This is a genomic window from Brachybacterium saurashtrense (genome assembly GCF_003355475.1).
Lineage (GTDB): Bacteria > Actinomycetota > Actinomycetes > Actinomycetales > Dermabacteraceae > Brachybacterium > Brachybacterium saurashtrense.
The window spans coordinates 394,933-506,222 of the sequence record NZ_CP031356.1; the positions used below are offsets into that span (position 1 = coordinate 394,933).

General features: G+C 73.6%; 104 protein-coding genes and 3 tRNA genes (2 of these 107 only partly in view). 63 read left to right on the top strand and 44 right to left on the bottom strand.

The genetic code is table 11. The features are described from left to right. The 3 genes from DWV08_RS01790 to DWV08_RS01800 all read right to left on the bottom strand — a co-directional run. A protein-coding gene (locus tag DWV08_RS01790) for a multicopper oxidase domain-containing protein (RefSeq protein WP_115412231.1) crosses the window boundary here: on the bottom strand, positions 1-221 show its 5' portion. It extends 2,764 nt beyond the left edge of the window; only the first 221 of its 2,985 coding nucleotides appear in the window; its start codon is at positions 219-221; its stop codon lies beyond the left edge, outside the window. 288 nt (positions 222-509) lie between these two features. Continuing rightward, complete coding sequence (locus tag DWV08_RS01795) at positions 510-1,163, bottom strand: hypothetical protein (RefSeq protein ID WP_115412232.1); 654 nt, start codon at positions 1,161-1,163, stop codon at positions 510-512. Positions 1,164-1,177: 14 nt separating this feature from the next. Continuing rightward, positions 1,178-1,498 (bottom strand): hypothetical protein, encoded by a 321-nt coding sequence (locus DWV08_RS01800; protein WP_241237284.1) that lies wholly within the window; start codon positions 1,496-1,498, stop codon positions 1,178-1,180. A 210-nt stretch (positions 1,499-1,708) separates the two neighbouring features. Between DWV08_RS01800 and sucC the strand changes: the two genes are divergently transcribed. The 7 genes from sucC (at position 1,709) to DWV08_RS01840 (ending at position 7,857) form a co-directional block, all read left to right on the top strand. Next, positions 1,709-2,878 (top strand): ADP-forming succinate--CoA ligase subunit beta, encoded by a 1,170-nt coding sequence (sucC, locus tag DWV08_RS01805; RefSeq protein ID WP_115412233.1) that lies wholly within the window; start codon positions 1,709-1,711, stop codon positions 2,876-2,878. Positions 2,879-2,890: 12 nt separating this feature from the next. Beyond that, positions 2,891-3,781 (top strand): succinate--CoA ligase subunit alpha, encoded by an 891-nt coding sequence (gene sucD / locus DWV08_RS01810; protein WP_115412234.1) that lies wholly within the window; start codon positions 2,891-2,893, stop codon positions 3,779-3,781. A gap of 255 nt (positions 3,782-4,036) precedes the next feature. After that, positions 4,037-4,660 (top strand): hypothetical protein, encoded by a 624-nt coding sequence (locus DWV08_RS01820; RefSeq protein WP_162801475.1) that lies wholly within the window; start codon positions 4,037-4,039, stop codon positions 4,658-4,660. A 47-nt stretch (positions 4,661-4,707) separates the two neighbouring features. Further along, entirely contained in the window at positions 4,708-4,986 is a 279-nt protein-coding gene (locus DWV08_RS01825) for a CPBP family glutamic-type intramembrane protease (protein WP_241237316.1), read from the top strand. 141 nt (positions 4,987-5,127) lie between these two features. Beyond that, positions 5,128-5,847 carry a metal-dependent transcriptional regulator gene (locus tag DWV08_RS01830; RefSeq protein ID WP_115412238.1) on the top strand — a complete coding sequence of 240 codons (720 nt, stop codon included), beginning with the start codon at positions 5,128-5,130 and terminating at the stop codon, positions 5,845-5,847. A gap of 194 nt (positions 5,848-6,041) precedes the next feature. Beyond that, positions 6,042-6,929, top strand: coding sequence for a C40 family peptidase (locus tag DWV08_RS01835; protein WP_241237285.1), 888 nt, complete (start codon positions 6,042-6,044; stop codon positions 6,927-6,929). A 109-nt stretch (positions 6,930-7,038) separates the two neighbouring features. Then, complete coding sequence (locus DWV08_RS01840; protein WP_115412240.1) at positions 7,039-7,857, top strand: hypothetical protein; 819 nt, start codon at positions 7,039-7,041, stop codon at positions 7,855-7,857. 70 nt (positions 7,858-7,927) lie between these two features. Here the strand turns inward: DWV08_RS01840 and DWV08_RS01845 are convergent, their stop codons facing one another. The 3 genes from DWV08_RS01845 to DWV08_RS01855 all read right to left on the bottom strand — a co-directional run bounded on the left by DWV08_RS01845 (position 7,928) and on the right by DWV08_RS01855 (position 12,148). Continuing rightward, positions 7,928-8,752 (bottom strand): HAD family hydrolase, encoded by an 825-nt coding sequence (locus DWV08_RS01845; protein WP_115412241.1) that lies wholly within the window; start codon positions 8,750-8,752, stop codon positions 7,928-7,930. A 134-nt stretch (positions 8,753-8,886) separates the two neighbouring features. Next, entirely contained in the window at positions 8,887-9,744 is an 858-nt protein-coding gene (locus DWV08_RS01850) for a putative RNA methyltransferase (protein WP_115412242.1), read from the bottom strand. Positions 9,745-9,775: 31 nt separating this feature from the next. Then, positions 9,776-12,148, bottom strand: coding sequence for an ATP-binding cassette domain-containing protein (locus DWV08_RS01855; RefSeq protein ID WP_115412243.1), 2,373 nt, complete (start codon positions 12,146-12,148; stop codon positions 9,776-9,778). A 91-nt stretch (positions 12,149-12,239) separates the two neighbouring features. Between DWV08_RS01855 and DWV08_RS01860 the strand changes: the two genes are divergently transcribed. Next, complete coding sequence (locus DWV08_RS01860) at positions 12,240-13,667, top strand: mycothione reductase (protein ID WP_115412244.1); 1,428 nt, start codon at positions 12,240-12,242, stop codon at positions 13,665-13,667. A gap of 37 nt (positions 13,668-13,704) precedes the next feature. On the opposite strand, the gene DWV08_RS01865 is transcribed toward DWV08_RS01860, so the two are convergent. Then, complete coding sequence (locus DWV08_RS01865) at positions 13,705-16,200, bottom strand: LCP family glycopolymer transferase (RefSeq protein WP_115414867.1); 2,496 nt, start codon at positions 16,198-16,200, stop codon at positions 13,705-13,707. 94 nt (positions 16,201-16,294) lie between these two features. Here DWV08_RS01865 and DWV08_RS01870 point away from each other — a divergent pair, with 94 nt between their 5' ends. Continuing rightward, entirely contained in the window at positions 16,295-17,755 is a 1,461-nt protein-coding gene (locus tag DWV08_RS01870) for a GuaB1 family IMP dehydrogenase-related protein (protein ID WP_115412245.1), read from the top strand. Between the two features lie 56 nt (positions 17,756-17,811). Continuing rightward, a complete protein-coding gene (gene galE / locus DWV08_RS01875; protein ID WP_115412246.1) occupies positions 17,812-18,810 on the top strand; it encodes a UDP-glucose 4-epimerase GalE in 999 nt (332 codons plus the stop codon). A gap of 94 nt (positions 18,811-18,904) precedes the next feature. Here the strand turns inward: galE and ilvA are convergent, their stop codons facing one another. Genes ilvA through DWV08_RS01890 form a run of 3 tightly spaced genes read right to left on the bottom strand, consistent with a single transcriptional unit; the run spans position 18,905 to position 21,032 of the window. Continuing rightward, positions 18,905-20,218, bottom strand: a complete 1,314-nt coding sequence (gene ilvA, locus DWV08_RS01880; protein ID WP_115412247.1) for a threonine ammonia-lyase IlvA — start codon at positions 20,216-20,218, stop codon at positions 18,905-18,907. Then, positions 20,215-20,724 carry a 2-C-methyl-D-erythritol 2,4-cyclodiphosphate synthase gene (ispF, locus tag DWV08_RS01885; protein WP_115412248.1) on the bottom strand — a complete coding sequence of 170 codons (510 nt, stop codon included), beginning with the start codon at positions 20,722-20,724 and terminating at the stop codon, positions 20,215-20,217. Before ispF ends, ilvA begins: the two co-directional genes overlap by 4 nt. Continuing rightward, positions 20,721-21,032 carry a PTS sugar transporter subunit IIB gene (locus tag DWV08_RS01890; protein ID WP_115412249.1) on the bottom strand — a complete coding sequence of 104 codons (312 nt, stop codon included), beginning with the start codon at positions 21,030-21,032 and terminating at the stop codon, positions 20,721-20,723. Before DWV08_RS01890 ends, ispF begins: the two co-directional genes overlap by 4 nt. A 138-nt stretch (positions 21,033-21,170) precedes the next feature. Between DWV08_RS01890 and DWV08_RS01895 the strand changes: the two genes are divergently transcribed. Together DWV08_RS01895 and DWV08_RS01900 are read left to right on the top strand one after the other, a co-directional pair. After that, on the top strand, positions 21,171-21,926 hold the full coding sequence (locus DWV08_RS01895) for an IspD/TarI family cytidylyltransferase (RefSeq protein WP_115412250.1): 756 nt from the start codon (positions 21,171-21,173) through the stop codon (positions 21,924-21,926). A gap of 10 nt (positions 21,927-21,936) precedes the next feature. After that, positions 21,937-22,248, top strand: coding sequence for a hypothetical protein (locus tag DWV08_RS01900; RefSeq protein WP_115412251.1), 312 nt, complete (start codon positions 21,937-21,939; stop codon positions 22,246-22,248). Positions 22,249-22,263: 15 nt separating this feature from the next. On the opposite strand, the gene DWV08_RS01905 is transcribed toward DWV08_RS01900, so the two are convergent. Together DWV08_RS01905 and DWV08_RS01910 are read right to left on the bottom strand one after the other, a co-directional pair. Next, positions 22,264-23,019 (bottom strand): 2-C-methyl-D-erythritol 4-phosphate cytidylyltransferase, encoded by a 756-nt coding sequence (locus DWV08_RS01905; protein ID WP_115412252.1) that lies wholly within the window; start codon positions 23,017-23,019, stop codon positions 22,264-22,266. Between the two features lie 13 nt (positions 23,020-23,032). Then, positions 23,033-23,515 carry a CarD family transcriptional regulator gene (locus DWV08_RS01910; RefSeq protein ID WP_115412253.1) on the bottom strand — a complete coding sequence of 161 codons (483 nt, stop codon included), beginning with the start codon at positions 23,513-23,515 and terminating at the stop codon, positions 23,033-23,035. Positions 23,516-23,837: 322 nt separating this feature from the next. Between DWV08_RS01910 and DWV08_RS01915 the strand changes: the two genes are divergently transcribed. Beyond that, complete coding sequence (locus tag DWV08_RS01915) at positions 23,838-24,314, top strand: hypothetical protein (RefSeq protein WP_244923655.1); 477 nt, start codon at positions 23,838-23,840, stop codon at positions 24,312-24,314. A 92-nt stretch (positions 24,315-24,406) separates the two neighbouring features. Here the strand turns inward: DWV08_RS01915 and DWV08_RS01920 are convergent, their stop codons facing one another. Continuing rightward, entirely contained in the window at positions 24,407-25,096 is a 690-nt protein-coding gene (locus tag DWV08_RS01920) for a response regulator transcription factor (RefSeq protein ID WP_115412255.1), read from the bottom strand. A gap of 2 nt (positions 25,097-25,098) precedes the next feature. After that, on the bottom strand, positions 25,099-26,343 hold the full coding sequence (locus DWV08_RS01925; RefSeq protein ID WP_115412256.1) for a sensor histidine kinase: 1,245 nt from the start codon (positions 26,341-26,343) through the stop codon (positions 25,099-25,101). Positions 26,344-26,517: 174 nt separating this feature from the next. On the opposite strand from DWV08_RS01925, the gene phoU reads away from it, so the two are divergent. Next, positions 26,518-27,198 carry a phosphate signaling complex protein PhoU gene (gene phoU / locus DWV08_RS01930; RefSeq protein WP_115412257.1) on the top strand — a complete coding sequence of 227 codons (681 nt, stop codon included), beginning with the start codon at positions 26,518-26,520 and terminating at the stop codon, positions 27,196-27,198. Between the two features lie 91 nt (positions 27,199-27,289). Here the strand turns inward: phoU and DWV08_RS01935 are convergent, their stop codons facing one another. The 7 genes from DWV08_RS01935 to DWV08_RS01965 all read right to left on the bottom strand — a co-directional run bounded on the left by DWV08_RS01935 (position 27,290) and on the right by DWV08_RS01965 (position 34,832). Next, on the bottom strand, positions 27,290-27,655 hold the full coding sequence (locus tag DWV08_RS01935; RefSeq protein WP_115412258.1) for a DUF4235 domain-containing protein: 366 nt from the start codon (positions 27,653-27,655) through the stop codon (positions 27,290-27,292). Positions 27,656-27,711: 56 nt separating this feature from the next. Beyond that, on the bottom strand, positions 27,712-28,761 hold the full coding sequence (locus tag DWV08_RS01940) for an LCP family protein (RefSeq protein ID WP_115412259.1): 1,050 nt from the start codon (positions 28,759-28,761) through the stop codon (positions 27,712-27,714). A gap of 37 nt (positions 28,762-28,798) precedes the next feature. Beyond that, positions 28,799-29,689, bottom strand: a complete 891-nt coding sequence (gene trmB / locus DWV08_RS01945; RefSeq protein WP_115412260.1) for a tRNA (guanosine(46)-N7)-methyltransferase TrmB — start codon at positions 29,687-29,689, stop codon at positions 28,799-28,801. Positions 29,690-29,693: 4 nt separating this feature from the next. Next, complete coding sequence (locus DWV08_RS01950; RefSeq protein ID WP_115412261.1) at positions 29,694-30,119, bottom strand: Rieske (2Fe-2S) protein; 426 nt, start codon at positions 30,117-30,119, stop codon at positions 29,694-29,696. A gap of 119 nt (positions 30,120-30,238) precedes the next feature. Then, entirely contained in the window at positions 30,239-31,444 is a 1,206-nt protein-coding gene (locus DWV08_RS01955) for a YihY/virulence factor BrkB family protein (protein ID WP_241237286.1), read from the bottom strand. Positions 31,445-31,542: 98 nt separating this feature from the next. Beyond that, complete coding sequence (locus tag DWV08_RS01960) at positions 31,543-34,089, bottom strand: glycoside hydrolase family 65 protein (protein ID WP_115412263.1); 2,547 nt, start codon at positions 34,087-34,089, stop codon at positions 31,543-31,545. Further along, a complete protein-coding gene (locus tag DWV08_RS01965) occupies positions 34,086-34,832 on the bottom strand; it encodes an HAD family hydrolase (RefSeq protein WP_115412264.1) in 747 nt (248 codons plus the stop codon). The genes DWV08_RS01960 and DWV08_RS01965 overlap by 4 nt, the downstream gene beginning before the upstream one ends. Positions 34,833-34,960: 128 nt before the next feature. Here DWV08_RS01965 and DWV08_RS01970 point away from each other — a divergent pair, with 128 nt between their 5' ends. Continuing rightward, positions 34,961-35,620, top strand: coding sequence for an SRPBCC domain-containing protein (locus DWV08_RS01970; RefSeq protein WP_115412265.1), 660 nt, complete (start codon positions 34,961-34,963; stop codon positions 35,618-35,620). 99 nt (positions 35,621-35,719) lie between these two features. Next, complete coding sequence (locus DWV08_RS01975) at positions 35,720-37,030, top strand: MFS transporter (protein ID WP_115412266.1); 1,311 nt, start codon at positions 35,720-35,722, stop codon at positions 37,028-37,030. A 75-nt stretch (positions 37,031-37,105) separates the two neighbouring features. Here DWV08_RS01975 and DWV08_RS01980 read toward each other — a convergent pair whose 3' ends face one another. After that, positions 37,106-37,645, bottom strand: a complete 540-nt coding sequence (locus DWV08_RS01980) for a CarD family transcriptional regulator (protein ID WP_115412267.1) — start codon at positions 37,643-37,645, stop codon at positions 37,106-37,108. Between the two features lie 381 nt (positions 37,646-38,026). On the opposite strand from DWV08_RS01980, the gene DWV08_RS01985 reads away from it, so the two are divergent. Next, the gene (locus DWV08_RS01985; RefSeq protein ID WP_115414868.1) at positions 38,027-38,686 is read left to right on the top strand and encodes an ABC transporter ATP-binding protein; all 660 of its coding nucleotides are present in this window, start codon (positions 38,027-38,029) and stop codon (positions 38,684-38,686) included. Next, the gene (locus tag DWV08_RS01990) at positions 38,683-40,188 is read left to right on the top strand and encodes a hypothetical protein (protein WP_115412268.1); all 1,506 of its coding nucleotides are present in this window, start codon (positions 38,683-38,685) and stop codon (positions 40,186-40,188) included. Before DWV08_RS01985 ends, DWV08_RS01990 begins: the two co-directional genes overlap by 4 nt. Positions 40,189-40,240: 52 nt before the next feature. On the opposite strand, the gene DWV08_RS01995 is transcribed toward DWV08_RS01990, so the two are convergent. From DWV08_RS01995 to DWV08_RS02010, 4 genes are all read right to left on the bottom strand, one after another. Continuing rightward, complete coding sequence (locus DWV08_RS01995; protein WP_115412269.1) at positions 40,241-41,455, bottom strand: aminotransferase-like domain-containing protein; 1,215 nt, start codon at positions 41,453-41,455, stop codon at positions 40,241-40,243. 69 nt (positions 41,456-41,524) lie between these two features. Continuing rightward, entirely contained in the window at positions 41,525-42,034 is a 510-nt protein-coding gene (locus tag DWV08_RS02000) for a methylated-DNA--[protein]-cysteine S-methyltransferase (protein WP_115412270.1), read from the bottom strand. Then, on the bottom strand, positions 42,031-43,635 hold the full coding sequence (locus DWV08_RS02005) for an Ada metal-binding domain-containing protein (protein ID WP_115412271.1): 1,605 nt from the start codon (positions 43,633-43,635) through the stop codon (positions 42,031-42,033). The genes DWV08_RS02000 and DWV08_RS02005 overlap by 4 nt, the downstream gene beginning before the upstream one ends. Positions 43,636-43,787: 152 nt before the next feature. After that, positions 43,788-43,858: transfer RNA gene (locus DWV08_RS02010), tRNA-Gly, on the bottom strand. A gap of 137 nt (positions 43,859-43,995) precedes the next feature. Here DWV08_RS02010 and DWV08_RS02015 point away from each other — a divergent pair. After that, positions 43,996-44,069, top strand: a tRNA-Pro gene (locus tag DWV08_RS02015). Positions 44,070-44,153: 84 nt separating this feature from the next. Next, positions 44,154-45,650: a trigger factor gene (gene tig, locus DWV08_RS02020; RefSeq protein WP_115412272.1), complete on the top strand. Its 1,497-nt coding sequence runs from the start codon at positions 44,154-44,156 to the stop codon at positions 45,648-45,650. A gap of 117 nt (positions 45,651-45,767) precedes the next feature. On the opposite strand, the gene DWV08_RS02025 is transcribed toward tig, so the two are convergent. Both DWV08_RS02025 and DWV08_RS02030 read right to left on the bottom strand, forming a co-directional pair. Continuing rightward, positions 45,768-46,343: a dihydrofolate reductase family protein gene (locus tag DWV08_RS02025; protein WP_115412273.1), complete on the bottom strand. Its 576-nt coding sequence runs from the start codon at positions 46,341-46,343 to the stop codon at positions 45,768-45,770. A 211-nt stretch (positions 46,344-46,554) separates the two neighbouring features. Then, entirely contained in the window at positions 46,555-47,385 is an 831-nt protein-coding gene (locus DWV08_RS02030) for a C40 family peptidase (protein WP_115412274.1), read from the bottom strand. 405 nt (positions 47,386-47,790) lie between these two features. On the opposite strand from DWV08_RS02030, the gene DWV08_RS02035 reads away from it, so the two are divergent. From DWV08_RS02035 to nrfD, 7 genes are all read left to right on the top strand, one after another. Further along, positions 47,791-48,423, top strand: a complete 633-nt coding sequence (locus DWV08_RS02035; RefSeq protein WP_115412275.1) for a ClpP family protease — start codon at positions 47,791-47,793, stop codon at positions 48,421-48,423. Positions 48,424-48,496: 73 nt separating this feature from the next. Then, entirely contained in the window at positions 48,497-49,159 is a 663-nt protein-coding gene (locus DWV08_RS02040; RefSeq protein ID WP_162801619.1) for an ATP-dependent Clp protease proteolytic subunit, read from the top strand. Positions 49,160-49,368: 209 nt separating this feature from the next. Further along, a complete protein-coding gene (gene clpX / locus DWV08_RS02045; protein ID WP_115412277.1) occupies positions 49,369-50,709 on the top strand; it encodes an ATP-dependent Clp protease ATP-binding subunit ClpX in 1,341 nt (446 codons plus the stop codon). Then, positions 50,706-51,062, top strand: a complete 357-nt coding sequence (locus DWV08_RS02050) for a chorismate mutase (protein WP_115412278.1) — start codon at positions 50,706-50,708, stop codon at positions 51,060-51,062. The genes clpX and DWV08_RS02050 overlap by 4 nt, the downstream gene beginning before the upstream one ends. Positions 51,063-51,084: 22 nt before the next feature. Continuing rightward, entirely contained in the window at positions 51,085-54,381 is a 3,297-nt protein-coding gene (gene fdnG, locus DWV08_RS02060; RefSeq protein ID WP_241237287.1) for a formate dehydrogenase-N subunit alpha, read from the top strand. Further along, entirely contained in the window at positions 54,378-55,379 is a 1,002-nt protein-coding gene (locus DWV08_RS02065; RefSeq protein ID WP_115412281.1) for a 4Fe-4S dicluster domain-containing protein, read from the top strand. The genes fdnG and DWV08_RS02065 overlap by 4 nt, the downstream gene beginning before the upstream one ends. Then, complete coding sequence (nrfD, locus tag DWV08_RS02070) at positions 55,376-56,494, top strand: NrfD/PsrC family molybdoenzyme membrane anchor subunit (protein ID WP_115412282.1); 1,119 nt, start codon at positions 55,376-55,378, stop codon at positions 56,492-56,494. Before DWV08_RS02065 ends, nrfD begins: the two co-directional genes overlap by 4 nt. 4 nt (positions 56,495-56,498) lie before the next feature. On the opposite strand, the gene selD is transcribed toward nrfD, so the two are convergent. Next, the gene (gene selD / locus DWV08_RS02075) at positions 56,499-57,518 is read right to left on the bottom strand and encodes a selenide, water dikinase SelD (protein ID WP_115412283.1); all 1,020 of its coding nucleotides are present in this window, start codon (positions 57,516-57,518) and stop codon (positions 56,499-56,501) included. 97 nt (positions 57,519-57,615) lie between these two features. On the opposite strand from selD, the gene DWV08_RS02080 reads away from it, so the two are divergent. From DWV08_RS02080 to selB, 3 genes are all read left to right on the top strand, one after another. Continuing rightward, positions 57,616-57,710 (top strand) — tRNA-Sec (locus DWV08_RS02080). Between the two features lie 54 nt (positions 57,711-57,764). Beyond that, positions 57,765-59,129 (top strand): L-seryl-tRNA(Sec) selenium transferase, encoded by a 1,365-nt coding sequence (gene selA / locus DWV08_RS02085; protein ID WP_115412284.1) that lies wholly within the window; start codon positions 57,765-57,767, stop codon positions 59,127-59,129. Beyond that, positions 59,129-60,937, top strand: coding sequence for a selenocysteine-specific translation elongation factor (gene selB / locus DWV08_RS02090; protein ID WP_115412285.1), 1,809 nt, complete (start codon positions 59,129-59,131; stop codon positions 60,935-60,937). The genes selA and selB overlap by 1 nt, the downstream gene beginning before the upstream one ends. Before the next feature lie 137 nt (positions 60,938-61,074). Here selB and valS read toward each other — a convergent pair whose 3' ends face one another. The 6 genes from valS to DWV08_RS02120 all read right to left on the bottom strand — a co-directional run bounded on the left by valS (position 61,075) and on the right by DWV08_RS02120 (position 69,177). Beyond that, complete coding sequence (gene valS / locus DWV08_RS02095; RefSeq protein WP_115412286.1) at positions 61,075-63,753, bottom strand: valine--tRNA ligase; 2,679 nt, start codon at positions 63,751-63,753, stop codon at positions 61,075-61,077. 208 nt (positions 63,754-63,961) lie between these two features. Then, positions 63,962-65,020 (bottom strand): lipoate-protein ligase LplAB, encoded by a 1,059-nt coding sequence (lplAB, locus tag DWV08_RS02100; RefSeq protein ID WP_162801620.1) that lies wholly within the window; start codon positions 65,018-65,020, stop codon positions 63,962-63,964. Between the two features lie 79 nt (positions 65,021-65,099). After that, the gene (locus DWV08_RS02105) at positions 65,100-66,395 is read right to left on the bottom strand and encodes a hypothetical protein (protein ID WP_115412288.1); all 1,296 of its coding nucleotides are present in this window, start codon (positions 66,393-66,395) and stop codon (positions 65,100-65,102) included. 118 nt (positions 66,396-66,513) lie between these two features. Then, positions 66,514-67,554, bottom strand: a complete 1,041-nt coding sequence (locus tag DWV08_RS02110; RefSeq protein ID WP_115412289.1) for an ABC transporter ATP-binding protein — start codon at positions 67,552-67,554, stop codon at positions 66,514-66,516. After that, positions 67,551-68,390 carry an ABC transporter permease gene (locus DWV08_RS02115; protein ID WP_241237288.1) on the bottom strand — a complete coding sequence of 280 codons (840 nt, stop codon included), beginning with the start codon at positions 68,388-68,390 and terminating at the stop codon, positions 67,551-67,553. The genes DWV08_RS02110 and DWV08_RS02115 overlap by 4 nt, the downstream gene beginning before the upstream one ends. Further along, on the bottom strand, positions 68,383-69,177 hold the full coding sequence (locus DWV08_RS02120) for an ABC transporter permease (protein WP_115412290.1): 795 nt from the start codon (positions 69,175-69,177) through the stop codon (positions 68,383-68,385). Before DWV08_RS02120 ends, DWV08_RS02115 begins: the two co-directional genes overlap by 8 nt. 166 nt (positions 69,178-69,343) lie before the next feature. Here DWV08_RS02120 and DWV08_RS02125 point away from each other — a divergent pair, with 166 nt between their 5' ends. From DWV08_RS02125 to DWV08_RS02140, 4 genes are all read left to right on the top strand, one after another. Further along, positions 69,344-70,645, top strand: coding sequence for a dicarboxylate/amino acid:cation symporter (locus DWV08_RS02125; RefSeq protein WP_115412291.1), 1,302 nt, complete (start codon positions 69,344-69,346; stop codon positions 70,643-70,645). A gap of 109 nt (positions 70,646-70,754) precedes the next feature. Continuing rightward, on the top strand, positions 70,755-71,549 hold the full coding sequence (locus DWV08_RS02130) for an SDR family oxidoreductase (RefSeq protein WP_115412292.1): 795 nt from the start codon (positions 70,755-70,757) through the stop codon (positions 71,547-71,549). Next, complete coding sequence (locus tag DWV08_RS02135) at positions 71,549-73,558, top strand: ABC transporter ATP-binding protein (RefSeq protein ID WP_115412293.1); 2,010 nt, start codon at positions 71,549-71,551, stop codon at positions 73,556-73,558. Before DWV08_RS02130 ends, DWV08_RS02135 begins: the two co-directional genes overlap by 1 nt. Positions 73,559-73,746: 188 nt before the next feature. Further along, entirely contained in the window at positions 73,747-73,962 is a 216-nt protein-coding gene (locus tag DWV08_RS02140; protein WP_115414870.1) for a hypothetical protein, read from the top strand. 9 nt (positions 73,963-73,971) lie between these two features. Here DWV08_RS02140 and DWV08_RS02145 read toward each other — a convergent pair whose 3' ends face one another. Both DWV08_RS02145 and DWV08_RS02150 read right to left on the bottom strand, forming a co-directional pair. Next, positions 73,972-74,244: a 2Fe-2S iron-sulfur cluster-binding protein gene (locus DWV08_RS02145; protein ID WP_115412294.1), complete on the bottom strand. Its 273-nt coding sequence runs from the start codon at positions 74,242-74,244 to the stop codon at positions 73,972-73,974. Between the two features lie 194 nt (positions 74,245-74,438). Then, positions 74,439-74,672 (bottom strand): hypothetical protein, encoded by a 234-nt coding sequence (locus DWV08_RS02150; protein ID WP_115412295.1) that lies wholly within the window; start codon positions 74,670-74,672, stop codon positions 74,439-74,441. A gap of 407 nt (positions 74,673-75,079) precedes the next feature. Here DWV08_RS02150 and ileS point away from each other — a divergent pair, with 407 nt between their 5' ends. From ileS to DWV08_RS02165, 3 genes are all read left to right on the top strand, one after another. Beyond that, positions 75,080-78,376: an isoleucine--tRNA ligase gene (gene ileS, locus DWV08_RS02155; RefSeq protein ID WP_115412296.1), complete on the top strand. Its 3,297-nt coding sequence runs from the start codon at positions 75,080-75,082 to the stop codon at positions 78,374-78,376. 187 nt (positions 78,377-78,563) lie between these two features. Beyond that, a complete protein-coding gene (locus tag DWV08_RS02160; protein ID WP_162801478.1) occupies positions 78,564-79,007 on the top strand; it encodes a hypothetical protein in 444 nt (147 codons plus the stop codon). Positions 79,008-79,125: 118 nt separating this feature from the next. Beyond that, the gene (locus DWV08_RS02165; RefSeq protein ID WP_162801479.1) at positions 79,126-79,566 is read left to right on the top strand and encodes a hypothetical protein; all 441 of its coding nucleotides are present in this window, start codon (positions 79,126-79,128) and stop codon (positions 79,564-79,566) included. 64 nt (positions 79,567-79,630) lie between these two features. On the opposite strand, the gene DWV08_RS02170 is transcribed toward DWV08_RS02165, so the two are convergent. Both DWV08_RS02170 and DWV08_RS02175 read right to left on the bottom strand, forming a co-directional pair. Further along, positions 79,631-81,181, bottom strand: coding sequence for a WXG100 family type VII secretion target (locus tag DWV08_RS02170; RefSeq protein WP_115412297.1), 1,551 nt, complete (start codon positions 81,179-81,181; stop codon positions 79,631-79,633). Next, a complete protein-coding gene (locus DWV08_RS02175; RefSeq protein ID WP_115412298.1) occupies positions 81,178-81,960 on the bottom strand; it encodes a hypothetical protein in 783 nt (260 codons plus the stop codon). The genes DWV08_RS02170 and DWV08_RS02175 overlap by 4 nt, the downstream gene beginning before the upstream one ends. A gap of 267 nt (positions 81,961-82,227) precedes the next feature. Here DWV08_RS02175 and DWV08_RS02180 point away from each other — a divergent pair, with 267 nt between their 5' ends. The 8 genes from DWV08_RS02180 (at position 82,228) to DWV08_RS17260 (ending at position 90,748) form a co-directional block, all read left to right on the top strand. Continuing rightward, a complete protein-coding gene (locus tag DWV08_RS02180) occupies positions 82,228-83,574 on the top strand; it encodes a bifunctional folylpolyglutamate synthase/dihydrofolate synthase (RefSeq protein WP_115414873.1) in 1,347 nt (448 codons plus the stop codon). 2 nt (positions 83,575-83,576) lie between these two features. Then, positions 83,577-83,987 carry a DUF4233 domain-containing protein gene (locus tag DWV08_RS02185; protein ID WP_115412299.1) on the top strand — a complete coding sequence of 137 codons (411 nt, stop codon included), beginning with the start codon at positions 83,577-83,579 and terminating at the stop codon, positions 83,985-83,987. A gap of 52 nt (positions 83,988-84,039) precedes the next feature. Further along, on the top strand, positions 84,040-84,465 hold the full coding sequence (gene ndk / locus DWV08_RS02190; RefSeq protein WP_115412300.1) for a nucleoside-diphosphate kinase: 426 nt from the start codon (positions 84,040-84,042) through the stop codon (positions 84,463-84,465). Positions 84,466-84,546: 81 nt separating this feature from the next. After that, positions 84,547-84,702 carry a hypothetical protein gene (locus DWV08_RS16695; protein ID WP_162801480.1) on the top strand — a complete coding sequence of 52 codons (156 nt, stop codon included), beginning with the start codon at positions 84,547-84,549 and terminating at the stop codon, positions 84,700-84,702. A gap of 144 nt (positions 84,703-84,846) precedes the next feature. Then, the gene (gene ftsY / locus DWV08_RS02195; RefSeq protein WP_115412301.1) at positions 84,847-86,472 is read left to right on the top strand and encodes a signal recognition particle-docking protein FtsY; all 1,626 of its coding nucleotides are present in this window, start codon (positions 84,847-84,849) and stop codon (positions 86,470-86,472) included. A gap of 223 nt (positions 86,473-86,695) precedes the next feature. Next, entirely contained in the window at positions 86,696-88,078 is a 1,383-nt protein-coding gene (locus DWV08_RS02200; protein WP_115412302.1) for an ammonium transporter, read from the top strand. After that, on the top strand, positions 88,075-88,413 hold the full coding sequence (locus tag DWV08_RS02205; protein ID WP_115412303.1) for a P-II family nitrogen regulator: 339 nt from the start codon (positions 88,075-88,077) through the stop codon (positions 88,411-88,413). The genes DWV08_RS02200 and DWV08_RS02205 overlap by 4 nt, the downstream gene beginning before the upstream one ends. After that, entirely contained in the window at positions 88,403-90,748 is a 2,346-nt protein-coding gene (locus DWV08_RS17260) for a [protein-PII] uridylyltransferase family protein (protein ID WP_115412304.1), read from the top strand. Before DWV08_RS02205 ends, DWV08_RS17260 begins: the two co-directional genes overlap by 11 nt. A gap of 110 nt (positions 90,749-90,858) precedes the next feature. Here the strand turns inward: DWV08_RS17260 and DWV08_RS02215 are convergent, their stop codons facing one another. The 3 genes from DWV08_RS02215 to DWV08_RS02225 all read right to left on the bottom strand — a co-directional run bounded on the left by DWV08_RS02215 (position 90,859) and on the right by DWV08_RS02225 (position 94,007). Next, entirely contained in the window at positions 90,859-91,890 is a 1,032-nt protein-coding gene (locus DWV08_RS02215; RefSeq protein ID WP_115412305.1) for a methionine synthase, read from the bottom strand. Beyond that, on the bottom strand, positions 91,887-92,903 hold the full coding sequence (locus tag DWV08_RS02220; RefSeq protein ID WP_115414874.1) for a putative oxygenase MesX: 1,017 nt from the start codon (positions 92,901-92,903) through the stop codon (positions 91,887-91,889). Before DWV08_RS02220 ends, DWV08_RS02215 begins: the two co-directional genes overlap by 4 nt. A 141-nt stretch (positions 92,904-93,044) precedes the next feature. Continuing rightward, positions 93,045-94,007, bottom strand: coding sequence for a LysR family transcriptional regulator (locus DWV08_RS02225; protein WP_115412306.1), 963 nt, complete (start codon positions 94,005-94,007; stop codon positions 93,045-93,047). Between the two features lie 267 nt (positions 94,008-94,274). Here DWV08_RS02225 and ffh point away from each other — a divergent pair, with 267 nt between their 5' ends. The 17 genes from ffh (at position 94,275) to DWV08_RS02310 (ending at position 109,313) form a co-directional block, all read left to right on the top strand. Next, positions 94,275-95,903, top strand: a complete 1,629-nt coding sequence (gene ffh, locus DWV08_RS02230) for a signal recognition particle protein (protein WP_115412307.1) — start codon at positions 94,275-94,277, stop codon at positions 95,901-95,903. 513 nt (positions 95,904-96,416) lie between these two features. Continuing rightward, positions 96,417-97,277, top strand: coding sequence for an endonuclease domain-containing protein (locus tag DWV08_RS02235; RefSeq protein ID WP_127097492.1), 861 nt, complete (start codon positions 96,417-96,419; stop codon positions 97,275-97,277). Between the two features lie 90 nt (positions 97,278-97,367). Further along, the gene (locus DWV08_RS02240) at positions 97,368-98,474 is read left to right on the top strand and encodes an amidohydrolase family protein (RefSeq protein ID WP_115412309.1); all 1,107 of its coding nucleotides are present in this window, start codon (positions 97,368-97,370) and stop codon (positions 98,472-98,474) included. Between the two features lie 310 nt (positions 98,475-98,784). After that, entirely contained in the window at positions 98,785-99,246 is a 462-nt protein-coding gene (gene rpsP, locus DWV08_RS02245; protein WP_115412310.1) for a 30S ribosomal protein S16, read from the top strand. A gap of 1 nt (position 99,247) precedes the next feature. Beyond that, a complete protein-coding gene (locus tag DWV08_RS02250) occupies positions 99,248-99,490 on the top strand; it encodes an RNA-binding protein (RefSeq protein WP_115412311.1) in 243 nt (80 codons plus the stop codon). An 88-nt stretch (positions 99,491-99,578) separates the two neighbouring features. Continuing rightward, complete coding sequence (locus DWV08_RS02255; protein WP_241237290.1) at positions 99,579-100,487, top strand: hypothetical protein; 909 nt, start codon at positions 99,579-99,581, stop codon at positions 100,485-100,487. Next, positions 100,484-101,068, top strand: coding sequence for a ribosome maturation factor RimM (gene rimM, locus DWV08_RS02260; RefSeq protein WP_115412313.1), 585 nt, complete (start codon positions 100,484-100,486; stop codon positions 101,066-101,068). Before DWV08_RS02255 ends, rimM begins: the two co-directional genes overlap by 4 nt. Before the next feature lie 7 nt (positions 101,069-101,075). Continuing rightward, the gene (gene trmD / locus DWV08_RS02265) at positions 101,076-101,810 is read left to right on the top strand and encodes a tRNA (guanosine(37)-N1)-methyltransferase TrmD (RefSeq protein WP_115412314.1); all 735 of its coding nucleotides are present in this window, start codon (positions 101,076-101,078) and stop codon (positions 101,808-101,810) included. A gap of 316 nt (positions 101,811-102,126) precedes the next feature. Then, positions 102,127-102,477, top strand: a complete 351-nt coding sequence (gene rplS / locus DWV08_RS02270) for a 50S ribosomal protein L19 (protein ID WP_115412315.1) — start codon at positions 102,127-102,129, stop codon at positions 102,475-102,477. Positions 102,478-102,485: 8 nt separating this feature from the next. Beyond that, a complete protein-coding gene (gene lepB, locus DWV08_RS02275; RefSeq protein ID WP_115412316.1) occupies positions 102,486-103,061 on the top strand; it encodes a signal peptidase I in 576 nt (191 codons plus the stop codon). Between the two features lie 30 nt (positions 103,062-103,091). Further along, complete coding sequence (gene lepB, locus DWV08_RS02280; RefSeq protein ID WP_115412317.1) at positions 103,092-103,901, top strand: signal peptidase I; 810 nt, start codon at positions 103,092-103,094, stop codon at positions 103,899-103,901. Further along, positions 103,898-104,683 carry a ribonuclease HII gene (locus DWV08_RS02285; RefSeq protein ID WP_115412318.1) on the top strand — a complete coding sequence of 262 codons (786 nt, stop codon included), beginning with the start codon at positions 103,898-103,900 and terminating at the stop codon, positions 104,681-104,683. Before lepB (DWV08_RS02280) ends, DWV08_RS02285 begins: the two co-directional genes overlap by 4 nt. After that, positions 104,680-104,982, top strand: coding sequence for a DUF2469 domain-containing protein (locus DWV08_RS02290; protein WP_087484437.1), 303 nt, complete (start codon positions 104,680-104,682; stop codon positions 104,980-104,982). The genes DWV08_RS02285 and DWV08_RS02290 overlap by 4 nt, the downstream gene beginning before the upstream one ends. 231 nt (positions 104,983-105,213) lie before the next feature. Beyond that, positions 105,214-105,567 carry a YraN family protein gene (locus tag DWV08_RS02295; RefSeq protein WP_206516744.1) on the top strand — a complete coding sequence of 118 codons (354 nt, stop codon included), beginning with the start codon at positions 105,214-105,216 and terminating at the stop codon, positions 105,565-105,567. Next, positions 105,567-107,111: a YifB family Mg chelatase-like AAA ATPase gene (locus DWV08_RS02300; protein ID WP_115412320.1), complete on the top strand. Its 1,545-nt coding sequence runs from the start codon at positions 105,567-105,569 to the stop codon at positions 107,109-107,111. Before DWV08_RS02295 ends, DWV08_RS02300 begins: the two co-directional genes overlap by 1 nt. Next, positions 107,108-108,310 (top strand): DNA-processing protein DprA, encoded by a 1,203-nt coding sequence (gene dprA, locus DWV08_RS02305; RefSeq protein ID WP_115412321.1) that lies wholly within the window; start codon positions 107,108-107,110, stop codon positions 108,308-108,310. Before DWV08_RS02300 ends, dprA begins: the two co-directional genes overlap by 4 nt. A 40-nt stretch (positions 108,311-108,350) precedes the next feature. Further along, entirely contained in the window at positions 108,351-109,313 is a 963-nt protein-coding gene (locus DWV08_RS02310; RefSeq protein WP_115412322.1) for a tyrosine recombinase XerC, read from the top strand. On the opposite strand, the gene DWV08_RS02315 is transcribed toward DWV08_RS02310, so the two are convergent. Beyond that, positions 109,261-109,983 carry a murein hydrolase activator EnvC family protein gene (locus tag DWV08_RS02315; RefSeq protein ID WP_241237291.1) on the bottom strand — a complete coding sequence of 241 codons (723 nt, stop codon included), beginning with the start codon at positions 109,981-109,983 and terminating at the stop codon, positions 109,261-109,263. The genes DWV08_RS02310 and DWV08_RS02315 overlap by 53 nt on opposite strands. A 40-nt stretch (positions 109,984-110,023) precedes the next feature. Next, positions 110,024-110,566 carry a hypothetical protein gene (locus tag DWV08_RS02320; RefSeq protein ID WP_115412324.1) on the bottom strand — a complete coding sequence of 181 codons (543 nt, stop codon included), beginning with the start codon at positions 110,564-110,566 and terminating at the stop codon, positions 110,024-110,026. 238 nt (positions 110,567-110,804) lie between these two features. Here DWV08_RS02320 and DWV08_RS02325 point away from each other — a divergent pair, with 238 nt between their 5' ends. Further along, on the top strand, positions 110,805-111,290 hold the 5' portion of the coding sequence (locus tag DWV08_RS02325; RefSeq protein WP_115412325.1) for an HdeD family acid-resistance protein. Its footprint extends 75 nt past the window's final position; only the first 486 of its 561 coding nucleotides appear in the window; the start codon lies at positions 110,805-110,807; the stop codon falls past the right edge of the window.

A 111,290-nucleotide genomic window follows, 5' to 3' on the forward strand; every position in this document is an offset into this window, starting at 1 on the left:
TGCCCCCACACCAGGATCGAGGTCGTGATGATCCCCAGCGTCACCATGTGCACCATCAGCCAGCGCGACTGCGGCAGCCAGCGGTGCACGAACACCACCACGATCAGCACCGCCATCCACATCAGGATCGGGCGGGAGGCCCGGCGGTGCCAGGCCCCGCGGTCCAGCGCCGCCGGCCCGGCATCGGCGGGGCGGGCGGACGAAGGGGACACGGAGGGCATGATCACCTCGGGACGACGCCCCGGCCAGGGCGGCGGGCGACCGGTCGGGAGGGAGCAGAGACCTCTCCAGGGTAGGTCCGGTGCCCGTGGCGTGGCGGTGGCGTTGGTCCCTGCCGCGGCAGTGCGGCCGTGCGATGCGCCGGGGGAGGGGGCGAGCCGCCCCGCCGGAGCAGCCCTCCTGCGGGACCGGCTCTCCCGCCGGGACAGCCCTCCTGCGGGACCGGCTCTCCTGCCGGAGCATCCCACCTGCGGGACCGGCGCGCCCGAGGGATCAGCCCGTGTGCGGGCTCAGCGCTCGCCCGGGTCCGGGGTCGCCTCGACGGCGTCCCGGCTCCGCTTCCACTGCGCGTACAGTCCCGCGCCGAAGCTCGCCGCGACGATCACGCCCACCACGATCAGCACCGTGGTGAACGGGATCGGGATCCCGGCGGCGGCGAGCACGGCCCAGATCGCCACCAGGGAGATGCCGATCAGCAGGGCGTCGCGCAGGGCGCGCAGGACCCGCGGCACGATGCGCGCCCCCGAGACCCGGCGCTGCGCCACCGTGTAGTAGGCGGCGGCGTCCTTCACCAGGCGGTCCGTGTCCACCGCAGGGCGGTCGGCGGTGGCGGTGCGCGTGGGGGGCCGCCCGGTCTCCCGCTGCGGGGTGCGGCGGGTCTGCGTGCTCGGCGACGGCGCGCGCTCGCCGCGCGCCTCGTCGGCCGCGGGCTCCCGGTCGCGGCGGTCCTCGTCCTCCGGACGACGGCGGGGCCGCTCCTCGTCCTCCTCGGACCGGCGGCGCGGGCGGTCGTCGTCCCGTCGCCCCTCGTCGAGGGCGCGCCCGGCGGCGCGCACGTACCCTCCCGCCCGGTCCGAGGCCCGACGCGCCGCGTCCCGCGCCTCGGGCGCCTGGCGGCGGGCGGTGTTGCGAGCGGCCTTCGCGTAGGTCCTCCAGTCGGCCATGACGTCTCCTCGCCTCAGCGGTCCAGGTCGCGGGTGCGGCGGCGCGGGCCGTCCTGCGCAGAGCGCGGGTCGAACTCCCGATCGTCCTCGCGGAAGCGGATGTCCCCGCCGCCGCGCGACTCGCGCCGGGGCCGCGGGTGCCGTGCGCGATGCTCCTGCCAGTAGGACAGCCCCACGTTCAGCGCCAGCGTGATCCCCACCGACAGCAGGAAGCCGGCGAAGGTGGAGCGCACGCCCACCAGGCGCAGCAGCACGAACAGGACGCCGATCGCGACGACGCTGAAGCCGAGGTGATCGCGCACGCGCTGGACGAGGCTGCGGGAGCGTGGACTCATCCCCTCATCGTAGACGCCGTCTCTGGACGCGCGACGGTGCGGATCCGGGCACGGCCCCGGCCCGGGGAGAGCGTGAGTGAGACTCCCCGCACACCTGCTCTCCTGGCTCGCTCCGTGAGACGGACGCGTTACGCTGAGCGTGTTCCCAGGGGTGGCATCGAGGCCAGTGCGGCCTGCCGCCCACTGCCGAGATCGAGAGGAAAGCACCCCGTGGACCTGTATGAGTACCAGGCCCGCGATCTCTTCGAGAAGCACGGCGTCCCCGTGCTCGGAGGAGTCGTCGCGGAGGATCCCGCAGCCGCCAAGGCCGGAGCCGAGCAGCTCGGCACCCCGGTCGTCGTCGTCAAGGCCCAGGTGAAGACCGGTGGCCGCGGCAAGGCCGGCGGCGTGAAGATCGCCAAGTCGCCCGAGGAGGCGGAGGCGCAGGCCTCCGAGATCCTCGGCATGGACATCAAGGGCCACACCGTGCACCGCGTGATGATCGCCGCCGGTGCGGACATCGCCGAGGAGTTCTACTTCTCGCTGCTGCTGGACCGCGCGAACCGCAACTACCTGGCGATGTGCTCCGTCGAGGGCGGCATGGAGATCGAGCAGCTCGCCGTGGAGCGCCCGGACGCCCTTGCCCGCGTGGCGGTGGACCCGAACGTGGGCATCGACGAGGCCAAGGCCCAGGAGATCGTCGCCGCCGCGAAGTTCGACGCCGAGACCGGTGCGAAGGTCGCCCCCGTGCTGCAGAAGCTGTGGGACGTCTACAAGAACGAGGACGCCACCCTGGTCGAGGTGAACCCGCTGGTGAAGACCGGCGCCGGCGACATCGTGGCCCTGGACGGCAAGATCACCCTCGACGACAACGCCGAGTTCCGCCACGAGGACCACGCCGAGCTCGTGGACGTCACCTCCGAGGACCCGCTGGAGACCAAGGCCAAGGCCCTGGACCTCAACTACGTCAAGCTCGACGGCGAGGTGGGCATCATCGGCAACGGTGCGGGCCTGGTCATGTCCACCCTGGACGTGGTCGCCTACGCCGGCGAGGAGCACGGCGTGAAGCCGGCGAACTTCCTCGACATCGGCGGCGGCGCGAGCGCCGAGGTGATGGCCAACGGGCTCGACGTGATCCTCGGCGACGAGCAGGTCTCCGGCGTGTTCGTCAACGTCTTCGGCGGCATCACCGCGTGCGACGCGGTCGCCAACGGGATCGTCGGCGCGCTGAAGAAGCTCGGCGACGCGGCCACCAAGCCGCTCGTGGTCCGCCTCGACGGCAACAACGTCGAGGAGGGCCGGAAGATCCTCGCGGACTTCGCCCACCCGCTCGTCACCCAGGCCGACACGATGGACGGCGGCGCCGCGAAGGTCGCCGAGGCCGCCGCCGCAGGAAAGTGAGCAGCACCCGACATGTCTATCTTCCTTGATGAGAACAGCAAGGTCATCGTCCAGGGCATGACGGGCTCGGAGGGCATGAAGCACTCCCAGCGCATGCTCGACTCCGGCACGAACATCGTCGGCGGCGTGAACCCGCGCAAGGCCGGCCAGTCGGTCTCCTTCGAGGGCGGCACCGAGGTGCCCGTCTTCGGCTCTGTCGCCGAGGCGATGGAGGCCACCGGCGCGAACGTCTCGGTGGTCTTCGTGCCGCCGAAGTTCGCCAAGGCCGCCGCGATCGAGGCGATCGACGCCGCGATCGAGCTCCTGGTGATCATCACCGAGGGCATCCCGGTCAAGGACTCCGCCGAGTTCTTCAACTACTCGCAGTCCAAGGGCACCACCCGCATCATCGGGCCGAACTGCCCGGGCCTGATCAGCCCCGGGAAGTCCAATGCGGGCATCACCCCCTCGAACATCACCGGTGCGGGGAAGCTGGGCCTGGTCTCCAAGTCCGGCACCCTCACCTACCAGATGATGTTCGAGCTCTCCGACATCGGCTTCACCACCGCCATCGGCATCGGCGGCGACCCGGTCATCGGCACCACGCACATCGATGCGCTCGAGGCGTTCGAGAACGACCCCGACACCGCCGGCATCGTGATGATCGGCGAGATCGGCGGCGACGCCGAGGAGCGCGCGGCCGAGTACATCAAGGCCCACGTCACCAAGCCGGTCGTCGGCTACGTCGCGGGCTTCACCGCCCCCGAGGGCAAGACGATGGGCCACGCCGGCGCCATCGTCTCCGGCTCCGCCGGCACCGCCCAGGCGAAGAAGGAGGCCCTCGAGGCCGCGGGCGTGAAGGTGGGCAAGACCCCCACCGAGACCGCCGATCTCATGCGCGAGATCATCAAGGGTCTCTCCTGATCGACGTGCTGCGAGGTACGAGCGGCAGGAGATCAGGCAGACAGCTCGCCTGATCCCTCCCGCCCAGCGCTCCTGCGCGCGAGGCCGACGTGCCCCGGACCCGTACGGGTCCGGGGCACGTCGTCGTCCGCGGGGCGGTGCCGTGGCCCGATGGGAAGGACCCAGGCGCTGAGTCGTTCCGGACCGCAGGAGCGGGACGCGGATCTCCTCCGGGCGGAGGAGGCGCCCCACGCGGCGGCGGTACAGGATCGGAGCATGACTGCAGCTCCCGCCAGCCGCTCCGCCCCCGTCGACCGAGAACCTGGCGCAGGCCGCCCGGCACCTGCCGATGAACCCGCGCCCAGCGGCCGGCCCGCCCCCGCGGACCGCCCCGTCGTCGTCGGCATCCTGCTGGCGCTGTTCGTCCTCGCGATCGCGGTGACGGCCTGGCGCCATCCCGACGGGGTGGTGGTCTCCCGTGATCCCGGCTACGCCCCGATGCCGGTCCTCCTCCTGCTCGTCCCGGCACTGGCCGCGATGGCGCTCACCGCGCTGCTTCCGCGGGGGCGCGGCGCGGCGGAGCTGGGCGTGCGGCGAGGTTCCGCCCTGCGCGCCGAGACGGCGGTGCTGCTGGGCCTGGTCCTCGCCTTCCCGCTGCTCGTGCCGCTGCTGCCCACGGGCGAGGACTACGTGCTGGTGAAGGCCGCGCTGTTCCTGCTGGTCCCGTCGGTCGTGCTCGCGCTGTCCGCCCGGCGCAGAGGCGCCTCGCTCATGATCCGACGACCCGAGGTCGGCTCAGCGGTGATCGCACTGCCCGCCCTCGTGCTGGGCGTGCTCTCTACCGTCGGCCCCTTCTCCTCGGGGGCCCCGCGAGCTGGCCGCCCCTCGAGGTCCTGCTGATCGCGGCGACGGCGACCGCGATCACCGCCGGTCTCGGCGAGGAGCTCATCTACCGCCGCTTCCTGCAGACCCGCCTCGAGGCGCTGCTCGGCCCGTGGACCGGACTGCTGCTCGCCTCGCTGCTGTTCGGCCTCATGCACGTCCTCAGCCACGGGGGAGGGGCCTGGTGGGAGAGCGCCGCGCAGGTGATCGCGCTGCAGGGCACCACCGGGATCGCGCTGGGCCTGATGTGGCGGCGCTGGCGACGGCTGTGGGTGTGCGTCCTCGCGCACGTCCTGCTCAACGGCCTCGGGGTGCTGCTCCACCTCCTGGGGCTGCTGGGGTGAGGGCAGGGTGGGGAGCCGCGACCAGGGGATCCGTCGGTCCGATCCGACGCCGTCCCCGCTCGGCCCGGGGCGAACGGGGCGTCCGACGTCGGCACGCCGGATAAGCTGGTCGTCGCCAGTCGCGCCGACCGAGGAGGGCCTGTGTCCGGAGATCTCATCGACACCACCGAGATGTACCTGAAGACGGTGTTCGAGCTCCACGAGGCCGGGATCGCCCCGATGCGCGCCCGCATCGCCGAGCGGCTCGGGCACTCGGGCCCCACCGTCTCCCAGACCGTCGCCCGGATGGAGCGCGACGGGCTGCTGCACCTCGACGACCAGCGCCGCATCCGGCTCACCGCGCAGGGCACCGAGGTCGCCACCGACGTGATGCGCAAGCACCGCCTCGCCGAACGGCACCTGCTGGACGTGATCGGACTCGACTACGCCCATGTGCACGAGGAGGCGTGCCGCTGGGAGCACGTCATGAGCCTCGAGGTCGAAAAGCGGCTCGCCCAGCAGATGACGCCCCCCTACGTGGACCCCTACGGCAACCCGATCCCCGGCCTCGCGGCCCTCGGCATCGAGGAGACCGAGGCCACCCGGGCGGGTAAAGAGCCGTCCGGCCCGGTGCGCGAGCTGAGCGAGGCCGTCGCCGACGGGCAGAGCCTGCAGGTGCGCCTGGCCCGGATCGGGGAGCGGGTGCAGAGCGACGTCCCCCTGCTCGGCGAACTCGCACGTCACGGCATTCTTCCCGGAGCCGAGATCGGTGCGGAGCGCGTGGGCGCCAGCATCGTGCTGCGCGGTCCCGAGGGGGGCGAGGTGGCGGTCGACGACGTCGTGGCGGATCAGCTCCATGTGACCTCCGTCGCGGCCGGGTAAAGTCTCCGTCAAGCTCTCCCCAGAACCTTCCCGTCAGGCTGACCATTCCGGCGCACGGCGCCTAGGGTCGAGGGCGTGCCGAGGCGAGAAGAGCCTCGACATTCCCCCCGGAGAGCCCCATCGCGCACCGGGACGGGAGGCGAGACGTCCATCGCGCGAGGGCAGTGCCCCGGGGCTGGGAGCTATACGTGTCGATGACTGCGAACCACACCCACCGCCGCGCCATGCGCACCGTGACCCCGATGTCGCGGGCCGGTCGCGCCGGGGCCGGTGCTGCGATGGCCGCCGCGATGCTGTTCGGCGGCGCCTCCGCCGCCACCGCGGAGCCCCAGGCCGACGCTCCGCAGGCAGACGTCACCCAGGCCGATTCCTCCTCGGCCGTCGCGGGCACCGCCGTCACCCCGGTGGGCATCCCGGCCGCCGAGGTGGCCGAGGACGAGGACGTCGAGCCCTCGCTCGCCCCCGCCCCCGAGGTCGGCACCATCAGCATCGAGGTGGGCCCCACGGAGGAGGAGATCGCCGCCGCCGAGGCCGCTGCCGAGGCCGAGCGCCAGGCCGCCGAGGAGGCCGCCGCGCAGGAGGCCGCCGAGCAGGAGGCCGCGTCCTCCTCGCAGTCCACCGAGACCCGTCAGGACGACTCCTCCTCCCGCTCCGAGGAGCGCTCCAGCAGCTCCGACTCCTCCGAGTCGCAGGAGTCCTCCTCGTCCTCCGAGTCCTCGCAGGAGTCGGCCCCGGCGCCGTCCGCCGCCAAGGGCAGCTCCATCCTCGCCACCGCCCGCTCCGGCATCGGCACCCCGTACGTCTACGGCGGCACCTCCCCGTCCGGCTGGGACTGCTCCGGCTTCGTGCAGTGGGTCTACGCGCAGCACGGCATCAGCCTCCCGCGCGGTGCCGCCGCCCAGGCCGCGGCCGGCACGGTCATCCCCCGTTCCGAGGCCCGTCCCGGCGATCTGGTCTACAAGCCCGGTCACATCGGCATCTACGCCGGCGGCAACCAGTTCGTCGACGCCGGCAACTCTCGCGTCGACACCTCCGAGCGCAACATCTACTCCGGCAGCTGGACCTTCATCCGCATCGGCTGAGTCCCGCGCCCCGGCGGCCCCGCACCTTCCCGGTGCGGGGCCGCCCGCGTGCCGGGGCACGAGCGCGCCGCCGCCGGGAGTCCCAGGCGACGGCGGTAGCGTGGGGGCCGTGTCCACCGTTCGTGATCTCCTCGCCCTCGCCCTGCTGCTCGGCGCCCTGGTGCTGGGGGCCCTGTGGCTGCCGGCCACGTGGCTCCACGACCACGTGGTCGAGAAGGACGGCTTCCTCGCGGTCACCGTGCCGCTCGCCGAGGACCCGGCCTTCCAGAGCACGTTGAGCGACAGCGCCGTGGAGGTCGTGGTCGGCGACGAGCGCGTGCCCGGCTGGGCCCAGGAGAGGCTCACCCCGCTCGCCGAGGAGCAGGCCGCCCGACTCACCGGAACCGAGGTGTACGCCACGATGTGGGAGGAGACGATGGGGGAGCTGCACGACGCCCTGTTCACCCCTGGTGACTCCCCGCTCGACGTGGACCTCGCCCCCGCGATCGACCGGATCCTCGCGCCCGTCGAGGAGAACCTCCCCGTCGAGATCCCGCGCCCGGAGAGCACCACCGTCACCCTCGCCACGATCCCGGACGTCGCCCTGCTGCCCGGCGTCTCGGCCCTCACCCCGTGGGCGAGCCTCGCCGGTGCCGCCGCCGGGGTGCTGGTGCTGCTCGCACTGCTGGTGGGACGGCACCGACGCACCCTGCTCGCCCTGGCCGGCCTGGGCGGCGTGCTCGCCGGGGCGGGCGTGTGGTGGCTGGGCACGAACATCGCGCGCGTGGTGCCGGACTCCGTGGACAGGGCCCTGTTCCTCGGACCGATCGTGGAGGAGTTCGAGGCGCTGTTCCGCCCGGCGATGGTCTCGCAGGGCGTGATCCTGCTCGGGGCGGGCGCCCTGGTGGCCGCGCTCGGCCTGGTGCTGATGGGGCTGCACCGCCGCTGAGGGCCCGCCCGGGACCGTCAGGGGCCGGCCACGGCCCGTCGAGGCCGCCGGGGCCCGCCCGGCAGCCCGGTCAGAGCATCCCGAGCCGCTCGAAGGCGGTGACGATGCCGTGCTCGAGAGGACCGGGCACGGTGGCGCCGCCCGCCGCCTCCAGCACCTCCGGCCCCGCGCCGTCCACCGCGAGCGCGGTGCCCACCGCGCGCAGCATGCCCAGGTCGTTCCGGCCGTCGCCGATGCCCACCGTCGCGCTCATGTCGACGCCCAGGTGCGCGGCGACCCGCCGCACGCCGTCGGCCTTGTCGAGGCGGCGCAGGTGCAGCTCGCCGGAGGCCGCGCCCGGACTGATCGAGTTGGGCAGCGCGCCCACCTCGGGCCCGATCTCCTCGGCCAGCGCCTCCACGTCCCGCGGGGAGCCCCACACGGAGATCTTCGCGAAGGAGCGGGAGGCGGGCTCCTCGGTGACGTCGAGCGCATCGAGCAGGTCCCGCAGGCCGCGCCCCCGACCCGGCACCGCGGTCGCCTCCTGTCGCTCCCGTCCGCGCAGCTCGCGGGCGGCGCGCTCGGTGCACACCAGCGCGTCGGGGGTCTCCAGCACGAAGGGCACCTCGTGGTGCTGCAGCACCTCGACGGCCCTGCGCCCCAGCGCCTCCGGGAAGCGGTGATCCTCCAGCAGCTCGTCCCCGACGCGCACCCATGCCCCCGCCGAGGCCACCACGCCGTCGAACACCTCCGCGACGTCGGCGGCGACGATCGAGGCGCTGCGGCCTGTGCACAGCAGCACGGCGTGACCCGCCGCGCGGGCACGCACCACGGCCTCGGCATGGGCGTGGGGCATCACGCCCTCATGGGCGAGGGTGCCGTCGAAATCTATGAACACGCAGCGGCGATCGGCCACGGACGCTCCTTCGGTGCAGGTGGGGGAGGAGACCCCAGCCTATGCGAGCGCGGCGCAGGAGGCCGCGGCCCCGGCGGGGAGAGCGGTCTCGGGGCGGGCCTGCGCCCGCGGGAGGCCGACGGGGGCGCGTCCGCTCAGCGCCGACGGTGCAGGCTCGCGCGCACCGAGACGGTCACGGAGAGCGCGGCGCCGGCATCGGAGAGCGCGAGGGCGCGGGGGTCCACGTGCCGGGCGCTGGGCGTCATCGCCACCAGGTCCCGGCGCCCGGCCCCGTCGAGGGTGACCTGCAGGCGCAGGTCGCGGGTCTCCTCGGCGGCGAAGTGCGGGGCCAGCGCCGCCGCGAGGCGCTCCTCCTTGCGCGGATCGGGCCGCACCATCCCCGGGACGCTCGCGCGCAGCTCCGCGAGATGGTCCTCGGCGGGGCGCACCACCAGCAGCAGCCCCTCGGGCCGCAGCACGCGCGCGAACTCCGGTGGGTTCCGGGGCGCGAACACGTCCATCACCAGATCCGCGGCGGCGTCGGCCAGCGGGAAGCGGGAGAACACGTCCCATCCGGCCGCGGCCGCCCGCTCGTGGGCGCGGGCGGCGAAGCGCAGCGCGCGGGCCGCGGTGTCCACCCCCAGGCCCCACGCCCGCGGCACCCGCTCCAGCACCCCGCCGAGGTGGTAGCCGGTGCCGCAGCCGATGTCGAGCACGCGCGGGGAGGGGCGGGCGGCGAGCGCCTCCGCGGCGAGATCCGCCACCAGGGACCGCAGCGGGGCGTAGGCGCCGGTGGCGAGGAAGGAGTCCCGGGCACGGGCCATGGCATCGTCATCGGCGGAGGTGGCGGTCCCGCCCGCCAGGAGCGAGACGTACCCCGCCCGGGCGAGATCGAAGCTGTGCCCCTGCGGGCAGCGCAGCACCCGCTCGTGCTGGGAGAGCCCGGCGGCGCAGTGGGGGCAGCGCAGCAGCGGCAGCCAGGGGGCGAGGGCGGCGGGGACGGGGCGGGGCACGAGGCTCAGAGTACGACGGGGCCCCGGCCCCTCACGCCCGCACGTACTGCCGCAGGTGCTCCCCGGTGAGGGTGGAGCCGTCGGCCACCAGCTGCGCCGGGGTCCCCTGGAAGACGATGCGTCCGCCGACCGCCCCGGCCCCCGGGCCCAGGTCGATGAGGTGGTCGGCATGCGCCATCACGGCCTGGTGGTGCTCGATGACGATCACCGACTTCCCGGAGTCGACCAGGCGGTCCAGCAGGGCCAGCAGCTGGTCCACGTCGGCCAGGTGCAGCCCGGCGGTGGGCTCGTCCAGCACGTAGAGCCCGCCCGTGTCGCCCAGATGGGTGGCGAGCTTCAGGCGCTGGCGCTCGCCGCCCGAGAGCGTGGTGAGGGGCTGGCCGATGGTGAGGTAGCCCAGTCCCACCTCCTCCAGATGCCCCAGCACCCGCGCCGCGGCGGGCACCGAGGAGCGCTCCGCGGTGAGCAGCTCCCGCGCGGCGGTGACCGACATGCCCAGCACCTCGGCGATGTTCCGACCGCCGAAGGTGTGCTCCAGCACGTCCGCGCGGAAGCGGCGCCCCTCGCACTCCTCGCACAGGGTCTCGACGGTCTCCATGAACCCGAGCTCGGTGACGATCACCCCGGCCCCCTTGCACACCGGGCAGGCGCCCTCGGAGTTGTTCGAGAACAGGGCGGGCTTGACCCCGTTCGCGGCGGCGAACGCCTTCCTCAGCGGGTCCAGCAGGCCGGTGTAGGTGGCGGGGTTCGAGCGGCGCGAGCCGCGGATCGCCGTCTGGTCCACCACGATCGCGCCGGCGTCCTTCGGCATCGAGGAGTGCACCAGGGTGCTCTTGCCGGAGCCGGCCACGCCGGTCACCACGGTGAGCACCCCCAGCGGGACGTCCACGTCCACGGACTGCAGGTTGTGCGTCGCGGCGCCGCGGATCGGCAGCACCCCGGTGGCCTCGCGCACCGTCGGCTTGAGCCGCACCCGGCGGTCGAGGTGCTCGCCGGTGAGGGTGCCGGAGGCGCGCAGGCCCGGCAGATCGCCCTCGTACTGCACGGTCCCGCCGTCGGCGCCGGCCCGCGGGCCGAGGTCGACGATGTGGTCGGCGATCGCGATGGTCTCCGGCTTGTGCTCGACCACCAGCACCGTGTTGCCCTTGTCCCGCAGATCCTCCAGCAGCGAGTTCATGGTCGCGATGTCGTGCGGGTGCAGGCCGATGGTCGGCTCGTCGAACACGTAGGTGACGTCGGTGAGGGCGGAGCCGAGGTGGCGGATCATGCGGGTGCGCTGCGACTCGCCGCCGGAGAGGGTGCCGGAGGGGCGGTTCAGCGAGAGGTAGCCCAGCCCGATCCGCACGAAGGCGTCCAGCGGGGCGGAGAGGTTCGTGAGCAGCGGGGCGACCGTCGGCCCGTGGTGCGCGGTGCGCAGCGACTCCACCCACGCCGCCAGCTCGGTGATCTGCAGCGCGGTCGCGTCCGCGATGGAGAGGCCGTCGATCCGTGAGGTGCGTGCGTGCTCGGCGAGCCGGCTGCCCTCGCAGTCCGGGCACACCACGAACTTCACCGCCCGGTCCACGAACGCCCGGATGTGGGGCTGCATCGCGTCGCGGTCCTTGGAGAGCATGGACTTGCGGATCTTCGGGATCAGGCCCTCGTAGGTCATCTTCGTGCCGTCGATGTCCACCTTCGTGGGCTCCTTGTACAGGAAGTCGTGGCGCTGGCGCGTCGTGAAGGTGCGGATCGGCCTGTCGGAGGGGAAGAAGCCGGAGCGCGCGAAGACCTTCACGTACCAGCCGCCCGGTGCGTAGTTCGGGATCGTGAACGGCCCCTCGTCCAGCGACTTGTCCTCGTCGAACAGCTCGGCGAGGTCCACGTCCGAGATCTCGCCCATGCCCTCGCAGCGCGGGCACATGCCGCCCACTCGCGAGAAGGTGGTCTTCTCCGCGATGGTGCTGGCCCCCTTCTGCACCGTCATCGCGCCGCTGGCGGTGACCGAGGGGACGTTGAAGGAGTAGGCGCCCGGCCCGCCCACGTGCGGCTGGGCGAGCGTGGCGAACAGGGTCCGCAGGTGCGCGTCGGCGTCGGTGACGGTGCCCACCGTGGAGCGCACGTTCGCGCCCATCCGCTCCTGGTCCACGATGATCGCGGTGGTCAGGCCCTGCAGCTCGTCCACGTCCGGCCGGGCCAGGGAGGGCATGAAGCCCTGCAGGAAGGCGCTGTAGGTCTCGTTGATCATCCGCTGCGACTCCGCGGCGATGGTGCTGAACACGAGGGAGCTCTTGCCCGAGCCGGAGACGCCCGTGAACACCGTCAGGCGCCGCTTGGGCAGGTCCAGGGAGATGTCGCGGAGGTTGTTCTCGCGGGCGCCGCGCACCCGGATCACGTCGTGGGCATCAGCGGGGTGGACGGCGGTCATGGCGTGGCTCCTCCGGCACGGCGATCGCGCGGGCTCCCCGCGCGAGCAACAGTGTGCCACCGGCCCCGGCCGGGACGACTAGCCTGGGCGGGTGAACGATGAGACCCACTACGACATCGCCCTGATCGGCTCCGGCTCCGCGAACTCGTTCCCCGGCCCGGGGCTCGAGGACCGCCGCATCGTCCAGATCGACCGGGGGGTGGGGCCGGAGCGCGTGTTCGGCGGCACCTGCCTGAACCTGGGATGCATCCCCACGAAGATGTTCGTGCACACCGCGGACCTCGCCAGCACGCCCGCGGAGGCGCACCGCTTCGGCCTCTCCGAGCAGCTCACCGGGGTGAACTGGCCCGCGATCCGCGACCGGATCTTCGACCGCATCGACCCGATCTCCACAGGCGGCGAGGGCTACCGGCGCGACCACCAGGACAATGCGAACCTCACCCTGCTGCGCGGCACCGCCCGTCTCACCGGACCCCGCTCCCTCACGGTCGCCGGGCAGGACGGCACCGAGCACCGGATCAGCGCCGACACCGTGGTGCTCGGCGCCGGGTCACGCCCCGAGCTGCCCCCGATCGACGGCCTCGCCGAGGCGGCCCCGCACACCTCGGACACGATCATGCGGATCGAGAGCCTCCCCGCCTCCCTCGCGATCCTGGGCTCCGGCGTGGTCGCCGTGGAGATGGCGCACGTGTTCGCCTCCCTCGGCGTCGAGGTCACGCTCATCGCCCGGTCGCAGCGGGTGCTGCGCGCCGCCGACGCGGACGTCTCCGCCCGCCTCACCGAGATCCTCGGCGAACGGCTGCGGCTCGAGAAGGGCGTGACCACCACCTCGGTGCGCCGCACCGAGACGGGGGTGGAGCTGCGCGGCGAGCGGGACGGCGCCGAGGTGGTGCTCCGGGTCGAGGAGCTGCTGGTCGCCACGGGGCGGCGCCCCAACTCGGACCTGCTGGACGTCGCCGCGGCCGGGATCGACACCGCCGAGGACGGGCGCGTGCTGGTGGACGCCCACCAGCGGGTGCTCGCCGGCGGCGAGGTGCTCGACGGGGTGTGGGCCCTGGGCGACCTCTCCAGCCCGCACCAGCTCAAGCACGTCGCCAACCACGAGCAGCGCATCGTGCGCCACAACGTGCTGCACCCGGAGGACCTGCGCCGCTCCGACACGATGCCGGTGCCCAGCGGCGTGTTCACCCACCCGCAGGTGGCCTGGGTGGGGATTGACGAGGAGACCGCCCGCGCCGGAGGGCGCGAGGTGCGGGTCGCCGTCCAGGAGTACGCCTCGATCGCCTACGGCTGGGCGCTCGAGGACACCACCGGCTTCGCCAAGGTCATCGTCGACGCGGAGACCACCGAGATCCTGGGCGCGCACCTGATCGGCCCCGAGGCCACCACGCTGGTGCAGCTGCTGATCCAGGCGATGAGCACGGGGCAGACCGCCCGGGACATCGCCACCACGCAGTACTGGATCCATCCGGCGATGCCCGAGCTGATCGAGAACGCCCTGCTGCAGGTCATCGACTGAGCGGTCCCGGGGGCGCGCCGCCGGCCCGCCCCCGGGCTCAGCCCTCGTAGCCCGGGAGGCAGGACTTCAGCGGATCCTGCTCGATCTCCGGGGCGGAGGACTCCTCCTCGCCGTCGGCCCCGTCCTCGGCGGGCGAGCTGGAGCTCTCCTCCTCGGGGGCGGAGCTCTCCTCCTCCTGCGGATCCTCGGCCTCGGACTCCTCCTCAGGGGCGGCGCCCGTCTCCGCCGGCTCGGTGGAGCCCGGCTCGGTCTCGCCCACCACCGACTCGGGTTCGTCGCGCGTCATGGAGTCCGCGATCGAGGCCTGCACCCATTCCTCGAGGTACTCGAAATCGGGGTTGCCGGAGTAGGTGACGTCCTGCGTGATCGGGTACGAGGTGAAGCCGCCGTCCTTGATCCGCAGCGCGAGCTCCACGAACGCGTCGAGGTCCGAGACCGGGATGTCGGTGACGATGTTGTCCTCGGTGGCGGTGACCAGGCGCGGGATGGAGAGCGCGAGCGTGGTGGGATCGGCCTCCTCGGAGACGGCACGCACGATCCTCTGCTGGCGGCACATGCGGTTGAAGTCGTTGGAGCCCTCGCGGGACCGGGCGTACCACAGGGCGTGGAACCCGTCGAGCTTCTGCGCCCCGGGCTCGATGTACCCCTCGACCTCGCTGGCGCCGCCCCCGATCGGGATCCGCCGCTCCACCACCAGGTCCACCCCGCCGATCGCGTCGACCATGTCCTGGAAGCCCTGCAGGTTCACCATCGCGTAGTAGTCGGTCTCCAGCCCCAGGGTCTCCTCCACGGCCCAGCGGGTCGCGGTCAGACCCGGCTCGGGATCGCCGGGGAACAGGTCCGGGCGGTCCTCCGCCCAGGTCCACACGGCGTTGATGAGGTCCTGGTTCGGCCCGAAGTAGTCGAAGCCGTCCGGGAACACCTCCGCCGCGGCGGTGCCCTCGGGGAACTCCACCTTCTCGAGGTTGCGGGGGATGGAGAACAGGGCGGTCTGGCCGGTGGCGGTGTCGATCGAGGCGACCATGATGGTGTCCGGCCGGGTGCCGGTGCGGTCGGCGCCGGCGTCCTGCCCCAGCAACATGATGTTCAGTCGCTCGGTGTCCGCCCACGGGTCCTCGCCGCCGGAGAACGGATGGGAGCTGCCGTCCCCGCCGCCGAACACCGACTCCGAGCCCATCAGGCGCTGCAGCGCCCACAGCGACTGGACGCCGCGGCCGAAGGGCACCGCGATCGCCACCACCATCAGCGCGGCCAGGCCCAGCGCGAGGTAGCGCTTGGCCCCCGCGAGGCGCTCGCGGGTGGAGTGGGCGAGGTTCGCGAGCACGATCTGCAGGCCCCACAGCACGCCCACCACGGCCACGGCGATCATCGCGCCGATCAGCACGCCGCGCCGGGTGGCGAGCATCGCGCCGGTGCGCAGCGGGTCGCCGAACAGCAGGAAGGCCGCCGCGCCGAGCACGGCCAGCAGCAGGAGCACCAGGATCGCCGCGCCGAGACGGCGCATCCGGGTGGTGAGAAGGCCGGAGCCGGGCAGCAGGGAGGTGAGCACGGTCCATCCCGCGACCCGCGGCAGCGAACCCTCGCCCTGCGGGCTGCGCCCGCCCGCGCCCGCGCCGGCGGCGGCCGCGGCGGTGGGCGAGGCAGCGGCGGCAGCGGGGGAGACCCTGGCGCCGGGCGAGGACGTGGCGCCGGGCGAGGCCGTGGTGGCGCGCGGGAAGGACCTGGCGGCGGAGGGAGGGGCGCTCGCGGCGGCAGGAGCGGGCTCGCGGCCGGCGGGCGACGCCTCCTGCGCGGTGCCCGGGCCGGTGCCCGCGTCGACGGCCGCGGCGCCGGCCGGGGGCGCCAGCGGTGCGTCCTCGTGCTCCTGGATCGCCCACAGGTCCGTCGCGGTGGTCGGCTCCGCGGGCGCCGCCCGGCGGCGACCGCGGGAGGGGGACGTGGACGGTGAGCCGGCGGACAGCGCCGACTCGGCGGCGAGCCCGGCGGACTCCGCGGAGGCTCCGGTGTCGGGGGACCAGGCATCGCCGTCGGCCCCGGCGGAGGCTGCGGACCCTGCGGAGCCTGCGGACCAGGCGTCGTCGGCGGACCGGGCCGAGGCCCCGGCCCCTCCCGGGGCGTCGGGCAGCTGCTCCAGCGGGAACGCGGCGCGGCGGCCGCGGCGACGGGGCCGCTCGGCGTGCGGGGACTCCTCGCGGTGCGGGGTGTGCTCGGCGCGCGCGGACCCCGCCGCCGGCGAGGCCTGGTCCCGCTCCGGGGCGGGCGTCGGCGCGGCCTCGGCGGGGGACGGGGCCGCGGCGCGACCGCCGGTGGGTGCGACGGACGGGCCGTCGGTGGGCTCCTCGCTCGTCGACGGGGACTCCACGGGCCCGGAACCGATCCAGGTGCGCCGCTCGTGCGAGGTGCCGAACGCGGCGTCGCGATTGCGGCGCGCCTGGTCATCCGGGAGGGGCGGGGACTGCGGGCGTCGGGCCGGGTGGCGGTGTCTGCCGGACCGACGGCGCCTGCGGGAAGAGTCCGAGGAGGGATCCGTCATGGAGGCCATCCTAGAATCCTGCACCGCGTGCAGGAGCGCGCCGCCTGTGCGGGTGTCGTGGAGGTGAGGTGCCGGCGGTCCCTATCCTGGGGGCATGCGCCTGATCCACACCCCGTCGACAGATCTCACCTACGACGACTGCTTCTTCCTGCCCCGCCGCTCCGCGGTCACCTCCCGCTTCGACGTGGACCTCGGCAGCGACGACGGCTCCGGGACCACGATCCCCCTGGTGGCCGCCAACATGACCGCCGTCAGCGGGCGGCGGATGGCCGAGGTGATGGCGCGGCGCGGCGGCCTCGCCGTGCTGCCCCAGGATCTCTCGCCGGAGCGGATCGACTCGATCGTGCGCTCGGTGAAGGAGCGCGACCTGCTGGTGGACCACCCGCTCACCCTCACCGCGGACGGCACCCTCGGCCAGGCGGCGGACCTCCTGCCCAAGCGACCCCACGGCATCGTGGTGGTGATCGACGAGGCGCAGCGCCCCCTCGGCACCGTCTCCGCGGAGGAGATCGCCGGTCGCGACTCCTTCGCGCCCGTGGCGGACGTGATGAGCGAGGACGTGCCCGTGCTGGGCCCCGAGGACCTCGAGGCGCCGCCCGCCCGCCTGCACGCCCGCATCGCCGCGACCCATCATGACGCCGCCGTGGTGGTCGACGGGGAGGGTGCGCTGCGCGGCGTCCTCACCGCCACCGGCGTGCTGCGCTCGACCATCTACACCCCGGCCACCGATGCGCAGGGCCGCTTGCGGATCGCGGTCGCCGTGGGCATCAACGCCGACGTCGCCGCGCGGGTGCGGGACCTGGTCGCCGTGGGGGTGGACGTGATCGTGCTCGACACCGCGCACGGCCACCAGGAGAAGATGCTCGAGGCGCTGCGCACGGCACGCCAGGTGCTGGGACCCGCCCAGGACACCCCGGTGCGCCTGGTGGCGGGGAACATCGTCACCGCCGAGGGCACCCGCGAGCTGATCGAGGCCGGTGCCGACGTGGTCAAGGTGGGCGTGGGGCCCGGCGCCATGTGCACCACCCGGATGATGACCGGGGTGGGCCGCCCCCAGTTCTCCGCCGTGCTCGAGTGCGCCGCCGAGGCGCGCCGCCTGGGCGGCCGGGTCTGGGCCGACGGCGGGGTGCGCCATCCCCGCGACGTGGCGCTCGCGCTCGCCGCCGGCGCCTCCAACGTCATGATCGGCTCCTGGTTCGCGGGCACCTACGAGTCGCCCGGCCAGATGCGCACCGACGAGTCCGGTCGGCGCTACAAGGAGTCCTTCGGCATGGCCTCGAAGCGGGCGGTCTCGCACCGCACCGCCCAGGAGGACGCCTTCGCCCGGGCCCGCAAGGGCCTGTTCGAGGAGGGCATCTCCACCTCCCGCATGTTCCTCGCCGAGAACGGCGGCGGCGTGGAGGACCTGCTCGACGAGATCACCGCCGGGGTGCGCTCCTCCTACACCTACGCGGGCGCCTCGAGCACGGCCGAGTTCCGCGACCGCGCGGTGATCGGGCTACAGGGCGCCGCCGGCTACGCCGAGGGCCGGCCCGTCGCGAGCTCCTGGAGCTGAGGATCCGGCCCGGCCGCGGCGCGTGGACCCGCGCCGCGGCCGGTAGGCTGAGCGGCATGACGACTCTCGTGATCGGTGGCGCAGGATACATCGGATCGCACGTGGTGCGACTCCTCCTCGAGCAGGGGCAGAAAGTGGTGGTGGTCGACGACCTCTCCACCGGGCTGCGGCAGCGCACGGAGGGCGCCGAGCTGGTCGAGCTCGACGTGACGCTGCCGGAGGCGCGCGAGCGGCTCGCCTTCCACATGCGGGCCTCGGGGGCGGATTCGGTGATCCACTTCGCCGCCCACAAGCAGGTGGGGGAGTCCGTGGCGAACCCGGAGATGTACTGGCACGACAACATCGGCGGCCTCGCGAACGTGCTCTCCGCCTGTGCGAGCGCCGAGGTGCGCGACGTGGTGTTCTCCTCCTCCGCCGCGGTGTACGGCGTGCCGGACGTGGACCTCGTCACCGAGGACCTCGCCCCGCAGCCGATCAACCCCTACGGTGCCACCAAGTACGTGGGGGAGTGGATGCTGGCCGACGCCGAGCACGCCCACGGCCTGCGCACCGTCGCGCTGCGCTACTTCAACGTCGCGGGCGCCGGCTGGCCCGAGCTCGCGGACACCGCGGTGATGAACCTGGTGCCGATCGTGCTGGACCGCCTCGAGAAGGGGCTCGCGCCGGTCGTCTTCGGCGACGACTACGACACGCCCGACGGCACCTGCATTCGCGACTACGTGCACGTCCTCGACCTCGCCCACGCCCATGTGGCCGCGCTCGACTACCTCCGCGGGGAGGAGCGGCCCCACCGCACCTTCAACGTCGGGACCGGGGAGGGCTCCAGCGTGCTCGAGGTGATCGACGCGATCGCCCGCGCCAAGGGCATCGACATCACCCCGGATCACGGTCCCCGCCGGGCCGGCGACCCGGCACGTCTGGTGTGCTCCGGCGACCGCATCACCGCCACCCTCGGCTGGAAGTCGGAGCACGGGCTGGACGACATCGTCCGCTCCGCCGTGGAGGCCCGCACCGCGACGCTCGCGCCCGACGCGGACGCCTACCCCGAGAGCTGAGCGCCGCGGCCGGGGCGGGCCCGCGCCCGCCCCGGACCACGACCGCCCCCTCCCGCACGGAAGGGGGCGCGTCGACGTGCGGGGCGGCGGACGCTCAGGTGAGGTAGCGGTAGATCGGGTTCTCCGGATCCACCCGCTCGATCTCCATGTTGGAGGCGGCCATGCGGGCCATCAGCGGCTCGAGGTCCTCGCGGGCACCGATCTCCAGCCCCACCAGCGCCGGGCCCTCCTCGCGGTTGTTGCGCTTGATGTAGTCGAACAGCACGATGTCGTCGTCCGGACCCAGCACCCGATCCAGGAAGCGGCGCAGCGCCCCGGGCTCCTGCGGGAAGGTCACCAGGAAGTAGTGCTTGAGCCCCTCGTGCACGAGGGACCGCTCCACGATCTCGTTGTAGCGCGAGACGTCGTTGTTGCCGCCGGAGACCACCACGACCACGTCCCCGGTCTCCTCCCCGGGATCGGCCGCCTCGCGCCCCGCCCGGCCCAGGTGATCGATGATCCCGGTGGCGACCGCGGTCGCCGCGAGCGCCCCGGCCGGCTCGGCGATGATCCCCTCGACCTGGTACAGCGCCAGCATCTGGGTGCACACGGCGCCCTCGTCGACCGCGACCAGCTCGGGCGCGATCGCCTGCGCCATCCGCAGCGGGCCGGCGCCCACGCGGCGCACCGCGGCGCCGTCCACGAAGCGGTCCATCTCGTGGAGGGTCACCGGGCGTCCCGCGCGCACCGCCGCGGCCATCGAGACGGCGCCCGCCGGCTCCACGCCTACGATCCGGGTGGCGGGGCTGCGCTCGCGCAGCCAGGCGCCGCATCCGCCGAGCAGGCCGCCGCCGCCCACGGGGAGCACCATCGTGCCCAGCTCGCGGCCGTGCTCGCTGCGCAGCTGCTCCGCGGCCTCGAGCGCGACCGTGCCCTGGCCGGCCATGATCGTGGGATGGTCGAAGGGCGGCACCTGGGTGGCGCCGGTGCGCTCGGCGTCGTCGGCCGCGGCCTCGGCGGCGTCGTCGAAGGTGTCCCCGATGAGGACGAGCTCGACGAGATCGCCGCCGATCGCGGTGATCCGTTCGCGCTTCTGCCGCGGGGTGGTGCCGGGCACGTAGATCCGCCCGTGCACGCCGAGGGTGCGGCACGCCTGGGCCACGCCCTGGGCGTGGTTCCCGGCGCTGGCCGCGACCACGCCGGCCTCCCGCGCCTCGGGCGGCAGGGAGTCCAGGAACAGGTGCGCGCCGCGGAGCTTGTAGGAGCGCACCGACTGGAGATCCTCGCGCTTGAGCCAGACGGGCACGCCGGCCAGCGCGCTCAGCCGCTCGCTGTGCTCCAACGGCGTGCGCCGCAGCACCGGGGCGAGCCGTTCCGCGGCCGCCTCGACCTGCGGGGCGCGCACGGGGAGATCGCTGCGATCCGTCATGCCTGCGCCTCCGGGGCCGGCAGCAGCAGGGCGGTGGCCATCGCGGCCACGCCCTCGCCGCGCCCGGTGAGGCCGAGCGCGTCGGTGGTGCTGCCGGAGACCGACACCGGCGCCCCGGCGGCCTCGCTCATCGCCCGGCGGGCCTCGTCCCGGCGCCGCGAGAGGCGGGGTCGATTGCCGATCACCTGCACGGACACGTTGCCGATGGTGAAGCCGGCCTCCCGCACCCGCCGGGCCGCCTCGGCCAGCAGCCGGGCGCCGGAGGCCCCGGCCCACTCGGGTCGGTCCACCCCGAAGTGGGAGCCCAGGTCCCCGAGGTCCGCGGCCGAGAACAGGGCGTCGCAGGCGGCGTGGCACGCCACGTCGGCGTCCGAGTGGCCGGCCAGCCCCGGCTCGCCCGGCCACAGCAGCCCCGCCACCCAGAGCTCGCGCCCGGCCTCCGCCGGGGCGAAGGCGTGCACGTCCACGCCGCACCCGATGCGGGGGAGCGGCGCGCCCCCGCTCATCGCCGGGGCTCCCCGCCCTCGTCGGCGTCGAGGCGTGCGAGCAGCCGGTCGATGTCGTCGAAGGTGACGGCGGCGCTGGTGCCCAGCAGCAGCGGCATGCCGGAGACCTGCGGGATGCCGAGCGCGTCCGGCAGGTCCACCGTGCTGACCACCAGATCGGCCCGGAAGTCGGGGGAGAGCAGGTCCATCACGGTGGCCTGCACCACATGCGCCTCACGGCCGCGGGAGGCGACGTGGTCACGCACCTGGTCCGCGATCAGTGCGGAGGTGGCGATCCCGGCGCCGCACACGATGGCGATGGTGAGCATTCGTACTCCTGGCAGAGATGAGGAAGCGGAGGAGGGCCCGGGCTCCGGGCGGGAGCGCGGCGGACCGGCGGGGATCGATTCTGTCACGTCCTCGGCCGGCGGGCCACGGGAGGTCGGCGGGCGTCTACGATTGCCCGCGTGACCCAGGCCCGCCGCTCCCGTTCCGCCCGCCTGCGCGGTCGCGCGGCCGGGATCGTGCTCGCCGGCGGCTCCGGCACCCGGGTGGGCGCCGGGATCAACAAGGCCTTCCTGCCGCTGTCGGGCCGCAGCATCGCCGCCTGGGGGCTGAACACCCTCGCCTCCGTCGAGGGCGTGGGGCTGCTGGTGTTCGTGGTGCGTCCGGACGATCTCGAGCACGCCCGCTTCGTCGAGGCCCGCGAGACCGACGGCCCGCTCGAGATCATCGTGGGCGGCGAGACCCGTCAGGAGTCCGAGCTGGCCGCGCTGCGGCACCTCGCCGATCGCATCGACAGCGGCGCCGTGGACACCGTGCTCATCCACGACGCGGCCCGCCCGCTGGTCTCCCACGGGCTGGCCTCCGCGGTGCTGCACGCCGCCCGGGAGAACGGCGGCGCCGTGCCCGGCATCCCCGCCGCGGACATCGCGGCGGCGGGCCCCGGGCAGTCGCTGCGCGAGGGCCCCGACGGCCGACGGGCCCCGCTGGTGCGCGTCCAGACCCCGCAGGGATTCCATGCCGCGACGATCCTCGACGCCTACGAGGCCGCGGCGCGGGACGGCTTCTCCGGCACGGACACGGCCTCCTGCGCCGAGGAGTACACCGACCTCCCGGTCACCTGGGTGCGGGGCGAGGAGACGAACTTCAAGATCACCTACGCGCAGGATCTCCTCCTGGCCCAGGACGTGGTGAGCGCGCTAGGTTTGAGGTCTGGGTGAGGAGGAGACGATGAGCGTCGAGGAGAGCTTCCTGCGCTGCACCGCCTGCGAGCAGGAGGCCGAGCACGTGGTGGTGTACGCGGGGCGGTTCGTCACGCAGATCCAGTGCGCCGGCTGCGGTGCCGTCACCCGACTCGACGTCTCCGAGGCGTACCTGCCGGATCTGCGTCAGCGGATCTCCAGCAAGCCGCGCCGCCTGATGCGCCGTCTGCGCCGCGACCCCGGAGAACTGGCCACCACCCTGCCCTCGCGCACCCTGTCCAAGCCGGGGCGCATGGCGGACGAGTTCCGGGCGGTGTGGCGCAGCCGCCGCGAGCGGTGAGCGCTCCCGCGCGACTCAGCCGCGGCGTGCGAGGCCGTGGCGGTGCGAGGTGTCCCGCGCCAGGCCCAGCGAGATCTGCGCCTGCCACAGGCTGAGCCGGTCCACCACCGCGAACCCGGCATGGGAGCCGGGCACCGTGCGCACCGCGGCGCCGACCTCGAGCGCGGCGTGGATCTCGTCGAAGCCGGCCGCCCGGGCCGGCCCGCGCCCCTGCGGCGCGGTGGGAGCCCCTGCGGCGCGGTGGGCGTCCAGCAGCCGTCCGAGCAGTGCGCGGCGCAGCAGCCGGGGACTCTGCAGGCCCGCCAGGGTGGTGCGGTCGATGTTGCGCAGCCCCTCGGGGCGCACCTCCTTGACCGAGTCGGTGAGCGCCACCACCGGCACCACCGCGTCCACCTCCGGGGCGAGGGCGTCCAGCACGTCGTGGACCGTCTGCGCCGGGGTGAGCGCCCGCTCGGCGTCGTGCACCAGCAGCAGCTCCTCCTCGGCGTGCTCGAGGGCCAGGCGCAGCGCCGCGGCGCGGTCCTCGGCCGTCAGCACGGTGCACCGGCCCTCCAGCACCGCGCGGAGCTGCCCGGCCGCCTGGGCGTGCGCGATCACCAGGGGCTCCGGCAGTCCGGCGCCGAGGAGCGTGGTCCGGAGGCGCTCGATGAGGCGGGAGCCTCCCAGCCGCTCGAGGCACGGGCTGCCCGCGTCGCGCGAGAGGCCGGCGGCGGGCGGGGACAGCGCGAGGACCACCGGGCGGACGGCGGCCCGCGAGGGGGCGGAGCTCACGGGAGGGCCGGCCTCAGGAGGCGAGGACCTCGTCGAGGATCGACTCGGCCTCGACCTCGTCGGTCTTCTCCGCGAGCGCCAGCTCGGAGATGAGGATCTGGCGCGCCTTGGCCATCATCCGCTTCTCCCCGGCGGAGAGGCCGCGGTCCTGGTCACGGCGCCAGAGGTCGCGCACCACCTCGGCGACCTTCTTCACGTCCCCGGAGGCCAGCTTCTCGACGTTGGCCTTGTACCGACGCGACCAGTTGGTGGGCTCCTCGGTGTACGGCTGGCGCAGCACCTCGAAGACCTCGTCCAGACCCTCCTTGTCCACGACGTCGCGCACCCCGACCATGTCGACGTTGTCCGCGGGGACCTCGATCGTCAGATCGCCCTGGGCGACCTTCAGCTTGAGGTAGGTGCGGTCCTCGCCCTTGATCGTGCGGGTCTTGACCTCTTCGATGAGCGCGGCCCCGTGGTGCGGGTAGACGACGGTCTCGCCGACGGCATAGTTCATGTGGTGGGTCCCCTTTCCGCGGGCCAGTCTATCACCGAGGGGGCGTGGTAAAATGCGCGCCCACCTGGACGGTCGTCCCGTCGGGGAGGCGCGCCCCCGGGCTCCTGCCCTCCCGCGCGGACCGGGGCGGCACCCCGCGGGAGCCGCGGGCCGCCCCGGGGCGAGGGTGCTGCGCACGCCGGGCGCGACGAGCGCGTCACGCCTGGCCGCACCGGCGCGGCGAGGGGCTCTCGGTGAGGTACCCTGTGGGGGCCGTTCCAGTACGTCCTCGCCGCTCAGCGGCACCGAACAGGAGTCCCCCGTGCGTCGTTCCCGCCGTTATGTGCTCTCCGCCGCCGCCCTGGGCCTGGCGCTCGCGGCCACCGGCTGCACCTACATGTCCCCGGTGCAGACCAAGGACTTCTACCAGGCGGCGGACGGCACCAACGCCAACATCGAGCAGGACGGCGCCCTGTACGCCGGTGTGCGCAACGCCGTGCTCGTGGTCGGGGCGGACGGCGCCGCGACCTTCAGCGCCACCGTGGCCAACTACTCCGACGAGGAGATCTCCGTGGAGCTCACCGGGCTCGAGGAGGGCTCCACCCTCTTCTCCGCGACGGTGCAGGTCCCGGCGCACGAGACCCTCGAGATCGGACACAGCGGTGCGGAGCAGGAGATCCCGGTGAGCACGGTGAGCGCGCACGCCGGGGCGATCCTGGACCTCGAGGTCGTCGCCGCAGGGCAGGCCACCACCGTCTCCCTGCCGGTGCTCGACGACTCCCTGGAGTACTACCAGCCGGAGGAGCCGGCCGCCGGCTGAGCTCCCCCTGGGTGTACAGAGCGCCCCGCAGCCTCGGCTGCGGGGCGCTCGTGCGTCCGGAGGCGGCGGGAGCCCGAGAGAAGGTGGGGCCGTCAGCGCCCGGACTCGAACTTGTAGCCCAGCCCGCGCACGGTCACCAGGTGCACGGGATTCTTGGGGTCGTCCTCGATCTTGGCGCGCAGTCGCTTCACGTGCACGTCGAGGGTCTTGGTGTCGCCCACGTAGTTCGCGCCCCACACCCGGTCGATCAGCTGGCCGCGGGTGAGCACCCGGTCCACGTTCCGCAGCAGCATCTCCAGCAGCTCGAACTCCTTCAGCGGCAGCGACACCGCCTCGCCGCGCACCTCCACCACGTGGCGCTCCACGTCCATCATGAGGTGCCCGGCCGTGAGCGGGGCGTCCGACTCGGTCTCGCCGGAATCGGTGCCGCGGCGCAGCACCGCCTTGATGCGGGCCAGCAGCTCGCGGGAGGAGTAGGGCTTGGTGACGTAGTCGTCGGCGCCGAGCTCGAGGCCGAGCACCTTGTCGAACTCGTCGTCCTTGGCGGTGAGCATGACCACCGGGACGCTCGAGGTGCGGCGGATCTCCCGGCACACCTCGGTGCCGCTCATCCCCGGGAGCATGAGGTCCAGCAGCACCAGATCGGCCCCGTGCGCGGAGAAGATGCGCAGGCCGTCGGTGCCGTTGTCCGCCACCGCGACCTCGTACCCCTCCTTCCGCAGCGAGTAGGAGAGCGGATCGGAGAAGGACTCCTCGTCCTCCACGATCAGGATGCGCGTCATCGTCAGTGTCCCTTCTCCGACCGGCGGTCGGGAGCCTTGGTGGGTAGGGGGTCGCGCGGGCCCGGGGCGTGGACCTCGCCGGGGCGCGCGCCCGTGGAGACGGTCTCGGTGCGGCCCATCTCCGGCAGCCGGAGCGTGAACGTCGAGCCCTGCGAGGGCAGGGACCAGGCCGTGACCTCGCCGCCGTGATCGTTCGCGATGTGCTTGACGATCGCGAGCCCCAGGCCGGAGCCGCCGGTCGCGCGGGAGCGGGCACGGTCCACGCGGAAGAACCTCTCGAACACCCGCTCCAGGTTCTCCTTGGAGATCCCGATGCCCTGGTCCTTCACGGAGATCTCGACCATACCGCCGTCCCGGCGCACGGACACCCCGATGCGGGTGTGCGCCTCCGAGTACGCGACCGCGTTCGAGATCAGGTTCGACAGCGCGGTGGTGAGCATCGCCGAGGAGCCGTACACCTGGAGCCCCTCGGTGCCGCCCACGGAGACCTGGATCTTCGAGCCCAGGGCGAGGTTCCGGTTCAGGCCCACGGCCTCCTCGACCACGTCGTCGATCTCCACCGGCTCCGCGTCCGGCAGCGCCGAGGCGCCCTGGACCCGGGAGAGCTCGATGATCTCCTTCACCAGGTGCGAGAGGCGACGGGTCTCGCTCTGCATCCTGGCCGCGAAGCGGCGCACGGCGTCCGGGTCCTCCGCGGCGTCCTCCATGGTCTCCGCGAGCAGCGTGATGGCGCCCACCGGGGTCTTCAGCTCGTGGGACACGTTGGCCACGAAGTCGCGCCGGGTCTCCTCCACGCGCACCGCCCGCGTGAGATCGTCCGCCAGCAGCAGCGCGCCGTGCTCGCCGAGGGCGCCGATGCGCACGTCGATCACCGCGTCGGTGTCGCGGCTGCTGGACCGGCGCAGGGTGAGCCGCTCGTCGCGGAAGCCGCCGTTGCGGCCCACGTCCGCGGCGAGCTCCATCAGCTCGCTGCTCGCCAGGCGCGGGTAGTCGCCCTCGGCCGCGCGCACGATCCCGTAGGAGTACGCCAGCGGCGAGGCCCGCAGCACGTCCCCGCTGGCGTCGAGCACCACGTAGGCGGAGGAGAGGATGGCGAGCACCTCGTTCGCCGCCTCGGGGATCCCGGGCGTCGCCGGTGCCGTCTCGGGCACGCGCGGACGGTCCCCGCGCACGAGCGCCATCGTCGCGGCGACGCCGATCACCAGACCGATCGCGCCGGCGAGCACGAGGAGCACAGACAGGGGCACCCGTACAGACTAGGCCCCCGCACGGGCGGTCGGGGCACAGCGCCACCGCCGCCACCAGGGCGGCGAGGAGGAATTCACGGCCAGGTCGTCTCGAGTTCACCGAAGCCCTCACGCCGTTCATCCGGGATTGCGATGATCGGGGGTGATCGCCCCACAGACAGAGGAGTACCAATCATGCGCGAGGCGTACCAGAGCGACCTGCGGCACATCGTCGACGACCTGCTCGACATGGCCGAGATGGTCGGCACCGCCCTCGAGGGAGCGACCGCCTCCCTGCTCGAGGGAGACCTGGCCCGGGCCGAGCAGGTCGTCACCGCCGATCCCCATCTCGACGAGCGCCAGGTGGAGCTGGATGCGAAGGCCGTCGAGCTGCTCGCCCGGCAGTCCCCGGTCGCGACCGACCTGCGCCTGCTGGTGGCCACCCTCCGCATGAGCTCCTCGCTCGAGCGGATGGGCGACCTCGCGGCGCACATCGCGCTGGTCGCGCGGCGCGCGCACCCGGAGCTCGCCGTGCCGGAGCAGCACCGCGAGCAGATCGCGCGGATGTCGGAGCTGGGGCTGACCGCCCTCCAGGGCGCAGGCCAGGTCATCACCCACCGCGACCTCGCGCTGGCCGCCGAGGTCGAGAAGCAGGACGACGAGCTCGACCGCCTGATGCTGGAGATCTCGCGCCAGATCTCCAGCAGCGACGACAGCGCGTACACCAACGCCGAGGTCATCGACATGACCCTGCTGATCCGGTTCTACGAGCGCATCGGGGACCACGCGGTCTCGCTGGTGCGCCGCGTGGGCTTCCTGGTCACCGGGGACTCCCTGGACACGCTCGGCCAGAGCGTCGACGTCGAGGAGTTCTGAGCCGCTTCAGGGCACAGGCAGAGGAGGGCGCCCCGCACAGCGTGCGGGGCGCCCTCCTCGTCGTGCGGGCGGGGTGACCTGTGCGGGGCGTTCAGCCGCGGTTCGCGCGGGGGCGCCGCGTGGTGAGGCGCTCGGCGCCGGCCTTCGCGCCGCGCTTGGCGGCCATCCGCAGCCCCTGCAGCAGCACGCCGGAGATCGTCGCCCAGAGCATCATCTTCCACAGCGGCTGCTCGTCGGCCGGATCCTTGATGGCCGCGATCTCCGCGGCGGAGAGGCCCTCCTTCTTCGCCTGCTTCCGGCGCGCGGCGACCTCCTTCTGCGAGGCCTTCTGGGCCTTCACGGTGGGGGCGTCCTCGCCGAACACGGCGCCCCAGCCCGCCGAGGCGGCCTTCCTGCCCGCGATCGACGCGATGATGCCGGCGACGGGCACGGCGATGCTCACGAGGGGATTGGCCACGGTTTCCTCCAGGCGTCGGGGTCGTCGGCCGGGCGGCCGCTGCGGGGCGAGGACCCTCAGCGGGTGCCCGCGTACTGAGCGTAGTAGGTTCCCATGTCGTCCGTGCGCAGGGCATCGCGCAGGATGTCCATGGATTCCTCGTCGGTGGCGACCACGCTGGCGCCGCCGCTGGTGGTCATCGGGTCGCCGTGGGGGACGGCGAGGAAGTACAGGTCGCTGCTGCGCAGCGAGCGCAGCGACAGCCCGAGGTCCAGCATCGACGTCGCGGTCAGGCCGTCATCCGTGGTGAGGAACGGGGAGACGGAGTCGATGGTGTCGGCGAGCTTGCGGGGATCGCTCAGGGTCTCGGCGCTGATCAGCTTGTCCGCGATGCCCTTGAGCACGGCCTGCTGGTTGCGGTTGCGCTGGAAGTCGCCGTCGGCGAACTGCTTGCGCTGGCGCACGAACACGAGCGCCTCCTCGCCGTCCATGGCCTGGGTGCCCTCGGTGAACTGGTGGCCGTTCGCCTCGAAGCTCAGCGGCACCTCGACGTCGATCCCGCCGAGAGTGTCCACCAGTCCCTCGATACCCTCGAAGTCGATCAGGGCCACGTGGTCGATGGGCACGCCGGTGTAGTCCTCCACCGTGGTCACCGCCAGGCCCACACCGCCGTAGGCGAGCGCCGCGTTGATACGGTCGGTGCCGTGGCCGGGGATGTCCACGTACAGGTCGCGGGGGAAGGACATGATGTACGCGCTCTGGTTGTCGTCCGGGATGTGCACCAGCATCATCACGTCCGAGCGCTGACCGGTCACGCCCGAGGACTCGGCGTCCTCCGCGGACCGGCGGTCGGAGCCCAGCAGCAGCAGGTTCCTGCCCGTGCCCTCGATCTCCTCGGGGCGCTCGCCCTGGTCCGCATCGCGCGTGATCTGCACGACCGTGCGCTTCTCGTAGGAGTTTCGCAGGCCGTTGAGGTAGTTCCCGATCACCAGGCCCACGCCGAGCACGAGCACGGCCACCAGCCCCAGCGAGATCAGGGCGGCGCGGCGTCCGCGCCGGCGGCCGGGGTCGGGCTGGTCGTCGTCCTCCCAGTCGGCGGGGAGATCGACGTCGTCGGGAACGTTCATCGGTGCACCTCTCTGACAGCGCCGCGGGGGACTGCTGCTACTGCGTGGGCGACTCGGGGCCCGAGGCGCCGTCCGGGACCGGCTGCCTGGGCACCCGGGTGTACGCGAGATCCCATATTAGGCGCCCCGCCTCGATCCCCTTGCCCTCGAAGCCCGTCTTCACACGACCCTCGAATCGCGGCGCCCATCCGGTGGCGGCCATGTTCTCCGGCACCCGGTCCGAGGCCTCGCCCGTCGGCGGAAGGCCGTCGGGGTGCAGCAGCGCCAGCTCGGGGCGCGCGTCGAGCACCCGGCGCATGTGGTGCGCGTACTGGGCCCAGTCGGTGGCGAGGCGGAACGCGCCGCCGTCGGCGAGCAGGGGCAGCACCGCGTCGAGGAACGGCGGGTTGATCAGCCGCCGCTTGTGGTGGCGGGATTTCGGCCACGGATCGGCGAAGTACACCCACAGCTGGGAGATCGAGGCCGCCGGCAGCATCGCCGGCAGTGCGCGCTGGGCGTCCAGCGGCAGCAGGCGCAGATTCTCCGGACAGCCGGCCCGCTCCACCTTGCTGAGCGTCTGGGCGAGACCGGGCAGGTAGACCTCCACCCCGAGGTGGTCGCGCTCGGGATGCGCGAGGGCGGCGGCGACGAGGTTGTCGCCCAGCCCGCTGCCCACCTCCACGACCAGCTCGGCGCGGCGGCCGAACTCTGCCTCGGGGTCCAGGCGCACCCCGTCGGCCGGCAGCGTGTCCCGGCTGCCCCGGGGAGGATCGATGACGTAGGTCGCGGAGAGCCGGTTCCACGCGTTCTGGTGGCCCTGGGAGAGGCGTTCGCCGCGCCGCACGAAGGAGACCACGTCGCGCGGGGTCGCGCCGTCCTCGGCGCGATGCTCGACGGTGGTGCGGGCGGGAGAGGGGGCGGCGGAGTCCTGCGGCTCGGTGGTGCTCATGCGCTCACCGCTCCCGGCGCACGAGGCCGTCCTCGACCACCACGGCGACCTCGGGCAGCTGCCGCGTGGCGGGGCCCACGAGCACCTCGCCGGTGGCCGCGTCGAAGCGCGAGCCGTGGCAGGGGCAGTCCAGCTCCTCCTGCTCCTGGCGCAGCGCGCAGCCGTTGTGGGTGCAGTAGCCGGAGTACGCGGCGAGATCCTCCCCGGTGCCGCGCACCAGCAGCACGAACGGCTGCTGGCCGCCGAAGTTCACCAGGGTGCTCGCGTTCTCGGGGATCTCGTCCAGCGCGATCGCGCCCTCGTCCGCGCGCAGCGGCTCCGCCGTGCCGAAGCCCTCGTCCGCAGGGCCGCAGGCGGCGAGACCGCCCAGACCGGCCGCGGTGGCGGGGATCAGGAGGGCATGACGGCGGGAGAGGCACGGGCGTTCCATGCCCTCCAGGATAGCCAGCCCCGCTGGGTGCGGCGACGTCCCGGAGCAGGGGAGACGCGGCGTGCGGGGAAGCCCCTGCCCCGGCCCCCCGGGCGCACCGCGCACGGCGGTGGCGTCGCTCACGCGGGGGGCTCTCCCGCCCGCGGGGGCCTGCGCTCGGCGCCCTCCGCGGGCTCGGCCGGCTCCGGGGGGTCCGTCGGGCTCTGCGGGGTGGGGTCGCTGGTGAGACGGTGCCGGGCGGGCGGGTTCACGGCCAGCGGGTTCCGGGCGTCGACGATCCACAGCCCGCGCTCGCGGCGCACCGCCTGCCCGCTACGCGCCGCGTCCGCGACGATCCTGCCCAGCTCCTCGGCGCGCTCGGCGTCCCCGGCGAGGAAGTCCAGGGTGTGGGTGGCGTGCGGGTCCAGGGCGATGTGGTGCCAGGCGTCCATCCCGCTGGCGATCTGCCGGGCGCGCAGGAACTCCGCATCCAGCGCGGCCCCGGCGATCACCACGATGTTCGCCAGCCACAGCAGGATGAGGATCGCGATCAGGCCGTTGAGCGCGGTGAGGATCTCCGCGAACCGGGTCGCGTACTCCAGCAGCCGCCCGGCCAGCAGCGCGACGCCGAAGAGCACCAGCACGCTGAGGGTGGAGCCCAGCGTCATCAGCCGGTAGCGCGGCAGGCGCACGTTGGGGAACAGGTAGTACGCCAGCGACACCCCGATGATCAGGATGATCAGCAGGATCGGCCACTTTACGAGGTTCCAGGCGGCGAAGGCGATCCGCGGGATCCCCACCACCTCGCCGATCCGCTGCGAGGCCTCGCCGCCCACGATGAGCATGCCGATGGCCAGCAGCACCACGGCGACGATCAGCACCGTCTCGCCGAACACGATGGTGCGGAACCACAGGAAGGGCCGCCCCTCGCGGGTGTCGAACACGCGGTGCAGGGCCCGGTGGAAGGCGGCGACCCCGTTGGAGGCGGAGAGCAGCGAGCCCAGCGTGCCCAGCAGCAGGCCCAGCACGCCGCCGCTGGTCGAGGAGACGGCCTGGATAGCCTGCAGGTACGGGCGCGGATCGAGGGTGGGGAAGATCTCGGTGCTCATCCCCGCCAGGGCCGCGAGGGTCTCCGTCTCCACCCCGATCAGCGACATCATCGACACCGCCGCCACCGCGCCCGGGAACAGCGACAGCAGCAGGTAGAACGTCATCGTGCCGGCCACGTCCCACACCTGGATGTCCAGCAGCCGCATCCGCACCCGGTTCAGGACGTGCGGGATGCTCAGCCGGGGTCGGGGGATCTCGACCACCGGCGTGGGCCTGTGCGGGCGGGATGCTCTCACCGTGCTGCTCCGGACGTCGGGGACGGGGACGCCCGGGACGGGCGCAGGGGGGAGACTAGTCCACCGCGCCGGGGCCGGGCGCCCCGGCGCGGCCCGCCTCAGCTCTCGTCGATGATGTCGTCGGGATCGCTGGCGACCGGGTACTCCCACGGATCCTCCGGGTCCCCGGGCACGTAGGAGGTGACGATCGAGCCGTCGGCCCGCTCGTCGCCGAGGCCGACGGGCCTGGACAGCACCGCGTCGTCCAGCACCGGGCCCTGATCGGCCAGCGGCACCGCGGTCCCCGCGGCGGTGACCACCACGTCCTGCCCGCGCACGGAGACCTCGATCTCCTCCCCGGCCAGGAGCGTGAAGGAGATCTCCTCCCGCACCAGGTGCACCCGGACGCGGGATCCGCGCACGGTGAGGGGGAAGGACAGCTCCGGCCAGTCGGCCGGCAGGCGCGGATCGAAGGAGATCCGTCCCTCGTCGTGCCGCATGCCGCCGAAGCCGTGCACGAGCGCGTTCCACACCCCGCCCGCGGAGGCGATGTGCACGCCGTCGGCGGTGTTGTGGTGGAGGTTCCCGAGGTCCACGAACAGCCCCGCGCGGAAGTAGTCCAGCGCCGCCGTCTGATGCCCCACCTCGGCGGCCATGATCGACTGCACCACCGCGGAGAGCGAGGAGTCCCCGGTGGTGATCGGGTCGTAGTACTCGAAGTCGGCGCGCTTCTCCTCGGCGGTGAACTCGCTGCCTCGCAGGAACAGCGCCAGCACCACGTCCGCCTGCTTGAGCACCTGGAAGCGGTAGATCACCAGCGGGTGGAAGTTCAGCAGCAGCGGGAAGGCCTCCTCAGGGGTGCTGGCCAGATCCCACACCTCCCGCTCCAGGAAGCGGTCCTCCTGGAGGTGGATGCCCAGGGACTCGTCCTTGGCCACGTGCATGCCGTCCGCGCACGCCTCCCACTGCTGCAGCTCCAGCTCGTCGAGCTCGAGCTCCACCCGCAGGGCGTCGTAGGCGATCTCGTCGGCCGCCCGCAGGTCCCGCACCGCCCGGGCCGCACGGCGCAGGTTGTAGCGCGCCATCACGTTGGTGAACATGTTGTTGTTCACCACGGTGGTGTACTCGTCCGGGCCGGTCACCCCGTTGATGTGGAAGCTCGAGGAGCCGTCCGCGCGCAGCCGCCAGAAGCCGAGGTCCGCCCACATCCGCGCGGTCTCCACCAGCACCTGCACGCCGTCGCGGCGCTGGAAGTCGAGATCACCGGTGACGTCCACGTACTGGGCGAAGGCATAGGCCACGTCGGCGTCGATGTGGTACTGGGCGGTGCCGGCGGCGTAGTAGGCGGAGGCCTCGTCGCCGTTGATGGTGCGCCACGGGAACAGCGCCCCGCGCTGGTTCAGCTCCCGCGCCCGCTCCCGCGCCTTGGGCAGCATCGCGGTGCGGAAGCGCAGCGCGTTGCGGGCCCAGCGCGGCTGGGTGAACGTGAGGAACGGGACCACGTACACCTCGCTGTCCCAGAAGTAGTGGCCCTCGTAGCCGGAGCCGGTGACGCCCTTGGCGGGGATGCCCCACTGGTCGCTGCGCGCCGTGGCCTGGGCGAGCTGGTACAGGTTCCAGCGCGTGGCCTGCTGCACCGCGGGCTGGCCCGGCAGCTCCACGTCCGAGCTCTCCCAGAACTCCGCGAGGTACTCGCGCTGGGCCCGGTACTGGGCCTCGAAGCCGTCGGACCGCACCCGGTCCAGGGTGCGCCGGCAGCGGTCGAACAGCTCGCGATGGGGCACGGAGCGGGAGGAGTGGTAGGAGACGGCCTTGTGCAGGGTGAGCGAGGAGCCCTGCTCCAGGTGGGCCCGGGTCACCTGCCGCCCGCGATCCGGCACGGTGTCCACCAGCGTCTCCACCTCGGCGTCGGAGAACACCTCGTGGTCCGCCCCCACGGCCATGGTCATGCCCGAGTTCGCCACCCGGTAGCCCAGCAGCATCCGCCGCTCGCTGTGCCAGTCCTGCAGCGGCTCGAGCACCCGGTGGGTGAAGTCGGTGGTGCGGCGGGGATCGTCCTTGTCGGTGATCGGTCCGCCGTCCACGCCCTTGCCGAAGTCGTCGCGGAAGTCCTGGCGGTTGATCACCTGGGAGGAGATCGCGATCGGGGCGGAGCCCTCCAGCATCTCCACCCGCAGCGTCATCAGGGCGAGGTGCCGCTCGGGGAAGGAGACCATCCGCGAGGTGCTCACCCGCACCCGCTTGCCCGCCGGGGTGCGCCAGATCAGCTCGCGGTGCAGCACGCCCTCGCGGAAGTCGATCCAGCGCTCGTACTCCTCGAGGTCCGCGATGGACAGCAGCAGCGGCTCGTCGTCCACGTACAGCTTCATCACCGAGGAGTCCGGCACCGAGATCATGGTCTGCCCGGTGCGGGCGAAGCCGAAGGCGGACTCGGCGTGGTTGATCTGCCAGGTCTCGTGGAAGCCGTTGAGGAACGTGCCGTGGCTCTCCGCATCCCGCCCCTCCGAGGGCGTGCCGCGCATCCCGAGATAGCCGTTGGCGGTGGCGAAGAGCGTCTCGACCAGGCCCAGGTCCTGGGCCGGGCGGGACTCCACCAGGCGCCACTCGTCCACCGGGAAGTGGGTGCGGTCCACCGGGTCGGTGGGGACGGCGCGACGACGGTTCATGCGATCTCCTCCAGATCGGTGACGACGAGGGTGGCACCGGCCGCGGCGAGCTCGCCCGCGCCGGCACCGCGGTCCACGCCCACCACCGCGCCGAAGTCGCCGGCGGCCCCGGCCTGCACGCCGGAGACGGCGTCCTCGTAGACCACGGCGTGGGCGGGCTCGACGCCCAGCAGGCGCGCCGCGTGCCAGAAGGTGTCCGGCGCGGGCTTGCCGGGCAGGCCCTCCCGCTCGGCGACGTTGCCGTCCACGATGTGCGCGAAGCGCTCGAGCAGCCCGGCACCGCGCAGCACCTCCTCCGCATTGCGGGAGGAGGAGACGATCGCCAGCTGCGCGTCCTCGGGGAGCGCGTCGAGGTAGGCGACGGTGCCCGGGTACGGGGCCACGCCCTCCTCCCGCAGCATCGCGAGCACCAGCTCGTTCTTGCGATTGCCCAGTCCTCGCACCGTCTCCTCGCCGAGGGGCTGGTCCACGGGGTCCTCGGTGGTCCCCTCGGGCGGGGTGATCCCGCGCGAGGCGAGCAGCGCGCGCACGCCGTCGTAGCGGGGCCGGCCGTCGACGTGGGCGAAGTAGTCCGCATCGGTGTACGGCGCGGAGACCCCCCGGGAGGCGAGGAACTCCTCGAACATGCGGGCCCAGGCACGCATGTGCACCTCGGCGGTGGGGGTGATGACCCCGTCCAGGTCGAACAGGTGGGCGGTGAACTCGGCAGGTCGGAAGGAGTGCTCAGCAGTCACGAGCGCCATGCTACGGCGCGCCGGCGGGAACCTGCGAGCGCCGCCGTGGCACGGTGCCCGCCCGTCGGCTACGCTTCCACCGTCCGCTTCCGCGCCCGGCGCCGTGGCGGAGCATCTGCGACCCTTCCGAGGAGACGATGACACTCACGGAGCCGCTGCCCGTGGTGGAGGCGGTGCGGCGCGCGCTCGAGATCGACGGGCGGGACGGCCCGGACGGTCGACGCACGCGGATCACCCTCACGCTGACCACGAACCTCGCCGTGCCCCCGGCCCGGCTGTGGCCGCTGCTCGCCGACCCCGCGCAGCGGGCCCGCTGGTGCGACACCGTCACCGGCGCGCTCGCCGAGGGGGAGCGGCTGGACGGGCCCGGCGGTGCCCACGGCCGCGTGCTCGGCGTCCAGGAGCCGCACCGGATCGAGCTCACGTGGGGAGGCGACGGGCCGCAGGAACCGCTGCGGATCCGGCTGGACCCCGAGGACGACGGCACCACGGCGCTCCAGCTGCGCCGCACGCTGGAGCGCGAGGCGGAGGAGATGGAGACGGTGGGTGCGGGTGCCCTCGCCCTCCGCTGGGAGCTGGCCGTGCTCGCGCTCGCCGCCCACACCGACGGGTGGCGGGACAGCTGCCTGCAGACCCCGCCCGTGCCCACCGCCGACTGGCTGCGCGGTGCCGAGGGGGCGGAGCACGTGCGCGCCTGGTCCGTGCGCTGGGCTGCCGCGGCGCTCGCCGCCGGGGTCGAGGAGTCGGTGGTGCGCCGGGGCGAGCAGGAGACGGTGCGCCGGTACGCGGCCGGCTGAGGCCGACGGGAGCGGCGGCGTCCTCGCCCCGGGGCCGGGCCGCTGTCCGGGGGATGGAACTCTTTGCCCCGGCTCACTATCCGGTGGGAGACTTCCGGGGTGACCACCGCCGCGCCGCCCACCCCCTCCCGGGACGGGCGCACCCCGCGGCAGGTGCTCGCGGAGCTCGTCCCCTCCGTCTACGCCCCCACCCTGCTGGAGTTCGTGGGCGTGGCCGCCCTGATGCCGGTGATCCCGCTGATGGCGCGCGCGCTCGGCTTCAGCGTGCCGCAGGCCGCGGCGCTGACGATGATCTTCGGGCTCATCTCGTTCCTCGGCCCGATCCCGGCCGGGCGATTCATCTCGCGGATCGGGGCGCGGGCCGCTCTCGTGATCACCGGGGCGCTGCTGGTGGCGTCCAACCTCACCGCCTTCGTGGTGATCGGCCCGGCCCTCGACGGCTCCGGGGACGCGGCGCACCGCCTCGCGCTGATCGGCCTGCTGCTGGTGATGGCTGTGGGCATGCAGGTGTGGCAGCTGGGACGGCAGTCCTATCTGGGCACCGCCCTGCCGGCGACGATGCGGGCGCGCGGGATGACGCTGTTCGGCGGCACCATCCGCATCGGCGAGGTGCTGGGCCCGCTCCTGGGGGCCGGGGTGATGGCGCTGTGGTCGATGGCCGGGGTGTTCGTGCTCTTCGCCGTGGCCGCCACGGCGGGCACCGTGATGATCGCCGTGTTCCTGCCGCCGGGGGAGACGGCGCCGCGTCGCACCTCCCCGGGTCCCCGCAGACGGCGCACGCCCGCGCGCGTGCGCCTGGACCGGGCGGTGCTGGGCCGAATGGTCGCGGTGGGCGCGGGGATCGCGCCCGTGATGATGGCGCGGGTGAACCGGCCGGTGATCGTCCCCCTGCTCGGCGAGTCGCTGGGACTGGACCCGGTGTGGATCTCGATCGTGTTCGGCGTCAGCGCCGCGCTCGAGATCCTGCTGGTGCTGCCCGCCGGCACGCTCATGGACCGTTTCGGCCGCGCCGCCGTGGCGGTGCCCTGCGCCCTGCTGATGGGGGCGGGGTTCCTGCTGCTCGCCCTGCTCGGCACCGTGCTGTCGGAGCGCGGCGCCACCGCGGCGCTGGTGGCTATGCTGGTGCCCACGCTGCTGATCGGGATCGGCAACGGGCTGGGCTCCGGGATCGTCATGACCCTCGGCGTGGACGTGTCCCCGGTGCATGGACGCACCACCTATCTCGCCTGGTGGAACACAATGCTCGGAGCGGGGAGGATGGCGGCGCCGCTGCTCGTCACCGGCATCACGCTGCTGGCCCCCGTGGCCGTAGCCGGGGCGGCGACCGGGGCCGTGTGCGTCGCGGGCGGTCTGTGGCTCGCACGCACGCTGCCCCGCGTCACGCCCTCGGGGAACACCCGGGGGTCGTGAGGCGGGGCAGCGGGACGGGCCGGACGTGCGGCCCGCACGGCGTGCCGGCGCGGTGCGCGCCGGCACGCCGCCTGGTCAGGCGGCGTCGGCCTCGAGGGCGTTCTCCGCGGTGCTCTGCAGGAGGTCCTGGGCCTGCTGGCGCGGCACGTCGCGGGAGATCGCGATCTCCGCGGCGAGCGGGTCGATCGCCTGCTTGAGAAGGTTGCGCTCGGCGAGGCTCGAGGGGGTGCCGCCGGAGTCGCGCATGATCGCCCGGATCACCTCGACGCGGTCGGTGAGGCGGCCCGTCTGCAGCTGCATCTGCAGGGACTTGATGCGGTGCGCCCAGGAGGTCTTCTTCTCCGGCGCGGTGATCGGCTCGGCGAGCTGGTCGATGAGCGCGACGATCTCGGGCTCCGCCAGCAGCGGGCGCAGGCCCACCACGTCCTTCCCGTCCGCGGGCACGGAGATCCGCATCTCGTCGTCGATCACCTCCAGGTCGACGTAGGCCTTCTCGGTGCCGCGCACGGTGCGGGTGCACGTGGAGACGATGCGGACCGGGCCGTGGACGGGATGGGTGAGCACCTCGCCCACTGTCGGGGCGGCGGAGTCGACGGACGCGGGAGCGACGGGCAAGGGGATTCCTCCTTCGTGGACCTGCGCGCCGGCGGTGCCGCGGCCCGGAGGACCGTGGCGGCCACACGCTCTCCACCGGAGCGGACGAACCCGGCAGTGGTGGTGAACGGAGCGGCTCGAGCGCCGCTCGACCTGCACAGACAGGGGGCGGCGCCGACGTCGGCGCACCCCATTCTCTCACGGATCTGACAACATATCCAGAGGGTGACGTTTCCGCCTGGGTCACATCCGACGCCCGCTCGACCGGCGCCTGCTCACCCGACGCCTGCGCGACCGGCGCCCGCTCGCCCGCACGCCCGTATGCCCGCGCGACCCCCGCCCGCACGGTTCGAGACCATCGTCGGAGGAGCGGGGCGTCCCGGATGCGGTTCGATGGAGCGCATGACCTCCGCCCCGCGCCCGGACTCCGCCCTGGTGCGCATCGAGCGGGTGGGCGTGGTGCACGACGGCGCGGTGCTGCTGCTGGAGGCCTCCGCCGCCGTCGCCGCCGGCGAGGTGCTCGCGCTCACCGGGGCGAACGGCACGGGCAAGACCACCCTGCTGCGGGTGATCGCGGGGCTGCAGGCGCCCACCGCCGGGACCGTCGCCGTGCTCGGCGCCGCCCCGGACGAGCGGGACCGCGCCTTCCGAGCCGCGCTCGCCGCCCTGCTGGGCCCGCCGCAGACCGCTCGCGACCTCACCGTCGCCGAGCATCTCCAGTTCATCGCCGCGACCTGGGGCGCCGGCACCGCGCAGGCGCGGCAGCGCGCCGAGGAGCTGCTCGAGGAGCTGGCGATCGCCCCGCTCGCGCACCGGTACCCCCACGAGCTCTCCAGCGGGCAGAGCCAGCTGGTCGGCCTCGCCCTCACCCTGGCGCGGCCCGCCCGGGTGCTGCTGCTGGACGAGCCAGAGCAGCGCCTGGACCCGCACCGGCTGGGACTGGTCATCGAGGCGGTGCGCGCCCGGGCCCGCGCCGGGACGGCGGTGGTGCTCGCCACCCACAGCCCGCGCCTGCTCGAGGAGCTCGCGGACTCCCGCCTCCACCTCGAGGACGAGGCGTGACCCAGGATCTGCGCGCGGTGCGGGAGGTCTGGGCCTCCAGAGCCGGCGCCCGCACCCGCACCGACCTGCTGTACCTGATCTACCTGGTGGCCCTCAGCGTGCCGGTGCTGCTGGTCCCCGCGCTGCAGAGCGTCGGCACGCTCCTGGCCCGACCGGACGTGCTTCCCGCGCTGCTGTCCGCCCGCGCCCCGCAGGCCATCGGGGCGACCGTCGCGGCCGGCGCCGCCGTGCTCGTGCTGTGCGGCGCGGTGCGCGGCCCCGCCCTGCTCGCGCCGTTCCTCACCGCCACGCTCGCGTCGAGCGGGCTGAGACGCCGCGATGTGCTGTGGCGGCCGCTGCTGCGGGCCCTGCTGGTGCCGGTCCTCGGCAACGTCCTGGGATGCGCCGTGCTCGCCCTCACCCTGGGCGCCGCCGGGCACGTGACGCCCGCGGCAGGTGCGTGGTTCGTGCTCGCGGGGACCGGTGCCGGGCTGCTCCTCGGCGCCGCCTGGCTGGCCGGGCAGCTGCTGGACCCCGCCCCGCGCCGACTGCTCGCCGTCGCGCTGCTGGCACTGGCTGTCCTGCAGGCGGCGATGCCGCTTCCCACGGGCCTGGGGGCCGCCTACCCCGTCGGCGCCCCGCATCCCGGTCTCTGGGCCGGGGCCCTGCTCGCCGCCGGGGCGGCGGCGATCAGCGTGGGCATCGCCCGGCTGGACCGGTTGCGCGGCCAGGTGCTGCGCGAGCAGGCGGCGCGCTGGGAGGCGGCCGGACGCACCGCGCTCGCCGGCGACCTCTCCGCGGCGGCAGGCGCCTTCCGCCCGCCCCCGTCGGCCGGGCGTCGTCTGCGGGCGATCGGTGCGCGCCCCCTCGTGCTGCTGTACGCCCGACGGGACGCGGTCGCCTGGCTGCGCAGCCCGGAGCGCCTCGCGGCCGGCACGGCGGCGGGGCTCTCGGGCGCGGCCGCGCTGGCAGGCTCCACCGTGCTCACCGGCCCCCTGGCCTGGGCGGCCGTGCTCGGAGGGACGCTGGCCCTGTGGGGTGCCTCCGGGACGCTGGTCGACGGTCTCCGGCACGGGGTCCACACCCTGGGCGCGCCGGGACTGTTCGGGCAGCGGGCCGGCGTCCAGGTGATGCTCCACGCCGTCGCCCCCACCGTGCTGCTGGCCCTGCTGGGGGCCCTCGGCGGCGGGCTCGCCGCGGCGGTCGCCGGGGCGGGACCCGCCGCCGCGCTGCTCCCGGCGCTGCTGGCGCCGGTGCTGGTGGCCGGGCGGGCGCGCGACGCCGCGAAGGGGCCCATGCCGCTGTCGCTCAGCACGCCGATGCCCACCGCGCAGGGCGACCTGTCGGTGCTGGCGATGCTGGCGTGGCAGTCCGACGCGATGCTGCTCGCGGCGCTGTCCGGGGCCGTGCTGGCGGGGCTGGGCGCCGCGGGCCAGCTCGGGCTCCTGCCCGGTGCGGCGGCGGTGCTTACGGCCGCGATGGCGCTGATGGCCGCGATGCGGCTGCGGGCCCTGGCACGATGAGCCATGGTCGCCCGGGGAGCGTCGCAGTGCGGCGTGCCCGCCCGATGAGGGCTCAGCGGCGCGGGTGGGCGGCGATGACCTCGCCGAGGCGCCCGATCGCGTCCTCGATCACGGTGGGGGAGTGGGTGACGAAGCTCAGCCGCATCGTCGAACGGTCCGCGTGATCGGCGAAGAAGGACCACCCGGGCAGGTACGCCACCCCGGAGTCGACCGCGTCGGCGAGCATCTCCTGGGCGTCGAACCCCTCGCCGAGCGCGGCCCACAGGAACATGCCGCCCTCGGGGTGGGTGACGTGCGCGCCGTCGGGCAGCACCGGCGTGAGCGTCCGCGCCATCGCGTCGCGGCGTTCGCGGTACACGCCGCTCACGCGGGCGATGTGCGTGTCGAGGTCCGCGGTCTCGAGGTAGCGGGCCACCGTGAGCTGGTCCACCACCGAGGACTGCATCGAGATCGCGGCCTTCGCGACCGCGAGCGTGTCCAGGATCGGGCCCTCGGCGCGCATCCAGCCGATCCGCACCCCGGGGCTCATCAGCTTGCTCATCGAGTTCAGCAGGATGGTGCGTTCGCCCATCCCGGGCAGCGAGGCGATCGGCGCCCAGCTGGTGCCCGAGAAGCTCAGCGCCCCGTACGGGTCGTCCTCGATGAGCGGCACGCCGGTGCGGCGCAGCACCTCGGCCACGGCCTCGCGTCGGGCGCGGGGCATGGTGCGCCCGGTGGGGTTCTGGAAGGTGGGGATCAGGTACACCATCCGCGGATGGTGGGTGCGGATCGCCTCCTCGAGCGCCTCGGCGATCACGCCGTCGTCGTCGGTGTCCACGCCGATCATGCGCGCGCCGTGCACCCCGAAGGCCTGCACCGCGGCGAGGTAGGTGGGCGACTCCACCAGCACCACGTCCCCGGGCTCGAGCATCGCCTGGGCGATCACGAACAGCCCCTCCTGGGAGCCGGAGGTGACCCGGATCTGGGAGGCATCGGTGGGCAGGTCCCGCGAGAGGCGCCGCGCCGCCTGCTCGCGCAGCTCGAGCTCGCCCTCGCTCACCCCGTACTGGAGCGCGCGGTGGCCCTGGTGCTGCAGCACCCAGTCGTAGCAGGCGGTGACGTCCTCGACGGCGAACAGCTCCGGATCCGGGATCCCGCCGGCGAAGGAGACCACGTCCTCGCGGGCGGCGAGGGCGAAGATGTCCTTCAGCGGGGAGGAGGCCATCCCCGCGTAGCGGGCGGCGATGGGAAAGCGGTAGGGCTGCTGCGAGGGGTCGGGCGCGGTCATGAGGGTCATCGTGTCACGCGCTCGGCATCGAGGGAGGCCGTGCGCGCCCGCGCCGCGGGATGTGAGCGATCAGGCGAGCGCGGCGCCCTCCAGGCGCAGCAGCGCCCGCTTCGTGTCCAGGCCGCCCGCGTAGCCGGTGAGGCTGCCGGTGCTGCCCAGCACCCGGTGGCAGGGCACCACGATCGAGAGCGGGTTCGCGCCCACCGCGGCGCCGACGGCCTGCGCCGCGCGCGGCGTGCCCAGCGCTCGGGCGATGGCGCCGTAGGTGGTGGTGGCCCCGCGCGGGATGGTGGTGAGGTGGCGCCACACGGCCTGCTGGAAGTCGGTGCCCCGGGCCGCGGTGGGCAGGTCGAAGGCCTCGCGCTCGCCGTCGAGGTACTCGCGCAGCTGGGCCGCGGCGGCGTCCAGCAGCGCATCGGGCCCCGGTGCCGGATCGCCGAGCCGGGAGGCGCCCGGGAAATGGGCCTGCCCGTCCCGCCACACCCCGGTCAGCGACTCGCCCTCCGCGGCGATCAGGTAGTCGCCCAGCGGGGTGGGGACCCTGCGGTGGCGGGGTGCGTCGGTCGGTGCGGTGCTCATGAGGGCGGTCCTTCCACGGGGGCGGGGGTGTGCGGGGCAGGGGTGGCGGAAACGGTGCCGCCGCGGCGGAGCGCGGCGGCGTGGTGCCACAGGTGCAGGCAGGCGTAGGAGCGCCAGGGCGAGGCGGCCCGCAGCGCGGCGGCGAGCGCGGCGTGGTTCTCGGCGAGGCCGAGGTCGCGGGCGGCGGCGAGCAGCGCGGCGTCACGGGCGGGGGCGACGTCCACCGCCCGCACCCCGCGCAGCAGCACGTAGTCGGCGGTCCACGGCCCCACCCCGGGCAGCGCGAGCAGGTGCTCGCGCAGAGCCTGCGGGCCGGCCGCCTCCTCGAGCGCAGGGGAGGGGACGGCGCTGGCGAGCGTGCGGCGGCGGGCCGACGGGCCTCGGAACCACTCCGCGGCCGTCGCCGCGGCGCGCATGGGATCCACCGGCAGGCGGTGCACGCCCCCGGGGCGCAGGGCCTCGGGCAGCTCCTCGGTGAGCAGGTCGGTGGCGCGGGTGATCTGCTCCCGAGCCTGGGCGGTGGTGATCTGCTGGCCGGTGATCGCCCACAGCAGCGCCTCGCGAGGGCTCGGCGTCCCGGGCAGGCGCACCCCGGGGCGCGCCGCGACGAGCGGGGCGAGGGCCGGCAGGGCCTCGACGAGCCCGGCGTCGATGCCCACGGGGTCCGCGTCCAGGTCCAGCAGGTGGCGCACGGCGGCGAGGGCCGCGGCGTGGTCGCGCAGGTCCGCGAGCCTCAGCCGCGCGGCGAGCGGGGCCGGGCCCGCCAGGTCCACGCGCACCACGCCCGGCCCGTGCGGGAGGCGCAGCGCCCTGGTCCACACGAATCCGTCGAGCTGCTCGACGCCCGGCACGGCGCGATGGGAGAACCAGTCCGCGAGACCCGCGCCGTCGAAGGGGCCGCGCAGGGCGAGGCGCGCGGTGACCGAGGCGCCCTGGCCGATGGGGCACTGCGCGCCGGCCCCGGCCGCACCATGGCATCCGTCGGCCTCGGCACGGACGCCGGGGCCGTCCTCGGGGCGGGAGCCCCGCGCACCGCGGCTGCGCTCCCGGACCACGGAGGGGGCGTGGCCGAACAGGCGGGAGAAGGCGTCGTGGAACTGGCGCTCCGAACCGAAGCCGGCGATGTGCGCGATGGTCGCCAGCGGCAGGTCCGAGCCGGTGACGAGATCGTGGGCGCGCCGGGCCCGCAGGATCCGGGCGTGGGCGAGAGCGCCCGCGCCGGTGCGCTCCACCAGCGCCCGGTGCAGGGTCCGCTCGGAGACCGCCAGCCGTGCGGCGAGCGCGGGGACGGTCCCGTCGCCGTCGAGCGCCCCGGCCTCGAGCAGGCGCAGCGCCCGCCCCGCGAGCGAGCCCGCGGGGTCGTCGTCGGGGCTGCCGGGCGGTGCCGTCGGGCCGCAGCGCTTGCAGGCGCGGTAGCCGGCCGCGACCGCCGCGGCGGCCGAGGGCACGAACTCCACCCCGCCGCGGGAGGGGGTGCGTGCCGGGCAGGAGGGGCGGCAGAAGATCCCGGTGGAGCGCACGCAGGTGAAGAACATCCCGTCGAAGCGCGCGTCCCGGGCGCGGATCGCCGCGAAGCGCTCGTCGTCGGTCATCGTCTGCATGCCTCCAGTGAACCGCGCCCGGGCCTGCGGCACCAGCGGGATTCGGCCAGCGCGGCGGGCGCAGGCCCGACCGCACCGGACTCCGCGCAATCCCGGCACGGACGCGAACAGGCCGCATCCCCGGAGAGAGGGGATGCGGCCTGCGCGATCGGAGCGGGCGACGGGAATCGAACCCGCGTAATCAGTTTGGAAGACTGAGGCTCTACCATTGAGCTACGCCCGCGTGCCGCCCCATTGAACCAGATCAGGGGCTCCGGGGCACATCCGCAGTGGCCCAGGTGACATGCATCTGCTCACAGGGTCCATCCCCGCTCCGGGCGTCGTGCGCGCAGAACGGGTAATATCCCCTGGGTTGCCCTCCGGGGTGTAGCTCAGCTTGGTAGAGCACCCGCTTTGGGAGCGGGAAGTCGCAGGTTCAAATCCTGTCACCCCGACTCCGCGCCGGGTCGCCGCCGTGCGGGCCCCGGAGCGCCACGAGAAACGTCCATATGATGTCCATCCACAGGGAGACCTGACCAGTGAAGACCGAGTCCGAGAAGCTCAGCCCCACCCGGGTGAAGCTCACCGTCGAGGTGCCTTTCGACGAGCTCAAGCCGGCCGTCGAGGCCGCCACCGCAAAGATCGCCGATCAGGTGCAGATCCCGGGCTTCCGCAAGGGCAAGGTCCCCTCCAAGCTCGTCGAGCAGCGCTTCGGCCGCCCCGCGATCATGCAGGAGGCCGTCAACGACGCCCTGCCCGACTTCTACCAGCAGGCCGCGGCCGAGGCGGAGCTCAAGCCCGTCGGCCGCCCCGAGGTCGAGGTGAACGAGGTCCCGGGCCTGGACGGCTCCGAGGAGGGCAACCTGCTCTTCACCGTCGAGCAGGACGTGCGCCCCGAGATCACCCTGCCGGACTTCGCCTCCTATGAGGTGGAGATCGAGGAGCCCGAGGTCGACGAGGACGCCGTCGAGGTGCGCCTGACCGAGCTCCGTGAGCGCTTCGGCACCCTGGTGGGTGTGGACCGCCCCGCCGAGAACGGTGACTTCGTCTCCCTCGACATGGTCGCCACCATCGAGGACGAGGAGATCGAGTCCGTCGAGGGCGTCTCCTACCAGATCGGCGAGGGCAACATGCTCGAGGGCCTCGACGAGGCGCTCATCGGCCTCTCCGCCGAGGAGACCACGACCTTCGTCTCGAAGCTCGCCGGCGGCGACCGCGCCGGCGAGGAGGCGCAGGTCAAGGTCACCGCGCAGTCCGTCAAGGTGCGCGAGCTGCCCGAGGCCGACGACGAGTTCGCCGAGATGGCCTCCGAGTTCGACACCATCGACGAGCTCAAGGAGGACCTCAAGGTCCAGGCCGCCCAGGACGCCGAGGGCAACCGCGTGTCCCTGGCCCGCAACGCGCTGCTCGAGAAGCTCCTGGAGGAGCTCGAGATCCCGGTGCCCGCGCAGCTCGTCGACGACGAGATCGCCTCCCACCTCGAGAACGAGGGCAAGGAGGCCGGCGACCCGCACGGCGAGGAGATCCGCGAGGACACCGAGAAGGCGATCCGCGCGCAGTTCCTGCTCGACGAGCTCAACGCCACCCGCGAGGTGCAGGTCGACCAGAACGACCTCATGAGCTACGTGACCCAGCTCTCCGGCCAGTACGGCATCGAGCCGAACCAGCTGCTGCAGATGCTGGCCCAGTCCGGCCAGCTCGAGCAGATCTTCGGCGAGGTGCAGCGCTCCAAGGCGCTGGACGTGGTGCTCGCGGACGTCATCGTCAAGAACGCCTCCGGCGACGTGCTGGACCTGGGCCTGAAGGCCGAGGAGCCCGAGGACGAGGCCGCTGACGAGGACGAGGCCGCCGAGGAGAAGCCGGCGAAGAAGGCCGCCGCGAAGAAGGCCCCGGCGAAGAAGGCCGCGGCCGCGGAGGACGACGCCGAGGAGAAGCCGGCGAAGAAGGCTCCGGCCAAGAAGGCCGCCGCCAAGAAGGCCCCGGCCAAGAAGGCCGCCACGAAGGACGAGGCCGCCGAGGCGACCGACTCCGAGTGACCCACCGCCCCCGCACGGGGGCGGACGAGACGGCGGGCCGTCATCCCTGCGGGGATGGCGGCCCGCCGTCGTCGGCAGGGACCCTCGGGGCCGGGGCCCTCGGGGCCGGGGCCGGGGTCAGTCGCGCCGTGGCCGGTACAGCCGTCCGCAGGTCTCGGGGTCGGCCCCGAGGGTCCCCGCCGGCTCCCAGCGCACGCGTCGCCCGCCGGGCACCGAGAAGATCCGCGTCCCGTCCCCGAGGAACACCGGCACCGTCCACACCTGCAGCACGTCCACCAGGTCGTGCTCGAGGGCCTGCCGGGCGATGTCCGCGCTGATGATCTGCACGTCCTTCTCCCCGGCGATCTCCTTCGCCCGGCGCACGGCCTCGCGCACGTCCACGTTCCAGGCGATCACGGAGGAATCCTCCGCCAGCTCCTCCGGCCGATGGGTGAGGATGATCTCCGTGCCCGTGTACGCCCCGCCGTAGGCCTCCGCCGTCAGCGCGTCCCGCTCGCCGGCCTGGGCGAGGGCGGCGTCGTAGCCGTCACGGCCGGAGAGGATCGCCCCCACGGCCGCGGCGAGGGCGGCGGTGTCCTCCGGCGCGGGGCCGGCCATCGACGCCGGCAGATCGCCGAGGAAGCTCATGTCGTGCCCCGGCCCGGCGAGGAATCCGTCCAGCGACGCACTGAACCCCCAGACGACCTGTGCCATCAGCGCCCTCCTCGGCAGCAGCGGTGCTCCCGCGCCGCACGGCGCGATGCAACCATGCTCCGGGGGCGCAGGGGGACCGTCAAGGGCTGCACCGGCCGGGGTCGGTGGACTCGACGAGGTGTCGGTGCGGCGGGCGCGGCGCCTGCACGGCGCCGGGGAGCACGAGGGCCCGGTCTCCGTGCGGAGACCGGGCCTTCGGGGAGCGGGGTGATCAGCGGTAGGTGACGTAGCCGATCGGGTTGCCCCAGATGGAGCGCTCCACGACGCGCTGCTTCGAGCCGGAGGCGTCGATGATCTGACCGTTGCCGATGTAGATCGCGACGTGGCCGGACCAGGCCACGATGTCGCCCGGCTGCGCCTCGGACTGCGAGATCCAGCGGCCGCCGTTGGCGATCTGGCTCGAGGTGCGCGGCACGTCGATGCCGGCCGCCGCGTAGGCGTAGTTCACCAGGCCGGAGCAGTCCATGCCGCTGAGGGAGGCGCCGCCCCAGCTGTACGGGGTGCCGAGCGCCGAGCGCGCCGCGTCGACGATCGCGTTCGAGCTGGAGGTCGAGGAGGAGGTGGAGACGGACGCGCCGCCGGTGGAGACGCCGCCGCCGGCGTTCAGGGAGCCGCGGGTCTGGGGGCCCACGATCCCGTCCACGAGCAGGCCGTTGGCGGACTGGTAGCTCTTCACCGCGGCGTGGGTGCGCGGGCCGAAGACGCCGTCCACCGCGAGGCTCGCGCCGTGGTCGTTGAGCGCGGACTGGAGATCCTGGACCGCGCCGCCGCGGGAGCCCCAGCGCAGCTTCTGCGTGGAGTCGAGCACGGCCGACGGGGTGACGACGGTGGGGGCCGCGGGAGCGGTCGTCGCGGCGGGGGCGCTCACGGCCGGGGCGGCGGGAGCGGCCGGGGCGGCCTGCGCCGCGCCGCCGGTGAACGCGGTGCCCACGACGACGGTGCCGAGCACGGCGGCGCCACCGAGGCCGCGCGCGGCGCGCTGGGCGTGGTGGGTGGGCAGCTGGGCGCGGCCGGGGGTGCGGTGGGTGTTGTGCTGAGCCATGGGGTTCGTTCCTTCCGGTCCCGGCGTGGGGCCGGGGGTGTACTGCAGGCGAGGGGGCCGCGCCGTGGGCGGGGCGATGCGACCACCGTAGGAGCGCGGTGGGGCGCCGGTCAGCGGGCTTGGCAGAGCCGGGCAGGCGATTTGGTGCGTTTTTTAACGAACTGTCCGTCGCCGTGACCCTTCTGCGCCCCGGCTTGACGAAGCGGAGGCCGATGGCGCACATCGCCGCCGGGCACGGGCGGCGGCGCCGCGGCCTCGCAGCGTCGGGACGCCGCGGCGCGGAGAGACCGCACCGGCGCACCGACGGGGCGGCGCGCAGTGCGCCTGCGGCGAACAGTGCGAGCCCGGGGTCCACCCAGCGCCTAGAGTCGACCCATCGACGATTTCCGGCATGAAGGAGACCCCGTGTCCTCGCAGAGCACTCAGACCTTCCCGCCCCGCAGCGCGGCGGGCGACACCCCGATGGGGCTGGACGACAACGTCTACCAGCGCCTCCTGCGCGAGCGGATCGTGTGGCTCGGCTCGGAGGTGCGCGACGAGAACGCCAACGCCATCTGCTCCAAGCTGCTCCTGCTCGCGGCCGAGGACCCCGAGAAGGACATCTACCTCTACATCAACAGCCCCGGCGGCTCGATCACGGCCGGCATGGCCATCTACGACACCATGCAGTTCGTGAAGCCGGACGTGGTGACCGTGGGCATGGGCATGGCCGCGTCGATGGGGCAGTTCCTGCTCTCCTCCGGCACCAAGGGCAAGCGCTACGCCACCCCCCACACCCGCGTGCTCATGCACCAGCCGCTCGGCGGTCTGGGCGGCACCGCCACCGACATCAAGATCCAGGCGGACCTCATCCTCTCGATGAAGCGCACCCTGGCGGAGCTGATCGCCGAGCAGACCGGCAAGAGCGTCGAGCAGATCACCGCCGATTCCGACCGCGACAAGTGGTTCACCGCCACGGAGGCGCTCGAGTACGGATTCATCGACAAGATCGTCAGCGGCTCGGGCGACGTCACCGGCGGTGGCGGCACCGCCGAGTGACCGCCCCGGCAACCACCCTCCGCCCTTCACGCAAGGAGACCCCGTGACCTTCGATCCCCGTCCCTTCGGCGCGATGCCGATCGCCCAGGCCGGCCGTACGGCCCCGATGCCCACCTCGCGCTACGTGCTGCCCCAGTACGAGGAGCGCACCGCCTACGGCATGAAGCGCCAGGACCCGTACACCAAGCTGTTCGAGGACCGCATCATCTTCCTGGGCGTCCAGGTGGACGACGCCTCGGCCGACGACGTCATGGCCCAGCTGCTGGTCCTGGAGTCCCAGGACCCGGACCGCGACATCACGCTGTACATCAACAGCCCGGGCGGCTCCTTCACCGCCCTCACCGCGATCTACGACACGATGCAGTACATCAAGCCGGAGATCACCACGGTGTGCCTGGGCCAGGCCGCCTCCGCGGCCGCCGTGCTGCTGGCCGCCGGCGCGCCGGGCAAGCGCCTCGCGCTGCCCAACGCCCGGATCCTCATCCACCAGCCCGCGATGGGCGGCGAGGGCGGCGGCGGTCAGGCCTCCGACCTCGAGATCCAGGCCAACGAGATCATGCGCATGCGCGAGTGGCTCGAGGAGACCCTCGCCCACCACTCCGGCCGCACCAAGGAGCAGGTGAGCACGGACATCGAGCGCGACAAGATCCTCACCGCGCAGGCCGCCCTCGAGTACGGCCTGGTGGACCAGGTGCTGGAGTCCCGCAAGGCTCCCGCCGCGCGGATCGCGCAGTGACCACGGGCGGCCGCCCCGCGGAGGAGCGGACCGTCGTGTGAGCCGTGGCGGAGCGCGGCAGGGAGGCACGGTGACGCCCGTGCTTCCCTGTCGCGCTCTCTGCCTCGGGTGCCCGCGCGGGAATCTCCTTCGCCGCCCAGCGAGCCTTCGCCGGGGGAGCGGGGGCGCGCCGCTAGACTGGCGGGGCCCGCGCTGAGAAGGAGGACGCTGTGGCACGATCGAACGAGGGCGGAGACGTCTTCAAGTGCTCTTTCTGCGGGAAGTCGCAGAAGCAGGTGGAACGGCTGATCTCCGGGCCGGGGGTGTACATCTGCGAGGAATGCATCGAGCTGTGCAACGAGATCATCGCCGAGGAGATCCAGGCCGCGCAGCCCGCCCCGCAGGAGCAGGCCCCGCTGCCGGCCCCACGGGAGATCCACGAGTTCCTCGAGCAGTACGTGGTGGGGCAGGACCCCGCCAAGCGTGCGCTCTCAGTCGCGGTCTACAACCACTACAAGCGGGTGCGCGCGCAGGAGGCGGAGCAGGCCGCGCCGTCGGCCAAGAGCGCCGCCGAGGCCCTCGCCGAGGACGCCGGCGCCGCGCAGGACCCGATCGAGGTCGCGAAGTCCAACGTGATGCTGGTGGGCCCCACCGGCTGCGGCAAGACCTACCTCGCCCAGACCCTCGCCCGGATGCTCGACGTCCCCTTCGCGATGGCGGACGCCACGGCCCTCACCGAGGCCGGCTACGTGGGCGAGGACGTGGAGAACATCCTGCTCAAGCTGCTGCAGGCCGCCGACTACGACGTCAAGCGGGCCGAGCGCGGCATCATCTACATCGACGAGATCGACAAGATCGGCCGGAAGTCGGAGAACCCCTCGATCACCCGGGACGTCTCCGGCGAGGGCGTGCAGCAGGCGCTGCTGAAGATCCTGGAGGGCACGGTCGCGGCGGTGCCGCCGCAGGGCGGGCGCAAGCACCCGCACCAGGAGTTCATCCAGATCGACACCACCAACGTGCTGTTCATCGTCGCCGGCGCCTTCGCCGGCATCGAGGACATCATCGCCTCCCGCATCGGCAAGCGCGGCATCGGCTTCGGCTCCGAGCTGCACTCGCCGCTCGAGCAGGAGCAGCTGTACGGCAAGCTTCTGCCGGAGGATCTGCTGAAGTTCGGGCTGATCCCCGAGTTCATCGGCCGCCTTCCGGTGATCTCCAGCGTCTCCAACCTGGATCGGGACGCGCTGATCACGATCCTCACCGAGCCGCGCAACGCCCTGGTCAAGCAGTTCCGCAAGATGTTCTCGCTGGACGGCGTGGAGCTGGACTTCGAGCGCAGCGCCCTCGAGGCGATCGCGGACAAGGCCATCGAGCGGGAGACGGGCGCCCGCGGGCTGCGCGCCATCCTCGAGGAGGCGCTGCAGCCGGTGATGTTCGAGGTGCCCTCCCGGGACGACGTCGTCAAGGTGGTCATCACCGAGGGCGTGGTCACCGAGGGGCGTGCGCCCCTGATGCTCACCGGCAAGGACGCGGAGTCCGGGGCCGACGAGGACCGCCGGGAGCGCAGCGCATGACGGGCACGGATCCGTCGGCCGCCTCCGCCGCCGACCTGCGCGAGCAGGACGTCGAGCGCGCCCGCGAGCTGCTGCGCGCGGAGCGGCGCAGCATCGACAACATCGACGCGGCCCTGGTGCACCTGCTCGCCGAGCGCTTCTCCCACACGCAGCGGGTGGGGCTGCTGAAGGCCGAGCACGGGCTGCCGCCCGCGGACCCGTCCCGGGAGCAGGAGCAGATCGCGCGCCTGCGCGAGCTCGCCGACGAGGCCGGGCTGGACCCCACCTTCGCCGAGGCGTTCCTGCGGTTCATCGTCACCGAGGTGATCCGCCACCACGAGCGGCTCCGCGACGAGGGCGCGGAGACGGTCTAACCTGCGCTGATAGGATCCCGTCATGGCTCGCCTCACATTCCTCGACTGGCCGGTTCTGCGCCAGCTGCGCGGAGCGGATCCGACCGGACGCGGCACCGCCGTCACGTCCTCGCGGACCCGCGGCATCGCGCCGCGCACCGCGGAGGCGGACGGCATGGCCGAGAGCGTCTGCCCCTACTGCGCCGTCGGCTGCAGCCAGCGGATCTTCCACAAGGACGGCCGCGTCATCCAGATCGAGGGCAACCCGCACTCCCCGGTCTCCCGGGGGCGCCTGTGCCCGAAGGGCGCCGCCAGCGAGCAGCTCGTCAACTCCTCCCTGCGCCAGACCACGGTCCGCTACCGCCGCCCCTACGGGACCGAGTGGGAGGACCTCGATCTCGACACCGCGATGGACATGATCGCGGACCGCTTCCTCCAGGCGCGCCGCGACCACTGGGAGGACGAGGACGAGCACGGCCATCCCCTCCGGCGCACGATGGGCATCGCCAGCCTCGGCGGCGCGACCATCGACAACGAGGAGAACTATCTGATCAAGAAGTTCTTCACGGCGGCGGGCGCCATCCAGATGGAGAACCAGGCCCGCATATGACACTCCGCCACGGTTCCCAGTCTGGGAGCCTCGTTCGGTCGTGGCGGTGCCACGAACACGGTGCAGGACTTCGCCAACGCTGACCTCATCGTCATCGAGGGCTCGAACATGGCCGAGGCCCATCCGGTCGCCTTCCAGTGGGTGATCGAGGCGAAGAAGCGCGGGGCCCGCGTGATCCACGTCGATCCGCGCTTCACGCGCACCTCCGCCAACGCGGACCGACACATCCCGATCCGCACCGGCACGGACATCGTGCTGCTGGGCGGCGTGATCCGGCACGTGCTCGAGAACGAGCTGTACTTCGCGGAGTACGTCAGCGCGTACACGAACGCCTCGACGCTCATCTCCGAGGAGTACGGGGACCCCGAGGACCTCGACGGCCTGTTCTCGGGCTACGACCCGGAGACCGGCACCTACGACAACTCCACCTGGGCGTACGCCGGGGACCCGGAGAGGATCGCGCGCGGCCTGCCCGAACGGGACGAGACGCTGCAGCACCCCCGCACCGTCTTCCAGATCCTGAAGCGCCACTACGCGCGCTACACCCCGCAGATGGTGCAGGACACCTGCGGCATCTCCCCGGAGGACTTCGAGTACCTCGCCACCGCGATCGCGGAGAACTCCGGCCGTGAGAAGACCACGATGTTCGCCTATGCGCTGGGCTGGACCCAGCACCAGGGCGGGGCGCAGATGATCCGCACCTCGGGGATCCTCCAGCTCCTCATGGGCAACGTGGGCCGGCCCGGCGGCGGCATCATGGCTCTGCGCGGCCACGCCACCATCCAGGGCTCCACCGACATCCCCACGCTCTACCACATCCTCCCCGGCTACCTGCCGATGCCGAAGGCCGGGCAGGACGACTTCGCGGAGTACGCACGCGGGATCGGGAAGAAGGAGCAGAAGGGCTTCTGGGCGAACGCGGACGTCTACGCGATCAACCTCCTGAAGGCCTGGTGGGGGGATCACGCCACCGCGGAGAACGACTGGGGATTCCATCACCTGCCCCGGCTCACCGGCGCGCACGGCACCTACCAGACCGTCATGCGGATGCTCGAGGGCGACGTGGACGGGTACTTCCTGTTCGGCCAGAACCCGGCGGTCGGCTCGGCCAACGGGCGCATGCAGCGGCTGGGGATGTCGAAGCTGAAGTGGATGGTGGTGCGCGACTTCTACATGATCGAATCGGCGACGTTCTGGCGCGACGGGCCGGAGATCGAGTCCGGGGAGCTCTCCCCGGAGCAGATCGGGACGGAGATGTTCTTCCTCCCCGCCGCGAACCATGCCGAGAAGTCCGGCTCGTTCACGCAGACCCAGCGCATGGTGCAGTGGCGGGACAAGGCCGTGGACGCGCCCGGCGATGCGCGCAGCGACCTCGAGTTCATGTACGAGCTGGGGCGACGCATCCGGGAGAAGCTCGCCGGCTCCACCGATCCCCGCGACCGGCCGATCCTGGACCTCACCTGGGACTATCCGGTGGACGAGCACGGCGACCCGGACGCCGAGGCGGTGCTCGCGGAGATCAACGGCCGCCACCTCTCGGGGGAGAGGGCCGGGCAGCCGCTGGACTCCTTCGGCGAGATGAGGGACGACGGCTCCACCATCGGCGGCTGCTGGGTCTATGCCGGCGTCTACGCGGGCGGTGTGAACCGCGCCCGCCGGCGCACCCCCGGCAGCGAGCAGGACGAGACCGCGGCCGACTGGGGCTGGGCCTGGCCCGCGAACCGGCGGATCCTCTACAACCGCGCCTCCGCGGATCCCGAGGGCAGGCCCTGGAGCGAGCGCAAGAAGTGGGTCTGGTGGGACGAGGAGTCCGGGACGTGGACCGGCAAGGACGTGCCGGACTTCCCGCCGACCAAACGCCCCGACGATCCCGGCGACCCCGATCGGGGCGGCGCCGCGGCGCTCGCGGGCACCGACGCCTTCATCATGCAGGCCGACGGCCGGGGATGGCTCTTCGCGCCCACCGGCATGGTGGACGGTCCGATGCCGACGCACTACGAGGCGCCGGAGTCGAACATCCGCAACCCCCTGTACACGCAGCAGTCCAATCCCACCCGCGTCACCTTCCGGGACGAGGACAACCTCAGCTCCCCGGGGGCGATGGGTGAGGGCGGCGAGGTGTACCCGTACGTGTTCACCACCTACCGGATCACCGAGCACCACACCGCCGGCGGCATGAGCCGCTTCCTGCCCTACCTCTCCGAGCTCCAGCCGGAGATGTACTGCGAGGTCTCCCCGGAGCTGGCCGAGGAGATCGGTCTCGAGCCCTACGGCTGGGCGACCATCATCTCGGCGCGCAATGCGATCGAGGCGAAGGTGCTGGTCACCGAGCGGATGACTCCGCTGCGCGTGGGGGAGCGGACGGTCCACCAGATCGGTCTGCCCTTCCACTGGGGCCGCGGCCGCGAGGCCGTGGTCCAGGGCGACGGCGCGAACGACCTGATCGGCATGAACCTCGATGCCAACACCCAGATCCAGAACAGCAAGAACAACTCGTGCACGATCATCCCGGGGCGTCGCCCCCAGGGGGCCGGGCGTGCGGAGCTCGTGGAGGACTACCGCCGTCGGGCCGGGCTGATCCCCGCGCTGCACCCGCAGGTCGACGGGGCCGAGGGCGCACCCGGCGCCGGCCCGGTCACGGAGGCGACCCCGCATGCGATGCGCGGCCCCGACGAAGCGCCCGCCGCGCCCACGGGAGAGCCGTCGATGAAGGAGATGAGGAACCGATGAGCCTGCTCGCAGGACCAGGAGGTCCCGCCGCGGAGACCGGGTGGGGACACGACCACGAGCGCAAGGGCTTCTTCACCGACACCTCGATCTGCATCGGCTGCAAGGCCTGCGAGGTGGCGTGCAAGGAGTGGAACCGCAACCCGATCGACGGGAACCTCGAGATCCTCGGCTCGAGCTACGACAACACCGGCGAGCTCGGGGCGAACACGTGGCGCCACGTCGCCTTCGTCGAGCAGGGCCAGGAGCGGATCGAGGAGGCGCGCGAGTCCGGGCGGAAGCTCGTCAGCCTGGGCATGCCGGGGATCGGCCCGACGTCCTCCGGGCCGCGCGGCGCGACCCCCGCCGGCGATCTCTCGCAGGTGGACCGCACCCCGCCGGACACCCCCGAGTTCCGCTGGCTGATGTCCTCGGACGTGTGCAAGCACTGCACCAACGCCGGCTGCCTGGACGTGTGCCCGACGGGTGCGATCTTCCGCTCCGAGTTCGGCTCCGTGGTGGTCCAGCAGGACGTGTGCAACGGCTGCGGTACCTGCGTGAGCGCCTGCCCCTTCGGCGTCATCGAGCGCCGGGACGACGGCACCGTCTCCCCGTTCGCGGTGCGCGAGGAGGAGGATCCCCGCCACGGCACCGCCAGCAAGTGCACGCTGTGCTACGACCGCCTCGTCGACGGCGAGCAGCCGGCCTGCTCCGCGACCTGCCCCACCCAGTCGATCACCTTCGGCGACCATCCGGATCTCGCGCAGGAGGCGACGCAGCGCGTGGCGGACCTGCATGAGCGGGGGATGACCGAGGCGCGGCTGTACGGCACGAACCCCAAGGACGGCGTGGGCGGCACCGGATCGGTGTTCCTGCTGCTGGACGAGCCGGAGGTGTACGGCCTCCCGCCGGACCCGCAGGTGCCCACGAAGTCGCTGCCCCGCCTCTACGCCCGCACCGGCCTGGCCGCGGCGGGCATGGTCGCCGCGGTGGCGCTGTCCTTCCTGGGGGCGCGCCGATGAGCCTCACCGAGTTCGACGCGGACCGCCCGCCGGAGAAGCCCCGACGCCGTCGCGGCGGCGGGAAGCGCCGCCGACGCCTCGGCCTCGGCGAGGTCGGGATGGGCGACGGCTCCCGCGAGGGCGCCGTCGTCGAGGACGTCGAGGTCGAGCGGTCCGACGAGTACGACTCCTACTACGGGCGCCCCATCGTCAAGGCGCCGCCGTGGAAGGCGCCGATCGCCGTGTACCTGTTCCTCGGCGGGGTCGCCGGCGGCTCCGGCCTGCTCGCCGCCGGGGCCCAGTGCACGGGCAGGCCGCTGCTGCGACGCAACGCCCGGCTGATGGCGCTGGGCACCATCGGCCTCGGCACCGTGGCCCTCATCGAGGACCTCGGCCGGCCCGAGCGCTTCCTGAACATGATGCGGACCGTCAAGGTCACCAGCCCCATGAGCCTCGGCACCTGGGTGGTGGGCGGCTTCGCCTCCCTGTCCGGCGTGCTCGGCGTGCTCGAGGTCGACCGCCTGACGGGGGAGAAGCTGCCGCTCGGGGCGATGCGCCCCCTGCTCCGGGCCGGCGAGGGCCCCGCCTCCCTGGGCCAGGCCGTCCTCGCCCCGCTGCTCGCCTCCTACACCGGGGCGCTGCTGGGCAACACCGTGGTCCCCACCTGGGAGGCCGGCCGCGGGCAGCTGCCCTTCCTGTTCGCCTCCTCCGCGAGCCTCGCCGCAGGCGGGGCCGCGATGGTGACCACCCCGGTCCGCGAGGCGGGTCCCGCCCGTCTCCTCGCGATCGCCGGGGTCGCGGGCGATCTGGTGTCCATGCACCGCATGAAGGCGTCGATGCATCCGCTGGAGCGGGAGCCGCTGGAGAGCGGCACGCCCGGACGGCTGCTCACCTGGGCGGAGCGCCTCGCGGTCGGCGGCGGACTCGCCACCGTGCTCGGCAGGCGCAGCCGCGTGCTCGCCGCGGCCGGCGGTGCGGCGCTTCTGACCGCCTCGGCCCTGACCCGCTTCGGCGTGCTGAACGCGGGGCTCGAGTCCGTGAAGGATCCCCGGCGCGTGGTCGCGCCGCAGAAGGCGCGCCTGGCGGCACGGCGCGCCGCCGGGATCACCGACGACTCGATCACCACCGCCGGCTGACCGGTCAGCGCACCTCGATCCCCTCGCCCGCGACGGTCTCGCCGATCACGGGGTAGCCGGGCACCTCGCCGATGACCAGCAGGCCGCCGCTGGTCTGCGCATCGGCGAGCAGCAGCAGGTCGTCCTCGACGATGCCGGGACCGGCCTCGACAGCATGCCGCACCCAGTCGAGGTTCCGCCGCGTGCCGCCGGAGACGTACCCGTCGCGCAGCGCCTCCGCGGCCCCGTCCACGAGCGGCACCGCGGCACGGTCGACCACCATGCCCACCGAGGAGGCGCGGCCCATCTTGAACAGGTGCCCGAGCAGGCCGAAGCCGGTCACGTCGGTGGCGGCCCGCGCCCCGGCCGCGAGGGCGGCGCGGGAGGCATCCCGGTTCAGGGTGGTCATCACGTCGATCGCCGCGCTCGAGACCTCGCCGGTGGACTTCATGCGGTTGTTCAGCAGCCCCACGCCGAGCGGCTTCGTGAGCGTGATCGGCAGCCCGGCCGCCGCGGCGTCGTTGCGCAGCAGGCGCTCCGGGTCCGCGGTGCCGGTGACGGCCATGCCGTACTTCGGCTCGGGATCGTCGACCGAGTGGCCGCCGATGACCGGCACCCCGGCCTCCGTCGCGATCGCCAGCCCGCCCGCGAGCACCTGCTGCAGCAGCTCGTAGGGCAGCACCTCGCGGGGCCAGCCCACGAGGTTGATCGCGACGACGGGCTCGCCGCCCATCGCGTAGATGTCGCTGAGCGCGTTGGCGGCGGCGATGCGGCCCCAGTCGTGGGCGTCGTCGACGACGGGGGTGAAGAAGTCCGCGGTGGAGAGCACGGCGGTGTCGCTGTCCGGCCCGCCGATCCGCACCGCGGCGGCGTCGTCCCCGTCGTCCAGGCCCACGATCACCTGGTCGTATTGCTGCCCGGCGAGGGTGGAGACGACCTCCTCGAGCTCCCCCGGCGGGATCTTCGAGGCGCAGCCGCCTCCGTGCGCCATCGTGGTCAGGCGGATCGCGGGGCGGGCGAGGGGCTGGATCAGGTCGTCGCTCATGCCCCGACGATAGCCCGCGGCGTCGCGGGCACGACATGTCCGTCCCGGACTCGGATCCGTGGATCTTCGCAGGTCCGGCGGTGATATCGTCACTCGCGGAGGCGTACGTGTCCTGGTGGGCGCCCCGGTCTTCAAAACCGGTGAGTCCGAGCATCTCGGGCTGGCGGGTTCGATTCCCGTCCGCCTCCGCCAGCTTCCGGGCCGCCGGCGCCACCCGCCTGCGGCCCCGTACCCCGAGGAGGAGCCGTGGCCCAGGGCACCGCCCGCGTCGAGGAGGGCGGCGAGGATCCGCGCCGGAGGATCCCCCGCACGGATGCGCTGCTGGCCCTCCCGGCGGTCGTCGCCGCGCAGGCGGGACTCGGCGCGCAGGTGGTGCGCGGGATCGTCCGCGCCGTCCAGGATCGTGCCCGTCGCGGCGAGATCGCGCCCGAGCAGGTGGAACGGGCCGTCCTCGACGCGCTCGGGGCGCGCAGCGCCTCCTCCCTGCGCCCCGTGCTGAACGCGACCGGCGTCATCGTCCACACCAACCTGGGCCGGGCGCCGCTCTCGCCCGCCGCCCGTCGGGCGCTGCAGGACGCCGCCGGGTACACCGACGTGGAGCTCGACCTCACCACCGGCGCCCGCGGCCGCCGCGGCGCCGCCGCCCGCGCCGCCCTGCTCGCCGCCTGCCCCGCCGCGGAGGACGCCCTGGTGGTCAACAACGGCGCCGCCGCCCTGCTGCTGGCCACGACCGCGCTGGCCGCGGGCCGGGAGGTGGTGTGGAGCCGCGGCGAGCTGGTGGAGATCGGCGCCGGGTTCCGCCTCGCGGAGCTGGTCGCCTCCGCCGGTGCGTGGGTGCGCGAGGTGGGCACCACCAATCGCACGCACGCCGCCGACTACCGCGAGGCCTGCGCCGACGGGGCCGCCGGCGTGCTCCTCAAGGTCCACACGAGCAACTACCGCATCGAGGGCTTCACCAGCGAGGTGGGGATCGCGGAGCTCGCCGCGATCGCGCACGAGCACGGCCTGCCGCTGATCGCCGATCTCGGCTCCGGGCTGCTGCACCCCGAGCAGGCGCTGCCGCAGGAGCCGGACGCCGCCGCCGCGCTCGAGGCGGGCGCGGACGTGGTCCTCACCAGCGGCGACAAGCTCCTCGGCGGCCCGCAGGCCGGGATCCTGCTGGGCACGGCCGAGACCATCTCCCGCCTGGCCCGGCACCCCCTGGCCCGGGCCGTGCGCGCGGACAAGCTCGCGCTCGCCGCGCTCGAGGCGACCCTCGCAGGCCCCATGCCGCCCGTGCTCGCGGCGCTGCGCACCGATCCGGACGCGCTGCGCAGGCGCACCGACGCCCTCGCCGCCCGGCTCGGCGGGCGCACCGTCGCGCACGACGGCCGCGTCGGCGGCGGGGGAGGGGCGGGCGTGCCGCTGCCCGGCTGGGCGATCGCGCTCGAGGAGGAGCTCGCCGCACCGCTGCGGGCCGGGAGCCCGGCCGTGGTCGGCACCGTCCAGGGCGGCTCCTGCCTCCTGGACCTGCGCTGCGTGCCCGTCGAGGACGAGGAGGCGCTGGTCGAGGCCGTCGCCGCCGCCCGGGAGCAGTGCCTCTCCCACGGCGTCCGGGGGATCGTGCGCTGATGCAGGTGATCGCCACCGCCGGGCACGTCGACCACGGCAAGTCCACGCTGATCCGCGCGCTGACCGGCATCGAGCCGGATCGTCTGGCCGAGGAGAAGCGGCGCGGGCTCACGATCGATCTGGGCTTCGCCTGGACGGTCCTGCCCTCGGGGCAGGAGGTCTCCTTCGTGGACGTCCCCGGGCACGAGCGCTTCCTCGGGAACATGCTCACCGGGCTCGGCCCCGCGCCGCTCGTGTGCTTCGTCGTCGCCGCCGACGAGGGCTGGCAGGCGCAGTCCTCGGACCACCGCGACGCGGTCGCCGCGCTCGGCATCGACCAGGGCCTGCTCGTGGTGACCCGTGCCGACCTCGCCCCCGACCGGGTCCCGGAGGTCATCGCCCAGGCCCGGGCCGAGCTCGCCGGCACCGGTCTCGCACACGTGCCCGCGCTCGCGGTCTCCGCCGTGACCGGGGAGGGGATGGACGCGCTGCGCGCGCACCTCGACGATCTCGTCGCCGCCGCGCGCCGCCCGGACGCCGCCGAGCGGGTGCGGCTGTGGGTGGATCGGTCCTTCACCGTCGCCGGGGCCGGCACCGTGGTCACCGGCACCCTCGGCGCCGGCACCCTGCACCGCGAGGACCGGCTCGTGCTGAGCGGCACGCACGGCGGCGGCGAGCGCGGAGGTGACGGGACCGAGGTGCAGGTCCGCGGGCTGCAGTCCCGCGGCGGGCAGCTCCCCGCGCTCGGGCCCGTCAGCCGTGCCGCGGTGAACCTCCGCGGCGTCGAGGCGGAGCAGATCGGTCGCGGTGACGCGCTGCTGACCCCCGGGGCGTGGCACCTCACCGCCCAGATCGACGTGCGCCGCACCACCGGCGCGGACCTCGCCGACGCGCCGAACGAGCTGATCGCCCACGTGGGCACCGCCGCGGTGACCGCCCGGGTGCGGCCCTTCGGCGCGCACCATGCCCGGCTCACCCTCGAGCGTCCGCTGCCGCTGGCCGTGGGCGATGCGCTCGTGCTGCGCGGCAGCGGCAGCCACGGCGTGCGCACCGGGGTGCGCGCCCTCGACGTCGACCCGCCCTCCCTGGTGCGGCGCGGCGACGGCCGCCGACGGCAGAGCGTGCTCGAGGCGATGCCCGAGGGCGGGGACCTCGCCGGGGAGGTCGCGCGCCGCGGCACCGTGCCGGAGCAGGTGCTGCGCCGCTACGGCATCGCGGTGCCGCATCAGCTGCCGGACGGGGTGGAGCGGCACGGCGACCAGCTCGTCGACGTCGCGGCCCTCGCCGCCTGGCGCGAGGAGCTGACCGCCCTCGTCGGCAGGGTGCAGCGCGCCGATCCGCTCTCCGCCGGGGTGCCGCGGAAGGCCGCGGCCGACGCCCTGGCGCTGCCCGCCCCGGAGCTGCTCGACGGGGTTGTCGCCGCCGCAGGTCTCGCACTCGTGGACGGCCGGGTGCGGGACCCGGCCGCCGCGGCGGGGCTCGGCGCCGCCGAGGCAGGCGTCGCCCAGCTCGAGAAGGCCCTGACCGAGGCACCGTTCCGCGCCCCGGAGGCCGAGGACCTCACGGCCCTCGGCCTCGGCGCGCGCGAGCTCGCGGCCGCCGCCGCGCAGGGACGCCTGCTGCGACTGCCCGACGAGGTGGTGCTGCTGCCCACCGCGCCCGCGCTCGCGATGCGGCAGCTGGCCCGGCTCGCACAGCCCTTCACCACCAGCGGGGCCCGCCAGGCGCTGGGGACCACGCGCCGCGTCGCGATCCCGCTGCTGGAGCACCTCGACGCCCGCGGCTGGACCCGTCGCGTGGACGCCAGGCATCGCCAGGTGGTGCGCTGACCACGCTCCGGACCCGCGCCTGCGCTCAACGTCGTCCTTCTCGCTGAGCTCCTGCCGGCTCGTGCCTCGCCAGCACGTCGCTCAGCGCTGCGGTTCTTGCTGTGCTCCTGCCGGCTCGTGCCTCGCCAGCACGTCGCTCAGCGCTGCGAACGCGGCTGCTTGACGGGCGGCTCGCCGAGCTCGACGTCGCGGGTGGTGATCTCCTCGCCCTCACCGGCGACCAGCTCGAGCGACTCGATGCGGCCCAGCGCCGTGAGGTCCGCCGCGGCGGCCTCCAGGTGTGCGCGCACCGCCTCGGGCGCCTCGACGGTCACGGCCAGGATCGGGGTCTTCTGCGAGACCTTCGCATCGGACTTGATGCGCCGCAGCGTGATCGCGGCCTGCGCCACCGAGTCCACCAGCGCGGCGTCCTGGCCGGCGGCGGCGTCCCGCAGCGGCGCGGCCTCGGGCCAGGCCTGGGTGTGCACGCTGCCCGAGCGCCACCACGACCACACCTCCTCGGTCGCGAACACGACCACCGGCGCGAACAGGCGCAGCAGCACCTCGAGCACGATCGCGAGCGCCGCCCGGGCGGAGTCCGCGCCGGCCTGCCCGGTGGGGGAGTTGCCGTGCGCACGCTCCTTGACCAGCTCGATGTAGTCGTCGCAGAACGCCCAGAAGAACGGCTCGACCACCTCGAGGCAGCGCGCGTAGTCCATCTCGTCGAACGCGGCGGTGGCCTGATCGACCACGTCCGCCAGCTGCGCCAGCAGGGCACGGTCCAGCGGATCGGTCACCGCCGCCGGATCCGCGGCGAGACGGCCGGCGGGATCGGCCGGGGCCGCCCCGAAGCCGAGCGCGAACTTCGAGGCGTTGAGGATCTTGATCGCCAGGCGGCGGCCGATCTTCATCTGCCCCTCGTCGAAGGCGGTGTCCACGCCCTGTCGGGCGCGGCCGGCCCAGTAGCGCACGCCGTCGGAGCCGTGCTGCTGCAGCAGCCCGATCGGGGTGACCACGTTGCCCTTGGACTTCGACATCTTCTTGCGGTCCGGGTCCAGGATCCAGCCGTTGATCGAGGCGTGCTTCCACGGCAGCGCGTCCTGCTGCAGATGGGAGCGCACGATGGTGGAGAACAGCCAGGTGCGGATGATGTCGTGGCCCTGCGGGCGCAGATCCATCGGGTACACCGTCGAGAACAGGTCCCCGCCGTCGGCCGCATTCCAGCCGCCCGCCAGCTGCGGGGTCAGCGAGGAGGTGGCCCAGGTGTCGAGGATGTCGGGATCGGCGACGAAGCCGCCGGGCACGCCCCGCTGCTCCTCGGTGAAGCCCGCGGGCACATCGATCGTGGGATCGATCGGGAGGTCCTCGACGGCCGGGGTGAGGAGGGTGTCGTAGTCCGTCTCGCCGTCTGCGTCCACGCCGTACCAGACGGGGAAGGGCACGCCGTAGAAGCGCTGGCGGGAGATCAGCCAGTCGCCGGCCAGGCCCTCCACCCAGTTGCGGTAGCGGGACTCCATGTAGGCGGGGTGCCAGGTGAGCTCGGCGCCGCGGGCGATGAGATCGTCGCGCAGGCCGCCGGTGGAGTCGTCGCGGCCGCCGTTGGTGAGGTACCACTGGCGGGAGGTGACGTACTCCAGCGGCTTGTCGCCGTTCTCGTAGAACTTCACCGGGTGGGTGATCTTCTTCGGCTCGCCCACCAGGTCGCCGGACTCGGTGACCATCTCCACCACGCGCTTCTGCGCGCTGAACACGGTCAGGCCCGCGAGCTCCGCGTACGCGGCCTGTCCCTCGGCGGTGGCGATCCACGGCGCCTCGGGCAGGAAGCGGCCGTCACGACCCACGACGGAGCGGGTGGGCAGGGACAGCTCGCGCCACCAGGTGACGTCATTCGCGTCGCCGAAGGTGCAGATCATCGCGATGCCGGCGCCCTTGTCGGGCTGGGCCAGCGGATGCGCCATCACCGGCACCTCCACCCCGAACAGCGGCGAGGTCACCGAGGTGCCGAACAGGGCCTGGTAGCGCTCGTCGTCCGGGTGGGCCACCAGCGCCACGCAGGCCGGCAGCAGCTCGGGCCGGGTGGTCTCGATGAACACCTTCTCGCCGGTGCCGTCGGCCCGGGTGAAGCCGATCCGGTGGTAGGCGCCCTCGCGCTCGCGGTCCTCCTGCTCCGCCTGGGCCACGGCGGTGCGGTAGGTGACGTCCCACATGGTGGGGGCCTCGGACTGGTACGCCTGCCCCTGCTGGAGGTTCTCGAGGAACGCGCGCTGGGAGGCGGCGCGGGAGGCGGAGTTGATCGTCTGGTAGCTGTGGTGCCAGTCCACGGAGAGACCGAGCGTGCGGAACACGTCCTCGAAGGACTTCTCGTCCAGCGCGGTGAGCTTCTCGCACAGCTCGATGAAGTTCTTGCGCGAGATCGGCACCTGATTCGCGGCCTTGGAGGACTTGTTCGAGCCGCCCTCCTGCGGGGGCGTGAAGTCCGGGTCGTAGGGCAGCGAGGGATCGCAGCGCACCCCGTAGTAGTTCTGGGCGCGACGCTCGGTGGGCAGGCCGTTGTCGTCCCAGCCGAGCGGGTAGAACACGTTCTTGCCGCGCATGCGCTGATAGCGCACGATCATGTCGGCCTGCGAGTAGCCGAACACGTGACCCACGTGCAGGGACCCCGAGGCCGTGGGCGGCGGGGTGTCCACGCTGAACACCTGGTCGCGGGTGGTCTCCGGATCGAAGGCGTAGAGGTCCTGCTCGCTCCATACGCCGTCCCACTTCTCCTCGAGGCCCTCCAGGGAGGGGCGGTCGGGGATCGAGGTCTGGGCGTCAGGGCGCGATGCGGTGTCGGTCATGGGGTCATTGTTCCAGGTCTGCCGTGCCGCGCAACGCAGGCGTCGGCAGTGTGAGCGCGCTCGCGTCGAGGATGTCGAGCGGGTGCGTCATGGGCGGGCCGATGGTGATGCGAGCTGCGATATGGAGCAGCGTGGATCACCATCGGCCCGCCGGCGACACCACTGGGTCCGGCGACCGTGGGTCAAGCGTCTGCGGGCCCGCCTCGCCTCACGGCACCCGCGCGGTCCACTCCTCGGTGCCGAACTTGGTCTCCACCAGCTCCCGGGCCCGCGCCAGCTCGTCCTCGGTGTACGCGGAGTCCACGGTGTCGTAGCGGGCGCGGAAGTACTCCAGGAACCCGTCGATGATCTGCTCCCGGGCCAGGCCCGTCTGCGACCGCATCGGGTCCACGCGCTTGTTCGCGCTGCGGGTGCCCTTGTCGGAGAGCTTCTCGCGGCCGATCCGCAGCACCTCGCCCATCTTCTCGGCGTCGATGTCGTAGCTCATCGTCACGTGGTGCAGCAGCACGCCGCCGGCGAAGCGGCGCTGGGCGGCGCCGCCGATCTTCCCCTGCTCGGAGGCGATGTCGTTCAGCGGCACGTAGTGGGCCTTCACCCCGATCTCGGCGAGCGCGCCCATCACCCAGTCGTCGAGATAGGCGTAGGCCTGCTCGAAGCTCAGCCCCTCCACCAGGGAGGAGGGGACCACCAGCGAGTAGGTGAGGCAGTTGCCCTGCTCCATGAACATCGCGCCGCCGCCGGTGATGCGCCGCACCACGCCGATGCCGTGGCGGGCCGCGCCCTCGGCGTCGATCTCGTTGCGCAGCGACTGGTAGGAGCCGATCACCACCAGCGAGGAGTCCCAGTCCCAGATCCGGAAATGGGGGCGGCGGCGGCCCGCGATCACCTCCTGCGGGAGCACCTCGTCGAGCGCCACGTGCATCACCGGGGGCAGCACCACGGGGCCGATCACGTCGAAGGTGAGGTCATCCCAGCTGGAGGCGTGGCCGAGCGCGCGTCGCACCGCGATCGCGACGGCCTCGGCGTCGAAGCCGATCATCTGCACCGGCTCGGTGAACGCGGCGAGCCGCTCGGTGAGCGCGGCGCCGAGCTCGGCGGCCGTGGCCTCCGTGGGCATGCCCACCAGAGCGGTGTTGAGCTCCTCGAGCGCCTCGTCCGGCTCGAGGAAGAAGTCCCCGAACACGTGCGCGGAGGCGATCGTGCCGTCCTCGGCGGTGACGTCCACGGCCACGAGCTTGCCGCCGCGCACCTTGTACTCGCCGTGCATCACCGGGGTCTCGCCAGAAGTCTCCATGGCCCCATCCTCGCGCATCCCGCGGGCCGACGGTCCCGCCGACCCGTGCGGGTCACGCGATGGTCAGCGAGCGCAGCGCCCGGTGCACCTCCCACACGAAGTCCGCCGTGGACTGGCTCTTGCGGGGCGCGACCGCGTAGGTCTCCTCCGGGCGGTCCCCGGTGGCCTCGCGGGTCACCTTCGGGATCAGGTGAGACCAGTCGCGCTCGCCGCCCACCCAGATCCGGTAGGTGGTGCCGGTGTCGTCGCCGCGATGCAGCAGCCGCAGCCCCATCGAGGTGGCGGTGAGCGCGGGCTGGCGCCGCGCCGGCGCCGCGTCGAAGCCGCGGTCGCGCAGCAGCATCGGGTTCAGCACCGCCCACAGCAGCAGCCGCGCCCCTTCGACCTCCGGCGAGGCGGGGGCGCCGATCAGCGGCGGCGAGGCGGGCAGCGCGCCCTCGTCCGTGCGCCAGGCGGTGCGGCGGGCCAGCGTCTCCAGCCGTGCGCCGGCCTCGGCCCGCTCCTCCTCGCCCCGGGCGAGGCCGATCCCCAGCGGCACCGGCTCGTGGCCCGTGCGCTGCAGGTGCACCGGCGTGCCCAGCTCGACCTCGCCGAACTCGAGCCCGGTGCGGTGCAGGCGCACCCCGGCCTGCAGGTGCGCATCCGTCTGCCCGCGGCGGGTGGAGAAGTGGGGGCTGGTGCCCAGCAGGTCCCGGGAGGCGCGGTGCATCACGTCGAGATGGCCGCGGAACTCCCGGGCCACCGACGCCTTGGTGAGCAGCCGCTTCGCCTCCACCGGGTACTGCACGATGGGGCGGCCGGAGTTCTCCCCGATCTCGCCGATCGTCTCCCACAGCGCCTGGTGCCCGGGATCGGCCTTCGACATCCGCCGGGCCAGCGAGCTCCAGCTGGTGGCCAGCACCCTCTCGGGCAGCTGCTCCTCGCTGCCGGCGAGGTCGCTGCGCCGCGAGATCGCCAGCAGCAGGTGCTGGTCCGAGGCGCCGAGCGCGGCCAGGTGCCGCTCCAGCCGGGTGGTGCGCAGCAGCCCCTCGGTGCTCACCACCACGCCCAGCCGCGCGCCGTCATCGGTCTCGGTGGAGGAGGGGAGGATCTCCGCGACCAGGTCCGGGGAGCTGCGGTGCAGGCGCGGTGCGGCGACGATGCTGCCGGTGGCGCGCTCGGTGCGCACCACGGTGCGCAGGAATGCGCGGCGGCTCTTCGGCGCCATCAGCACGAACTCGAGCATGTGGCGGAGGATCCCGTCGGCGCGCGCGGGCCGTGCGGAGCCCTCCGCGGCCTCCGGGGCCGTGACCGAGCGCTCCACCGCGTAGGTGAGCATCTGCCCGACGGTGGCGTAGGAGCGTGCCATGATCCTCCTTCTCTCGCGCCGTGCCCGCCGCGACGGAGCCTGCCGCGCGGGGACGGGGGTTCGAGTATCCCCCTCCACCCAGTGTGCATCAGTGCAGGTGGGGGGAGGCGGTGTGTCGTCACATTCGGCCGGGGCGCCGGCCCGCGTGGAGGCGCCGCACCAGATCCTCCACGGAGGGCTCGGTGAGGGCGAGGTCCTGCACCTCCACCTGGGCGGAGACGGCGGTGAGCAGGGCCGGCGCGGTGAGCTCCGCCCCGGAGAACGCGATCCGGTGGCGGATCCCGTCGGCCTCGATCGGCAGGGCCCGCGCGCCCTCCGGCAGCACCAGCGGCGCCGTGCGCGGCGCGGCGAGGTCGAGCACCAGCTCCCGCGGCGCGCCGAGCCGCTCCCGGAATCCCGTGAGCGCGCCGTCGAATGCCACCTGCCCGGAGTCCACCACCACGATCCGCGCGCACAGCCGCTCCACATCGCCCATGTCGTGCGTGGTGAGGAACAGCGTGGTGCCGCGCTCGGCACGATCCTCGCGCAGGAAGCGCCGCAGGCCCTCCTTGGAGACCATGTCCAGCCCGATGGTGGGTTCGTCCAGCACCACCAGCGCCGGGGAGTGCAGCAGCGCCGCGGCCACCTCGCCGCGCATCCGCTGTCCCAGCGAGAGCTGCCGCACCGGACGGTCCAGGAAGCCGCCCAGGTCCAGGCCGTCCACCAGGCGGTCCAGGCGTGCGGCGAGGGCGCGGTCGGTGAGGCGGTGCATCGCGCCGAGGATCCGGTAGCTGTCCCGCAGCGGCAGGTCCCACCACAGCTGGGAGCGCTGCCCGAAGACCACCCCGATCTCGCGGGCGAGACGGCGCCGCTCCGGCACCGGGACCCGGCCCAGCACCCTCAGCGAGCCCGCGGTGGGCTGCAGGATCCCGGTGATCATCTTGATGGTGGTGGACTTCCCGGCGCCGTTGGCGCCCACGAAGCCCACGGCCTCGCCCCGGTCCACGCGCAGCGAGATCTCGTCGACCGCGCGCACCAGCTGTCGGCGCCGGCGCCGGGTGCCGGGCGCGGCGGTGCGCACCGCGTAGTCGCGGCGCAGACGGCGCAGCTCCAGCGCAGGGGAGGCTTCGCCCGCGCCGGGCGCGGTCTCGGGGACGGACGGGGTGCGGTGCGGGGTCATCCACCAGCTCCTGTGTAGCGTCGAACCCCGCCTCGCCAGAGCGTCAGGGCGAGGGCCCAGGCGAGCAGGGCCGCGGGCAGCCCGAGCCAGCCGGCCCACGTGGGGATCAGGGCGGGGCCGGGCAGGTCCAGCAGCGCCAGGGCGGGGGCGTAGGCGATCAGCGTCGCCGGGATCACGAAGGTGAAGAAGGCGCGCATCGGCAGGGCGAACACGGCGCCGGGGGTGGTGGCGACGTAGTTGCCGCCGTAGGTGAAGGCGTTGGCGAACTCGCGCCCGTCGACGAGCCAGAACTGCAGGGCGCCGGCCATCGTGAACAGCGCCCCGAACAGCAGCGCCCCGGCGAGCGGGGCCAGCGCGGCCAGCAGCAGCGTCGCGGGCGTGGGGGAGAAGCCCGCCAGTCCCAGGGCGGTGGCGTACATCGCCAGCCCCACCAGGATCCGGCCCAGGCGGCGCAGCGAGAGGTCCAGGCTGGAGATCTGCAGCAGCAGCGGCACGGGCCGGATCAGCAGGGTCTCCAGCCGCCCGGAGCGGATCTGCGCGGAGAGGCCGTCGATCTCCCCGAAGAACAGGTCGCCGATCCCGAAGGCCAGGGCTCCCAGCCCGTACACCACCGCCACCTGCGGCAGCGTCATCCCGCCCAGGGTCTCCACCTGCGTGAGGATCACCCACAGCTCGAGGAACTCGGTGCCCACGATGAGCACCTGCCCCAGCAGATCGGCGAGGAAGCTCGCGCGGAAGCTCGCCTGCGAGCGGAGCCGCGAGCCGTACAGGGTGCGCACCATCCGCAGCGTGGAGACGGGACGATCCGCCGCGGCGGTGCCCTCGTGCTCAGCCACCCTGCACCTCCACGCTGCGCACCCCGGCCCGCAGCATCGCCCAGGCCGCGACGGCGAGCAGCGCCGTCCAGCCCAGCTGCACGCCCATCAGCCCCAGCGCCTCGAGCGGCGGCACCCGGCCCGAGAGGGTGTCGATCGGGGTCTGGATCATCGAGGGGAACGGGGTGGCGCGCGCGATCGCGAGCAGCCAGTCCGGGAACCACACGATCGGGATCAGGAACCCCGAGAGCAGGTTCATCGTCGCCGTGTACACGACGGTGAGTCCGCGCGTCTCCACCAGCCAGAACGCGACGAGGTTGACCATCATGTCGGCGAGGAAGGCGACCGTGATCGCGAGCAGCAGCGAGACCGCCCCCAGCAGGTAGGACAGCGGATCCTCCGGCAGCGCCAGCCCCGTCACCAGCGCGCCCACGGCCAGCGGCGGCAGCCCCCGGGCCAGCACCAGGAAGCCGGCCCGTCCCAGCTTCTGCGCGTAGTGGAGGGTCAGCAGGTCCACGGGCCGCAGCAGGTCCACGGCGATGTCCCCCTGGTGCACCCGCTGGGACACCTCCCGGGTGCCGAACGCCTCGATCGGGGCGAGCAGCGCCTGCCCCAGCCACACGTAGGTCGCGGCCTGCAGCATCGTGTACCCGCCCAGCTCGCCGCCGGCCGTCCCGATCGCCGCGAACAGGATCGAGGCGCGGATCAGGCCGAAGACGGTGTTGGTGAACACGCCGGCGGCCGTGGCCAGGCGGTAGGTGGAGTGCTGGCGGAAGGCGGCAGCGGCGATCCGTCCGTGAGCAGGCACTCGCGTGAGCCTAGTGCGGTGGGTGCCAGGTCACAAGGGGCGCGCCGCATCGAGCGGTCCCGGCGGGGCCGCGCGGTGAGGCCGCCTCCGCAGAAGACGTCGCCGCGCGGCGCCGCCGACGTCTACGCTGTCCCGGTCCCCGCACCGTCCAGCGAACCGGAACGAGATGACCTCCACCCCCGACGACGTCGTCGACCCCGCCGCGGCACAGCCCGCGCACCCCGCCGATCCCGCGCCGGAGGCCGCGCCGGGCGCCCCGCGGTGCAGCCGCTTCGGCCTGCTGCCCCGGATCCTCGTCGCGATCGTCCTGGCCGTGCTGCTGGGACTGGTGATGCCGGAGCCGATCGCCCGCGTGTTCACCACCTTCAACGGCGTGTTCTCCGCCTTCCTCGGCTTCCTCATCCCGCTGATCATCGTGGGCCTGGTGACCCCGGCGATCGCCGAGCTGGGCCGCGGCGCCGGGAAGCTCCTCGCCGCCACCACCGGCATCGCCTACCTCTCCACGGCCCTGTGCGGTCTGCTCGCCCTCGGGGTGTCCCTCGCCCTGCTGCCGCGGATGCTCGAGGGCGCCGCCGTCGGGGCCCTCGAGAACCCCGAGGACTCCGCGATCGCGCCGTACTTCGCGCTCGAGATCCCGCCCGTGTTCGGGGTGATGACGGCGCTGGTGCTCTCCTTCTGCCTGGGCATCGGGCTCACGCTGGTGCGCCGCGGCGCACTGCAGGAGTCCTTCGAGCAGCTGCGCGCGATCATCGTGCGGATCATCGAGGCGATCATCGTGCCGCTGCTGCCGCTGTACATCTTCGGCATGTTCCTGGGCCTGACCCTGAACGGCCAGATCTGGGCGGTGATCGGCACCTTCCTCGTGGTGATCGTGCTGGTGCTGGTGATGACCGCGGTGGTGCTGCTGGCCCAGTACGGCATCGCCGGGGCGGCGCTGGGCAGGAATCCGCTGCGCATGCTGGGCCGGATGCTCCCCGCCTACATGACGGCGCTGGGCACCAGCTCCTCGGCCGCGACGATCCCCGTCACCGCGGAGTGCACCAAGCGCAACGGGGTGCCGGACGCTATCGCGGACTTCGTGATCCCGCTGTGCGCCACGATCCACCTCTCCGGCTCCACCCTGAAGATCACCACCTTCGCGGTCGCGATCATGGTGGTCACCGGCATGCCGCTGGACGTCCCCGCGCTGATCGGCTTCGTGCTCATGCTGGGCGTGGTGATGATCGCCGCGCCCGGCGTCCCCGGCGGCGCGATCATGGCCGCCGCGGGCGTGCTCACCTCGCTCCTCGGCTTCGACGAGGCGGCGGTGGGCCTGATGATCGCCGCCTACATCGCGATCGACTCCTTCGGCACCGCCACCAACGTCACCGGCGACGGCGCGATCGCCGCGGTGATGACCCGCCTCTCCCGCGGCCGCGTGGAGGGGGACCTCACCGCACGGGAGCACGAGCACGTGCACGGGGTCTGAGCACCTCCCGGGCACGGCCAATCCCGCGGTCGGCCGTGCCGGAACCCGCGTCCCCGCACCGCTGGGACAACACCGCCCCCGGCGACCGCACCGACGTAGGCTCGAGGTCATGACCTCCGCACCTGCCGCCCCGATCGCGACCTCGACCCCCGCCCTCACCGCCGTCGTCACCGGCGCCTCCTCCGGCATCGGCCGCGCCACCGCGCAGCGCCTGGTGGCCGACGGGTGGCGGGTGCTGGCCGTGGCCCGCCGCCGCGAGCGGCTCGAGGAGCTCGCCGCGGAGACCGGCTGCGAGGTGCTGGCCGTGGACGTCACCTCCGACGACTCCGTGGCCGCGCTGGTGGAGCGCGCCGAGGAGCTCTTCGACGGGTCCCTCAACGCGGTGGTGCACGTCGCCGGCGGCGCCCTGGGCGTGGAGCCCGCCGCGGAGGCGGACCTTGAGAAGTGGCAGCGGATGTACGACAGCAACGTGCTCGGCGCCGTGCGCGTCACCCGCGCCCTGCTGCCCGCCCTGCGTGCCAGCGGCCGCGGCGACCTGCTGTTCGTCACCTCCGTCGCGGGCCACGAGGCCTACCCGGGCGGCTCCGGCTACAACGCCGCGAAGGCCGGGGAGCACATGCTCGCCGCCGCGCTGCGGCTCGAGCTGAACGGCGAGAAGGTGCGGGTCATCGAGATCGCCCCGGGCATGGTGCGCACCGAGGAGTTCTCCCTGGTGCGCCTGGGCGACCAGGAGGCGGCCGACGCCGTCTACGACGGGGTGGAGCAGCCGCTCACGGCCGAGGACTGCGCCGACGTCATCTCCTACGCCCTCAACGCCCCGCACCACGTGAACCTGGACCTCGTCACCGTCCGCCCGCTCGCCCAGGCGGCGGCCCACCGGGTGGCGCGCCACCAGGGGGTCTGATGGCCGTCGGCGGCATGGGCGGCCCCGGCGGCATGGGCCCGGCCGGCGGCATGGGCGGCGGCATGGGCCCGGCCGGCGGCGTCGCCGGCGGGGGCCGCCCCTCCGCGCAGTCCCCGGATCCCTCCCCGTCCCGCCCGGACCTGCGCCGGGTGCTGGCCCTGTTCCGTCCTTACCGGGGCACCCTCCTGGGCGTGCTGGCGCTGATCGTGGTGGGCGCCGCCACCGGGGTGGTCTCCCCGTTCCTGATCCGCGAGATCGTGGACGTGGCGCTGCCGGAGCAGCGCGCGGACGTGCTGGCCTGGACGGTGGGCGGGCTGATCGCCGTCACCATCGTCTCCAGCGCCCTCGGGGTCACCCAGGCGATGCTCTCCACCCGGGTGGGGCAGTCCGTGATGCACGACCTGCGGGTGGCGGTGTTCACCCACCTGCAGCGGATGGGGCTGGGGTTCTTCACCCGCACCCGCACCGGCGAGATCCAGTCGCGCATCTTCTCCGACATCGGCTCGATGCAGGCCGTGGTCACCTCCGTGATGACGCAGATCGTCTCCGCCGGCGCGGCGGTGGTGATGGCGCTGGTGGCGATGCTCGCGCTGGACTGGCGCCTGACCCTGTTCTCCCTGGTGGCGCTGCCGTTCGCGGTGTGGATGAACCGCCGGGTGGGCCGGCGCCGGCGGGAGATCGTGCGCACCCGGCAGGAGAAGGCCGCGGATCTCTCCGCCGGGATCCAGGAGTCGCTGTCCGTCTCCGGGATCCTGCTGGGCGTGACGATGGGCCGCACCGAGGCGCTCAGCCGCACCTTCGCCCAGGACTCGCACGAGCTCGCCGATCTCGAGGTGCGCTCCACGATGGCCGGCCGCTGGCAGATGGCGGTGTTCACCACCGCGATGGCCCTGTTCCCCGCCCTCACCTACTTCCTGGGCGGGCACCTGATGTTCTCCGGCGCGGACGTCACCATCGGCACCCTGGTGGCGTTCATCGCGCTGCAGTCCACCCTGTTCCCGCAGATCAACGGGCTGCTGCGGGTCGCCACCCAGGTGAACAGCTCACTGGCGCTGTTCACGCGCGTGTTCGAGTACCTGGACGCCCCGATCCTCATCCAGGACGCACCGCACGCGCTCGCCCTGGACCCCGCCGCGGTGCTCGGCGAGATCCGCTTCGAGGACGTCACCTTCACCTATCCCGGCGCGGACGAGCCCGCCCTGGACGGCATCGACCTGGTGATCCCCGCCGGTGCGCACACCGCCCTGGTGGGCGCGACCGGCTCCGGCAAGACCAGCACCGGCTACCTGATGGCGCGGCTGTACGAGCCCACCTCCGGCGCCGTCACCCTGGACGGCCACGACCTGCGCGATCTCACCATGGAGTCCCTCGCCGCGAGCATCGGCGTGGTCACGCAGGAGACCTACCTGCTGCACGCGAGCATCGCGGACAACCTCCGCTTCGCCCGGCCGGGCGCGAGCGACGAGGAGCTGGTGCGGGCCTGCCGCATCGCCCAGATCCACGAGCACATCGAGGCGCTGCCCGAGGGGTACGGCACGGTGGTGGGGGAGCGCGGCTACCGGTTCTCCGGCGGGGAGAAGCAGCGCCTGGCCCTGGCCCGCACCATCCTGCGCGACCCGCCGGTGCTGCTGCTGGACGAGGCCACCTCGGCGCTGGACGTCGCCACCGAGCGCGCGATGGCAGGGGCCCTGGACGCCGCCGCCCGCGGGCGCACCACCGTCTCCATCGCCCACCGCCTCTCCACGGTGCGCCATGCGGACCAGATCCTCGTGCTCGAGGGCGGGCGGATCGCCGAGCGCGGTACCTACGACGAGCTGGTGGAGCGCGGCGGGCTGTTCGCCGAGCTCGCGCTCGCCGACGCCCGACGGGACGCGGAGGCGCCCGACGCCGCCGCGCAGGACGGCACGGACGCGCGGGCCGACGTCCCGGGCGGGGCCGACGTGCGGGGCGGGGCCGACGCGCGGCCCGACGTGCGGGGCGGGGCGGAGGAGACGACGCCCCGGCGCTGACCCGTCGGCCGCTCCGCCACGGCCCCGCCCGGCCGGGGCGTACGACCAAAGGGGGACACGGATCTCCACCCAGCGCGGGATGCGCGGGCGCTCCCGGCGCGGAAGGATCGAGGGATCGTGGCGGCGTCCCGTCCCTGAGGGGTGCAGCCGCCGGTCATCGACAGGGGGAGGGGTGCGCAGTGGTGACGATGCCGATGCGCGAGGAGCAGCCGAGGCGGCGCGGCCGCAAGCCCGCGGTGGGCAGGCCGGTGCTGTTCGCGGTGCTGCTGGTGGTCGCGGCCCTGGGGGTGCTGACGCTGCTGGTGGTGGGGCCCAGCCTCACCGTGCCGGTGGGCGTCGCGAGCGCGGCGACGGTGATGGCGCTGGTGGCGTTCGCCTGGGCGGTGGCGGGGCCGCGGCTCTGAGCCGCCGGCTCAGACGTCGATCTCGATCTCGCCCTCACCGCGGGAGACGCAGGTGATCATCTGATCCTCCTGCTCGTCGTCCATCAGGAACTCGTCCATGTGCTCCACCTCGCCGGAGACCAGCGGCACCACGCAGGTGCCGCACACGCCGCCCTCGCAGGAGTAGTCCATGGGGACGCCGGCGTCGAGCAGAGCCTGGAGGAGGGATTGGCCCTCCTCGACCTCGACCGTGATGCCCGACTTCAGGCACTTGGCGGTGAAGGGCTCTCCGAACAGCGACATCCTCGCTCCTTCTGCGTCGACCGCCCTGTGAGCCGGGGCGGAATCCTCGGACCACCAGTGTTCCACGACCTCGTGGACGCGACGAGGTGACTCTCGCCTCGCTCGGCCGGACCGGCAGCACGGCGTGGGGCGGGTCGGTGTGTGGCAGGACGGCGTGGGGCGGGTCGGTGTGCGGCAGGTCGACGTGCGGCGGGTCAGCGCGCGCCCGGATCCTGCGCGTCGTCCTCCGCCTCGACGCGCTGCGCGGCACCGCCCTGCACGGCGGCGGCGGGCGCGGAGAGCGCGGGCCGCACCGTCGGCGCCGAGGCGGTCGAGGGCGACAGCGCGAGAGCGGCGGGGCCGAAGCTGAGCACCAGCAGCGCCGTGGCGCCGAGCGCCGAGGCCCGGGCGGTGGCCCGGCCCCGTCTCGGCGGGGTGTGCTCGTCCATGCATCCTCCTCGAGTCGTGGGCGGTGGGATCCGCCCACGCCGCCATTGCAGTCCCTGCGGCTGAGCAGGTGCTGGACGCCGGGCACGGAGTTCCTGGGATGCGCGTCTCTTCCGCGGACCGGCGCGTGACCGCCCCAGGCCCGGCGCGTACACTGACCGCCATCGGCACCGACCCGGCCATCACCGGAGAGCCGCGGGAAGAACAGCCCACCGCCCTGCCGGGCGCGGGCCCAGTAGAACCCGCCGGGACCAGCCCGTGACAGCTGAGGAACGAGGGGAGACCCGTCGCCGCCCCGTCGGCGCCCGGGCTCAACCGAGGTGGTACCGCGCCGCCGGCCCGCGCCGGGAGCGTCCTCGGGCAGCACGCCCGCCGTCGCCGTCCCGTCCTTCCTCGGAGGTCCGCCCCCATGGTCTACCCCGTCAGCGGAGACCCGCTCGTCCCCTCGCCGAACCTGCCCGCGCTCGAGAACGCGATCCAGGAGTTCTGGCGCACCGATGACACCTTCCGCGCCTCGATCGCCCAGCGCGAGGGCGCCGAGGAGTTCGTCTTCTACGACGGGCCCCCCTTCGCCAACGGCCTGCCGCACTACGGCCACCTGCTCACCGGCTTCGTCAAGGACGTCGTGCCGCGCTTCCGCACCATGTGCGGGTACCGGGTGGACCGCCGCTTCGGCTGGGACACCCACGGACTGCCCGCCGAGCTGGAGGCGATGCGGGAGCTGGGCATGACCGAGAAGTCCGAGATCGAGGCGATGGGGCTCAAGGAGTTCAACAACGCCGCGAAGGCCTCGGTGCTGAAGTACACCAAGGAGTGGGAGGAGTACGTCACCCGCCAGGCCCGCTGGGTGGACTTCGAGAACGACTACAAGACCCTCGACGTCACCTTCATGGAGTCGGTGCTGTGGGCGTTCAAGACCCTGCACGACAAGGGCCGGGCGTACGAGGGCTACTACGTGCTGCCCTACTGCTGGAAGGACCAGACCCCGCTCAGCGCGCACGAGCTGCGCATGGACGACGACGTCTACCAGGAGCGACAGGACCAGACCGTCACCGTCACCTTCCCGTTCACCGGCGAGAAGGCGCAGCAGCTGGGGCTGGAGGGCGTCAACGCGCTGGCCTGGACCACCACCCCGTGGACCCTGCCCACCAACTTCTCCCTCGCCGTCGGGCCGGAGCTCGAGTACGCGGTGGTGCCCGCCGGCCCGCTCGGCGCCGCCGACGGCACCGCCGCGGGGGAGGGGCGGTACCTGATGGCCGCCGCGCTGCTGGGCTCCTACGCCGCGGAGCTCGGCTACGCCGATGCCGAGGCGGCGCTCGCCGCGATCGAGGAGCGCCGCTACGCCGGCGCGGAGCTGGAGCACGTGGAGTACACCCCGCTGTGGACGGTGTACTCCGAGGACCGCGAGCGGTGGGGCACCGAGAACGCCTGGATCGTCACCGTGGCGGACTACGTCTCCACCGACGACGGCACCGGCGTGGTCCACCAGGCCACCGCCTACGGCGAGATCGACCAGCAGGTCAACGCCGCCTACGGCATCCCCGTGATCGTCTCCGTGGACGACGGCGCCCAGTTCCTGGATTACTTCGCCGGCACCGACCTCGACGAGATCGCCGGGCTGCAGGTGTTCGAGGCCAACCGCCCGCTTATCCGCAGCCTCCAGCGCGCCGGCCGCCTGCTGCGCGAGCAGTCCTACGTGCACTCCTACCCGCACTGCTGGCGCTGCCGCACCCCGCTGATCTACAAGGCGGTGAGCTCCTGGTACGTGAAGGTCGCCGATCAGCGCGAGCGGATGCTCGAGCTGAACGAGCAGATCGACTGGGTGCCGGGCAACGTCAAGCACGGCCAGTTCGGCAAGTGGATCGAGGGCGCCCGCGACTGGGCGATCTCCCGCAACCGCTACTGGGGCTCTCCCATCCCGGTGTGGAAGAGCGACGACCCGAACCACCCGCGCGTCGAGGTGTACGGCTCCCTCGCCGAGCTGGAAGAGGCCTTCGGCACCCTCCCGCGCGACGAGCACGGCGAGGTGAACCTCCACCGCCCCTACATCGACGAGCTCACCCGGCCCAATCCGGACGACCCCAGCGGGGCCTCCACCATGCGCCGCATCCCCGAGGTGTTCGACGTCTGGTTCGACTCCGGCTCGATGCCGTTCGCGCAGGTGCACTACCCCTTCGAGAACACCGACTGGTTCTCCTCCCACAACCCGGCGGACTTCATCGTGGAGTACATCGGGCAGACCCGCGGCTGGTTCTACGTCATGCACGTGCTCTCCACCGCGCTGTTCGACCGCCCGGCGTTCACCTCGGTGATCTGCCACGGCATCGTGCTGGGCGAGGACGGGCAGAAGATGTCCAAGTCGCTGCGCAACTACCCCGACGTGCGCGAGATGTACGACTCCTACGGGGCCGACGCGATGCGCTGGTTCCTCATGGCCTCGCCGATCCTGCGCGGCGGCAACCTGGTGGTCGACGAGCCGAAGATCCGCGATGCCACGCGCCAGGTGGTGCTGCCGCTGTGGAACGTGTGGTACTTCCTGGCGCTGTACGCGAACGCGGCGGGGGAGAAGGACGCCTCCGGCCGACCGACGGGGCACCGCGGCCGCACCCGGCACGACTCCACCGACGTGATGGACCGCTACCTGCTGGCCCGCACGGGCGACCTGGTGCGCGGGGTGAAGGAGTCGATGACGGCGCTGGCGATCGCCGACGCCGCCGAGCAGATCCACGACCACCTCGACATGCTCACCAACTGGTACGTGCGCCGCTCCCGCGACCGGTTCTGGGAGGGCGACGAGCAGGCGATCGACGTGCTGAGCACCTGCCTGGAGACCCTGTGCCGGGTGGCGGCGCCGCTGCTGCCGATGGTCACCGAGGAGATCTACCGCGAGCTCACCGGCGAGCGCTCCGTGCACCTCGCGGACTGGCCGGATGATGCGCTCTTCCCGCAGGACGCGGACCTGGTGGCGCGGATGGACGACGTGCGCGCCATCGCCAGCGCCGGCAACGCGCTGCGCAAGAAGGAGCAGCTGCGCGCCCGCCTGCCGCTCGCCGAGCTCACCGTGGTCCACCACGACCCGGCGGCGCTGGAGCCCTTCTCCGGAATCCTCGCCGACGAGCTGAACGTGAAGGCGGTGCGCCTGCTGGACGTGACCAGCGAGGAGGCGCAGGGCATGGGCGTCGAGCAGCGCCTGAGCGTCAACGCGCGCGCGGCCGGGCCGCGCCTGGGCAAGCAGGTCCAGACCGTCATCAAGGGCTCCAAGACGGGCGAGTGGTCCGTCGCCGAGGACGGCACCGTCACTTCCGGCGGGATCGCGCTGGTCGAGGGCGAGTACTCGCTGGATCTGGTGGCCGGCCAGAGCGCGGCGCTGGAGGGCCGCAGCGTGGGCGTGCTGCGCGGCGGCGACTTCCTCGCGCTCGACACCCGGGTCACACCCGAGCTCGAGGCCGAGGGCACCGCCCGGGACGTGGTGCGGGCGATCCAGGCCGCACGCCGTGAGGCAGGGCTCGACGTCTCCGACCGGATCCGCCTCACCGTCGACGGCGACGAGGCGGTCACCGCCGCCGTCGCCGCGCACCGCGAGCTGGTCGCCGGCGAGGTGCTCGCCGTCGAGCTCGCGGTGCCGGCCGCACCGGCCGAGGGTGCGCATGCTGCGCAGGAGAAGGTCTCCGGCGGCACCGTGACGGTGTCCGTGGCCCGCGCCTGAACCCGGCCCAGCGACCGGCGCCCCCGTTCTCCCGGGGCCGCCGGTCGCCGGTGGCGGGGTGTCCGCCGTGCGCCGGGCCCTGCGCCGACGGGCCTCCCCTTCGGCGTCCACGGCGAGCCCGTCCTGCGGGCCGCGGGACCCTGGACATGGCATGCTCGGACCCGAGCCGACCGATGAGGGGATGAGCATGGTGAGCAGACGCGGAGCACTGGGAGGCGCCGCCGCCGCGGCGGCGATGATGCTGAGCGGCTGCGGGCTGAGCGGCAAGGACGTCTCTGCCGAGGCGCAGGAGGCGGCCGCCGCGGTGGACGGCGTGACCTCCGCCGTGCTCGAGCAGAAGCTCGGCTCGCGCTTCCAGAGCCTCCTGCGCGGCCGCCTCGCGATCGCGGAGTCCGGGCACGAGGCCGGGCTCGCCGTGTACGACGAGGCGATGCGCGCCGTCGTCACCGTGATCCATGACCGCCTCGACGACGAGACCGCGCGGCGCATGCAGGTCGGAGGGATCATCGGGGTGCTCACCGAGAGGGCGGAGCTCGACGCCCTCGACCTCGACCCCGATATGCCGGTCGAGGACCCGCGCCTGGACCGGGTGAGCGCCGGTGCCTTCTACGCCCGCTACGGCCTGGGCTGAGCGCCCGCCCCTGAGAGGGGTCTCGTCTCCGTCCACGTCCACAGGCAGCCCGTCCCACGGGCCGCGGGATCCTGGACATGGCATGCTCGGACCCAAGCCGACCGATGAGGGGATGAGCATGGTGAGCAGACGCGGACTTCTGGGTGGTGCCGCCGCTCTGGCGGCAGCGCTGAGCGGCTGCTCGCTGCGAGGGAAGGATGTCTCCGCCGACGCTCAGAAGGCCGCCGAAGCGGTGGACGGGGTCTCCTCCGTCGCCCTCGAGCAGAGGGCGGGCGCGAACTTCGAACGGCTGCTGAACGGCCGCATCGAGATCGCCGAGGAGGACCGTGCCACGGGGATCGCCGTGTACGACGACGCGATGCGAGTCATCGTGACCGTCATCCACGACCGTCTCGATGACTCGGAGGCGCGATCGCTGCGGGTCGGCGGCATCATGGCGGAGCTCGCCGACGGGACGGAGCTCGATGTCTTCGTGCTCGATCCCGACACCCCGGGGGAGGACCCGCGCCTGGACCAGGTGCACGCCGGCGCCTTCTACGGGAGGTACGGGCTGACCTGAGTCAGGGCTCGGCGTCTGTGCGAGCAGGGGGCGTGGACGGTCGATGTGCGGGCCGACGCGGTGCTCAGGCCGGTCCGCGACCGACGGTCACCACCTGCGAGCGGGAGACGTACGTCCCCTCCCCGAGGTACACGCCGGTGAGGTCGTCCTGGAGCGCGGAGAGCGTGGGATCGGACGCGGTCGCCCGCTGGACCGAGCCGGCATAGCCGCCGGAAGGATCCTTGCCGGGCCCCACCGAGTCGTGGTTCGCCTCGAGCACCGGCACCGGGTTCCAGCCAGTCCCCGGATACGGGTCCAGGGTGACCTCGTGACGGTTCGGTGCGCTGAGCGTCCCACCATCGATCTGGAGCCCCTGCAGATCGGTGGTGGCGATCAGATCGCCCCCGAAGCCGCCGCGGCCGATCGACGCCTCGTGGTTGACGTTGATGGATTCCGTCGTCCCCTGCGCGGGGACGACGGTCTGCACCGGCGAGCCCACGGAGAAGGTGTGGGTGATGTTGTAGCTGCCCGGCTCCCCGCTGCGGGAGTTGACGCCGGGGTCGGCGGCGAGCTGGTTCGCGACGATCCCGCCCTGTGAGTGGCCCACGATCATCACGTCCGCGCCCGGGGGGATGCCCGCCGCCTCCATCGCGGCACGCACATCGTCGATCGCGGCGGGATCCTGCCCGGCGACCAGGCGCAGGTTCGATCCCCAGTCGCGGGAGTTGCCCTGCCCGCCGTAGGCGCCCGGGACGTCGTAGATGTCGGCCCCCTCGGTGGGCGGCACCTGCACGATGTACGCGGGGTCCCCGCCGCCGGCGCGCTGGACCTCCTGAACGCCGATCTGTCCGTGCTCCAAGGGGCCGCCGAGGTTCTCCATGCGCAGGGCGTCGTTGTCGAGGATCAGGTCCTGCAGGGTCTGCGGGCTCCGTGCGGGGGCGTCGTCGGTGCGCACCGACTCCACGATCCCGCCGGGGCGGTCGTCCAGCAGCGGTGTGTCCTCGCCGGTGACCGCCTCGTAGATGCCGACGCCGGCCGAGCCGGCCGTGAGCAGTCCGGCCGCGCCCACCTCGGCGATCGTCGGGACCCGCTCACCGGTGACCCAGTCCTCCAGGATGCCCCCGAAGTGACCGGCGTCCCGCTGGAACTGCGCGATCCCGTCAGTGTTCACGCCGAACAGGCCCAGCCCGCCCTCGAGCACGTCGATACCGGTGTCGACGCCCCAGCCGATGCTGTCCGAGATCAGCCCGGCGAGATCCGAGGCGACACCCTCGAGCGGCTCCTCGAGCCAGTTCGGCAGCCAGGGGTTGTCCTCGTGGAGGTACCCGTCACCGTTCCCGGACCCGCCGCCCGCGCCCGGGGCGCCGTCCGCGGACGAGGCGGCATCCTGCTCGTCCGCGTCGGCGAGAGCCTCGTCACTCAGCGCACGCAGGTCCGTGCACAGCCCCTCGAGCCGCTGCGCGGCGAGGGACGTCCAGCGGTCGCGGAACTGCTCGGCGTCCGCGCCCGTCCACGCCGCGGAGTGCACCGCGGTGCTCAGGCGGGAGGTGAGGTGCTCGACCTCCCCGGAGGCTGTGCGCAGACGGTCGGCGTGTGCGCGCACCTGGTCGGTGTCCATCCCCCAGAACGCGGTCATCGCGCACCTCCCGGCGTGGAGGTCTCGGCGGCGAAGCGGAGCCCCTGCTCGAGGATCGGCAGGAGCGTGCCGAGCACGTCGCCTCCGCCCACGGGACGGACCGTCAGGGGCTCGCTTCCCGGAGCGTCCATCCGGTACATGCCGCTGCGGCCGGTCACCCACAGGCGGGACCAGGACACCGGCGCCTCCGCCACCTGCCGATCCGGGTCGTGGAGGCTCAGGGAGAGGGAGAGTCGGGGCCCGGCCGCGGTGAGCGCATCCTGCAGTGCGGGGTCGAGTCCGGGCAGCGTCGCGAGGGCTTCCTCGGCGGGCACGCCGTCCGCCAGCGCGGCCTGCGCGAGACGGGTCTGCTCCGGGGTCAGCCGCAGTGCGTCGTCGTCGGCGATCTCGAGCCGGGCCGGGGCGAGGTCGATCCCGGACTCCTCGAGCAGGTCGGCGACCGTCGTGGGCACCTCGGCGACCTCGAGCTCGGTCCAGCGGGAGGCGTCGTCGTCCTCGGCCCTCTCCACGGTCGCGCCGGCGGGGTCCAGGCCGATCCGCAGGCGCCGGGTCCGCTCCCCGGCGGTCACCGCCACGACCAGCAGCGCGGGGGCGGTGAGCTGGCGCCGCACGAGGTCGGCACCATCCGCGCCGGTCGACTCCACCGCAGGGGAGCGGGGCGGGGGCGCGCCGGCATCGTCCACCAGCGCCCGGTAGACAGGGTTCCAGGGCGCGGTCGCTCCCGGGCCGTCGCCCACCCACTGCGCCGCGCGCTGCACGGTCGCGATCACCTCGGCCATCGCCGCCCCTCCTCCGCTCATGACCCCGTCGGTCGTCAATCCTGCCCTCGAGGCTATGCGCCAGGTCACAGGGAGGCGATGGGGACTTCTGCCCATGGGGACGGAGCCGGGGTGGGGAGGAACGGTCACAGCCTCCCCTCGTACACTGGGCCCGCCCACCGCACTCCCGCCCGCCGCGCCTCCGTTCACCGCGGCAGGCCCGCCGCCATCCCGCCGCCGTCCCCACCCCGCCGAGGAGCCCCTGTGCCGCGTCCCATCCGCCAGACCATGTCGCCCGAGCTGCGCGAGGTCTACGCGGCGCTCCTCGAGCGCGCGCCCGAGAACCGGATCGAGCCGGACCTCTCGCGGATCCAGCGCGTGATGGAGCTGATGGGGGATCCGCAGAACTCCTACCGCTCGATCCGGATCGCGGGCACCAACGGCAAGACCACCACCGCCCGGATCCTGGAGCGCATCCTGCGCGAGGCGGGCCTGCGCACCGGCCGCACCACCAGTCCGCACCTGCGCTCCCCGGTGGAGCGCATCGCGATCGACGGCGCCTCGATCGACGAGGAGGGCTTCCTGCAGGCCTACCGGGACGTGGAGCCCTTCGCGGCGATCGTCGACGCCGAGCAGGAGGCCGCCGGGGGAGTGCGGCTCACCTATTTCGAGTACCTCACCGCGATGGCCTTCCAGGCCTTCGCCTCCGCCCCGGTGGACGTGGCCGTGGTGGAGACAGGACTGGGCGGCACCTGGGACGCCACCGGCGCCGTGGCGCCGGACGTCGCCGTGATCACCCCGATCTCCCTGGACCACCAGGACTACCTCGGCGACACCATCGCCGAGATCGCCGGGGAGAAGGCCGGGATCCTCACCGCGGACGCCACCGCGATCCTCGCCTCCCAGCCCTACGAGGATGCCGCCGACGTGCTGCGCGAGCGGATCACCGAGCTCGGCATCGAGGCCGCGATCGAGGACCAGCAGATCGGGGTGCTGGCCCGCACCCCGGGCGTGGGCGGTCAGATGCTCAGCCTGCAGGGCATCGCCGGGCGCTACGAGGAGGTGTTCCTCTCCCTGCTCGGCGAGCACCAGGCCCGCAACGCCCTGCTCGCCCTCGCCGCCGCGGAGGCGCTGCTGGGGGACGGCAGCACGCCCCTGGACCAGGAGATGCTCGGCGCCGCGCTGTCCACGATCACCTCGCCGGGCCGCGCCGAGGTGGTGCGCCAGGCGCCGACGATGCTGGTCGACGCCGCCCACAACCCCGCCGGCGCCCTCACCCTGGTCGAGACGGTGCGGGAGAACTTCCGCTTCACCCGCACCGTGGGCCTGGTGGGCATCCTGCAGGACAAGGACGCCGCCGAGATCCTCGAGGTGCTCGAACCGCTGCTGGACAGCGTGGTGATCACCCAGTCCGGCTCCCCCCGGGCGATCTCCGCGGACCGCCTGGCGGACCTCGCCCGTGACGTCTTCGAGGACGAGGACCGCGTGCTGGAGCAGGCCTCCCTGCCCGATGCGATCCAGGCCGCGGTGGACCTCGCCGAGTCCGAGGGCGATCAGTTCGGCGGCGTGGTGGTCGCCGGCTCGGTGACCCTCGCGGCCGAGGTGCGCGACCTGCTGGGCCTGGAGGAGGACTGACCATGGACCTGGACCTCGCCCCCTCGCCCCGCCCCCACGGCGCGCAGCGCATGTTCTGCGCCACGATCCTGGTGATCGAGGCGTTCGTGGTGTTCTTCGCCGTCCTCGCCGCCCACCAGCTGGTCCCCGAGGACCGCGTGCTCACCTGGGTGTGGGGCCTGCTCACCGTGCTCGCGCTGCTGGGCTGCTCCGGCATGCTGCGACGCGGGGCGTGGCCGTACTGGCTCGGCATGGTGCTGCAGCTGCCAGTGATCCTGCTGGGACTGCAGGTCACGGCCATGTGGGTGGTGGGAGCCGGCTTCGCCGCCCTCTATGCCTACAGCACCTTCAAGGGCCATCAGCTGGACCGGGAGAAGGATGCGGTGGACGCGGAGGTGCTGCGCGCCCGCGAGCAGGAGGGTCCAGCCGCCTGAACGGCCCGGACGGCCCGTTCGAGCGCCCCGGAACCGTGGGTACCCTGGGGGCATGACTGCACAGCGCACACTCGTCCTGCTCAAGCCCGACGCCGTTCAGCGCGGCCTGCGCGGGGAGATCCTCCGCCGCCTCGAGGCGAAGGGGTACGGCATCGTCGCCCTCGCCCAGCGCACCGCCACGGCAGAGGAGCTCGCCGCCCACTACGCCGAGCACGAGGGCAAGCCGTTCTACCCCGGCCTCGTGGAGTACATGAGCGCCTCCCCGCTGGTGGCGATCGTCGCCGAGGGCGTGAACGTGATCCCCGGCTTCCGCTCCCTGGCCGGCGCCACCAACCCCACCGAGGCCGCGCCCGGCACCATCCGCGGCGACCTCGCCTGCGAGCAGGACCTCCCCGTCATCCAGAACCTCGTGCACGGCTCGGACTCCGAGGAGTCCGCCGCGCGCGAGATCGCCATCTGGTTCCCCGAGCTCGGCTGAGCCCACCCCGTCCCGGCCGGGAGCTGCGCGGTCGCCCCACGCCACCGCGCGGCCCCGGCCGCCGAGTGCAGAAGAAGGATCATGGATCTGCCCTTCGTCGTCTTCGCCTTCCTGTTCCTGGCCGTGCTGCTGGCCGGCGGGATCCTGGTCGCCGTCGCGCTCCCGCGGCTGCGAGGCTCGGACGAGGAGGAGCGTTCGGCGGAGGACCGCCGGCACACCTCGCGCACGAAGCGCTGAGTCCGGCGACCGCCCCCGCGCCCGGCGGGCCGAGGCCCCGCACCGCCGGCGCATGCGCGCTCGACTCGGACGAGTCCGAAAACCTGCCTAGACTGGCAGCTGTCCTCGCCGCATCGTCGGCTTCCCCGACCTCGGAGGTGACCCGTGGATCCCGATGCCCTACTCGCAGTGATCGCCGGCGGCGGCGGTGGCGTCCTCATCATCGGCGCCGGTGCCTGGGCCTACATCCGCAGCCGGGGTCGCAAGGGCTCCTCGGACGGCTCGGCGCCCCGCGGCGACGCCCCCGCCGAGGGCTCGGAGACCGGGGCGGGCGCTCAGCGCACCGCGACCGCCGTCAAGGAGCGCCCGGCGGCCCCCACCTGGGCCGACACCCTTTCCGCGCCCGCACCGCCGAAGGGGGCCGCGACCGACGCGCCGTCCGTGCAGAGCGCGCCGACGGACTCCGACGCCGAGACGGCCGCGGTCGAGGACGCTCCCGCCGCCACCGCGGCACCGGTCGACTCCGCCACCGCCGCGCCGTCGGCCCCCGAGGCCCCGCCCGCCGCCCCGGCCGACGAGCCCTTCGACCAGGAGACGGCGCCGGAGACCGGCGTGGTCGAGGGCGGACAGGACGCCGAGCAGGACGCGGCCCCCGACACGACGGCCCCCGCCGAGGAGGCGCCGACCGCGCCGACCTCGCCCGCCGCCCCCGCCGAGCCCGCACCGTCGGAGCCGGCTCCGGAGCAGGAGACCTCCGCCGCCCCGTCCGAGGCGCCGAGCGCCGAGCAGGAGACCGTCGACGCGGCCCCGGCGCCGTCGGCCGCCCCCGCGGTGGAGACCCCCGAGGCCCCCGGCGACCGGATGGTCCGCCTGCGCGAGCGGCTCTCCCGGTCCGGCGCACTCGGCCGCGGCATCCTCACGCTGCTCACCCGCGGCAGCCTCGACGAGGACACCTGGGACGAGATCGAGGAGACGCTGCTGATGGCGGACCTCGGCCCCGACGCCACCGACGAGATGCTCGAGAACCTCCGCCGCCGCCTCCAGGTGCTCGGCACCGACGATCCCGCCGCGGTCCGCGACGCGCTGCGCGAGGAGCTCGTCGCTCTCGTGGACCCGACCCTCGACCGCCGCCTGGCCGCCACCCGGCGCGAAGCGCCCGACGGCACCGAGGTGCCCTCCGTGCTGCTGATGGTGGGCGTGAACGGCACCGGCAAGACCACCACCGTCGGCAAGCTCGCCCGCGTGCTGGTCGCCGCGGAGCGCAGCGTGGTGCTGGGCGCGGCGGACACCTTCCGCGCCGCCGCCGCGGAGCAGCTGACCACCTGGGGCTCCCGGGTGGGGGTGGACACCGTCCGCGCCGACCGCGAGGGCGCCGATCCCGCCGCCGTCGCCTTCGACGCGGTGAAGGAGGGCATCGAGCAGCAGGTGGACGTGGTCATCATCGACACCGCCGGCCGCCTGCAGAACAAGAAGGGCCTGATGGACGAGCTCGGCAAGGTGCGCCGGGTCGCCGAGAAGGGCCTGCACGGCGACGAGGTGGCCGAGGTGCTCCTGGTCATCGACGCCACCACCGGGCAGAACGGCATGCAGCAGGCGCGCGTGTTCTCCGAGGCCGTGAACGTCACCGGCATCGTGCTCACCAAGCTCGACGGCACCGCCAAGGGCGGGATCGTGGTCAACGTGCAGCGCGAGCTCGGCGTGCCGGTGAAGATGGTGGGCCTGGGGGAGGGGATGGACGACCTCACCCCCTTCGATCCCCACGGCTTCGTGGACGCGCTGCTGGAGGCGTGAGCAGGCACCGATCGGCCCGGAGGAGCCCCCGTCGCGCGACGGGGGCTCCTCCGCTCCCGGTGCCGTCCACGCCACGGGACGGCACATCACGGAACGATCACGGGCCCCCTCCGCGCTAGGTGAGGACGGTCGGCGACCGCACGATGAGGCCACGGCCCGCACGGCCGTTCGGCCCGGGACGGAGCGACCGACCGCGGCCGGCCCCTCTCACCCAGGAGCCGACATGGAGCCTTTCGAACTCGACACCGGAGCGACGGCCTGGATCCTGACCAGCGCCGCCCTGGTGCTGCTCATGACCCCGGGCCTGTCCCTGTTCTACGGCGGCATGGTTCGCGCCCGCACGGTGCTGAACATGATGCTGATGTCCTTCTCGGCGATGGCCGTGGTCGCCATCGCCTGGACCGTGGCCGGCTACTCGCTGGCCTTCGGATCCGACGTCGGCCTGCTGTTCGGCAACCCGATGGACTTCCTCGGCCTGGCCGGCACCGATGAGGACTCCATCCTCGCCGGCAGCGGCGTGCCGTTCCTGGTCGCCGCGGGCTTCCAGATGACCTTCGCGATCATCTCCACCGCCCTCATCTCCGGCGCCATCGCCGACCGCGTCAAGCTCGGCACCTGGCTGGTCTTCGCCGCCGTGTGGGTGCTGGTGGTCTACTCGCCGCTGGCCCACATGGTCTGGGGCGGCGGTCTGCTCAGCGGCGACGGCCCCTTCGCCGCGATCGCCGAGCCGGTCGACTTCGCCGGCGGCACCGTCGTGCACATCAACGCCGGCATCGCCGGTCTGGTGCTCGCGCTCGTGGTCGGCGCCCGCAAGGGCTTCGGCAAGGAGCCGATGAAGCCCCACAACCTCCCCCTGGTGATGCTCGGCGCGGCCCTGCTGTGGTTCGGCTGGTTCGGCTTCAACGCCGGCAGCGCCGGCACCGCGGACAGCACCGCGGGCCTGGCCTGGGTCAACACCACCGTCGCCACCGCCGGTGCGATGCTCGGCTGGGCCCTGGTGGAGAAGATCCGCGACTCGCACGTCACCTCGCTCGGCATGGCCTCCGGCGTGGTCGCCGGTCTGGTCGCGATCACCCCGGCCGCCGCCGCGCTCACCCCGATCACCTCGATCATCCTGGGCCTCGCCGCGGGCGTCGCCTGCGCCTTCGCCGTCAGCCTCAAGCACCGCTTCGGCATCGACGACTCCCTCGACGTGGTGGGCGTGCACCTGGTGGGCGGCCTCGTGGGCACCATCGGCATCGGCTTCCTCGCCGCCGAGGGCGGCCTCTTCCTGGGCGGCGGCGTCGCGCTGCTGGGCGTGCAGATCCTGGTGGCCGTGGCCGCGATGGTGATCTCCGGCGTGCTCACCGCCGTGATCGCCCTGGTCCTCAAGGCGACCATGGGCTGGCGGATCCCGGAGGCCGACGAGCGCGCCGGGATCGACATCACCCACCACGCCGAGGCCGGATACGATCTGGGAGGTGCACTCTCCGCCCGCCGTGAGCGCACGCCCCTCGCCCAGTCGGTGACGCCCTCCGCACCGGACGGCGAGCCGCGCAACTCGCTCCCGACCGACTCCGAGGCGCCCGCCGCCGCCAGCCCCGCCGTGACAGGAGAGACCCGATGAAGCTCATCACCGCGATCATCCAGCCCCACGCCCTGCAGGGCGTCGCCGACTCCCTGCGCGAGTACGGCGTCACCGGCCTCACCGTCACCGAGGCGGCCGGGTTCGGCCGGCAGGGCGGGCACACCGAGGTCTACCGCGGCGCCGAGTACCGCATCGACACCATCCCGAAGCTGAAGCTCGAGATCCTCGCCCGCGAGGAGGACGAGGAGGCGCTCGTCGATCTGATCGTCGCCGCCGCCCGCACCGGCAGGATCGGCGACGGCAAGGTGTGGAGCAGCGACGTCGGCACCGTGATCCGCGTCCGCACCGGGGAACGGGGGGCGGATGCCCTCTGAGGCACTGTCCGCACGACGGATCACGCAGGTCCTCCACGAGGGCTTCGCCGATCCCAGCGTCGGCCCCTCCCGCCGCCGCGCCCAGTCCGACCTCGTCGACGACTGGCTGCGCGAGCTGTGGGGGAGGGCCGACGCCCCCGTGTCGGGGGCGGCGCTCGCAGCGATCGGCTCCCTGGGACGACGCTCCCTGGGGCCCGCCAGCGACCTCGACCTGGTGCTGCTGCTCGATCCGGAGCAGGTGGACGCCGCGACCGCCGAGCAGATCGCCACCGCCCTGTGGTACCCGATCTGGGACTCCGGCACCTCGCTGGACCACTCCGTGCGCAGCCCGCAGGAGTGCGCCGAGGTGGCCGCGAAGGACCTGCGCGTGGCGATCTCGCTGCTGGACCTGCGCCCGATCGCCGGGGACGAGCAGCTGGTCTCCGAGGCGGCCGGGCACGTGCGCGCCCAGTGGCGCCGCGAGGCGCGCCGGCGCGTGAAGGAGCTCGCGGACCTCGCCACCGACCGCGACCGCCGCTACGGCTCCCTCGCCCACTCCTCGGAGCCGAACCTGAAGTCCGACCGCGGCGGCCTGCGGGACATCACGGTGATCCGCGCGCTCGCCGAGAGCTGGCTGGCGGACCACGACCACGCCGTGGTCGACGCCGCCGCGACCGCGCTGCGTGACGCCCGTGACGCGCTGCAGGCCGTGACCGGTTCCTCCGGCACCCGGCTGCGGCGCGCGGACCAGGACTCCGTCGCCGCCCTCACCGGGCACGCCACCGCCGACGACCACCACGCCGTGCTCGCCGAGGCCTCCCGCGCCGTGCTCTGGGAGCTGCATCGTGCGGTGCGCGCCGCCGAGGCGGGGCTCGCCCCCGGCGGCTCCGCCACCCGCGGTGCCGGCGCGGACCGCCGCCCCGCCCTGCAGCGCCACGCCCACGGGGTGCTGGTGCAGGCCGGGGAGATCTCCGTGGATCCCGCCTCCGAGGACCCGCTGCGCGACCTCGCCGCGATCCGCCACGCCACCACCACCGGCCTGCCGCTGTCCACCGCGACGCTGGCGCGCCTGGCGCAGGCGACCGTCGGGCCGCTGCGTCCCTCCCAGCGCGACGTGCTCATCGACGCGCTGGCCGGCGAGCACCTCGCGGACACCTACGAGGCGCTGGACATCAAGGGGATCGTGGCCCGGTGGGTGCCGGGCTGGGAGGCCATCCGCAACCGGCCCCAGCGCTCGGCCGTGCACCGCTTCACCGTGGACCGCCACCAGATCGAGACGGTGCTCGAGGCGCAGCGCCTGCTGCCGAAGGTGAGCCGCCCCGACCTGCTGCTGCTCACCGCGCTGCTGCACGACCTGGGCAAGCGCGCCGACGCCCGCGACCATGCCGTCGAAGGGGCGCCCCTGGCCGAGGCCGCCGCCCTCCACCTGGGGGTCGAGCCCGAGGACGCCCGGACCATCGCCAGGCTGGTGCGCGAGCACCTCACCCTGGTGGACCTCGCCACCGGCCGCGACCTCGCCGACCCCGCCACCCTGCGGGAGCTGCTCACCGCGGTGGGGGAGGACCTCGACACCCTCGAACTGTTGCGCGCCCTCACCGAGGCGGATGCGATCGCGGCGGGCCCTGCGGCCTGGTCCACCTGGCGCGCCGACCTCGTGGACCACCTCACCGGGCTCGCCCGCACCGCCCTCAGCGGCACCGCCCCGGCGCCCCGCCTGCGCCTGGCCCCCCAGCGCTCGGCGCAGGAGGCGGTGCTCGGCGCCGTGCGGCGCAGCGGCGGGGCCCAGGTGCTCTACCCCGCCCCGCTGGACGCCGAACCGATCTCCCAGATCTGCCTGGGCGCTCCGGACGGCGAGGGGGTGTTCGCCGCGATGGCCCGCGTGCTGGTGCGGCAGCGCCTGGACGTGCACAGCGCCGTCGTCTCCACCCTCGACGGGGTGGCTGTCAACACCTGGTGGGTGGCCGTCGCCCCCGCGGATCTCCCGCACCCCTCGGTGCTGCGCACCGCGCTGGAGCGGGAGCTCGCCCACCGTGACCGCGCCGATGCCCGCGTTCTCGAGCTGCCGCCGGCGGCGCCGCCGCGCACCACCGAGGACACCCCCGTGGTGACCCTCCTGCCCGGTGCCTCCTCGGAGGCGACCGTGGTGCAGGTCAACGCCCGCAACCGCCCCAGTCTGCTGGCCGACGTGGCCCAGGCGATCGCCCTGCACGGCATCCAGGTGCGCAGCGCTCACGTGATGACCCTGGGCCGCCGGGCCGTGGACGTGCTGTACCTCACCGACGGGCACGGCCGGGAGCTCGACCCGCCCTCGACGGGCCGCATCGTCGCCGCACTGATGGAGGCCGCCGAGACCTGAGGGCGCCGCCCGCACGGCGCGCCGTTCGGGCGTCGTGCCGCTCAGACGTCGTGCCGACCGACCCCGGAACCCGTCGGACGCCGTGCTGAGCGCACGGTGTCCCCAGGAGCTCAGCTCCCGGAGAGCTCGGCCCGCAGCAGTTCCGTCCCGGCGACGAGCGCGCGCATCTTGCCCTGCGCGACGGTGCGCGCCAGCGGCGCCATGCCGCAGTTCGTGCTCGGGCGGAGCAGGTCCGCATCCACGACGTCGAGCGCGGCGCGCAGTGTGTCGGCGACCTCCTGCGGGGTCTCGATCCTGGGGTCCGCGACGTCGATCGCTCCGAGCATCACCGTCTTGCCCCGCAGCAGCTCGACGAGCTCGACGGGGACCCGGGATCCGCGGCTCTCCAGGGAGACCGTGTCGATGCTTGAGGCCCGCAGCAGCGGGAAGGTCTCCTCGTACTGCCGCCACTGCGGCCCGAGGGTCGCCTTCCAGTCGGTGTTGGCCTTGATGCCGTAGCCGTAGCAGATGTGCACGACCGTCTCGGCGCGGAGCCCCTCGGCCGCCCGCTCGAGGACCTCCACCCCCCAGCTGCGCACGTCGTCGAGGAAGACGTTGAAAGCGGGCTCGTCGAACTGGATGATGTCCACTCCCGCCGCCTCGAGCTCCCGGGCCTCCTGGTTGAGGATGGCCGCGAACTCCCGGGCGAGCTCCTCGCGGCTGCCGTAGTGCGCGTCGTGGAGCGTGTCGATCATGGTCATGGGGCCGGGCAGGGCCCACTTGAGGGGCCGGTCGGTCAGTGCGCGCAGGGTCGCCGCGTCGTCGACGAAGACGGGACGCTCGCGACCCACCGGCCCGACGACCGTGGGGACGCTCGCGTCGTAGCGGTCGCGGATGCGCACGGTCTCCCGCCGTGCGAAGTCGACGCCGCTGAGGTGCTCGATGAAGGTGGTGACGAAGTGCTGGCGGGTCTGCTCTCCGTCGGCGATGATGTCGAGGCCGGCGAGCGCCTGTTCGGCGGCGGCCAGGTGCAGCGCATCGCGTCGGCCCTCGTCCAGCTCCGCGCCCTCGAGCTTCCACGGGGACCACAGCGTCTCGGGCTCGGCGAGCCACGAGGGCTTGGGGAGGCTGCCGACGATCGAGGTGGGCAGGAGGATGCTCATCGGGCGACCTCCTCGGCGAGCCACTGCTCAAGACGCTCCCCGTGAGGCACGAGGAGCCGCTCCTCGATGTACCGCCCCTGGGCCGCGCCGAGCCGGCTGCGCTCCTCGCGGTCGTACTCGATGCCCGTGTCGGCGTGGTCGGGGTTGTCCAGGCGCGGGCGGTAGACCTCCCCGGCGGGCTCGCGGGCGCTGTAGATCTCGGGGCGGTAGATCCTCTGGAACGTCTCCATGGTGGCGATCGTGCCGATGAGCGCCAGGTCGGTGTGGTCGGCCAGCAGGTCGCCCTCGAAGTAGAACGCCAGGGGGGCCGCGGCGCCGCGGGGCATGAAGCACCGCACCTGGAGCCCCATCTCCCCGAAGTAGCGGTCGGTGAGGGAGGAGCCGTCCGTGGCGTACTCGACCCCGAGCACGGGATGCGGTGCGCCGATCCGGCGGTAGACCCGGCTGGTCGAGACGCTGATGCAGACCACGGGCGGCCGGGCGAAGTGTTCGCGGTAGACGTCCGAGGCGAGGAAGCGGCGGAAGAGCCGCCCGTGCAGCGCACCGAAGTCCTCCGGCACCACGGGGCCGGGCCCCGAGGCGCCCGCGCCGGAGTCCGTGGCCGGCTGATGCGCGGGCAGGCGCACGCTGAAGTCGTGGTCGCGCACGTAGGAGGAGAAGTTGTTCCCGGTGATCCCCGGCAGACGGGCGCCGGTGGCGCGGTCCAGGATCTGCACGTCCAGCATCTCGATCAGCGGGATGCCTGCGTCGTCGGCGGCGGGCTCCTCGCCCTCGTCCGCGCTCGGGTGCAGCTCCGCGGAGACGATGTCGAGCTCCACGGCGTAGCGATCCTCGGTGCCCGCGAGCTCGTTCGCGCGGGCGGAGATCATCGTCAGCGCGCGCCGGAGGTTCTCGCGGCGGTCGTCCCCGCGGGCCAGATTGGCGAAGTTGGTGGTGATCCGCGAGCCGCTGTCCGGGACGTAGTCCTCGTCGAAGCGGGTCGTGCGGAGGCTGAAGGTGAAATCGGTCGTCATGGTGGCCTCGGTCGTCATGGTGGAGCGAGCCTACGCAGGAGGGTCCGCCATAGCCTCATCGGCGCACTGTGGCGCCTGGCATAGCAGCACTCTATGGCAGGTCCGGTCTTCAGGGGCCCGTGCGCCTCCCCGCGCGGTCCCTCAGGCGCGCTCTGCCAGGAGCTCGACCCCGAAGCCCGTGACCACCTCGCGCATCTCCGCGACGAAGCGCTCCGCCTGAGCGGTCAGCGGCACGGACGCACGCCCGATCCAGCCGATCTCGATGCGCTCGTCCACCTCGAGCGGAACGGCCACGATCGACGGGTCCAGGTCGTCGGAGACGATGCCGGTCGAGATCGTGTAGCCGTCCAGGCCGATCATCAGGTTGAAGATCGTGGCCCGGTCGCTGACCCGGATGTCCTGAGGCGCGGAGCGGGTCGAGAGGATCTCCTCGGCGAAGTAGAAGGAGTTGTCGGTCCCCTGGTCGAACGTGAGCCGGGGCAGGTGCTCGAGGTCCTCGAGGGTGACCAGTCGACGCGCGGCGAGCGGATTCGTCCGGGCGATGAAGATGTGCGGGCTCGCCAGGAACAGCGGCGTGAAGGAGAGCTCGGAGTCCCGCAGCAGCTTGTCGATGACCTTCCGGTTGAAGTCGCTGCGGTAGAGGATGCCGATCTCGCTGCGCAGCGTCCGCACGTCCTCGATGATGTCCGCGGTGCGGGTCTCGCGCAGCGTGAACGCGTACTCCGCGGCCCGCGAGGCCTTCACCATGCGCACGAACGCCTCCACCACGAAGGAGTAGTGCTGCGCGGAGACGGCCAACAGGCGGCGCGAGGGCGGGCGGCCCAGATAGTGGTGCTCGAGCAGCTCTGCCTGCTCGACCACCTGGCGGGCGTAGCCGAGGAACTCGACGCCGTCCTCGGTGAGCGCCGCTCCGCGCACCGAGCGGCGCAGCAGGGCGCGACCCACCCGGTGCTCGAGGTCCTTCATCGCCGCGGACATCGTCGGCTGGGACACGTGGAGCAGCTCCGCGGCCGCGGTGATGGACCCCTCCGCGGCGACTTCGACGAAGTACCGCAGCTGCTGCAATGTGATCCCGTGCGCCATCCCGACGCCCCCGCGTGCCATCGACGCAGGCTATCCCACCGTGCGGAGCTCTCGGGCGCTCGCCGCCCTCGGGATCGCCCGCAGCGCACCGCCGCGCGGCCGACGTGCTCCACCCGGGGGAACGGCGCGGCCGGGCCGCCGGCCGCACGGGGCCATGGACCGCGTCCGGGTCCGGGCCCTGCCACGCAGGGTGTCAGGTCTCTCCTGTGGGCCGCGCCGCCCGACCTCGGACCTCGGCGTCCGGCGCACTACACTGGGGCGGTCCGTTCGACCTAGGGGAAGCGCTTCGTGTTCAACAACCTCTCCGATCGCATCACAGCGTCGCTGAAGGGCCTGCGCGGCCACGGCCGCCTCAGCGAGGCGGACGTCGACAAGACGATCCGCGAGATCCGTCGTGCCCTGCTCGACGCCGACGTCGCCGTCGCCGTCGTCCGGGAGTTCACCGGCAGGGTCCGCGAGCGCGCCCTGGGCGAGGAGGTCTCCAAGGCCCTCAACCCCGCCCAGCAGGTCGTGAAGATCGTCAACGACGAGCTGGTGGAGGTGCTCGGCGGCGCCACCGGCGAGCTGCACTGGGCGAAGAACCCGCCCACCGTGATCATGCTCGCCGGCCTGCAGGGCGCGGGCAAGACCACCCTCGCTGGCAAGCTCGCGGCCTGGATGAAGTCCGAGGGCCACACCCCGCTGCTGGTCGCGGCCGATCTCCAGCGCCCCAACGCCGTGAACCAGCTGCAGATCGTGGGCGAGCGCGCCGGAGTGCCCGTCTTCGCCCCCGAGCCCGGCAACGGCGTGGGCGACCCCGTGCTGGTGGCGATGAACGGCGTCTCCACCGCCCAGTTCCAGCAGCACGACGTGGTGATCGTCGACACCGCCGGCCGCCTCGGCATCGACGAGGAGATGATGGAGCAGGCGCGGAACATCCGCGACGCAGTCACCCCTCACGAGACGCTGTTCGTGGTCGACGCGATGATCGGTCAGGACGCCGCACGGGTGGCCGAGGCCTTCCGCGACGGCGTGGGCTTCACCGGCGTGGTGCTCTCGAAGCTCGACGGCGACGCCCGGGGCGGCGCGGCCCTGTCCATCACCGGCGTCACCCAGCGCCCCATCCTGTTCGCCTCCACCGGTGAGGGCCTCGGCGACTTCGAGCGCTTCCACCCGGACCGCATGGCGAACCGCATCCTCGACATGGGCGACGTGCTCACCCTGATCGAGCAGGCGGAGAAGGCCTTCGACCAGGAGGAGGCGGAGAAGGCCGCCCAGAAGCTCGCCTCGGGGGAGGACTTCACCCTCGACGACTTCCTCAACCAGATGCAGCAGCTCAAGAACATGGGCAACATCAAGAAGATGCTCGGGATGCTGCCGAACATGGGCCAGTACCGCGAGGCGCTCGACAACTTCGACGAGTCCGAGATCGGGCGCATCGAGGCGATCATCCGCTCGATGACCCCGGCCGAGCGCAACAACCCCAAGATCATCAACGGCTCCCGCCGCAGCCGCATCGCCAAGGGCTCGGGCACCACGGTGCAGCAGATCAACCAGCTGCTGGAGCGCTTCACGCAGGCACAGCAGATGATGCGCACGATGGGCCGCGGCATGGCCGGCGGCGGCATGCCGGGCGGGGGCATGCCCGGCGGCGGCATGCCCGGGATGCCGGGCGGGCCCGGCATGGGCATGGGCAAGAAGTCCCGCGGCCGGCAGGCGCCGAAGAAGCCGGCCAAGAAGTCCCGGTCGAAGAACCCGGCGAAGGCCGCGCGCGAGGAGGCCGAGGCCGCCCGGCGTGCCGCCGAGCGCGCCCAGGGCAAGGGCAAGGGCACGGGCGGCTCCGCCTTCGGCGCCGGTGCCGGCGCGCAGGCGGATGCGGCCGACTTCGACCCAAGCCAGCTCCCGCCGGAGATGCAGAAGCTCCTGGGCGGCAAGTGAGCCGAGCGGGGGAGGGCGGGGGAGAGGCCGATAGGCTCTGCTCCGAGCAGCTCCGCCGGGCCAGCGGCTCGGCTCTGCCCCGTGGCTGGCACAGCTCGGTGCATCCACCCGAGTTGATCGACGGTCCGTGCCAGTTCCGGGTGGTTGATGGACGATAAGTGCCAGTTTTCTGGTACTTTTCGTCGATCAACTCGTGATCGAGGCAGTTCACCCCGGGCGCGAGGATGGCATGACAGTCCAGTGTCGTCCGCACCCCGTGGCGCACCCCGGCCCGCGCCACGCAGAGCACACCGGCCCGCCTCCCGCTCATCGTCCCGCTCCGCCGCCCCGACGAGCTCCCTCCCCATCTTGCGCTCGTCCACAGTCCTGCCGCGTTCCTGCGCCGCGACTCGTGCCATCGCTACCGTCCGGGCCACGGGACTGAGACCGGAGGAGCTCGAGCGCGGTGCCGTGTACCACCGGCACTGGCTCCTCGACCAGGGGATGCATCGCCGTCACCTCTCCTCGCCGGCGATGACCCGAGTGCTTCCCGGCTGCTTGACGCGCACCGATCACCCGGCGGACCTGCGCCGGGTCGTGCTCGCCGCGCAGGACCTCCTCGGCGTCCCCTCGGCGGCGGGCGGTGCGACGGCCGCCGAGCTGTTCGGGGTCCGTCTGCCGCACCGGGCGACCCGGGCGGGACGTGCGGCGGTTCACCTGGATTTCGAGGACGGGGCCACACCACGCCGCACTCCGATGCTCGTCATCCATCGTCGCTCTCCGGCCGAGACCCGGCGCGTGCACGGCGTGACGATCGTCGAGCCGGTCGTCGCCCTGCAGCAGATCGCCCGGCGCCTCACCCACGAGGAGCTGGTCGTGGCCGTGGACTCGCTGATCGCGGACAGGTTCGGGACGGTGGCCCGTCTGGAGCTCGAGGAGGTGCGGCGCGTCGCCGGGCAGGCGCGAGGACACGGAGCCTCACGCCTGCGCGCCGCCGTCGAGCATGCACGCGAACGAGTCTGGTCCCCGCGAGAGACGCACCTGCACCTGATGCTGCGCCGTCACGGGCTGCCGGTGCCGGAGCTCAACCATCAGGTCCAGGACCAGGTGTCCGGTGTCGTCTACTACGTGGACCTCGCGTATCCGGAGCAGCGCATCGCGATCGAGTACGACGGGATGGAGCATCTCACCGACGCTGACAGGGTCAAGCGCGACCACCGCAAGAGCGCGGTTCTGCATGCCGAGGGCTGGACGGTGATCCGGGTGTACGCGGAGGACCTCCTCGATCCCACCGCTCTCCTCGCGCGGATCCACCACGCTCTCGCGCCTTCAACGCGGCCGCCCCGCGTGCTCTCGACGGCCGCCGACGGCCTGCGACGCGGCCGCTCCCCGTGATCCCGTCGCCGCCGCGGCCGCCGTCGAGGGCCTGCCCGACGTGCCCGGGCGAGGCGACGCGGCGGGGGAGAGGTCGATAGGCTCGCGGCCATGAGCGCCGCCGTCACCGCCCCGATCCTCCACCTGCGCGGCCCGATCCTGCTGGGGCCCGAGGAGGAGCTCGCCGGCGCCTGGGTGGTGGAGGGTCGCATCCACCATGACAAGCCCGAGCTGCCCGCCGGCACCGAGGTGCGGGAGCTCGAGGGCTTCGTGGTCCCCGGCCTCGCCGATCTGCACTGCCACCTCGGGATCGCCGACGGCGGCGGGCCCACCACCCTCGCCGGGGCGCGAGAGCAGGCGCTCGTGGACCGCGACTCCGGCGTGCTCCTGATCCGCGACGCCGGCTCCATCCTCGACACCTCGCCGCTCCAGCAGCAGGAGGACCTGCCGCGCCTGATCCGCTGCGGGCGGCACCTCGCCCGCACCCGCCGCTACCTCCGCGGCTACGCGGACGAGCTCGAGCCGGAGGATCTCCCCGCCGCGGTGACCCGCGAGGCGCGGCGGGGTGACGGCTGGGTGAAGCTCGTCGGCGACTGGATCGACCGGGGCGTGGGCGACCTGACCCCGTGCTGGGAGCCGCAGGACTTCCACGCCGCGGCGGAGGCGGCCCACGCCGCGGGCGCCCGCATCACCACCCACACCTTCGACGAGGAGACGCTGCCGCTCGTGCTCGACGCGGGCTTCGACTGCCTCGAGCACGCGACTGGGCTGACCGACGAGACGATCGCGCGGGTCGCCGCGGCGGGTGTCCCGGTGGTGACGACCCTCGTGAACGTCGACGAGTTCGAGACCTATGCCGCGCAGGGCGAGCGGAAGTTCCCCGCCTACGCCGCGCACATGCGGCGACTGCGCGCAGGCCGTCACGACCGCACCCGGGATGCGTACGACGCCGGCGTGCAGCTGCTGGTGGGCACCGATGCCGGGGGAGTGCTCGGCCACGGGATCATCCACGACGAGCTCGAGGAGCTCTCCCGGGCGGGCCTGGACGCGACCGCGATCCTCGACGCCGCCACCTGGGCGCCGCGCGCCGTCCTCGGCGCCCCCGGCCTGGAGGACGGCGCGCCCGCGGACCTGCTGGTCCTCGCCGAGGATCCGCGCGAGGACCACCGGGCGCTGCGCGAGCCCCGCGCCATCGTGCTGGGCGGGCGGATGCTCTGACGCGCCTGCGCCTGCGCCTGCGCCTGCGCCAGCGCCCAGTCCCGGCCGGCCGAGCGACTCGCCCCGCGGCCCCGCCCGGCCGTGCAACTCGCACCGCGACCCCGCCCCGCGGCCCGGGCCCCATGTGCCTCGCCGCACATGGATGCGGGTGGAAGGGGACTGCCGATCCCTGGCATACTCTTGCCCTGTATGTGCACGGGCCGGCCCTCTACCCGTCCGTGCGCGACACCCCGAGAACCGTCAGCGCCCGCATCACCCCACAGGCTGCGGCGGGACTCACCCGAACATCCCTGAAGGAGAGTCCACCCACGTGGCTGTCAAGATCCGCCTGAAGCGCATGGGCAAGGTCCGTGCACCGTTCTACCGTGTCGTCGTCGCCGATTCGCGCAAGAAGCGCGACGGTGCCGTGATCGAGGAGATCGGCAAGTACCACCCCACCGAGAACCCCTCCCTCATCGAGATCCAGTCTGAGCGGGCGCTGTACTGGCTCGGCGTGGGCGCGCAGCCCACCGAGCAGGTCGCCGCGCTGCTCAAGGTCACCGGTGACTGGGCCAAGTTCAAGGGCGAGGGCGACGCCGCCGGCTCCCTGAAGTCCGCCGAGGAGAAGAAGTCCGCCGAGGAGCTCATCGCCGACGCCGACAAGGCAGCCGCCGCCTCCCGCGAGGGCGCCAAGAAGGCCAAGGACTCCGAGGTCGAGGCTGGCTCCGAGGAGGCCCCGGCCGCGGGCGAGACCACCGAGGACGCCGACGCCGCCGCGAGCGACGAGGCCTGAGATGAGCTCGCGCGCCGAAGCACTCGACCACCTCGTCCGCGGCATCGTCGATGATCCCGACGCGGTGCGCGTGACCGAGAAGTCCACGCGCCGCGGCCCGCTGCTCGAGGTCCGGGTCGGCGCCGCCGACCTCGGCCGGGTGATCGGCCGCTCCGGCCGCACCGCCCGTGCGCTGCGCACGGTCACCACGGCGCTGTCGGACGACGACGTGCGGGTCGACATCGTCGACGTCGACCGGCGCTGAGGTGCCAGGAGCCACTGCCAGGAGCGGTGCTGCCGGACGGGCCGAGAGGCTCGGGCAGCACCGCTCCTGGCGTCGGTGGGCCCCTGCGGTGCGCCTGACCGGCCTGCGCGGCGCCGCGGTGGTGAGCGCGACGCTGCTGCTGGCCGGCTGCGGCGCCGGGGCGCCCGGCGGGCCGGCCGGCGATGGGGCGTCCGACGGGACCGCCGCGACGTCCCCCTCGTCGGCCGCGGATCCGGCGCTCGCCGCCGCCTGCACCGACTTCTGGGGAGATCCCGACTACACCGCGCCGCTGTCCCGCATCGTGCTGGACCGGGCGGCGACCGCCCCCGAGGCCGGGCCCTCCGATCCGTTCTTCTACTCGATGACCGGGGACGACGTCGAGGAGACCTTCGCCGGGGCCGGCGAGGGCGCCCAGCAGCGCAGCGCGGCCCTGGCCGAGTGGTTCCGCACCGAGCCCGAGCGCGGCGCCGAGGCGGACGTCGACGCCTTCCGCGCCGCCTGGGAGGACGTGGCGACCCTGTGCCGGGAGCAGTCCGCCGCGGCGCAGTGGGCGCTCGGCCCCGGGCCCGAGCACACCAAGCCCTCGGCCCTGGTGTGCGCGGACGTCTTCGACACCCCCGGCACCCTCACCCACTTCGGCAACGCGAACGTGCTCACCTCGAACATGTTCAAGCTGGTGGGGCTCTCGCCCCGCGCCGTGCCCGCCGGTCACGAGGAGGAGCTGCGCGCCACCTCGGAGCTGCTCGCGGCGGAGGCCGCCGCCGCGGACTCCGTCGACGTGCGCGACGCGCTCGCACAGGTGCGCGCGCCCTTCGAGGACGCGCTGGCGGGCGACGACTGGTCCGGGGGGCTGCGGGACCCGCTGGGCCGGCTCGGCGAGGCCTGCGAGGCGGCGGGCTATGCGGCCCCCGGCGTGGGCGAGATGGACGACAGCAGCGCGGTGGTCGGCGCGAACCCCGACCGGCAGGACCCCACCGTCCAGGAAGGACTCTCATGAGCACCCTCGAGGTCATCGTCGCGACCATCGGCCGCGCGCACGGACTGCGCGGCGAGGTCGCCCTGACCCTCCGCACCGACCAGCCCGAGGAGCGCCTGCAGGACGGCACCGCCTTCGCGGTCGAGGTGGGCGGCAGGCCGCGCACCCTCACCGTCGCCGGCACCCGCCTCCAGCAGGACCGCTGGTACGTGCGCTTCGCCGAGGTCTCCGACCGCACCGACGCCGAGTCGCTGCGCGGCATCGATCTGGCGCTGGCCGTGGACGAGGAGGTCGAGGCCGACGAGGACCCGGACGCCTGGTACCCCTCCCAGCTCGAGGGCCTCGCCGTGCGGCACGTGGACGGGCGCGAGCTCGGCACCGTGACCGGTATCGAGCACTACCCCGCTCAGGACCTGCTGGTGGTGCGCACGCCGGACCGCCGCCGCGTGCAGCTGCCGCTGGTGGAGCAGCTGGTGCCGGAGGTCGACCTCGAGGCGGGCGTGGTGCTCGCCGATCCGCCCGGCGGGCTGTTCGAGGCGCTGCCGGAGGGCGAGCAGGGCCCCGACCCCGAGACCTCCGCCCCGCCGCGGTCCACCCGCTGAGGCCGCCGTGCGCATCGACGTCATCACGATCTTCCCCGAGTACCTCGCCCCGCTCGAGCTGTCCCTGATCGGGCGGGCGCGGCGCGACGGACTGCTGGACCTCCACGTGCACGACCTGCGCGAGTGGACCCACGACCGCCACCGCACCGTGGACGACGCCCCGCTGGGCGGCGGCGCCGGCATGGTGATGAAGCCCGAGCCGTGGGCGGAGGCCTTCGCGGCCGTGCGCCGCGCCGGGCAGCAGGACCTCGGCGAGGGCGTCGAGCCGCTGATCGTCTTCCCCAACCCCGCCGGGCAGCCGTTCACCCAGTCCACCGCCCAGGAATGGTCGCAGTGCGAGTGGCTGGTGCTGGCCTGCGGCCGGTACGAGGGGATCGACGAGCGGGTGTACGAGCACCTGGCCGACATCGGCGCCGAGGTGGCGCTGGCCTCGCTCGGCGACTACGTGCTCAACGGCGGCGAGGTCGCCGTGCTCGCCATCACCGAGGCCGTGGTCCGCCTGGTGCCCGGCGTGGTGGGGAACGCGGAGTCGCTGGTGGAGGAGTCGCACTCCGAGGGACTTCTCGAGTACCCGCTGTACACCCGCCCCGCCCGCTGGGAGGACCCGGCCGGGGTGGTGCGGGAGGCGCCGCAGATCCTGCTCTCCGGCGACCACGGGCGGATCGCCGCGTGGCGGCGGGAGCAGTCCGTCGAGCGCACCCGTCGGCGCCGTCCCGATCTGCTCGGCGACGAGGCCCGCTGAGCGCTGCGGCGGCGCGGGCGTGACGGATCCGACACGCCACCGGCGCGATGACCTGCACGGTCGGGGCCGCTGAGCCTTGCCGCGCGCCGCGTGCGCTGGCAGAATGACCCCTTGTGCGCGCCGCGCGCCTCTCTGCCTCAGGGGAGGGCGCATCACGCGGCCGGGCAGATCCGTGGCGATGGGAGTCGCCGCCAGAGGCCCAGCACACCGGCCCGTGGACCTCGTCCGCGGCCGGACCGACGGTTCCTGACGGACCCCGCGAGGGTGTCCTACGAACGATGCCGTCCGACCTGAGGCGGAGGGCAGGAGAACGAACATGCAGAAGCTCGACGAGCTCGACAAGGCGTCGCTCCGCGACGACATCCCCGCCTTCCGCGCCGGCGACAACGTCAAGGTGCACGTGAAGGTCATCGAGGGCAACCGCTCCCGCATCCAGGTCTTCCAGGGCTACGTCATCGGCCGCCAGGGCCACGGCGTGGGCGAGACCTTCCGCGTCCGCAAGATCTCCTTCGGCGTCGGCGTGGAGCGCGTGTTCCCCGTCCACGCCCCGACCGTCGACAAGATCGAGGTCGTGACCCGCGGCGACGTGCGCCGCGCGAAGCTGTACTACCTGCGCAACCTCACGGGCAAGAAGGCCCGCATCAAGGAGAAGCGCGAGCACTCCTGAGTGCACGGATGGTCCGCGACAGCGTGACCCCGCGGCGGCGGCCCCACCTGGTGGTGGCCGCCGCCGTCTGCGTGGTGCTGCTGCTGGTCGCGGCCGTGGGGGTGCGCCACTACGTGGTCCGTCCCTTCCGGGTCCCGTCGGCCTCCATGGAGCCCGCCCTGCAGGCCGGTGACGTGCTGCTGGTGGACCGTGCCACGCGCGGCACCGCCGCCCGCGGCGACGTGGTGGTGTTCGACGGGCGCGGCTACTTCGGCCCCGCCGAGGGCGGCGGCCGCTACTGGGTCAAGCGCGTGATCGCCGTGGGTGGCGACCACGTGGAGTGCTGCACCGACAGCGGCGCGCTCACCGTGGACGGCACCGCGCTCGAGGAGCCCTACCTGAGCCCCGGCACCGCCCCCAGCGAGATCGAGTTCGACCTCCTCGTGCCGGAGGGGACGATGTTCGTGCTCGGCGACAACCGTGACGACTCCACCGACTCCCGCCACCTGTTGGGCGCCCCGGGCGGCGGGATGGTCCCCGTGGAGCGTGTGGTGGGGAGGGTGGACCGCCTGGTGTGGCCACCGCCTCGCAGCGGCTCCCTGTGACGCCCAGCTTCTGCCGATAGGATCACCGCGATGAACGCGTCCCACCACTCCCGCCCCGCGGCGTCCCGTCCCGAGGAACCCGCAGCCGGCGGGGACCCCGCGGCGCAGCACGAGGACGACCGCGTCGAGGAGACCGCGCACGGGGCCGACGAGGCCGCGCACGGCCGCCGCCGCCAGCGCCTGCCCCTGTGGCTGGACACGCTGGTGACGATGGTGGTCGCCTTGATGATCGCGGTGCTGGTCAAGACCTTCCTCTTCCAGCCGTTCTACATCCCCTCCGCGTCGATGAACCCCACCCTGCTGCAGGACGACAAGATCCTGGTCTCGAAGCTGAGCCCGGGCGTGTTCGACCTCCATCGCGGCGACGTGATCGTCTTCGAGGACCCTGACGACTGGATCCCGGGCGACGCCACCGAGAACCCCACCCCGCGGGTGCGGGTGATGATGCTGCTGAGCCTGGTGGGCCTGGCCCCCGATCCCTCGCAGGACCACCTGGTCAAGCGCCTGATCGGCGTCTCCGGCGATCACGTGGTGTGCGAGTCCCGCGGCGCCGACCTCGAGGTCAACGGGGTCATGCTCGACGAGCCGTACATCAACCCGGAGACCCCGGCCTGCCAGGACGCCTTCGACGTCACCGTGCCGGAGGGCAAGGTGTGGGTGATGGGCGACAACCGCTACGCCTCCGCGGACTCCGCCTGGCACGAGGTCAACGGCGAGAACGGCTTCGTCGACGAATCCGACATCACCGGCCGCGCCGAGGTCATCTTCTGGCCCGCGTCGAACTGGGCCCGCCTGGCCGATGGCCGCGACGCCTTCGCCGACGTCCCCGCGCAGCCGTGACCGTCCCCGCCCCGACCCTCGAGGTGGAGTGCGCCCTGGCCGCCGTGCGCGGCCCCGGGCGCCGCATCGTGGTGGGTGTCGACGAGGTGGGTCGCGGCGCCCTCGCCGGCCCCGTCGCCGTGGGCGCCTGCGCGATCGTGGTGGAGGACGGGACGGCCGCCCCGCTGCCGGAGGGGGTGCGGGACTCGAAGAAGCTCACCGCCCGCCGCCGGGAGGCGCTGGTCGCGCCGATCCACGCCGCGGCGCTCGCGGGCGCCGTGGGCTGGGCGAGCCCCGCGGAGATCGACGAGCACGGGATCATGCCCGCCCTCACCACGGCCGCGCTGCGCGCCCTCGAGGGGCTCGGGGTGGAGGCCGACGCGATCGTGCTGGACGGGGACGTGGACGTGCTCACCGCCGCGCTCGCCACGCCGCAGCGCCCCGCCCCATCGGTGCATCTGCAGGTGGCGGCCGATCGCGACTGCGCGAGCGTGGCGGCGGCGAGCATCCTGGCCAAGGTGGCGCGCGATGCGCGCATGGTGGCGCTCCACGCCGAGGCGCCCGAGTACGGCTGGGCCTCCAACAAGGGGTACGGCTCCGCGGTGCACCGCGAGGCGATCGATCGCCTCGGCGTGCACGTGCACCACCGTCGCAGCTGGCGGCTCGGCTCCCGGCCCGCGCCGGCGCGTCCGGTCGAGACCGCGGGTGCCGCGGCCCCCGGCCCCGCGGTCCCGGGCAGTGCGGAGCCTGGCGTACTGTGGGACGACCACGGGATCTGGCAGGAGCGGAAGGAGCCCCAGTGAGCGCGCAGGACCTCGAGAACTACGAGTCCGACCTCGAACTCCAGCTGTTCCGCGAGTACCGGGACGTCGTGAGCCTGTTCACCTACGTGGTGGAGACGGAGCGACGGTTCTACCTCGCCAACCAGGTGGATCTGCAGGTGCGCTCCGGCGGCGGCGAGGTCTTCTACGAGCTGCGCCTGGCGGACGTGTGGGTGTGGGACATCTACCGCTCCAACCGCTTCGTGCGCTCCGTGCGCGTGGTGACGTTCAAGGACGTCAACATCGAGGAGCTCAACAAGCAGGACATCTCCCTGCCCTGACCCGGGTCCGCCGCAGCCTCGCGACTGCTCCTCCCCACCCGGCCCTCGTCCCCATTTCGGGGAGGTCGACGCCCACCCGCGGCGCCGCGGACCAGGCTGAGGAGCATGAACAGCCTCGCCCCCGTCCCTCGGCCCGATCCGACTCGCCGCCCCGCCCGCTCCCCGGGACCCGCCGCGGCCCCGCCCGCTGAGGGCCCTCCCGCCCCGCCCCCGCCCCGGCGTGTGCGGGAGATGAGCACCGCGGAGCTCGGACGGGCCGGGGAGGAGCTCGCCGCCGCGCACCTGGAGGCCTGCGGCTGGCAGATCGTGGAGCGGAACCTGCGCCTCCGGCAGGGTGAGCTGGACATCGTGGCGCTCGCCCACACCACGCTCGTGTTCGTGGAGGTGAAGACCCGCCGATCCTTCGTCACAGGGGTGCCGCAGGCCGCGGTGACGCCCGCGAAGCTGCGGCGACTGAGACGGCTCGCGGGCGAGTACCTGATGGAGCGCTCCACGCCGCACCGCGACGTGCGGATCGACGTGGTGGGCGTGCACGCCCACCTCGACGGGACCTTTTCCCTGGAGCATCTCGAGGGGGTGTCCTGATGGGACAGGCGCGCACCCTCTCGATCAGCCTCGAAGGCCTCGAGGGCACGCTGGTGGAGGTGGAGGCCGATGTCTCCCCGGGACTGCCGGCCTTCTCCCTCGTGGGGCTGCCCGATTCGAGCACCCTGCAGGCCCGCGAACGGGTGCGGGCCGCCGCGGCGCGCGCCGGCACCGCCCTCGCCCCGCGCAGGATCACCGTGAACCTCACCCCGGCATGGCGGCGCAAGCACGGCTCCGCCTTCGACCTGGCGATCGCGATGGCGGTGCTAAACGCCCAGGGCGAACTGCCCGTGCACGTCCCCTCCGAGCTAGTGCTGCTGGGGGAGCTGGGGCTCGACGGCCGGGTGCGGCCCGTGCCCGGCGTCCTCCCCTCGCTGCTCGCCGCCCGCGACCTCGGCATCTCCCGCGCGATCGTCCCGGCCCAGAACCTGCCCGAGGCGCGCCTCGTCGAGGGCATGGAGTGCGACGGCATCGAGGATCTCGCCGCACTGCTGCACCGCTTCGGGGCCGAGGTCCCGCCCGGCCCGTCCGTCCCTCCCCGCTCCCCGGCACCGGCGGAGGCGGCGGGCGGCCCCGCCCCGCAGCACCTGCCCGGGGACTTCGCCGACGTGCTGGGCCAGGCCCGGGCGTGCCGCGGCGCCGAGGTGGCGGCGGCCGGCGCCCACCACCTGCTGCTCACCGGCCCGCCCGGCGCGGGCAAGACCATGATCGCCTCCCGCCTGCCGGGCATCCTGCCGCCGCTGGACCTCGAGGACTCCCTCACGGTCGCGGCCCTGCGCTCGCTGACCGGAGGCTTCGACGCCGAGGCCGGGCTGGCGCGCACCCCGCCGTTCGAGAGCCCGCACCACACCGCCTCCGCCGCGGCGATCGTGGGCGGCGGCTCCGGCATCGCCCGGCCCGGCGCGATCTCCCGGGCGCACGGCGGCGTGCTCTTCCTCGACGAGGCCCCGGAGTTCCCCGCACGAGTGCTGGAGGCGCTGCGCGAGCCGCTCGAGAGCGGGGACATCACCCTGCACCGCGCCCGCACCGTGACCCGCTACCCTGCCCGGTTCCAGCTGGTCCTCGCCGCGAACCCCTGCCCCTGCGGGCTGTTCAGCGGCCGCGGGCACCGCTGCACCTGCACCCCGCTGCAGCGCCGGCGCTACGGAGCCCGGCTCTCGGGCCCGGTGCTGGACCGGGTCGACATGCGCATCGAGATGGGCGCGGCGACCGTGCACCGGGGCGGCGGCGCGACGGCGGAGTCCAGCGCCGTGATCGCCCAGCGGGTGCGCCGGGCCCGCGAACGGCAGCGGGAGAGGTACGACGGCCGCGCATGGACCACCAACGCGCACCTGCCCGGACCGCTGCTGCGCGGCGAGTTCGCCCCCGCCCGGAGCGAGCGGCGACTGCTCGAGCACGCCGTGGCGCAGGGCCGCCTCACCCTCCGCGGCCACGACCGCGTGCTCCGCCTGGCCTGGACCCTCGCGGATCTCGACGGCGCCGAGCGCCCCACCGCGGAGCACATCGGCGAAGCCCTCACCCTGCGCGAAGGAGAACCGCGATGACCCCTCAGACCCTGCACGACCCCGAGCTCCGGGCCCGGGTGACCTGGTCCCTGATCGCCGAACCCGCAGACCCGGTGGCGCTGTACGCCCGCGAGCTGCTGGGACCGGCCGCAGCCCTCGAGCTCGCCGAACGGGCGGAGGGGGGCACGCTGCTGCGCGCCCTCGGGGACACCCTGCCCGCCGCCCCCTCGGACCCGAAGGACGACCCTCCGCACCGCCGCGCCCGCCGTGCCCTGGAGCGCTGGCGCGGGCGGCTCGCGCGGCTCGACTTCGAGGCCGTGCTCGACGATGCGCAACGGCGCGGGATCAGGATCCTCACTCCCGGGGACCCGGAGTGGCCGGAGCTCCTCGACGACCTCCAGCACACCGCCCCGCACTGCCTGTGGGCGCAGGGGCCGGGAGACCTGCGCGCGCTCACCCATGAGCGCTCCGTGGCGATGGTCGGCTCCCGCGCCTCGACGCCCTACGGCGAGGACACCGCCGGAGCGCTCGCCGCGGCCTTCGCGGCCGCGGGCGGGACCGTCGTCTCCGGAGGGGCCTACGGCATCGACGCCGCCGCGCACCGCGGCGCCCTGGCCGCCGGGGACGGCGCCACCATTGCGATCCTCGCCGGCGGCCTCGACGCCCTGTACCCGCGCGGGAACACGCGGCTGCTCGAGCGGATCCGCGAGCGCCACCTGCTGCTCAGCGAGGCGCCGCCGGGCACGGCGCCCACCCGGTGGCGGTTCCTGTCGCGCAATCGGCTGATCGCAGCGCTGTCCCACGCGACCGTGGTCGTGGAGGCCTCCTGGCGCTCGGGGGCGCTGTCGACGGCGCGACACGCCGACGAGCTCTCCCGGCACGTGGGCGCGGTGCCGGGCCCGGTCACCTCCGCGGCCAGCGCCGGCTGCCACCGCTTGATCCGCGAGCGCGGAGCAGTGCTCGTCACCGACCCCGCCGAGGTGCTCGACCTGCTGCCCGGGGGCCCGGCCGCGGGGGAGGGGCGCCACGCCGTGCAGGACGAGCTGGACCTGCTCAGCCCTGCCGATCGCCGGGTGCTGGACGCGATCCCGCCGCGCTCGAGCCTCACCGAGGCCAGGATCGGGGACGAGATCGGCTTCAGCACGCAGGAGGTCGCCGCGGCGGTGGCACGACTGGAGCTGCTGGGACTGGCGGCCCGGGCGGGGGAGCGGGTGCGCCGGGTGCACAGCGCGCGCTGAGCCGCGGGCGGCGCCGCGAGGCATGGGGGAGACTGGGGGCATGAGCACCCAGCAGGAGAAGGAGGACGACGCCGTCGTCGCGGCCTTCGCCGAGCACCTCCGCCTCGAGCGCGGCCGGTCGGAGCACACCGTGCGCGCCTACAGCCGTGAGGCGCAGGGCCTGCTCGCCCATCTGCAGGAGGTGGAGCGGATCGCCGTGGCCGATCTCGATGTCACCGCGCTGCGCTCCTGGCTCGCCGCCCGTGCCGAGACCGGGGCGAGTGCGAGCACCCTCGCTCGCTCCGCCGCCGCCGTGCGCACCTTCTCGTCCTGGCTCGCGAGCACCGGACGGATCCCGCACGACGTCGGCGGGCGACTCCGCGCCCCGCGCCGGGGACGGCACCTGCCCGCGGTGCTCACCGGCGAGCAGGCAGGGACGATGCTGGACACCCTCGCCGCCGCGCCCGGCCGGCGGGAGAGCGCGGAGGATCCCGCCGCGGAGGCCGTGCGCCTGCGCGACGTCGCGGTGCTCGAGCTGCTGTACTCCTCCGGACTGCGCGTCTCCGAGCTGGTCGCGCTCGACCGCTCGGGCATCGACCGCGACCAGCACACGGTGCGCGTGCGCGGCAAGGGGGACAGGGAGCGGGTGGTGCCCGTGGGGCAGCCCGCGCTCGAGGCGATCGAGCGCTGGGAGCGCGAGGGGCGGCCCGTCCTGTGCCGTCCCGCGGGGGCCGGCGACGGGTCGGGAGAGGCGCTCTTCCTCGGCGTGCGCGGCGGCCGGCTCGGCGACCGTGCCGTGCGCTCGCTGGTGGACCGCCACGCCCGCAGCTCCGGGATCGACCGGCACATCACCCCGCACACCCTGCGGCACAGCGCCGCGACGCACCTCGTCGAGGGCGGCGCCGATCTGCGCAGCGTGCAGGAGTACCTGGGCCACTCCTCCCTCGCCACCACGCAGATCTACACCCACGTCAGCGCAGAGAGGCTCCGCCGGACGGTGGACCAGGCCCATCCGCGGGCGTGAGAGCGGCCGCCGCGAGCGAGTACGGCGTCCTCACCCCGCCGCCCCACGGCAGCAGCACGCTCGGGCCCCGAGCACCCAGAAGCACCGACGGATCGAGATAGTCCTCCCCTCGCCGGGCCCCGAGGTGCAGGCACGTCGCTCCCGGGCAGTGCCCCTGCTCTCCCGCCTGCTCGAGCACGCCGAGCACGTCGCCCACCGCGACAGCGTCACCGGCCTCGACGGTGCCGCGCACGGGCTCGTAGGTGGACAGCAGCCCGTCCGCGTGGCGCACGGAGATCACTCCGCGACCGGCCACCGTCCCGCTGAACCGCACGGTCCCCGCCTCCACGGCCCGGACCGGTTCCCCCGGTGCCGCCGCGATGTCGAGGCCGCGGTGGCCCGGCCCGTAGCGATGCGCCGGTGCCTCGTACGGGGCGAGCACCTCGTGGGGTGCGGGCAGCGGCCACTGCCAACGGGCTGCCTCCGCCCGCACCGGGGCGGCGGGCATCCCGGCCAGCAGCACGAGCACGGCCAGCAGGCAGCGCACCAGGCGCTGGCGCGGCGAGGGGACGGGCCGGACGGTGCGGGACTCGGCGAGAGGGACCATGACGGCATCCTGCGTGCCGTGACCGCCGACGCGCTGGTGCGCGGCGCCGCCGTGGACGGGGGCAGGGTGGGGAGGGGCAGTCACGGCCGCCTCCGCCCCGGCGCTGCCGCGACGCGCGGGGAGGTCAGTGGATGAACGCCTTCAGGGCGATCAGCGCTCCGCCGAACGCGGCGGTGACCAGCGCGCCTCCGAGGCGGGCCCAGGGACTGCGCAAGCGGGTCGCGGCGACGGCCCACCCGAGGACTCCGAGCAGCACCACGTCGACCAGCAGCGCGAGCCACACCGCGCTCGAGGGACGCAGCACGCCGACCACGCCGAGGAGGAGCACCAGAAGGGGCGCCGCACCGACCGCGAGCATCCCGACGGAGTCCGCGAGTCCGCGACGCAGAGCATCGCGGACGGGGAGTCGCTCCCTGCCCATCTCCGCCAGCGTCGCGGCGTAGCAGTGCGCGGAGAAGAAGACCAGCAGCGTTCCCGCGGCGCCGAGCAGCGCCTCCCACGACGAGCCGGTGAGGGTGCGGGAGACCACGATCGCGCCCGAGACCACGATCAGGCCGTAGATCTCGCCCGCCGAGGAGGAGAGCTCCCAGAGCTTCCGGGGCGCTGTCGAGATCCCGGCGCGCGGCGCCGCGGCCTCCGCCCGCCCCCTGCGTGCTGCTGTGCTCACTTCGGCCTGCCTTCGTGGTGGGGAGACGTCGCAGGACGCCACGGTCCACCGTCGCGGAAGCCCGTCGCGGCGCTGGTCCCGACACCTGTGCTCCCACGTCGCTCCGCACCGTCGCCGACGCCTGTGCTCAGAAGGGTTTCGACCGGCAAAGGTCACGCTCGCAGCCGATCGTACCGGGTACTCTCAGCGTGAGGCGACTACGCCTCATCCCTGTGAGCGAGAAGCTGAGGTTCTCCCCATGACCGCCACCGTCCCCACCGCCCCGACCGTCGCCCCCGTCAAGGGGGCCCGTCTCGCACTGCTCGTCGCCGGCCTCCTCGCCATCGGCTTCGGGATCGCCGTCCTCGCCTGGCCCACCAAGGCGGCCGTCGCCCTCACGGGCGTGATCGCGCTGTACGCCGTGGTGGCGGGCGGCGTCTACGTCGCCCTCGGCCTCCTGTCGACCTCCCTCGGGACCTGGGGCAGGATCGGCCACGTGCTGCTCGGGATCCTCTACCTGATCGCGGGCGTCTCCGCGTTCAGCTCCCTCCAGCAGTCCGCCGCGTTCCTCGCGCTGTTCCTCACGATCATGGTGGGCGTGATGTGGGTGGCGGAGGGGATCACGGCGCTGTTCACGCTGCGCCGCTCGGGCTCCCGCGTGCTCACGATCGTGTTCGCGGTGCTCTCCGTGCTGGCGGGCGTCACGCTGCTCAGCAGCCCGCTGTTCGGTGCCGTCCTGCTGTGG

What these genes read in the sequence shown, in the direction of transcription:
- DWV08_RS01795 (WP_115412232.1), bottom strand. Translation starts at nt 1,163, where the DNA reads ATGGCCGACTGGAGGACCTACGCGAAGGCCGCTCGCAACACCGCCCGC.
- DWV08_RS01800 (WP_241237284.1), bottom strand. Translation starts at nt 1,498, where the DNA reads ATGAGTCCACGCTCCCGCAGCCTCGTCCAGCGCGTGCGCGATCACCTC.
- sucD (WP_115412234.1), top strand. Translation starts at nt 2,891, where the DNA reads ATGTCTATCTTCCTTGATGAGAACAGCAAGGTCATCGTCCAGGGCATG.
- DWV08_RS01820 (WP_162801475.1), top strand. Translation starts at nt 4,037, where the DNA reads ATGACTGCAGCTCCCGCCAGCCGCTCCGCCCCCGTCGACCGAGAACCT.
- DWV08_RS01835 (WP_241237285.1), top strand. Translation starts at nt 6,042, where the DNA reads ATGACTGCGAACCACACCCACCGCCGCGCCATGCGCACCGTGACCCCG.
- DWV08_RS01855 (WP_115412243.1), bottom strand. Translation starts at nt 12,148, where the DNA reads ATGACCGCCGTCCACCCCGCTGATGCCCACGACGTGATCCGGGTGCGC.
- DWV08_RS01865 (WP_115414867.1), bottom strand. Translation starts at nt 16,200, where the DNA reads ATGACGGATCCCTCCTCGGACTCTTCCCGCAGGCGCCGTCGGTCCGGC.
- DWV08_RS01870 (WP_115412245.1), top strand. Translation starts at nt 16,295, where the DNA reads ATGCGCCTGATCCACACCCCGTCGACAGATCTCACCTACGACGACTGC.
- galE (WP_115412246.1), top strand. Translation starts at nt 17,812, where the DNA reads ATGACGACTCTCGTGATCGGTGGCGCAGGATACATCGGATCGCACGTG.
- ilvA (WP_115412247.1), bottom strand. Translation starts at nt 20,218, where the DNA reads ATGACGGATCGCAGCGATCTCCCCGTGCGCGCCCCGCAGGTCGAGGCG.
- ispF (WP_115412248.1), bottom strand. Translation starts at nt 20,724, where the DNA reads ATGAGCGGGGGCGCGCCGCTCCCCCGCATCGGGTGCGGCGTGGACGTG.
- DWV08_RS01890 (WP_115412249.1), bottom strand. Translation starts at nt 21,032, where the DNA reads ATGCTCACCATCGCCATCGTGTGCGGCGCCGGGATCGCCACCTCCGCA.
- DWV08_RS01900 (WP_115412251.1), top strand. Translation starts at nt 21,937, where the DNA reads ATGAGCGTCGAGGAGAGCTTCCTGCGCTGCACCGCCTGCGAGCAGGAG.
- DWV08_RS01910 (WP_115412253.1), bottom strand. Translation starts at nt 23,515, where the DNA reads ATGAACTATGCCGTCGGCGAGACCGTCGTCTACCCGCACCACGGGGCC.
- DWV08_RS01920 (WP_115412255.1), bottom strand. Translation starts at nt 25,096, where the DNA reads ATGACGCGCATCCTGATCGTGGAGGACGAGGAGTCCTTCTCCGATCCG.
- phoU (WP_115412257.1), top strand. Translation starts at nt 26,518, where the DNA reads ATGCGCGAGGCGTACCAGAGCGACCTGCGGCACATCGTCGACGACCTG.
- DWV08_RS01940 (WP_115412259.1), bottom strand. Translation starts at nt 28,761, where the DNA reads ATGAACGTTCCCGACGACGTCGATCTCCCCGCCGACTGGGAGGACGAC.
- trmB (WP_115412260.1), bottom strand. Translation starts at nt 29,689, where the DNA reads ATGAGCACCACCGAGCCGCAGGACTCCGCCGCCCCCTCTCCCGCCCGC.
- DWV08_RS01950 (WP_115412261.1), bottom strand. Translation starts at nt 30,119, where the DNA reads ATGGAACGCCCGTGCCTCTCCCGCCGTCATGCCCTCCTGATCCCCGCC.
- DWV08_RS01960 (WP_115412263.1), bottom strand. Translation starts at nt 34,089, where the DNA reads ATGAACCGTCGTCGCGCCGTCCCCACCGACCCGGTGGACCGCACCCAC.
- DWV08_RS01965 (WP_115412264.1), bottom strand. Translation starts at nt 34,832, where the DNA reads ATGGCGCTCGTGACTGCTGAGCACTCCTTCCGACCTGCCGAGTTCACC.
- DWV08_RS01970 (WP_115412265.1), top strand. Translation starts at nt 34,961, where the DNA reads ATGACACTCACGGAGCCGCTGCCCGTGGTGGAGGCGGTGCGGCGCGCG.
- DWV08_RS01985 (WP_115414868.1), top strand. Translation starts at nt 38,027, where the DNA reads ATGACCTCCGCCCCGCGCCCGGACTCCGCCCTGGTGCGCATCGAGCGG.
- DWV08_RS01995 (WP_115412269.1), bottom strand. Translation starts at nt 41,455, where the DNA reads ATGACCGCGCCCGACCCCTCGCAGCAGCCCTACCGCTTTCCCATCGCC.
- DWV08_RS02000 (WP_115412270.1), bottom strand. Translation starts at nt 42,034, where the DNA reads ATGAGCACCGCACCGACCGACGCACCCCGCCACCGCAGGGTCCCCACC.
- DWV08_RS02005 (WP_115412271.1), bottom strand. Translation starts at nt 43,635, where the DNA reads ATGCAGACGATGACCGACGACGAGCGCTTCGCGGCGATCCGCGCCCGG.
- DWV08_RS02025 (WP_115412273.1), bottom strand. Translation starts at nt 46,343, where the DNA reads ATGGCACAGGTCGTCTGGGGGTTCAGTGCGTCGCTGGACGGATTCCTC.
- DWV08_RS02030 (WP_115412274.1), bottom strand. Translation starts at nt 47,385, where the DNA reads ATGGCTCAGCACAACACCCACCGCACCCCCGGCCGCGCCCAGCTGCCC.
- DWV08_RS02040 (WP_162801619.1), top strand. Translation starts at nt 48,497, where the DNA reads ATGCCGATCGCCCAGGCCGGCCGTACGGCCCCGATGCCCACCTCGCGC.
- DWV08_RS02050 (WP_115412278.1), top strand. Translation starts at nt 50,706, where the DNA reads ATGACGGGCACGGATCCGTCGGCCGCCTCCGCCGCCGACCTGCGCGAG.
- DWV08_RS02065 (WP_115412281.1), top strand. Translation starts at nt 54,378, where the DNA reads ATGAGCCTGCTCGCAGGACCAGGAGGTCCCGCCGCGGAGACCGGGTGG.
- nrfD (WP_115412282.1), top strand. Translation starts at nt 55,376, where the DNA reads ATGAGCCTCACCGAGTTCGACGCGGACCGCCCGCCGGAGAAGCCCCGA.
- selD (WP_115412283.1), bottom strand. Translation starts at nt 57,518, where the DNA reads ATGAGCGACGACCTGATCCAGCCCCTCGCCCGCCCCGCGATCCGCCTG.
- selB (WP_115412285.1), top strand. Translation starts at nt 59,129, where the DNA reads ATGCAGGTGATCGCCACCGCCGGGCACGTCGACCACGGCAAGTCCACG.
- valS (WP_115412286.1), bottom strand. Translation starts at nt 63,753, where the DNA reads ATGACCGACACCGCATCGCGCCCTGACGCCCAGACCTCGATCCCCGAC.
- lplAB (WP_162801620.1), bottom strand. Translation starts at nt 65,020, where the DNA reads ATGCACGGCGAGTACAAGGTGCGCGGCGGCAAGCTCGTGGCCGTGGAC.
- DWV08_RS02105 (WP_115412288.1), bottom strand. Translation starts at nt 66,395, where the DNA reads ATGGCACGCTCCTACGCCACCGTCGGGCAGATGCTCACCTACGCGGTG.
- DWV08_RS02110 (WP_115412289.1), bottom strand. Translation starts at nt 67,554, where the DNA reads ATGACCCCGCACCGCACCCCGTCCGTCCCCGAGACCGCGCCCGGCGCG.
- DWV08_RS02125 (WP_115412291.1), top strand. Translation starts at nt 69,344, where the DNA reads ATGACCTCCACCCCCGACGACGTCGTCGACCCCGCCGCGGCACAGCCC.
- DWV08_RS02130 (WP_115412292.1), top strand. Translation starts at nt 70,755, where the DNA reads ATGACCTCCGCACCTGCCGCCCCGATCGCGACCTCGACCCCCGCCCTC.
- DWV08_RS02135 (WP_115412293.1), top strand. Translation starts at nt 71,549, where the DNA reads ATGGCCGTCGGCGGCATGGGCGGCCCCGGCGGCATGGGCCCGGCCGGC.
- DWV08_RS02140 (WP_115414870.1), top strand. Translation starts at nt 73,747, where the DNA reads ATGCCGATGCGCGAGGAGCAGCCGAGGCGGCGCGGCCGCAAGCCCGCG.
- DWV08_RS02145 (WP_115412294.1), bottom strand. Translation starts at nt 74,244, where the DNA reads ATGTCGCTGTTCGGAGAGCCCTTCACCGCCAAGTGCCTGAAGTCGGGC.
- DWV08_RS02150 (WP_115412295.1), bottom strand. Translation starts at nt 74,672, where the DNA reads ATGGACGAGCACACCCCGCCGAGACGGGGCCGGGCCACCGCCCGGGCC.
- ileS (WP_115412296.1), top strand. Translation starts at nt 75,080, where the DNA reads ATGGTCTACCCCGTCAGCGGAGACCCGCTCGTCCCCTCGCCGAACCTG.
- DWV08_RS02160 (WP_162801478.1), top strand. Translation starts at nt 78,564, where the DNA reads ATGGTGAGCAGACGCGGAGCACTGGGAGGCGCCGCCGCCGCGGCGGCG.
- DWV08_RS02165 (WP_162801479.1), top strand. Translation starts at nt 79,126, where the DNA reads ATGGTGAGCAGACGCGGACTTCTGGGTGGTGCCGCCGCTCTGGCGGCA.
- DWV08_RS02170 (WP_115412297.1), bottom strand. Translation starts at nt 81,181, where the DNA reads ATGACCGCGTTCTGGGGGATGGACACCGACCAGGTGCGCGCACACGCC.
- DWV08_RS02175 (WP_115412298.1), bottom strand. Translation starts at nt 81,960, where the DNA reads ATGGCCGAGGTGATCGCGACCGTGCAGCGCGCGGCGCAGTGGGTGGGC.
- DWV08_RS02180 (WP_115414873.1), top strand. Translation starts at nt 82,228, where the DNA reads ATGTCGCCCGAGCTGCGCGAGGTCTACGCGGCGCTCCTCGAGCGCGCG.
- DWV08_RS02185 (WP_115412299.1), top strand. Translation starts at nt 83,577, where the DNA reads ATGGACCTGGACCTCGCCCCCTCGCCCCGCCCCCACGGCGCGCAGCGC.
- ndk (WP_115412300.1), top strand. Translation starts at nt 84,040, where the DNA reads ATGACTGCACAGCGCACACTCGTCCTGCTCAAGCCCGACGCCGTTCAG.
- DWV08_RS16695 (WP_162801480.1), top strand. Translation starts at nt 84,547, where the DNA reads ATGGATCTGCCCTTCGTCGTCTTCGCCTTCCTGTTCCTGGCCGTGCTG.
- DWV08_RS02200 (WP_115412302.1), top strand. Translation starts at nt 86,696, where the DNA reads ATGGAGCCTTTCGAACTCGACACCGGAGCGACGGCCTGGATCCTGACC.
- DWV08_RS02205 (WP_115412303.1), top strand. Translation starts at nt 88,075, where the DNA reads ATGAAGCTCATCACCGCGATCATCCAGCCCCACGCCCTGCAGGGCGTC.
- DWV08_RS17260 (WP_115412304.1), top strand. Translation starts at nt 88,403, where the DNA reads ATGCCCTCTGAGGCACTGTCCGCACGACGGATCACGCAGGTCCTCCAC.
- DWV08_RS02215 (WP_115412305.1), bottom strand. Translation starts at nt 91,890, where the DNA reads ATGAGCATCCTCCTGCCCACCTCGATCGTCGGCAGCCTCCCCAAGCCC.
- DWV08_RS02220 (WP_115414874.1), bottom strand. Translation starts at nt 92,903, where the DNA reads ATGACGACCGATTTCACCTTCAGCCTCCGCACGACCCGCTTCGACGAG.
- DWV08_RS02225 (WP_115412306.1), bottom strand. Translation starts at nt 94,007, where the DNA reads ATGGCACGCGGGGGCGTCGGGATGGCGCACGGGATCACATTGCAGCAG.
- DWV08_RS02235 (WP_127097492.1), top strand. Translation starts at nt 96,417, where the DNA reads ATGACCCGAGTGCTTCCCGGCTGCTTGACGCGCACCGATCACCCGGCG.
- DWV08_RS02240 (WP_115412309.1), top strand. Translation starts at nt 97,368, where the DNA reads ATGAGCGCCGCCGTCACCGCCCCGATCCTCCACCTGCGCGGCCCGATC.
- DWV08_RS02250 (WP_115412311.1), top strand. Translation starts at nt 99,248, where the DNA reads ATGAGCTCGCGCGCCGAAGCACTCGACCACCTCGTCCGCGGCATCGTC.
- rimM (WP_115412313.1), top strand. Translation starts at nt 100,484, where the DNA reads ATGAGCACCCTCGAGGTCATCGTCGCGACCATCGGCCGCGCGCACGGA.
- rplS (WP_115412315.1), top strand. Translation starts at nt 102,127, where the DNA reads ATGCAGAAGCTCGACGAGCTCGACAAGGCGTCGCTCCGCGACGACATC.
- lepB (WP_115412316.1), top strand. Translation starts at nt 102,486, where the DNA reads ATGGTCCGCGACAGCGTGACCCCGCGGCGGCGGCCCCACCTGGTGGTG.
- lepB (WP_115412317.1), top strand. Translation starts at nt 103,092, where the DNA reads ATGAACGCGTCCCACCACTCCCGCCCCGCGGCGTCCCGTCCCGAGGAA.
- DWV08_RS02295 (WP_206516744.1), top strand. Translation starts at nt 105,214, where the DNA reads ATGAGCACCGCGGAGCTCGGACGGGCCGGGGAGGAGCTCGCCGCCGCG.
- DWV08_RS02300 (WP_115412320.1), top strand. Translation starts at nt 105,567, where the DNA reads ATGGGACAGGCGCGCACCCTCTCGATCAGCCTCGAAGGCCTCGAGGGC.
- dprA (WP_115412321.1), top strand. Translation starts at nt 107,108, where the DNA reads ATGACCCCTCAGACCCTGCACGACCCCGAGCTCCGGGCCCGGGTGACC.
- DWV08_RS02310 (WP_115412322.1), top strand. Translation starts at nt 108,351, where the DNA reads ATGAGCACCCAGCAGGAGAAGGAGGACGACGCCGTCGTCGCGGCCTTC.